Here is a 115,343-nt window from a genome sequence, read left to right as displayed (position 1 = left end):
CGCCATCGAGGCCGCGCGCGTCGCGCAGGTCGAATGGCGCCGCCGAACCGCGCGCGAGCGCAGCCAGGTCCTGCGCAAGTGGCATGAGCTGATGCTGGCAAACGCGGACGACCTCGCGCTGCTGATGACGACCGAGCAGGGCAAGCCGCTGGCCGAGGCGAAGGGCGAGGTGGTCTACGCCGCCTCGTTCCTCGAATGGTTCGCCGAGGAAGGCAAGCGCGTCTGCGGCGATGTGCTGGCGTCCCCGACGGCGGACCGCCGCCTGGTGGTGGTCAAGGAACCGGTCGGCGTCTGCGCGGCCATCACGCCGTGGAATTTCCCGCTGGCGATGATCACGCGCAAGGTCGGTCCTGCGCTCGCGGCCGGCTGCACGATGGTGCTCAAGCCCGCCGAGGACACGCCGCTGTCGGCGCTGGCCCTCGCCGTGCTCGCCGAGCGCGCCGGCGTGCCGGCCGGCGTGTTCAGCGTGGTGACCGGCGACGCGGTGGCGATCGGCGGCGAGCTGACCGCCAATCCGGTGGTGCGCAAGCTGACGTTCACCGGTTCGACCGAGGTCGGACGCATCCTGATGCGCCAGTCCGCGGACACGATCAAGAAGCTGTCGCTGGAGCTGGGCGGCAACGCGCCGTTCATCGTGTTCGACGATGCCGACCTCGACGCGGCGGTGGAGGGCGCCATCGCGTCGAAGTATCGCAACGCCGGCCAGACCTGTGTCTGCGCGAACCGGCTCTACGTTCACGACAAGGTCTACGACGCCTTCGCCAGCAAGCTGGTCGCCGCGGTGGCGAAGCTGAAGGTCGGCCATGGCGTCGAGCCGGGCGTGCTGCAGGGTCCGCTGATCAACGAGGACGCGGTCGCCAAGGTCGAGCTGCATATCGCCGACGCGCTGGACAAGGGCGCGCGCGTGCTGGCCGGCGGCAAGCGCCATCCGATGGGCGGCACCTTCTTCGAGCCGACCGTGCTGGCCGACGTCACACCGGCGATGCGCGTGGCGAAGGAAGAGACGTTCGGCCCGCTGGCGCCGCTGTTCCGCTTCCATACCGACGACGAGGTGGTCGGCATGGCCAACGACACCGAGTTCGGGCTGGCGTCGTACTTCTACAGCCGCGATATCGGCCGCATCTGGCGCGTGGCCGAGGCGCTGGAGTACGGCATGGTCGGCATCAATACCGGCTTGATCTCGAACGAGGTGGCGCCGTTTGGCGGGGTCAAGCAATCTGGCCTGGGCCGGGAAGGTTCGCGATACGGCATCGAGGACTATCTCGAGATCAAGTACCTGTGCATGGGCGGCATCGACCGCTGACCTTGCGATCGCCATTTCTTTGCCATCTGTTTGCCATGTCCGCCGCCCGGACGCCGTCCGCGGCGTGGCATCACCGACCCACCGGTCCTCACCGGACCCAATCCGAGCCCGAACAACATGAGCAGACCCCAGGCAGTGCCGACCGTGCAGGTCGACAACGAGCGTGTGATCGTCACCGAATGGCGCTTCGCGCCCGGCGCGGAGACCGGCTTTCATCGGCACGGCTACGACTACGTAGTGGTGCCGATGACGACCGGCCCGCTGCTGCTGCAGACCCCGCAGGGTGAAGTCACCAGCCAGCTGGTGGCGGGACGCGCGTACTCGCGGCCGGCCGGCGTCGAGCACAACGTGATCAACGCGCACGAAGGCGAATGCGTGTTCGTGGAGATCGAGATCAAGACGGCGGCGGGCACGGCATCGCCGTCGTGCGCGGCCGCGCACGGAGCCAATCGATGACAACAGCATCCAATCCCGACCGCGCCGCGCACCGCCAATCGCTGCGCGAGCGCAATGGCGGCCAGATCCTGGTCCAGCAACTGCGCATCCATGGCGTCAAGCGCGTGTTCCTGGTGCCCGGCGAAAGCTATCTGCCGTGCATCGACGCGCTCTACGACCATCAGGACGCGATCCAGCCGGTGGTCTGCCGCCAGGAGAGCGGCGCCGGCTATATGGCCGAGGCCTACGGCAAGCTGACGGGCGAGCCCGGCATCTGCTTCGTGACGCGCGGCCCTGGCGCGACCAATGCCAGCATCGCGGTGCACACGGCCTATCAGGACTCGACGCCGATGATCCTGTTCGTCGGCCAGGTCGGCAACGATTTCATCGAGCGCGAGGCGTTCCAGGAGATCGACTATCGCCGCATGTTCGGCGAGATGGCGAAGTGGGTCGCGCAGATCGACCGCACCGATCGCATTCCCGAGTTCGTCGCGCGCGCCTTCGCGGTGGCGACCAGCGGCCGGCCCGGGCCGGTGGTGCTGGCGCTGCCGGAGGACACGCTGTGGGGCAAGGCCACGGTGCCCGATCTGCCGCGCTACCAGCGTGCGCATGCGGCGCCGACCCCGGCGGCAATGGCATCGCTGGAAACGCTGCTGGCGCAGGCGCAGCGGCCCTTCCTGCTGGTCGGCGGCTCCGGCTGGACGCCGCAGTCGATGCGCCAGATCGAGGGCTTCGCCGAGCGCTTCGCGCTGCCGGTGGGCGCTGCCTGGCGCCGGCTGGAATGCTTCGACAACCATCATCCGAATTTCGCCGGCCATGTCGGCTGGGGCATGGGCGACGCGCTGCGCGCGCGCATCCGCGATGCCGACCTGCTGATCGCGGTCGGCACGCGCATGGGCGAGGCGACCACCGAGGGCTACACGCTGGTGGAAAGCCCGCTGCCGCGCCAGCGGCTGGTGCACGTCTATCCGGATGCCAACGAGCTGGGCCGCGTGTTCCAGTCCACGCTGCCGATCGCCGCCGACGTGGTCTCGTTCGCGCAGGCCGTCGACACGCTGCGGCCCGCGGCCGAACCGGCGTGGGCGGGCCAGACCCGTGCGGCGCGAGGCGACTACCTGGCGCAGCAGGAGCCGGCACCCGCGCCGGGCCCGCTGAATGTGAATGCCGTGGCCTGCCATGTGCGCGACCACGTGCCCCCTGACGCCTGCATCACCGTGGGCGCCGGTAACTACGCGCTGTTTGCGCACGCCTACCACCGCTTCCAGGGCGTCGGCACCAGCCTGACGCCGACCGTGGGCTCGATGGGGTATGGGCTGCCGGCGGCGATCTCGGCCAAGCTGGAATACCCCGATCGCACCGTGGTCTGCTATGCCGGCGACGGCTGCTTCCAGATGAACCTGCAGGAGCTGGGCGTGGCGATGCAATACCGGCTCGGCATCGTCGTGCTGGTCTTCAACAACGGCATGTGGGGCACCATCCGCGCCCACCAGGAGCGCGAGTTTCCCGGCCGCACCATCGCGTTGACCTTCGACAACCCGGACTTCAGCGAACTGGTGCGCGCCTATCGCGGCCACGGCGAAGTGGTGGGCAGCGACGCGGAATTCGGCCCCGCGTTTGCGCGCGCGCTGGAATTCGCCAACACGCAGCGGCTGCCCGCGCTGCTCGAGCTGCGCTACGACCCGGACGGCGTGGGGCCCGGCATCACGCTGTCGCGGATTCGCGCGGCGGCGCTGGCGCGCCAGGCGCAGGCCGCCTCCTGAACGCGTCGCGCCGGCTGGCGCTACGCACGACAGCCGCCCCAAAACCTACACCTGACAATATGCGTGCCTTCTTCTCGGATGACCAGTTGCTCCATCAGCCGCGCCAGTTCATGCGCGCGGGCCGGCTGTGCGAGCCGACCGACGTGCCCGCACGCGCCGCCGCGCTGCAGGCCACGCTCGCCACGCGCGGCATCGATCTGGCCGTCGCGCCGGACTACGGCCGTGCGCCGCTGGAAACGGTACACAGCGCGGCCTATCTCGATTTCCTGTGCGAGGCCTACGAACGCTGGCAGGCGCTGGCGCGCCCCGGTTTCGAACCGGGCGTCGAGGTGCTGCCCAATCTGTCGCCGTACCACAACGGCAAGCTCGACCAGAACCGCCGGCCCGATTGCCCGACCGACTCGGTGATCGCGCAGGCCGGCTATTACCTCGGCGACCTGAGCTGCCCGCTCGGCCCGCACAGCTGGCGCTCGATCCTGCGCTCGGCCCACAGCGCGGTGGCCGCGGCGGACTACGTCTGCGAGCAGGGGGACGGCGGCATGGCCTACGCGCTGTGCCGGCCCTCCGGTCATCACGCGCACAGCGACCGCGCCGGCGGCTTCTGCTACGTCAACAACGCCGCGATCGCCGCGCAGGGTCTGCTCAAGCGCTTCGGCAAGGTGGCGGTGCTCGACGTCGACGCGCACCACGGCGACGGCACGCAGCAGATCTTCTACCAGCGCTCGGACGTGATGACGATCTCGCTGCATGCCGATCCCGCGGGCTACTACCCCTTCTATACCGGCTATGCCAACGAACGCGGCTACGGCGCGGGCTACGGCTACAACCTGAACTTCCCGCTGCCGCACGGCACGGGCGACGCCGGCTTCCTGGCGGCGCTCGACAGCGCGCTCGACGCGCTGCGCGACTATCGGCCGCAGGCGCTGGTGCTGTCGCTGGGCTTCGATACCTATGTGGACGACCCCATCAGCGTGCTGGCCGTCGGCATGGACGGCTACCGCGGCATCGGCGAGCGCATCCACGCGCTGGGCGTGCCGACGGTCGTGGTGCAGGAGGGCGGCTACGAGGTCGACGCCATCGGCCACGCGCTGGACGCCTTCCTGTCGGGCTTCGCCCCCGCGATGGCCTGAGCCCCGCTTCCCAAGGAGATCACGATGACGACACTGAAGATCGACGGCCAGCGGCTGTGGGATTCGCTGATGGCGCTGGCGCGCATCGGCGCGACGCCCAAGGGCGGCAACGCGCGGCTGGCGCTGACCGCACTGGACGGCCAGGGGCGCGACCTGGTGAGCGGCTGGATGCGCGAGGCCGGCCTGACGGTGACCGTGGACAAGGTCGGCAATATCTTCGGCCGGCGCGCCGGCCGCAACGACGCGCTGCCGCCGGTGATGACCGGCAGCCATATCGACACGCAGCCGACCGGCGGCAAGTTCGACGGCTGCTTCGGCGTGCTGGCCGGGCTGGAGGTGGTGCGTACGCTGAACGATCGCGGCATCCAGACCGAGGCGCCGCTCGAGGTCGCGATCTGGACCAACGAGGAAGGCACGCGCTTCGTGCCGGTGATGATGGGCTCGGGCGTGTTCGCCGGCATCTTCCCGTTGAAGACCGCGCTGGACGCGACCGATCGCGACGGCAAGCGCGTCGAGGACGAACTGCGGGCGATCGGCTATGCCGGCACCGCGGAGGTCGGCGGGCGCCAGGTCGGGGCCTATTTCGAGGCCCATATCGAACAGGGCCCAATCCTCGAAGCCGCCGACAACGTGATCGGCGTGGTGACCGGCTCGCTGGGCCTGCGCTGGTACGACGTGACCGTGACCGGCATGGAGGCCCATGCGGGCCCGACGCCGATGCCGCTGCGGCGCGACGCGCTGTATGGCGCCACCTTCCTGATGCAGGAGGTGGTGCGCATCGCCAACGATTTCGCGCCGCATGGACGCGGCACCGTCGGCGTGGTCAATGCCCATCCGGCCTCGCGCAATGTGATTCCCGGCGCCGTGACCTTCACCGTGGACCTGCGCCACGAGGACGCGGCGCGCCTCGCCGAGATGGACGCGCGCTTTCGCGCGGCCTGCGCGGCGCTGGCCGCCGGTACCACCACCGGCACGCCGCTGGAGGTCGATGTGCGCGACGTGCAGTATTTCCCGCCGACGCCGTTTGCCCCGGAGCTGATCGCCCACGTGCGCAACGAAGCGCAGGCGCGCGGCTACCGGCATCAGGACATCGTCACCGGCGCCGGCCACGACGCGGTCTACATGGCCGGCGTCGCGCCCACCGCGATGATCTTCGTGCCCTGCAAGGACGGCATCAGCCATAACGAGATCGAGGACGCCAGGCCCGAGCATCTGGAAGCGGGCGCCAACGTGCTGCTCGGCGCGATGGTGGCGCGGGCGGGCACGTGAACGCCGCGCTGGGCCGCGACGGCGGCTGGTGGCGCGGGGGCCTGCTGTTCCTGTGCGTGGTGATGTTGTTCGCCACGGTCGATGCGACCGCCAAGCATCTGGTGGGGCGCTATCCGGCGCCCTTCCTGAACGCGGTGCGTTATGCGGCCACCTGCACCGTGGCCGTCGCGATGCTGGCGAACGCGGGCCGCCTGCGCTTCTGGCGCACGCCCCATCGCGGCCTGCTGGTGTTGCGCGGGCTGATGCTGGCAGTCATGGGCACCTGCTTCATGACCGCGCTGTTGTGGATGCCGCTGGCCGAGGCCACCGCGATCTATTTCATGGCGCCGCTGGTCGTGGTGGCGTTGTCGCCGTGGCTGCTGGCCGAGCGCGTCGGCGCGCGCCAGTGGCTGGCGGTGGCAACGGGATTCGCCGGCATGCTGTTGATCGTGCGTCCTGGCGGCCAGTTGTCGTGGATCGGCACGGCGCTGATGGTGGCGGCCATGCTCGGCTACGCGCTGCTGCAGCTGCTGACCCGGCGTATGGCCGGCAAGGTCGATGCCACGGTGCAGTACGGCTTCGCGGCGGTCATCTGCATGATCGCCACCGGCTTGCCGGCGCCGTTTTTCCTGCCGCCGGTGTGGCCGGATCTGATCGACTGGCTGACGATCCTTGCAATGGGCTTCATGAGCGCGCTGGCGCAGGTGCTGCTGATCCTGGCGCTGCAGCGGGCACCGGCCTCCACGCTGGCGCCGCTGAACTACTGCCATCTGCTGCTGGCGCTGGTCTACAGCGCATGGTGGTTCGGCCGCTGGCCGGATGCGCTGGCGATGGGCGGCATCGCGCTGATCGTCGGCGCGGGGCTGTCGCTGACGCTGCCCGGACGCGCGGCATCAGCGGTTTCTTCTTCTACCCTGGATTCGAGGCAACCCTCATGAGCGAGCTTCACGACCTGGCCTATTGGCGCCAACGCGCGCAGTCGATCGTCCCGAGCCTGCGCGGACAGGCCTATATCGACGGCAGATGGACCGACGCGGCCGACGGCGCCACCTTCGACAGCATCGATCCGGCCACCGGTACCGTGCTGGCGAAGGTGGCCGCCTGCGGCGAGGCCGACGTGGATCGCGCCGTCGCCGCCGCGCGCAGGGCATTCGAGCAGGGCGTGTGGGCGGCCATGCCGCGCCGCGAGCGCAAGGCCAAGCTGCTGCGGCTCGCCGCGCTGATCGAAGCGCATCGCGAGGAACTGGCGCTGCTGGAAACGCTGGACATGGGCAAGCCGATCGCCGACACGCTGCTGTACGACATCCCCGAGTCGGCGCGCACCTACGCGTGGTACGCCGAGGCGATCGACAAGATCTACGACGAGATCGCGCCGACCGATGCCAACGTGCTGGCGACCATCACGCGCGAACCGCTGGGCGTGGTGGCGGCCGTGGTGCCGTGGAACTATCCGCTTTTGATGGCGAGCTGGAAGGTCGCCCCCGCGCTGGCGGCCGGCAACAGCGTGGTGCTCAAGCCGGCCGAGCAGTCGCCCTTGAGCGCGCTGAGACTGGCCGCGCTCGCCGAAGAGGCCGGCATTCCGGCCGGCGTGTTCAACGTGGTGCCGGGGCTCGGCGCGCAGGCGGGGCAGGCGCTGGGCCGGCATTCCGACGTGGACTGCATCGCCTTCACCGGCTCGACCGCGACCGGCAAACGCTTTCTGGAATATGCGGGACAGTCGAACCTGAAGCGGGTCTGGCTCGAATGCGGCGGCAAGTCACCGCATATCGTGTTCGACGATTGCCCGGACCTGGACCGCGCGGCGCAGGCCGCGGCGATCGGCATCTTCAACAACCAGGGCGAGATCTGCATCGCGGGCTCGCGGCTGTACGTGCAGCGCGGCATCTACGACGCCTTCATGGCGAAGCTCGAGGCCTGCGCCGCCAACATGCAGCCCGGCGATCCGCTCGATCCGGCCTCCGCGATGGGCGCGATCGTCGACGCGCGCCAGCTCGACCGCGTGATGTCCTATGTGGCAGCCGGCCAGCGCGAAGGCGCCCGGCTGCGGCTGGGTGGCCAGCGTGTCCGGGCCGACAGCGGCGGCTACTTCCTGCAGCCCACCATCTTCGAATGTCCCGCGCAATCGCTGTCGATCGTGCGCGAGGAAATCTTCGGGCCGGTGCTGGCCGTGACCGTGTTCGATACCGAGGAGGAGGCGCTGCGGATGGCCAACGACTCGCCCTATGGTCTCGGCTCGGGCCTGTGGACCGCGAACCTGGCGCGCGCCCATCGCGTGTCCCGGCAGCTGCGGGCCGGGCTGGTATGGGTCAACTGCTATATGGACGGCGACATCACGGTGCCGTTCGGCGGCGTCAAGCAGTCCGGCTCGGGCCGCGACAAGTCGCTGCATGCGCTGGACAAGTACACGGACCTGAAGACGACCTGGATCAGCCTGGCGTAGTCCGCCTCAGGGCCGCCGCGCGGTCCACGCGGCCTGGGGCACAGGGCACAGGGCACAGGGCACAGGGCACAGGGCACAGGGCACAGGGCGGCGGACCCGGGCGCGGTTCCTGTCCCGAAACCGGTTCCAGCTCCGGTTCCGGTTCCGCTTCCGCGCCGCCGTTCGTCAATGTCAGAGGAACAATGTCCCCCCTCTGACCCATGCGCTCCCTTCTTGTCCGGCTGCACCGCTGGTTCGGCCTTGCCGCCGCCATCTTCCTGTTCATCTCCGGCGTGACCGGCGCCATCATCTCGTGGGATCACGAACTCGATGAATGGCTCAATCCCGAGCTGTTCCACGCGCGCACCGCCGGCACGCCGATGCCGGCGCTGGAGTTGGCACGCCATATCGAGCAGGCCGATCCGCGGCTGCGGATCAGCTATACGCCGCTGGAGCTGGAGCCCGGCCATGCGCTGACGATGTTCGTCGAAGGGCGGATCGATCCGGCCACCGGCAAGCCTTTCGACCTGGGCTTCAACCAGATCGCGGTCGACCCGGTCACCGGCGAGATCCAGGCGCGCCGGATGTGGGGCGCGGTCTCGCTGTCGCGCGAGAACCTGCTGCCCTTCCTCTACAAGCTGCACTACACGATGCATATCCCCGACGGCTGGGGCATCGAGCTGGGCAAATGGTTCATGGGGCTGATCGCGATGGCGTGGGCGCTGGACTGCCTGATCGCGCTGTGGCTGTCGTTCCCGAGCCGTGCCGCATGGCGCAAGTCCTTCGCCTTCCGCTGGCGCAAGGGCGGCTATGCGCTGAACTTCGACCTGCATCGCTCGGGCGCGGTCTGGCTGTGGGGCCTGTTGTTGCTGCTGGCCGTGACGTCGATCTCGATGAATCTGGAGACGCAGGTGATGCGGCCGCTGGTGGCCAAGCTGTCGCCGTTGAGCCCCAACGAATTCGACAAGCGCACGCCGCGCCCGCTGGACCGGCCGCACGAACCGGCGGTCACGCGCGAGCAGGTCTTGGCTGCGGCACGTGCGGAAGGGGCGCGCCGCGGCTGGACCGAGCCGGCCGGCGGCATCTTCTACTCGTCGCCGTACGGCCTCTATGGCGTGGGCTTCTTCGAGGCCGGCAACGACCACGGCGACGGGGGCCTGGGCAACAACTGGCTGTACTTCGATGGCAAGACGCTTGCGCCCGCAGGCGGGAGCCTTCCGGGCACCGGCAGCGCCGGCGATCTGTTCCTGCAGGCGCAATTCCCGCTGCATTCCGGCCGCATTCTCGGCCTGCCAGGGCGGGTACTGATCTCGCTGATGGGACTGGTGGTGGCCACGCTGTGTGTGACGGGCGTGGTGATCTGGGCCCGCAAGCGGGCGGGCCGGCGCGCGGCGGCCGGTATGCGGCAAGTGCATTCGATTCCTGCCGCGGGGCAGGGAGCGTAAGTCGGCGGGGATGCGGCAAGTGCGATCGATTCCCCCGGCGGAGCAAGGGGCGTAAGCGGGGGACGCGGCAACGCGATCGATTGCCGCCGTGCAGTAGGGTGCGTAATCCGGGAGGGGCGGCCTCAGCGCGGCGCCGCGGCGGCACGCCGCCGGGCGCGCGCCGCCAGTCCGCCGCCGAGCGACCAGCGCAGCGTCGGCGCCAGCACGCGCATGCCGGCCAGCGACAGCGGGCGCCGCAGCGCGCTGACGCTCGCCCCGGCCAGCCCCAGTTCGCGTCGCACCCACTCCGGCAGCAACGCAATGCCGGCATCGGCCATGATCCGTACCGCCGGCACCAGCAGCGGGTTGGCGACCGGCATCTGCATCACCAGCCGCACCACTTCATGAGTGCGCTCGGTGACCAGCAGTTGCGGGCGCATCCTGTCCAGATATGCCGCGATCTGGTCGCGCGAGCGCGGCACCTCGGTCGCCCCGAGCAGCTCGGCCACCAGGGCCACCTCGTCGTAATAGCGATCCTGTTCGGCGTGGGACAGCGGGCCGACATAGCGCAGGTAGGCGGCGAGAAAGCTCGAGACCTCGGCGACATGGACCCAGGTCAGCAGCGCGGGGTCGCTTGCCGCATAAGCACGGCCGTCGGGCGCGGTGCCGGTGACCCCAGCGTGGATGCGGCGCACCCGTTCGATCAGCCGCATCGCGTCGGCGCGGCTGCCATAGGTGGTGCCGGCGATGAACTGCGCGGTGCGGCCCAGGCGTCCCTGCATGTCGGTACGGAAGCTGGAGTGGTCCCACACGCCGGCGAGCGCGAGCGGGTGCATGGTCTGCATCAGCAGCGCGCTGACGCCGCCGGCCAGCATCGCGGGAAAGTCGCCATGCACGCGCCAGCAGACCGCGTCCGGCCCGAACAGGCCCGGATCGCCCGGGGGATTGTCGTAGTCCAGCGTCAGGCCGGAGTTGCTGCGGGTCAGCGCGCGCACATGCGCGCCGGCCTGTTCCCGCACGCGCCGGACCACGCTGCCCGGACGCGTCGCCGCGGCATTCAGCCCCTGTCTGCTTCCTTCGCTGCCCTTCATGCCTGCCCGATCTCGTGCCGTCTTCAGTGGATCGGCGCTCCGGGGAGCGCCGCTCTGGCGCCCCTGCTGCGCCGTTCCAGCGCCGTTTCAATGCCGCTTCAATGCCGCTTCAATGCCGCTTCAATGCTGTTCCGGCGCTGGTTAGACAGCCTAATAGTAACGAAGGTCGGTGGCCTTGCCCCAGAACACGCCGTAGGCGTAGATCGTGTAGCCGAGGATGGTCGGCAGCACGATCACCGCGCCGATCAGGATCACGGCCAGCGACTCCGGGGCGCTGGCGGCTTGCCAGATGTCGAGCTGGTCGACCACCAGGTAGGGGAACAGGCTGTAGGCCAGGCCGTTGAAGGCCATCAGGAAGATCACCGCGGTGCCGACGAAGGGCACCCACGCCCAGCGGTCGTTGCCCGCCTTCTGCAACGGTCCCATCCGCCGCAGCAGCCGGTCGATGATCACGAACAGTGCCACCGTGATCAGCGGAATCGGCGCCAGCAGGATGATGTTCGGCAGCGAGAACCACTTGTCGAAGATCCGCTCGCTGACCAGCGGCGTCACCACCGAGATGGCGGCCACGCCGACGCCGGTCAGCCACAGGCTGCGCCGGGCCCAGTAGATCGCCCGCGCCTGCAGGCTGCCGGTGGTCTTCATGATCAGCCAGCTGGCGCCGAGCAGGCAGTAGCCGGCCACCAGGCACAGCCCCACCACCACCGCGAACAGCAGGTCGAGCCAGCCGTATTCGAAGCCGGTGATATAGAGGCCCAGCATCAGGCCCTGCGAGAACGAGGCCAGCAGCGAGCCGCCATAGAAGGCCCAGTTCCACCACGGCTTGTGGTGGGCGCGGGCCTTGACGCGGAAGTCGAAGGCGACGCCGCGCAGGATCAGCCCGGCCAGCATCAGCGCGACCGGCAGGTACAGATTGGTCAGGATCACGCCGTGCGCCATCGGGAAGGCCGTCAGCAGCAGGCCGACGCCGAGCACCAGCCAGGTCTCGTTGGCATCCCAGAAGGGGCCGATCGACGCGATCATCGTGTCCTTGTCGGCGTCGTCGGCGCGCCGCAGCAGCACGCCGACGCCCAGGTCGTAGCCGTCCAGGATCACGTAGATCAGCATCGACAGCCCCATCAGGGCCAGGAAGACCAGCGGCATCCAGCCGGCGGGTTGGGACAGGTCGGTCATTGCGCGCTCCGTGGCTTGCCGCCGATGACGGGTTGAGGGGTCTCGATTTCCGGTTCGTCGATGGCCGGATCGGTGCCGGCGCGGCGGGCCAGATAGAACACCACCGAGATATAGGCGGCAATCAGCAGCACATACAGCGACAGGTACATCAGCAGGGTCGAGGCGACCATCGTCGCCGGCACCTTCGAGGCCGCCTCGGCGGTGGTCAGCACGCCATAGACCAGGTAGGGCTGGCGGCCGATCTCGGTGACATACCAGCCGGCCACCAGCGCGATCCAGCCGGAGAAGGTCATCGCCAGCAGCATGCGGGCCACGCCGCGGGACGGCTCGCCGCGCCGCTTGAATTGCCAGGCCGCCAGCCAGGAGACCAGCAGCATCAGCATGCCGATGCCCACCATGATGCGGAAGGCGAAGAACACCGGCGCCACGGGCGGATGCTTGCCGGGAAAAGCGTCGATGCCCTTGACCTCGCCGTCGAAGGTGTGGGTCAGATAGAACGACGCGAGCTTCGGAATCGAGATCTCCCAGTCGGTGCTCTGCGTCACCGCGTTGGGCCAGCCGAACAGCACCGCCGGGACGCTGGTGCCCGTGGTCCAGATGCCCTCCATCGCCGCGATCTTGGCCGGCTGGTGTTCCAGCGTATTGAGGCCGTGCAGGTCGCCGACGATGATCTGCAGCGGGATCAGCACCGCCGCCACCATCACGCCGGTGCGCATCGTCGAGCGGACCTCCGGCGAGCGGTCGTTGCGCAGCCAGCGATAGGCGGAGATGCCGGCCAGCAGGAAGGACACCGTCAGCCCCGAGGCGATCAGCATATGGGTCAGGCGGAACGGGAACGACGGGTTGAAGATCACCTGCAGCCAGCTGACCACATGGGCCTTGCCGTCGATCATCTCGAAGCCGGCCGGCGTCTGCATCCACGAGTTCAGCGCCAGGATCCAGAACGCCGACAGCGTGGTGCCGCCGGCCACCAGCAGCGTGGCGATCGTATGGGTGCGGTTGCTGACCCGGCGCATGCCGAACAGCATGATGCCGAGGAAGGTCGCCTCCAGGAAGAACGCGGTCAGCACCTCGTAGGCCAGCAGCGGCCCGGCGATATTGCCGACGGTCTCCATATAGCCCGGCCAGTTGGTGCCGAACTGGAAGCTCATCGTGATGCCGCTGACCACGCCGAGCGCGAAGGTCAGCGCGAATACCTTGACCCAGAAGCGGTAGGCCGCCATCCAGCGCTCGTCGCCGGTCTTGCCGTAGCGCAGCTTGAAGAACAGCAGTACCCAGCCGAGCGCGATGCTGATGGTGGGGAACAGGATGTGGAAGGTGATATTGGCGGCGAACTGGATCCGCGCCAGCAGGATCGGGTCGAGCGACGACAACATGGGGCACTACTCCTTCTTGGTGCGAGCCGGCTTGCGCTTGCCTTCGGCGGGTTTGCCGCCAAGGGCCCCGGATAGCTTGTCCTTCACTTCCAGCAGCTTAGTCACGCGGGAACCGAGTCGCATCAATTTTTCCAACGTGGCGACATCCAGCTTCTGCATGTCGCTGAACCAGCCGGTCACCAGCAGGATCAGCTCGTACATCTCCTGCATGCGCCGCTGGGCGTGCTTGTCGTCGGGATCGGACGGCGTTTCGAGCTGAACTTCCCGCAACATCGACAAAGTGGGGTCGATCTCCCGGCGGCGGCGTTCCTCCGCCAGGGTCCGGAAAATGGCCCAGACATCGTCCGGCGCCGAGAAATACTCGCGCCGGTCGCCCGGCTGGTGCGAAAGCCGTACCAGGTTCCACGACTCCAGTTCCTTCAGCCCGATGCTGACGTTGGAGCGGGAGAAGCCCAGCGACTCGGCGATCTCGTCGGCATTGAGCGGGCGCGGCGCGGTGAACAGCAGCGCGTAGATCTGGCCGACGGTACGGTTGATGCCCCAGCGGCTTCCCATTTCGCCGAAATGGAGGACGAAGCGCTGGACCAGGGGCGAGAGATGCATTTGTCTGTTTTGAATTTTCAGGAATTTCTGAAAGTTTAGAACGAAATGGCAAGGCGGGGCAAGCGAGGTGGCCGGTGTGCGACCGCTTGTCGCACGGCGCTGGCACGTCGCTGGCACGTCGCTGGCACGGCGCTCGCACGGCGCTTAAGCGTCCCCGCCCGCAGCGCGACCCTGGGCATCGGCCTGGCGCTGAAGTGGCAGACCGCCAGTGGCAGACCGGGAGAGGCAGGGCCGAGCGGTGGCCCTCCTCACTGTAGAATGCGATAACGATTCTCGTTTATTGATAGCAGTGTGAGCAGAATGGACCCCCGTCCCAGCATCCTGATTGTCGACGACCACAAGGACATACGTGATCCCTTGTCGACATACATCAGGCGCTTCGATTTCGACGTAGAGGCCGTGGCCGACGGCAAGGCGATGCGCCAGCGGCTGGAAGAGCGCCGCTACAGCCTGATCATCCTGGACATCATGCTGCCCGGCGAAGACGGGCTGTCGCTGTGTCGCTACGTGTCCGAGCATGTGGGAACGCCGGTCATCCTGCTGACCGCGATGACCGAGCAGGCCGACCGGATTGCCGGGCTGGAGATCGGCGCGGCCGACTATGTGGTCAAGCCCTTCGATCCGCGGGAGCTGGTGGCCCGCATCCGCAGCGTGCTGCGCCGCAACCGCGTGCCCGAGGCGCGCGAGCCCGGCGAGGTGCCGGCGCCCCGGGAATACCGCTTCACCTTCTGCGGCTGGACCTTCGATACCAGGACGCGGGCGCTGCGCAATCCGCGCGACGAGGAGGTGCCGCTCAGCACCGCCGAGTTCCATCTGCTGCGGGCGCTGGTCGAGAACGCCAACCGCGTGCTGAGCCGCAGCCAGCTGCTCGACATGACGCAGCGCTCGGGAACGATGACGTTCGACCGCAGCATCGATAGCCAGGTCAGCCGCCTGCGCAAGAAGCTGGAACCCGATCCGCGGCATCCCGGCATGCTGAAGACCGTCCGCGGAGACGGTTATCTGCTCGCGACCAAGGTCTCGGTCCTGCCGTCATGAAATGGTTCCCGCGCAGCCTGTCGGGCCAGCTCGTGGCCCTGTGGCTGCTGGCGATGCTGGCCGCCCACGTCTTCGCCGTGGTCGCGCTGTCGTGGTGGCGCGCGGACAATGCCACGCTCCATCCGTTGTCGGTGCGGACCATCGAGACGCGCATCCTGTCCGCCTACCGGCTGGCCGGCCGATCCGCCGATGCCGATGCCTTGCTCGAAGACATCAGCCTGCCGGACTCGACGTTCCGGCTCGCCACGCACGCGTTGCCGGACCCGTACGGCATGGGCGAGCAGGAGCGCGCGCTGGCGCAGCGGCTGCGCGGCCTGCTCGATGTGGCGGACCAGGTGCCGATCCACGTCCGCCTGCAGCAGGCCGAACCCGAGCGCAGCAGCCAGCGCGGCGGCAACTGGCTGGAGCGGGCGTTCAGCCGGACGCATGCGCTGGCGCTGGACGTCGAGGTCCGGTTGCCCAACGGACGTTGGCTGCACAGCCGGCACTGGCCGACGATGGTCCCCGCGCACTGGTCCCGTGTCCTGACGTTCTCGCTGCTGGTCGGCATGCTGCCGACGGCGATCATCGCGCTGCTGTTCGGACGGCGCATCATGCGGCCGCTGCGGCTGCTGACCGAGGCGTCGAAGCGCGTCAGCCGCGGCGAGCGCGTCATTCTTCCCGCGCCCGACGGGCTCAGCGGCGTGCGGGAGATCACCCAGGCCTTCAACGACATGCAGGAAAGCCTGACCCGCTTCGTCAACGGGCGGACGCAGATGTTTGCCGCCATCGGGCATGACCTGCGCACGCCGCTGACCTCGTTGCGCATCCGCGCCGAGCTGATCGACGACGCCGAGCTGCGCGAGGCGATGGTCAAGACGCTGGACGACATGAGCGTGATGGTCGAAGGGGCGCTGCAGTTCGCGCGCGACGATGCGCTGCAGGAGCCGACCCAGGACGTCAGGCTGGACGAGCTGATCCGGGAGATCGTCGACCAGCAGACCGTCCAGGGGCGCGCGGTGCGCTGCGACACGCGGCCCGACCCGGCGCTGTTCTATCGCTGCCGCCCCGTTCACCTGAAGCGGGGGCTGAGCAACATCATCGACAACGCCGCGCGCTACGGGCAGGTCGGCATCCGTGTCGTGGCCGACAAGGTCCGGCATACGCTGCGCATCGAAGTCGACGACGAGGGTCCGGGGATCGATGCCGAGCATCTGGAGCGGGTATTCGAGCCGTTCACCCGGCTCGACTCCGCGCGCAGCGCCGACACCGGCGGGCTCGGCCTGGGCCTGGCCATCGCCCGTTCCTGCATCCGCGCCCACGGCGGCGACGTCACGCTGCACAACCGGGCGGAGGGCGGCCTGCGGGCCGTCATCGAGCTGCCGAACTAGGCGGCGGGGCAGCCATCGGCGGTGGCGGGACCGAAGGCCGGAAGGAAGGCCGGAACGAAGACCGGAACGAAGACCGGAAGGAAGGCCGGAACGAAGACCGGAAGGAAGGCCGGATCGCAGCGCCGGCCGGCTCGGCCTCGATTGTGGCGAATTGTGTCAACGACCCCGCGCTGCAATAGTCCGCCACAAATCAACAAACGCCGGCAACATCAAATAGTAATCATTCGCATTTTGACGGTTGCTGAATGCCTGCCGTTGCGGCAGCGCCGAAATGCGGTGTTCACCTCTTTGACGGGGAGGGGGCTAATGGTTTCCAGCGGAGGCTCGGCAACGTCATGTCCGTTGTCCTTCTCTGGAGTCCTCCGTGCAGCAAAGAAAAATAGCGAACGCCATCCGCCTGCTGGTCTCAGGCGCTTCCGCGGGTCTGGTGATTTCGGTGTCGACGATTCCCCTCGCGGCCCATGCCCAGGTGGCGGCGGACGCGGGCACCGGGGATGGACGCGCGAAGACCGGCGGCAACGTGCTGCCTCAGGTCACGGTCTCCGGCGACGCCATCCAGAACACCAATGACGCGCCGCTCGGCATCTCGCGGCTGCCGGACACGGTCCGCGAAACGCCGAAGACGATCAACGTCGTGCCGCAGGAGGTCATCGAGCAGCAGCACGCCACCTCGCTCGAGCAGATCCTGAAGAACGTGCCGGGCATCACGATCTCGACCGGCGAGGGCAACGGCGGCCAGAACGGCGACCAGTTCCGCATCCGCGGCCTGTCCGCCAAGGGCGACATCTATGTCGACGGCCTGCGGGATTTCGGCGCCTACAAGCGCGATGCGTTCAATACGGAAAGCGTCGAGGTGATCAAGGGACCGTCGGGCGAGAGCTTCGGCGTGGGCAATGTCGGCGGCCTGATCAACCAGACCACCAAGAAGGCGAACCTGCATACCAGCACCAGCATCGATCAGGGCTTCGCCACCGAAGACACCTATCGCACCACGGTCGACAGCAACTTCCGCCTGAACGACACCTCGGCGCTGCGCATCAACGGCATGTTCCAGAACGGCCGGGTGGCCGACCGCAACCACATCGGCGATGATCGCCGCGGCCTCGCCATCGATTTCGGCACGGGCCTGGGCACGCGCACCGAGTGGCACCTGAACTATTCCTACCTGCGCCGCACCGGCGCGCCGGACTTCGGCGTGCCCGTCGCGCAGGGCTCCGACGGCATCTACCGTCCGCTGACCGAGTACGGCGTGCCGGGCATTTCCTCGTCGACCTCGTACGTGCGCAACACCGACCGCGACAGGACCGATGCGCACGTGGTCTCGTCGAACTTCAAGACGAAGCTCGACAACGGCATCACCATCAGCAATGACACGCGCTTCAGCTACTACGAGCGCGACTTCTCGGCGACCAATCCGGCCGGCATCAATGCCGCCAACCTGCAGCGGCTGCTGGCCGGGGAAAACGTCGCCTTGTCGTACGGCGCCGGCGGCGGCATGACCTATCTGCAGCGCGGCTGGGGCGTCCAGAACGTGCTGAGCGCCAGGGGCGAGTTCATGACCGGCAGCCTGCGCCACAAGGCGATGGTGGGCCTGGACACGATCTACCAGCGCGACCATCGCAGCCTGGGCACCTGGACCGGCCGCAACAACAACCAGACCGTCGTCAATCCGGTCTTCGACAACAGCCCGAACGCGACGGTCGTGTACGGCAACACGCGCGACGCCAATGCGACCAATGTCGGCGTGTTCGTCAACGACCGCGTCTGGCTGAACGACAAGTTCTCGCTGCTGGGCAGCCTGCGCTGGGACTACTTCCAGAGCGAATTCTCGACCAGCGCCTCGACGCTGGGCGGCAAGGCCGACTCGAAGAAGCTGAGCCCGTCGATCAGCGCGATCTGGGAGCCGACCAAGGACGCGATGTTCTACACCTCGTTCTCGCGCACCTACCGGCCGGTGGGCACCGATATCGCGGTGGCGGTCGGCGGCGTCGCGTCGGAAGTGCCGCAGAACGGCGTCGGCAACGAGCCCGAGCGTTCGGACACCATCGAGGTGGGCGCCAAGGTCGACTTCCTCGACAAGCGCCTCGGCCTGACCGGCGCGATCTTCCAGACCAGGAAGGCCAACGCCTACACGGTCGATCCGGTGACCGGCGATATCACCAACGGCTTCTCCGACTCGGGCGAAGGCCGCAAGATCCGCGGCGTGGAAGTGGGCCTGAGCGGCCGCATCGTCGGCGGCTGGACCGCCAATGTCGCCTATGCCTACCTGAGCGGCGAGGTGACGTCGGCCACCAATGGCGCGATCGTCGGCAATGCGGCGCCGGGCGTGTCGCGTCACAACGTCACGCTGTGGACCGCCTATGACATCCCGCATACGCTGCTGCCGGTGCCGGGCAAGCTGACCATCGGCGGGGGCCTGCAGTACGCCACCGGTTACTGGGCCGATTCGGCGAACACCGCGAAGATGCCGGACAACTTCTCGCTGGACGCGATGATCGCGTACAAGGTCGGCAAGTACCGGATCTCGCTGAACGGCTACAACCTGACCGACCATCTGAACTATCAGTCCTCGTTCGGCGCCGTGCGCGCGGTGCCGACTTCGCGCAGGACGTTCCTGCTGAACGTCGGCATGACGTTCTAAGCGGAAACGAAGGGGCCGGCAGTGTGCGGTCCCTTCGTTTTTGGGGAGGGGCCCCTGTGTGCGAGCCCTCTTCTGGCGGGAACGTTATTCGCGAGCCCTATTCGGGAAGCGCTATTCGGGAAGCCCGTTTGAGAGGCCCATTCGGAAGCCGCTAGAATCGGGCTTTCCGCCGCCCGCCGCCTGTTTCCTTCCGCCCACGTTGCCATGCTGGTCCAGATCCCCGATGTGCTGACCCCCGAAGAAGTCCGGTATTGCCGGGAACGCCTCGCGCGCTCGCAATGGGTCGACGGGCGCGTGACCGCCGGCGATCTGGCGGCGAAGTCCAAGCAAAACCTGCAGATTCCGGTCGACAGCGTCGAGGCGCGCGAGCTCGGCGAGCTGGTGCTGACCGCGCTGGGTCGCAACCCGACCTACCACTCGGCCGCGCTGCCGCTGCGCGTCCTGCCGCCGATGTTCAATCGCTACGAGAGCGCGATGACCTTCGGCACCCATGTCGACAATGCGATCCGCACGGTGCCGGGAACGGGCGGCATGCGCATTCGCGCCGATGTCTCCAGCACGCTGTTCCTGTCCGACCCCGATGAGTACGAAGGCGGCGAGCTGGTGATCCAGGACCTCTACGGCTCGCATACCGTCAAGCTGCCGGCCGGGCATCTGGTGGTCTATCCCGCCTCGTCGTTGCACACGGTGACGCCGGTCACCAGGGGCACGCGCTGGGCATCGTTCTTCTGGGCGCAGTCGATGGTCAAGGACGACGGCCAGCGGCGCATGCTGTACGAACTCGATCTCGCCATCATCGAGATCCGCAAGCAGTTGGGCGATGACAAGGACGCCGTGCTGGCCCTGGTCAATCACTATCACAACCTGCTGCGGCGCTGGGCCGAGCTGTGACGCGCTGGCAGATTCCCCCGGATACCGTCTCGCTGCGCGACTACGAGCGGCGCTTTCACGAACGGGTGGAACCGGGCGTGCGCGCCTATATCGCGGGCGCCGCGGCGGATGGCATCACGCAGCACGAGAACGCTGCCGCCTTCGAGCGGCTGCGGCTGATGCCGAGGGCGCTGGTCGACATGTCGCAGGCGTCGGCACGCCGCACGCTGTTCGGCGAAATTCTGGAATATCCGATTCTGCTCGCGCCGACGGCCTTCCATCGGCTGGTGCATCCGGACGGCGAACTGGCGACGGTGCAGGCGGCCTCGCTGACGCGCACCTGGATGACGGTCGCCACGCAGGCCAGCGTGACGCTCGAGGAGATTGCGAAGGCGTCGGCGGTGCCGCTGTGGTTCCAGCTGTATTTCCAGCCGAGGCCGCAGGATACGGCCGACCTGGTGCGCCGCGCCGAGCAGGCCGGATACAAGGCGATCGTCGTGACGATCGACGCCGCGGTCAGCGGTGTCCGCAATATCGAGCAGCGCGCGGGCTTCCGCCTGCCGAACGATGTTGGGGCCGTCAATCTCGCGGCGTATCCGCCGGTTGCGCCGGTCAGCACCAGCAACGGCAGCCCGGTGTTCCGAGGCATGCTGAAGCATGCGCCGACATGGCGCGATATCGAGGCGCTGTGTCGGAAGACCTCGCTGCCGGTGCTGGTCAAGGGGCTGCTGAACCCGCAGGACGTCGAGCCGGCCCTGAGCGCCGGGGTCGCCGGCATCGTCGTATCGAACCATGGCGGGCGCACGCTCGACACCGTACCGGCCACGATCGACTGCCTGCCGGCCATCGCGGCGCAAGTTGGCGGCAGGGTGCCGATCCTGCTGGATGGCGGCATCCGGCGCGGAACCGATATCGTCAAGGCGATCGCGCTGGGCGCGACCGCGGTGCTGCTCGGGCAGCCGGTGCTCCATGCCCTGGCGGTCGGCGGCATGCCGGGCGTCGCGCATATGCTGACGCTGCTGCAGGCCGAGCTGGAGGTCGCGATGGCGCTGACGGGCAAGCCCACGCTGGACGCGATCGATGCGTCCGTGCTGGCGCCCGCGCGATAGCGGCGTGGAGCGGCGGCGCGGCGACCTGGTGGCCTAGTGGCTTAGTGGTCCGGCGACCTGGTGGCCTGGCGGCCTTGGCCAGTGGACCGCATGGGGCCTCTACTGATAATAAGTTATCATTAATCGATCGACGCGCGCCGCCAATGGCGTGCGCGCTCTTATCCCGCTCCGCGCACGGACGGGTGTTGCAGAAGGACGATCGACACGTGTATTCGCTACTCTCGCGCCCGCTGCCGGCTCTCGCGCTCGTCGCGACAGCCATCACCACCATGGCCATGACCGCCATCGCCGCGCCCGCCCACGCCGCGGAGCCGCATGTCCATGGCCAGGCCACGCTCGACGTCGCGGTGGAAGGGCCGGTGCTGTCCATTGCGCTGGCCTCGCCGCTGGACAACGTGTTCGGCTTCGAGCGCCTGCCGCGCACCGACGCCGAGCGGGCGAAGGTCCGTCAGGCGATCGCGCGCCTGCGCGACGGCGCGGCGTTGTTCCTGCCGTCGCCCGAGGCGGATTGCCGTCTCGAGGCCGCGCAGGTTCATTTCGGCGCGCTGCATCACGGCCTGACCGGCGAGGGCGAAGCGCCGCGCGGGGAGCCGCAGGGCGAGCACCAGCATGCGGACCTCGATGCGGACTACCGCTTCCGCTGCGCGCGGCCCGAGGCATTGCGCTCGCTCGAGGTGCGCGTGTTCGGCCTGTTCCCCGGCGTCAGCCGGATTGCCGCGCAGCTCGCCACCGACAAGCGCCAGTCGGGCGCGACGCTGACGCCGGCGCAGGCGCGCCTGCGCTGGTGAGGGCGATGGCGGACGCGATGCCACGGGCGCAGCGCGGCGAGCCGCTCGTCGCCGCCAGGAATCTCGCCTTTCGCTGGCCCGGGCGCGATGGCGGCGCGTTGGCGCTGCATTCGTTCGAACTGGCTCGCGGCGAGCATCTGTTCGTGTCCGGCCCGAGCGGCAGCGGCAAGACCACGCTGTTGTCGCTGCTGGCCGGCGTGGTGGCGCCGCGCCAGGGCACCATCCGCATCGCCGGCACCGATCTGACCGCGCTGCCTGCCGCCCGGCGCGACCGCTTTCGCGCCGACCATATCGGCATCATCTTCCAGCAGCTGAACCTGCTGCCCTATCTGTCCGTGCTGGACAACGTGCTGCTGCCGTGCCGCTTCTCGGCAAGCCGCAAGGCCCGCGCCTGCGAGCAGGCCGGTGGCGAGACCGAGGCGGCCGGCATGCTGCTTGAACGGCTCGATATGCCTTCAAGTTTGTGGCGGCGCCCCGCGGCGCAGCTGTCGGTGGGGCAGCAGCAGCGCGTGGCCGCGGCGCGCGCGCTGCTGGGGCGGCCCGAGCTGATCCTGGCCGACGAGCCAACGTCGTCTCTCGATGCCGCCCGGCAGGCCGCGTTCATGGCGCTGCTGCAGCGAGAGTGCCGCGCATCCGGCGCCGGACTGGTGATGGTCAGCCACGATGACCGGTTGGCGGCCGGCTTCGATCGGCGCTTCACGATGCCGGCCGCCGAGGAAGGCGAATCGGCATCGGAGGAAGGCATGAGGGGATGGGCATGAGGGGATGGGCATGAGCGGCGCGCATGGCGATGGACGTGACCGATGGGCATGACCGGCGGGCATGAAGGGACAGGCATGAGGAGACAGGCATGACGGCGCTGATGTCGATTGCCGCGCGCAGCGCCTGGAACCGCCGCGCCAACCTGGTCTGGATGGTGCTGGCGATTGCGCTGTCGACGGCGCTGCTGCTGGGCATCGAGCGGGTCCGCCATCAGGTACGCGCCAGCTTCGCGCAGTCGGTGTCGGGCACGGACCTGATCGTCGGCGCCCGCACCAGCCCGATCCAGCTGGTGCTGTATGCCGTCTTCCGGCTCGGCGGCGCCACCAACAACATCGGTTGGGACAGCGTGCAACGCCTTGCCAGCCATCCGCAGGTCGCATGGACGATCCCGTTGTCGCTGGGCGATTCGCATCGCGGCTTTCCGGTGCTGGCAACCACGGCCGCCTATTTCGAGCATTTTCGCCATGGCGACGGCCGCGCGCTGCGGCTCGCGCAGGGCCGGCCCTTCGGCGAGAAGATTGACGGCGGGGCTGATGGGACGAGTGGCGCCAGCGTTGACGGCAGCGTTGAGGGCAAGATTGACGGCATGTTCGACGCGGTGCTCGGTGCCGAGGTCGCCCGGCGCCTGGGCTATCGCATCGGACAACAGATCGTGCTGACCCATGGCGATGTGGCGGCCCCGGGCGCGCTGCGCCTGGAGCACGGCGACAAGCCCTTTACCGTGGTCGGCATCCTGGCGCCGACCGGCACGCCGGTCGATCGCACGATCCATATCGGCCTGCAGGCGATGCAGGCGATCCATCTCGATTTCCAGGGCGGCACGCGTGTGCCCGGCGCGGCGATCGCGCCCGAGCATCTGCGCCGGTTCGACTTGACGCCCGACAGCGTCACCGCGGTGCTGGTCGGGCTCAAACTCCGTTCGCGCGTCTTCGCGCTGCAGCGGGAGATCGCGCAGGACACGCGTGAGCCGCTGATGGCGGTGCTGCCCGGCGTGGCGCTCGATGCGCTGTGGGACCTCGTCGATATCGCCGAAAACGCGCTGCGTGCCGTGTCGGCGATGGTCGCGGTGATCGGGCTGGCGGGCCTCGCCTCGTCGATCCTGGCCGCACTCGGCGAGCGACGCCGGGAACTGGCGATTCTTCGCGCGGCGGGGGCCCGGCCGCGCGATATCCTGGCCTTGCTCGCCATCGAAGGCATGATGCTGATGCTGACCGGCGTCGCCGCGGGCGTGGCGCTGCTGTCGCTGACGAGCGCGCTGCTGGCAGGCTGGCTCGAGGCGCGTCTTCGCGTGGCGCTGCCGGTTTCCTGGCCCAGCGCGGCGGAGCTGCCGATCCTGGCGGCGCTGGTGCTGGCCGGGTTTGCAGCGAGCCTGCTGCCGGCATGGCGCGCCTACCGCCTGAGCCTGGCGGACGGGCTCAATCCAAGGACATAAGGCATGACAAGGCAAACGCGAACCGAAACGCCAACCCCGGCGCAAGCCAACCCGCGGCGCCGCAAGTGGCTGCGCACGGCAGGCGCCGTGGCGGCCGTGGCGAGCGTGAGCGCCGCGGGGCTCTGGTGGATCCGCCGCGGCGGCGATTCGGCCGAGGCGGCCGGGTCGTCATCGGCGGCGCGGCCCAAATACGCGATCGGCGAAACGCTGGAACGCCAGGCGCCTGCTGCCGCTCCGGCGCCCACCAGCTTCCGCGAGATCGAATGGGACGCCTTGCTGCCGAAGGGATGGGATCCGCTGGCGCCGCTGAAGGGCCTCGATCTGGCGCAGATGGAGGACGGCGATCCGCGCGCGCAGGCCGCACTGGAGCAGGCAAAGCGCTATTGGCAGGAGGCGCCGGTCGAACCGTCGCTCGACGGCTCGCCGGTGCGATTGCCGGGCTTCGTGGTGTCGCTGGGCGGGGAAGGCGAGGCGATCCGCGAATTCCTGCTGGTGCCGTATTTCGGTGCCTGCATTCACGTGCCGCCGCCTCCCGCGAACCAGGTCGTCCACGTCAAGACGAAGGCGCCGCTGCAGGGGATCCGCACGATGGACACCGTGTGGATCGAGGGCGTGCTGCGGGTCGAGCGCGCCGAAACGGCGATGGGCGACAGCGGCTACGCGATGCGGGAGGCGCGGATCGAGCCGTATCTGGAGCCGAGGGCCGAGCGGCGCTGATCGGTCCCTCTTGGCCCCTCTTGGCCCCTCTTGGCCCTTATCGGCCCTCTCGACTCCTCCCTTTCTCGCTCTCTCTCGCTCTGCCGTTATCCGCCAAGATAGGCCCTTCATCCGCTGGCCGCTTTGAAGACGCCGCCTCGCGCGCGCGGCGGCTCGGCTCCGCGGGCTAGTGCGCGCCGGCCGGCAGTCCCACCGCATCGACCAGCACCTGCTCCAGCCATGCCGGCCCATTGGTCGACAGGCGGGCGAGCAGCCCGGTATCGGCTCCCGTGGCGATCGCCAGCACGCCGCCCAGCACGGCCACGCCCAACGCGCGGCGCAGCCATTCGCTCGCGCCCATCGAGCGCTTCATCGCGGCCAGCACGCGGCCACCGATGCCCAGTGCCGCCCCCAGCGAGGTCGCGGCCCCGGCGGCGTAGGCCAGCAGCGCCAGCGACGTCGACACGCTGGCGCCGTTCAGCGCCGCACCGGTCAGCACCAGCCCGAGAATCGGACCGGCGCACGGGGCCCACAGCATGCCGGTGGCCGCGCCCAGGCCGAGTGAGCCCCACACGGTGCTGTTGCCGTTGCCGCGCCCGTCGGCGAGGCGGTTGCCCAGCGCCACCAGCGGATGGGCCAGCGCATCGGCAAGCCGGGGCAGCAGCAGCGATAGTCCGAACACCGCCAGCAGCGCCAGCGCGGCCAGGCGCCCGTATTCGTTGGCCCGGACCACCCAGGCGCCGCCGACCGAGGCCAGCGTCACGACAGCGGCAAAGGTCAGCGCCATGCCGGCCAGCATCGGCAGCGTGCCGCGCAGGAAGGGCTGTCCGGTACGGCTCAGCACGAAGGGGAGCACCGGCAGGATGCAGGGGCTCAGGATGGTCAGGGCGCCGCCGAGGTAGGCGAGAATCAGCAAGGTCATGATCGTGTCTCCAGGCAAGGGGTTGGCTTGCCCTCGATCAGACCCGGCCGGCGTCGCTGCGATGTGTCGCGAAGGGGCGAGTTTGTACCGCAATGTGGGGCCTTCCCGGCCGGATACATTGCGATACACGCGAATTTGCCGTCCCCATACAATGCCGGGGCGGTGGGCATATCGCTCTGCGCTCGCTCTCCTCTCACTCTCCTTCAACTGCCGGTGACAACCATGGACGCCCACGTCGACCATATCCTCATCGTCGATGACGACCGGGAAATCCGGGAACTGGTCTCGACCTATCTGACCAAGAACGGTCTGCGCGTGACGGTGGCGCCCGATGGCCGCCACATGCGCACGTTTCTGGAAGCCAATACCGTCGACCTGATCGTGCTCGACGTGATGCTGCCCGGCGACGACGGCCTGGTGCTGTGCCGCGAGCTGCGCGCCGGCAAGCACAGGGCCACGCCGGTGCTGATGCTGACCGCCCGCGACGACGAGACCGACCGCATCATCGGCCTCGAAATGGGCGCCGACGACTATCTGGCCAAGCCCTTCGCCGCGCGCGAACTGCTGGCCCGCATCAAGGCCGTGCTGCGCCGTACCCGCATGCTGCCGCCGAACCTGCAGATCACCGAGGCCGGACAGATCCTGGCCTTCGGCAACTGGCAGCTCGATACGACCGCACGCCACCTGATCGATGCCGAGGGCACCATCGTCGCGCTGAGCGGCGCGGAATACCGGTTGCTGCGCGTGTTCGTCGACCATCCGCAGCGCGTGCTCAATCGCGACCAGCTGCTCAATCTGACGCAGGGCCGGGAGGCCGAGATGTTCGAGCGCTCGATCGACCTGCTGGTCAGCCGCCTGCGCCAGCGCCTGAACGACGATGCGCGCGAGCCCAGCTATATCAAGACCGTGCGCAGCGAGGGCTATGTATTCGCCTCGCCGGTGGAGATCCGCGAGGCCCGGCAGTGAAGGCCCCCGGCTGGGCCTGGCCCCGCACGCTGCGCTCGCGCCTGTTCCTGATCCTGTTGACGGGCCTCGTCGTCGCGCATGGGCTGTCGTTCGCGGTGCTGTTTTCCGAGCGCTATATGTCCGCGCGGCAGGTGATGCTGGGCACGCTGGAAACCGATGTCGCCACGTCGATCGCCATTCTCGACCGGCTGCCGGCGGCGGAGCGGCCGCAGTGGCTGCCGCGCGTCAATCGCGGCAATTACCAGTACATCCTTGGCACCGGCCTGCCCGGCGTGCCGGAGATGACCGCGCGGGGCAGGGATATCGCCGAACGGATTACCGAAGCGAGCGGCGGGCGTTTTCCGGTGCGGGTGGAGTCGATCCCCGGCGACGGCAAGCGCGTGCAGGCGCATCTGACGCTGAGCGATGGCAGTCCCCTGACCATCGACGTGCATCCGCGCATGACGCCGATCGCGCAGTGGCTGCCGTATGTATTGATCCTGCAGCTGCTGTTGCTGATCCTGTGCTGCTGGTTTGCGGTGCGGCTGGCGATCCGGCCGCTGGTCGCGCTCGGCGATGCCGCCGATGCGCTCGATCCCAACACCCAGTCCGCGCCGCTCGACGAGTCCGGTCCGACCGAGCTGGCCCGTGCCGCGCGGGCGTTCAATGCGATGCGCGGACGCATTGCGCGTTTCGTCGAGGAACGCGTGCAGATCCTCGCCGCGATCTCGCATGACCTGCAGACGCCGATCACGCGGATGAAGCTGCGGGCCGAAATGGCCGACGATTCGGACGAGAAGCGCAAGATGCTGAACGACCTGTCGGAGATCCAGACGCTGGTCCAGGAGGGCCTGGCGTACGCCCGCAGCGCGCATGGCGATGGAGAAAAGGCGTCGCGGGTCGACCTGGGCTCCTTTGTCGAGAGCCTGGCCTACGACTACCAGGACACCGGCAAGGACGTCACGGTACTGCAGAACGCCGGCGGGGCCATCGTCACGCGGCCGCACGCGTTGCGGCGCGTGCTGACCAATCTGATCGACAACGCGATCAAGTTCGGCGGATCGGCCGAACTGCGCGTGCGCCGCGACCGCGACGTGGTGGCGATCGAAGTGCTCGATCGCGGTAGCGGCATCCCGGACGATCAGCTGGAGGCCGTCCTCAAGCCCTTCGTGCGCCTGGAGCAGTCGCGCAGCCGGGAAACCGGCGGCACCGGCCTGGGCCTGGCAATCGCGCACGAGCTGACGGCCGCCATCGGCGGCACGCTGACGCTGCGCAATCGGGAGGGCGGCGGACTGGCGGCGGAGGTCCGGCTGGGCTGACTGCGCGCCTTCCAGCGCCCCCTTCCCGCGCCCTTCCCGCGCCCCTTCTGCTTATGACATCGGCCCCCCGGGGCCGATTTTTTTTGCCCGCTTTGTATGCCTTTGTATCCGGCGTCCGCCGCGATACGCACCCAGACAAAAACGCCCCACATCCGCTACGGGCGCGATACGTCGGTCTCCTTAAATGGCATCCGTGGCCCGGCGCTGAACACCAACGAAGCGATCCGGACCGCGCAATACCCCACTACCCAAAACCCGGCAACACCAACTCTCTTTAAAGGAAACCGATCATGACCGCCCAATTCGCCAAGCGCTTCGTCCTTGCCCTCTCGCTCGCCGCCGCTGCCGCTACGACTGCCGCAGGCGCGCACGCCGCCGGCTTCGGCCAGCCCGGCGCACGCGACCCGTACACCGAGGGCGCCCGCTCGGTGGCCGACGCACGCGACCCGTACAGCAGCGGCGCCCGCTCGGCCCAGGAGCCGCGCAGCGTCTACAGCGACGGCGCGCGCCAGACCGACCCGTTCAACGACGGTGCGCGCCAGTTCGACCCGTACAGCGACGGTGCCCGCACGCTGGCCGGCCAGGACCGTACCGGCGTCTCGGCCGAGCCCGCGCGCAGCGTCGATCCCTATCTCGACGGCGCCTACGCCTGACGCTCCGGCCAGCGAAACCACCATCATCGAACGCATCCCATTCAACGAATCAGCGAGGAAATCCAGATGACCCAGATCGACAAGGTGCTGTACACGGGCAAGGTCCGCACCACCGGCGGACGTGACGGCGAGGCGCGCAGCGACGACGGCCGGTTGAGCCTGAAGCTGTCGCCGCCGGGAAGCAAGGGCGCCGGCACCAATCCGGAGCAGCTGTTTGCCGCGGGCTGGTCAGCCTGCTACATCGGCGCGCTGGGCAGGGCCGCCAGCAAGCTGAACGTGGCGCTGCCGTCCGCCCCGTCGGTCGATGCCGAGGTCGATCTGGCCATGGCCGGCGATGCCTTCCTGCTGCGGGCCCGGCTGCGTGTCCATATTCCGGGCGTGGACGGCGAGGTGGCGCGCGCACTGGTCGAGGCGGCGCACGGCATCTGCCCGTACTCGAAGGCAACGCGCGGCAACCTCCACGTGGAGACCGTGCTGGTCTGACCGTGTGGCGGCCCTGCGCCGGTCGAGCGACCGGCAAGGGCCGGCTTCCGCGGTCCGCGGCCCCGGATCCCCGCATCACCGCATCCCCGCATCCCATCATTCCAATCGACCTGTCCGACATCATGCGCACCCTTCTCGCCACCACATTGGCCGCCGCGGGCATCGCCGCGGTCTGCTTCATCGGCAATGGCGCCAACGCCGTTGGTTCCGCCGTGGGTTCCACCGCTGGTTCCGCTGCTGGTTCCGCTGCTGGTTCCGCTGTTGGTTCCGCTGTTGGTTCCACTATCTCCAATCAAACCAGGGCCCCCGAATTCGCCGGCATCGAGCGCTGGCTGAATTCGCAGCCGCTTTCGATGGAGAGCTTGCGCGGCAAGGTCGTGCTGGTCGATTTCTGGACCTATTCCTGCATCAATTGCATCAACACGCTGCCCTACATCAAGCAGTGGCACGACAAATACAAGGACCAGGGACTGGTGGTGGTCGGCGTGCATACGCCCGAATTCCCGTTCGAAAAGTCGACTGCCAACGTGCAGGCCGCGATCAAGCGCTTCGATATCCGCTATCCGGTCGCGCAGGACAATCGCTATGCGACATGGTCCGCCTACCACAACCGATACTGGCCCGCGCTCTATCTGGTCGATGCGGAAGGCAGGATCGTCTACCAGCATTTCGGGGAAGGGCAGTACGCGGAAACGGAGGCGGCGATCCGCAACGCGCTGGCGCAGCGCAAGTAATGCAGGGCCTGTCTGCGGCCGGGGCGTAGCGCGGCGCCCCGGTGCATGCGGGGAATGGGGTTCAGCGGACCCGGGGAGTCGCCCGGATGGCGCGCGGTGCCAGGATGTGGCCCAATGCAGGCGAACCCGCCGGTCCCAGGCAGAGGCCTGGCCCGGGTTCCGATAATCACATCCCAGGAGACTTCGAATGAAGCCAACCCGCGCCCTGCTCAGCATGCTGTTGTTCGCGTCCGCCACCGCCTCCGCCCCCGCTTTTGCGCAAGGCAAGCCCGTGGTGCAGTTCATCGCCACGGGCGGCACCATCGCGATGAAGATCGATCCCGTCAAGAATGCGCCGGTGCCGGCGATATCGGGCGACGACCTGCTTGCCACGGTGCCCGATATCGGCAAGTACGCGACCATCCAGGTCAACAACCTGTCCAACGTGCCGTCGGACTACATGGACCCGCCGCGCTGGATCGCGCTAACCCGGGCCGTGCAGGCATCGCTCGATCGGCCCGACGTGGCCGGCGTGATCGTGTCGCACGGCACCGATACGCTGGAGGAAACCGCGTACTGGCTCGATCTGACGGTGCGCTCGGACAAGCCCGTCGTGCTGATCGGCGCGCAACGCAACGCATCGTCGCCTGACTTCGACGGCCCGCGCAATCTGCTGAACGCCGCGCGCATCGCCGTCGACGAGCAATCGAAGGGCAAGGGCGTGATGCTGGCGATGAACAACCAGATCAATGCCGCCCGCTACGTCACCAAGACCCACACCGCGAATGTCGAGACGTTCAACTCGGGCGACTTCGGCTTTATCGGCGAGGTATATCCGGACCGGGTCATCTACAGCAGCACCCCATCGCGCCGCCAGCACATTCCGATCCAGACCGACAAGATGCCGGAGGTGGAGATCGTGGCGATGTACGGCGGGGCGGATGGCGCCGCGCTGCGCAATGCCGTCGATCGTGGCGTCAAGGGCATCGTGGTGCAGGCGCTCGGCATGGGCAACATGAACCAGCCGATGTTCGAGGCCGTCAAATACGCGCTGTCGAAGAAGGTGCCGGTCGTGATCTCGACCCGCGTGCACAACGGGCGCGTGCTGCCGAACTACGGCTTCGTCGGCGGCGGCAAGACCAGCTTCGACGCGGGCGCCGTGATGGCGGACGATCTGAAGCCCGCCAAGGCGCGCATCCTGCTGATGCTGCTGTTGCAGCGGGGCGTGACCAGCCAGGCCGACCTGCAGGCCGCGTTCAGCCGCTAGCGCGGGCAGGGCAGGACCGCGGCAACGCTATGCGGCCGGTGGCCAGATCCAGCCCGGCCACCGCCGCTTCAGCCGGTCGGCGACGATGCCGACCTCCGCCATGGCCTGCGCCGCGATTTCCGAGGGCGGCGATGTCTTACGGCTGACCAGGCCGACGGACCGCACCGGTCCGTCCACGATCTCGGCCACGCGCATGCCCTTGAGCGACAGCAGCGGCATGATGCCGAGATAGGGCAGGACCGCAATGCCCAGCCCTTCCTTGACGAAGCCGGCGATGGTGCCGATCTGGTCCAGCTGCAGCTTCGGCCGGAACTGCACGCCACGCTGCAGGAACGCGGCGCTCATGTACTTCATCGCGGTGCTGCGGTCGGTCATGCTGATCAGGGGCAGGCCGGCCAGTTCGTCCATGTGCATCCGCTTGCGCAAGGGCTTGCGCCACTGCGCCGGGGCCAGCAGCACAAAGCGATCGCGCAGGATCTCCTGGAACAGCAGCTCGGGGTTCGACGGCGAGGCGGAGGCCAGCGCGAAGTCGACCTGGTAGTCGATCACGCGCTGGACAGCGGCCTGGTCCGCGCAGTCGTGCACGGCGATCTGCGCATGCGGGTAGCGCTTCTCCAGCGCCGCGCAGACGCCGGGCAACAACACATTGGCCAGCGACGGCAGCGCGGCGATTGACAGCCGCTGCGCCTCCTGTTCCGCGCGGCTCTGCAGATGCCGCAGGCCGGAATCGAACTCGCCGACGATGCGGCGGGCCATCGGCACCAGCTGCTCGCCCGCCGGCGTCAGGCGCACGCTGCGCGTCGACCGTTCGAACAGCGCGATGCCCAGCTCCTCCTCCATCTCCTTGACGGCCTTGCTCAACGACGGTTGCGTGACGAAGAACTGCTCGGCGGTGCGGCTGAAGTTCAGCGATTGCGCCAGCGCGAGAAAGATCCGGAGTTGCCGGGGCGTGATATTCATTCTTCGGGACTATCAATCTATAGACAAAGGGAATTTCCGCAATAAATGTAGTCTCCCTAGAATGGGCCGCGCAAGCTTTTGCGGGACTTCTTTGCAGACCTGGACAACGGAGACGAGATGCTGGATCTGAACGGCAAGGTGGCGCTGATCATGGGATGCGGCGCCGTCGCCGAAGGGTGGGGAAACGGGCGCGCTACCGCCATGCTGATGGCGCGGCAGGGGGCGCGAGTCTTCGGCACGGACCTGCATCTGGCGCACGCGATGCGCACGCGCGAACTGATCGCCGCGGAAGGCTTCGACGCCGATGTGCTCGCGTGCGACAGCACCAGCGCCGAGCAGGTCGAGCGCGCGGTGCAGGCCTGCCTGTCGCGCCATGGCCGGATCGATATCCTGGTCAATAACGTCGGCCTGTCGCAGCCGGGCGGTCCCATCGAGATGGACGAAGCCGTCTGGGACGCGCAGATGCAGGTGAACCTGAAGGGCGCGTTCCTGGCCTGCAAGCACGTGCTGCCGATCATGAAGAGGCAGGGCGGCGGTGCCATCGTCAATATCGCCTCGGTGGCCGGGCTGCGTTATGTGGGCAAGCCGCAGGTCGCCTATGCCGCGGCCAAGGCAGGCCTGATGCATTTCACGCGGACCACCGCGGTGATTCACGCGCCGGACAACATCCGCCTGAACTGCGTGGTGCCCGGCCTGATGCATACCCCGCTGATCGAAGGGCTCGCGGCCAAGTATGCGGGCGGCGATACCGAGGCCTTCATCGCCCATCGGCATGGCCAGGTGCCGATGCAGCGCATGGGCGATGGCTGGGACACCGCGCACGCGGTGCTGTTCCTGGCGGCCGACGAGAGCCGCTATATCACCGGCACCGAGATCGTGGTCGACGGCGGGCTGGTTGCCGCGACGCGATAGATAAATGGGGTCAGCGGCGGCATTGCCGCATGGCATGGGCAAGGCTCTCCCCGGCCTTGCCATCGATAACGACAACGACAGCGACAACGACAACGACAGCGACAACGACAACGACAACGACAAGGAGACACCGATGACGAACCGATCCCGGCGCCTGCTCGGCGCCGCGGCGCTGGCCGCCGCTGCCCTTTTTCACGCCGCGCCCGCCTGGAGCCAGGCGTATCCGAGCCAGCCGATCCGCCTGATCGTGCCGTTCGCGCCCGGCGGCGCGGTCGACCAGACCGCGCGCACGATTTCGGGCGCGCTCGGCCGGGAGCTGGGCCAGCCGATCGTCATCGAGAACAAGCCCGGCGCCAGCGGCTCGCTCGGCGCCGCCGACCTGGCGCGGGCGAAGCCCGATGGCTATACGCTGATGCTGGCGCTCGATTCGCATGCGGTGAACCACTACACGGTCAAGAACCTGCGCTTCGATACCTTCAAGTCGTTCGACTACCTGAGCCTGCTGGTCACCACGCCGCAGGTGCTCGTGGTCAACAACGCGCTGCCGGCCAACAATCTCGATCAGCTGGTGACGTATCTGAAGGCGAATCCGAACACGTCGTATGGCTCGGCCGGGACGGCGTCGGCAGGGCACGTCAACAGCGCGCAGCTGTCGCTCGCCAGGCAGCTGGCGACCACCCATATCCCGTACAAGGGCGCGGCGCCGTTGCTGACCGATCTGCTCGGCGGCCATGTCCAGTATGCGTTTGCCGGCCTGTCGGTGATGCTGCCGCATATCAAGGCCGGCAAGGTCCGCGCGCTGGCCGTCAGCTCGCCAAAGCGCTCGGCGATGCTGCCCGACGTGCCGACGATGAGCGAAGCGATTCCGGGCTTCGAATATCCGACCTGGATTGGCCTGGTCGCGCCGCATGGCCTGCCGCCGGAGGTCCGCGGCAAGCTGCTGGCGGCAACCCACAAGGTCATGCACGATCCGGAGGTCTCGAAGCGATTCGCGGAGAATGCCTTCGATATCGTCAACAGCAGTCCCGAGGCGTTCGCCGCGCGGGTCAACAAGGACGCGGCGGCCATGGGCGACCTCGTGCGCCGCAAGGTGATCGTCGCCGAGTGATTGCCGGCGGACGATCCTTGCCGAACAATCTTCTCCGAGCCGTCCTCGGCGAACGAACTTTGCCGAACGATCTTCGGCAAGCGATCCTCGCTGACTGAAACGCCGAACCATCCATCCCACTACGGACATCGACATGGCCGCCATTCCCTACGCCGATCTTTCGGCGCCGGACATTCAGCCGCTGGCCGAGCGGATCGCCGCCGAGCGCGGCAGCGTGCTGCACCTCTATCAGATGCTGCTGCACGCGCCGCCCGTCGCCGAGGGCTGGCTGACCTATCTGACCGCCATCCGCCAGAAGTCCACCTTGCCGGGCGCGCTGCGCGAGATGGTGATCATGCGCGTGGCGATCCTGAACGGGGCTTCCTACGAAGCCGACCAGCACGCCCCGATCGCGCTGAAGGAGGGCATGACGCAGGCCCAGCTCGATGCGTTGCCCGCCTGGCGCGACAGCACGCTGTTCGTCGAAGTCGAGCGTGCAGTCCTCGCCTACACCGACGCGATGACGCGCGACATTCGCGTCGAGCCGGCGGTGTTCGCCGAGATCGCGCGGCACTTCTCGCACCGGCATGTGGTCGAGCTGACGGCGACGATCGCGGCGTACAACATGGTATCGCGCTTTCTCGAGGCCCTGCAGGTGCATTCGCACGACGAGAGATAGCGCGATCAGCGCACCGCGGTGCCACCCGCGGGCGGTGCCTGGTCCGACTCGAAGTCCATCGTGTCCATATCGACATCGGACGCCACCGGCTTGCCGAAGAGCTTCAGCCAGACGAAACCCAGCACACCCGCGCTCAGCGACGCCAGCAGGATCGCCATCTTTGAGGCATTGATCACGCCGGGCTCGCCGGTGAAGGCCAGGTTGGTGATGAAGATCGACATCGTGAAGCCGATGCCGCCCAGCAGGCCCGCGCCGAACACATGGCGCCAGCGCAGGTCCAGCGGCAGCTTGCAGATGCCGATGGCGACCGCCAGGAAGCTCACGATCGTGATGCCCAGCGGTTTGCCGACCACCAGCCCGGCCAGGATGCCCAGGCTGTTCGACGAGGCCAGCTCTTGCGCCCAGTCGCTGCCGATTACGATGCCGGTGTTCGCCAGCGCGAAGATCGGCAGGATCACGAAGGCCACCGGCCGGTGCAGCACATGCTCGAGCCGATGCGACGGCGATGCCGCGTCGTCCTGTCGGGCGGAGAACGGAATCGCGAAGGCCAGCAGCACGCCGGCGATCGTCGCGTGCACGCCGGACTTCAGCATCAGGAACCACATCAGCGCGCCGCCCAGCAGATAGGGAATCAGCGACATCACGCGCAGCACGCGGTTCATGAACAGCAGCACGCCGAATACCGCCAGGGCGCCGACCAGGTAGACGAACGCGAGCTCGGCCGTATAGAACAGCGCGATCACGATGATGGCGCCGAGGTCATCCATCACGGCAAGCGCGGTCAGGAATACCTTCAGCGAGGCGGGTACGCGGCTGCCCAGCAGCGCCAGCACGCCGAGCGCGAAGGCGATGTCCGTGGCCATCGGAATGCCGATGCCAGCCTGCGTCGGGGTGCCGCCGTTGAATCCGAAGTGGATCAGTGCGGGAACGGCAATGCCGCCGGCCGCCGCGACGATGGGCAGCAGCGCATTGCGCAGGCTGGACAGCTCGCCGTTGTACAGCTCGCGTTCGAGTTCGAGGCCGATCAACAGGAAGAAGATCGCCATCAGCGCGTCATTGATCCAGTGCTCGACGCTAAGGCTGGCGACCTTCACATGCCACAGATGGAGGTACTGGTCGCCGATCGGCGAATTGGCCAATATCAGCGAAATGACGGTGCAGACGATCAGCAGGATGCCACCCGCCTTCTCGGACTCGAAAAAGCGCTGGAAGGTATTGGAGAGTCTTCTTTGTACGATTGCCATGGGGCCTCTCTTGGGAGCTATACCGGGAGACATACCGGAAGACATACCGGCAGATATGCCGGGATGGAAGCGAAGGGAATGGCGCGCGCGCAGGCGCCGCGGCTCCCGCGGCCGGGAGGCGCGGAGGGCGGCGTTGCGTGACAGCGCGTGGAAGCGGAGAGTCGACCAGTGAAATGGTCTGGATGAGGGTGGTGCATGCATCGGTCGCGGAAAAGCCGCGTGGCGGCCCGACCGACGCTGATCCTGCCACCCCGTGGGGTGAGCACCCGCGCGGAAGTATACCGGAACCCGATTGCCGGAACCGAATGGCCGGAACCGAATGGGCGGAACCGAATGGGCGGAACCGAATGGGCGGAACCGAATGGGCGGAACCGAATGGGCGGAACCGGATTTCCGGAACCGGATTTCCGGAAGCGGATTGCCGGAAGCGGATTGCCGGAAAGGGGCGGCAGGAAGGCTGGAGCGTTGCCGAGGTGGTCAGCTCCGCGTCGCAGCGGCGCCGGACCGGCGCGCGAACGGCAGCCGCCATCCGAGCGTCATGCCGGCTGCCGCGATCAGGATCGCCGCGGCGCCCGCCCATTGCGCCCAGTCCAGGCGCAGCCCGAAGGCCACCATGTCGACGACGATCGCCACTACCGGATAGATGAAGGACAGCGCCGCCGTCATCGCCGTCGACAGCTTCTGGATCGCGCCGTACAGCAGGATATAGACCAGCCCGGTATGAACGACGCCGATCGTCACCAGCATCGGCCACGAACCGTCATAAGCGGCGAGGTCCGACAGATTCGCGAACGGCGCCAGCATCGCCGTGCCGACGCAGGCCTGGATCAGTGCGATCAGATGCGGCGGCACGCCCGACAGCCGCTTGGTGATGATGGCCGCCACCGCATAGAAGAACGCCGCGCCAAGCGCCAGCGCGATGCCCCCGAGATAGTCGGTCGCGCCATGCCCGTGATCCGGCTTGGCCTGCACGATCATCAGCACCCCCGCGAACGCGATCAGCAGCCAGGCCAGCTTGGTCAGCGTGATGCGCTCGGAAAACAGCAGCGCGCCCAGTGCCACCAGCATGAACGGTTGCGTGTTGTAGACCGCCGTCGCGATCGAAATGGACGCGCGCGGATAGGCCGCGAACAGCAGCAGCCAGTTCATCACGATGGCGACGCCACCCAGCGCCGCGAGCCCGAGCGTGCGCCAGGTCAGCTGCCGCAGCATGCCCAGCGCGCCGCAGACCGCGAGCAAGGTCAGTGCGCCGAACAGGCAGCGCCAGAACACCACGTCGCGGATCGGCTGTCCGGACTCGACCACGAACCAGCCGATGGTGCCGGACAACACCATCGACGCCGTCATTTCGGCAGTGCCGCGTAGGGAATTCACCATCTTTCTCCTGAAGGCTCAATGGTGTTTAGAATCGCATGACAAGGGCGCGGATTCTATATGCTTTATTAGGTTGGATCGCCTCCTTTCCTGTATTTGGAAGGCATAACCCTTTCTTCCCTAAGGAATCAAAAAATGCTCGACGATGTCGATCGGCGCATTCTTGCCGTGCTGGCCGAGGACGCCCGGATTTCACTGAAGGAGCTCGCCGCTCGTGTCGGCCTGTCTTCGCCGAGTACTTCCGAACGGCTGAAACGCCTGGAAGAACGGAAGGTGATCCGCGCCTTCACTATCGATATCGATCCGGCGGCGCTCGGCTATCCGCTGCAGGCGATCGTTCGCATCCGCCCGTTGCCCGGCAAGCTCCATATCGTGCAGAAGCTGATTGCCGAAATTCCCGAGATCGGCGAATGCGACAAGGTGACCGGCGAGGATTGCTTTGTTGCCCGCCTGTATGTGCGATCGATCGAGGAACTCGATGGTCTGCTCGATCGCGTCGCGCAGATGGCGGAAACCAATACCTCGGTGGTCAAGGCGAAGGTGGTGCACAAGCGCGGCGCGCCGATCGGAGAGGGCGGCGACTGACGCCTCGTTGCGTGCCGGCCTGGACTGCATCGTGGAACGCGCGCGGAAAGGCTTGCCAAAAATCCGATCGACGGTACATTGTTGCGGAGAACCAGCCGGGCCAGCTCGTCCGGCAACAATCACCATCCGAGGTGGAGACAAGCGATGCGTAATGTCAACGCGCAGTTCCTGTTCGATTTCGGCAGTCCCAACGCCTATCTCGCGTACAAGGTCATTCCCGGCATCGAAGCGCGCACCGGCGTGACATTCGAATATGTTCCGATTCTGCTCGGCGGCCTGTTCCGGCTGACCGGCAATCGCTCGCCGGTGGAGGCGTTTGCCGGCATCAAGAACAAGCCCGAATACGGCCGGCTGGAAATGGAGCGCTTTATCCGACGGCATGGCCTGACCGCGTTCCGGATGAATCCCCACTTTCCGGTCAACACCCTGCAGATCATGCGAGGCGCGATTGCAGCGAGTCAGGATGGCAGCTTCGCGCGCTATGTCGATGCGGTCTTCGGCGCGATGTGGGAGCGCGGATTGAAGATGGACGATCCGGCCGTGATCGAGGCCGCGCTGAACGAGGCCGGACTCGATGGCGCCCGCCTGCTCGAGGCGATCAATCAGCCGGCCGTCAAGGAAACGCTGCTGGCCAATACGCAGCGCGCGTTCGAGCGCGGGGCGTTCGGCGCGCCTACCTTCTTCGTCGACGACGAGATCTTCTTCGGCAAGGACAGCCTGCGCGACGTCGAAGAGGAAATCGTGCGGGCGCGCGCCGCCTGAGTCCACTTCGGCCTTTTCACCCGTTCGGAGCCTTCCTGCCCATGAAAACACGCATCACTGAACTGTTCGCGATCCGCTATCCGATCATCCAGGGCGGCATGCATTTCGTCGGCCTGGCCGATCTGGCGGCGGCCGTCTCCAATGCCGGCGGCCTGGGCATCATCACCGCGCTGACGCAGCGCACGCCCGAGCTGCTCGCCAAGGAAATCGCGCGTTGCCGCGAGATGACGGACCAGCCGTTCGGCGTCAATCTGACCTTTCTGCCGACGTTCTCGGAGCCGCCCTATGCGGAGTACATCGCCGCGATCGCCGAGGGCGGCGTGCGCATCGTCGAGACCGCGGGCCGCAGTCCCGAGCAGTACATGCCGGCCCTGAAGGCGGCCGGCATCAAGGTGATCCACAAATGCACGTCGGTGCGCCACGCGCTGAAGGCCGAGAGGATCGGCTGCGATGCGGCCAGCGTGGACGGCTTCGAATGCGGCGGCCATCCGGGCGAGGACGACGTGCCCAACATGATCCTGCTGCCGCGGGCTGCCGAAACACTGAAGATTCCGTTCGTCGCCTCCGGCGGCATGGCGGACGGCCGCAGCCTGGTGGCCGCGCTGGCGCTGGGTGCCGACGGCATCAACATGGGCACGCGCTTCCTGGCCACCGAGGAAGCGCCGGTGCATGTCAACGTCAAGCGGGCTATCGTCGACGCGAGCGAACTCGATACGCGGCTGATCATGCGGGCGCTGCGCAATACCGAACGCGTGCTGAACAACGGCGGCGTCGAGCGGCTGCTGGAAATCGAACGCGAGAAGGGCGCCGATCTGAAGATCGCCGACATCTACGACCAGGTTGCGGGCATCTATCCGAAGGTGATGGTGGAGGGTGATGTCGAGGCCGGTGCATGGAGCTGCGGCATGGTTGCCGGCCTGATCCACGATATCCCGAGCGTCAAGACCCTGATCGACCGGATCGTCAGGGAAGCCGAGCAGCTGACGTTCGAGCGGCTGGCGGGGATGTTCGACGCGCGGCGTTGAGCGGTAAAACATGGGCGAGGCACGGTGCCTCGGTGCCATGCGGGGAAGCCGGGTGCCGGAAACGCGGAAAGCCGGAGCCCCGAGCCCCGAGTCCGGCGCCCGCAGCCTGGAGCCTGGAGCCTGGAGCCTGGAGCCGGATCCCGAGACCGGTGCCGGGTCCGGGTCCGGGTCCGGGTCTGCCTGGAGTCAGATCACCACGCCTCGATCCAGGGCCGCAGATCGAGCTCGTGCGTCCACGCGTCCCGCGGCTGCTGGTGCAGCATCCAGTAGGCGTCGGCGATATGCTCGGGATTCAGGATGCCGTCGCGATCCTTCAGCGCGTAGCGCTCGGGAAAGTTCTCGCGGATAAAGGCGGTGTCGATGGCGCCGTCGATGATCGGGTGCGCAACGTGAATGCCCTGCGGCCCCAGCTCCTTCGCCATCGATTGCGCCAGCGCGCGCAGGCCGTGCTTGGCGCCGGCAAACGCCGAGAATCCGGCGCGGCCGCGCAGGCTGGCCGTGGCTCCCGTGAAGAAAATCGAGCCGCGTCTGCGCGGCACCATCACGCGCGCCGTCTCGCGACCCATCAGGAAGCCCGCGAAGCAGGCCATCTCCCAGACCTTGAAGTAGACCCGGGCCGTCGTGTCGAGAACGTCGAAGCGGACGTTCGCGCCGATGTTGAACACCGCCACCTCGATCGGCGCGATGTCGGCCTCGATCCGCTGCACCAGGCTGGTCATTTCCTCTTCCTTGCGCGCGTCCGAGCCAAAGGCATGGGCAATGCCGCCTTCGGCTTCGATCTGCTGGACCAGCGGTGCCAGCTTGTCGGCGTTGCGCCGGGTCACGCAGGCGATATAGCCCTCGCGCGCAAAGCGCCGCGCGATCGCTCCGCCGGTCGCGTCGCCGGCACCGATGACGAGGATGGCCTTCCTTTGGCTCATGGTGTCTCCTTCGAATGGGGCGCTGCTTCGCCGGTCATCCGGCGGCAAGCCGATTGAGAATCTTCGCAACGCCAGACAGTGTCCGCGATTTCGCCGAATGCTGCCGAGCGAGCCATCGATGTGCCGCGCGATCGGGCGTTGATCGATGCCGGTCCGCCGGGCGGCATGAAACGCAAAATGCGTGTCCTTCTGTGAAGCATCGAGAGCTCATGCGGAGGATGCTGTCGGCCTCGACACTCCTCAGTTATCGGCTCCAACCATGGTTCAGCTCGAAGACGCCAGCTACAAGCAGTTGTTTTCCTCTCCATCGATGGTTCGCAACCTGGTCTCGGGATTCGTCGCCGACCCGTGGCTGGGCAGGCTGGATTTCGGCTCGCTGGAAAGCATTGCCTGCCACTACGTCGCGGACGATCTGCAGCAGCGTGCCAATGACATCGTGTGGCGGGTCCGCGCCGACGACGAATGGCTCTACCTCTATCTGATGATGGAGTTCCAGAGCACGGTCGATTACGGCATGCCGGTGCGGATCATGTCCTATCTTGGGCTGCTCTATCAAAGCCTGATCCGCAAGGAATACGTCAAGCCTCGGCGCGGCATTCCGCCGGTGCTGCCCATCGTGCTGTACAACGGCGAAACGCCATGGAACGCGCCGACCGATATCGCCGCGATGCTGCCCGACGTGCCCGGCCTTGTCGGGGAGCACTTGCCCAAGCTTAAATACCTGTTGCTGGATAGCGGACGCATCAGCAAGGATCAGCTTCGCGCGATGCGCAACCCGGTTGCCGTGCTGATGCAGTTGGAAGAGGCGGAAACCCAGCAGGAGGTCGGCGAGTTGATCGACAAACTCGCCGACATCGTGAAAGGCGACGAGGAGCTGCAGCGAATCTTCCTCAACGTGTTGCCGGGGCTCATTGGCCGGCGTAGTGGCAACACGCTGGACGTACCGGTGGTCAATGATCTTGTGGAGATGAAGATGAAACTAAGTCAGAGCTTCAAGGTGTGGGCGCATGAGTATAAGGCGGCCGGACGGCTGGAGGGCGAGGCCCGGATACTGCAGCGGCAACTTGCCACTCGCTTCGGAACGTTGCCAGAATATGCGGTAGCCAGGATTCAGGCCGCAACGGAGGAGCAGCTCGATAACTGGTCAACGCGATTGCTTCGCGCCGAAACGCTGGACGACGTATTCAAAGACGATCCAGCGTGACACCGCACGGCTTTTCACACAGGCCAACATCCAAAGTCGCGCCGCCCTCTGCTCCGCCGCACGGCGGCTCCGGCTCTTCAATCAATCCGCTGGAATCCCGAACTCCTTGACGATCCGGCGGCTCAGCATCCTAGGCTTCTTCCGCGCCATTCGGGTCCACTCCGGGCCCCATTACGCATTGGGCGTGCAGTTTGCGCAGCGCGCGATACAGCGCCTCGCGCTCCCGGGTGTCCAGCAGCCGCAATACCGCCGCCTGATGGCGCCGCGCCAGCGGGATCACTTGATCGTGCAGAGCCATGCCCGCTCTCGTGATGCTGCAGAACAGCTTCTTGCGAGGCGTATTGCCCGCAGTGGACAGTTTCACTAGCCCGCGCTGCTCCAGCAACCGGAGCGTGCGGCTGACCAGGGCCTTGTCCGAGGTCGATTGAACCACCAGTTCGGCGAATGGCAGTTCTCCCGCATGCGCCAGCAGCGCCAGCAATCGCCATTCCGGTACCGTCAATTCGAACTGCTCGGCGTAGGGCTGGGTCACGGTCCGCCGCAGCGCGTTGACGAGCTGACTCAGCATCGTGGTCAGGAAATCGTCGACCGTCAGGCCTGTTCCCTGGTCATCGAGCCCCGTCCAGGGCGTGTCCGCCTCGCGCGTTGCGGCGGCATCCTGGCGGCTGACCTCTGCGGATGTCTTCATCGGATCGGCGTGGATGGAAGGGGAGATGGGCGGCGATTGTCGCACAGGGATCGGCAGCGGCAGATTGGAAGCCGCGCCACGAACGCAGCGATTCTGAAGTCGCGCGCCATTCCATAAAGGAGAGGCGGAGTCAATCGGCGCTTTCCGTCTCCGGCACGGCCGTGTCATGAGTGTCATTCATCCGGACCGAATGCCGGTTCCGAGAATTAGGGCCCCGCGAATTGAGTGCCCCTTGGGAGGGAAAAAGCGCCTGCCTGGCGCGGCGTCGCGGCGCCTCAGCTCGTCTGCTCGGGCTCCCGGTCGCGCGGGCGTACCACCAGCGAACGGCGCGGCAATTCCGAATCGAGCACCAGGCGCCCGTGCACGCGCCCGTTCATCCGCGTGATGTGGCGCGTGCAGTCCTGCATATGCGCGGCCATCAGCTTGCGCACCTGCTCGGCATCGCGCGCGCGGGCCGCGGCGACGATCTTCTTGTGGAAGCGGACATTGGACGCGCCGAACTTCTCGTGCTCGCAGGCCGGCGTGTCGTTGCCGAACACCACCAGCTGCCGCAGCATCTCGTTGATCAGCTCGCAGCAGAACCGCAGCATCGGATTCGGATTGGCCGCGGCCAGGATGTCGTGGAAGCTCAGGTCCTCCTGGCGCTGGTCCAGCGGCGCCGCCGCCGAGGCCGAGGTGGGGTCGCACAGGTCGATCGTATGTTCGAGCGCGCGGAAGTCGTCCTCGGTCAGATGCGGCACCGCGCCGGCGGCCAGCTCCGGCTCCAGCAGCCGGCGCACCGTATAGACGTCGGCAATGCCGACGTCCTTGAAGAACAGGTAGTTCTGCATCAGCTGGAAGGTGCGGTCCAGCGGCACCTCGACGATGGTGCCGCCGCCGGCCGGGCCGGTGCTGACGCTGATCAGCCCCTGCACCTCGAGCGACTTCAGCGCTTCGCGGATCGTGCTCTTGCTGACGCCGAAGGTCTGCTGCAGCTTGATTTCCTGCGGCAGCTTGTCGCCGGGCTTCAGATCGCGCTCGGTGATCAGGCGCTTCAGTTCCTCCGCCACCAGGTCGGCGCGCTTCTGCTTGCGGATCGCCAGAGCCGGCGCCTTCGCGCCGCGGAACGTCACCATGGATTGTCCTTCCTTTCGTTTGATCGCCATGCCGGTGCGGCATGCGCCTTGCCGGCCCACGGCGCCCTGCAACGGTCCTGCCGCGGTCCATCGCGGTGCGCGCGGCACCGCCATCGCGCATCGGGATCGCGTCCCTGGGCGCAGGTAAACCCTGACCGGCGCTTCATTGACAGTCCCGCAAACCGGCTCCTATGATGCCTTCAACCAGTTTATACGTATAAATAGAATAAACGGGTTCGATTCTTGCTGTAGCGCTGTTGCGATCCTGTCGCGTGCCGGACCTTCCCTTTCGATGGACCCCACAGATCCAAGGAGTGAGCTTTGAATCGTCGTGACGTGCTCAAACTCGGCGCGCTGGCCGCCGTCCCCGCCTCCCTGCTGCGCGCCGGTGCCGTGCTGGCCGCCGACGATGCGATCGAACTCGGTTGCCCGATGCCGATGTCCGGCCCGTTCGCCGCCAACGGCAAGTTCGCCGACCTCGGCATGAAGCTGATCGTCGAGCAGTACGGCAAGGTGCTTGGCAAGCCGTTGCGCTACAGCGTGCTCGATACCGAAGGCAAGCCCGCCACCGCGGTGCGCAAGGTGCAGGAACTGGCGCAGCAGAAGAACGCGCGCTACTTCGCCGGCGGCATCCTGTCGTCGGAATCGCTGGCGATGGGCAAGGAGGCCGAGAAATTCGGCGGGGTGTTCGTCACCACCGCCGGCGCGGACGAGATCACCGGCAAGGACTGCAACCGCGCGACCTTCCGCTGGTCGGTGCCGACCTACGGCGCGATCGAGCGCACCGTGCGCCCGCTGATCGAGTCGATGCCCAAGGCCAAGCGCTGGTACACCATCACGCCGCAATACGTGTTCGGCGAGGGCCTGCTGTCCGCCGCGAAGAACATCTTCAAGGAAAAGGGCATCGAGCACGTGGGCAACAGCTACCACGCGCTCAACGAGAAGGAATTCAGCGGCTATCTGACCAACGCGATCGCGGCCAAGCCCGACGTGCTGCTGATCCTGAACTTCGGCTCGCAATCGGCCGACACGCTGCGCCAGGCGGTCAGCTTCGGCATGAAGAAGAACACGACGATCCTGCTGGCCTGGGCCTCGGGGCTCGAGCAGTTCGAATCGCTGGGCGCGGACCTGTGCGATGGCGTCTATTTCGGCGCGCAGTACTGGCACGGCGTCGATACGCCGCTGAACCGCGATCTGGTGCAGCGCTGCAAGGCCACGTTCAAGTCCAATCCGAACTACAGCCTGGCCGGCTCCTATATCTGTACCAAGCTGATGCTGGACGCGATGGTCAAGGCGGGCAGCGCAGATCCGAAGGCCGTGATCGCGGCGATGGAAGGGCTCAAGTACGAGGGGCTGACCGGCCCCGAGGAAATCCGCGCGGCCGACCACCAGGTGCTGAAGAACTACTACCTGCTCAAGGGCAAGGCCAAGGCCAGGATGAAGGACAAGGACGACTATGCCGACGTGATCAGCGTCGGCAAGGCCTTCCTGCCGCCCGAGCAGACCCAGTGCAAGATGGCGTAAGCCTCTGCCACCGGGTTGTCTCCTCTCGACGACCGCTCCCCAACCCTCTCCCCTTGATCGGGAGAGGGCGCCCGCCAACGCGATAGCCAAAGCGAAAAGCGCTTCATGAACGTCTACCTGTTGCAGGTCATCAACGGCATCGGCATCGGCATGCTGTATTTCCTGCTGGCCGTCGGACTGTCGATCGTCTTCGGCCTGCTGCGTTTCGTCAATTTCGCGCACGGCGCCTTCTATGCGCTCGGCGCCTATCTGTGCTTCCAGGCGCTGCAGCTGGGCATGAACTTCTGGGCCGCGCTGGTGGTGGCGCCGCTGGTGATCGGCGCGCTTGCCTGGCTGGTCGAGCGCGTGATGCTGCGCCACGTCTACGCCCAGCCCCATGAGTTCCATATCCTGGTGACGGTCGGCCTCGCGCTCGCGGTGCAGGAGCTGATCATCGTCGGCTGGGGCCCGCTCGGTGTCGACGTGCCGCCGCCCGACGCGCTGCAGGGCGTGGTGATGTGGGGCGACTTCATCTATCCGAAGTACCGGCTGTTCGTGATCGCCTTCACCGCGCTGCTGGCGGTGGCGCTGTGGTGGCTGCTGGAGGGCACGCGGCTGGGCAGCGCGGTGCGCGCCGGCAGCGAATCGACCGAGATGGTGTCGCTGCTCGGCATCAACGTGTTCCGGCTGTTCAGCCTGATGTTCGCGCTGGGCGCGGCGACGGCGGCGATCGCGGGCGTGCTGGCCGCGCCGATCCGCGGCGCCGAACCGTTCATGGGCGTCGAGGCGCTGGGCGTGGCCTTCATCGTGGTGGTGGTCGGCGGCATGGGCAGTTTCACCGGCGCGCTGATCGGCGGCCTGCTGGTCGGCGTGGTGCAAAGCCTGATGAGCACGCTGTGGCCCGAGGGCGCGCGGCTGATGATCTATGTCGCGATGGCCGCGGTGCTGCTGCTGCGTCCGCACGGCCTGCTGGGGAGGGGATGATGGCGTATCGATTCTGGTGGCTCGCGCTGGCCGTCACGCTGCTGCTGCCGCTGACGCTGCGCTCCGGCACGCTGGCGACCGAGGTGCTGATCTACGCGATGGCGGTGATGGCGTGCAATCTGCTGCTCGGCTACACCGGCCTGCTGTCGTTCGGCCAGGGCATCTTCTTCGGCCTGGGCAGCTATTCGCTCGGGCTGGCGCTGACCCGCATCGCGCTGCCGGTGCCGCTGTCGCTCGCGTTGGCGATTGCCATCGGTGCGGCCGCGGCGGCGCTGGTCGGCTGGTTCTCGATCCGGCAGCGCGGTACCTACTTCGTGATGCTGACGCTGGCGTTCTCGCAGATGTTCTACTTCCTGGCCTATTCGGTGCCGTCGCTGACCGGCGGCGACAACGGCCTGCTGGACATCCCGCGGCCCGCGCTGTCGATCGCCGGCCGCGAGCTGGTCTCGCTGGCCTCGCCGTGGCAGTTCTACGGCTTCGTCGCGGTGCTGTTCCTGCTGGTGTTCTTTCTGGTGCTGCGCGTTACCGATTCGGTGTTCGGCCGCACGCTGCTGGCGATCCGCGACAACGAGGAGCGCGCGCTGGCGGTCGGCTACAACATCAAGGCATTCAAGCTGCTGGCCTTCGTGATCTCGGGCGCTGTAACGGGGCTTGCCGGCGGCCTGCACGCGATGCTGACCGGCATCGCGCCGCTGGCCAATATCGACTACCACGTCAGCGAGATGATCCTGATCATGACGGTGATCGGCGGCACCGCCAACGTGTTCGCCTCGGTGCTGGGCGCGGCGTTCTACGTGCTGCTGGCCGACTGGCTGTCGACGCTGTGGCCGCGCTGGCTGATGCTGCTGGGCTTCCTGCTGATCGCGGTGAGCCTCTTCATGCAGCGCGGCCTGTGGGGCCTGGGCACGACGATATGGCTGCGGCTGCGCGGCATCCGCCGCGAGCCGGCCGCGATCGGCCCCGACACGGAAGCCGCCACGAAAATCGTCACCACGGGAGAGGAACGCGCATGACAGTCCCGATCCTCGAAGCCACCGGCGTGGTCAAGCAATACGGCAAGTTCATGGCGCTCGGCGGCGTGGACCTGCGCGTGATGCCGGGCACCGTGCATTCGGTGATCGGGCCGAACGGCGCCGGCAAGACCACGCTGTTCCATATGCTGACCGGCACGCGCAGCGTCACCAGCGGGCGCATCGTCTTTGACGGACACGACGTCACCGGCGAGACCGACTACCAGCGCGTGCAGCGCGGCATCGCACGCTCGTTCCAGGTCACCAGCCTGTTCCCCAGCCTGCCGGTGCGCGAGAACCTGCGGCTCGCCGCGCTCGGCACGCAGCCGCGGCGCGCGATGAACTGCTGGCGGCGGCCGGTCGGCGAGCTGGCATGTACGGACACCGTGGAACGCGTGCTGGAGCGGCTGGAGCTGACCCGCGTCGCCGATGCCGTGGCCGGTGCGCTGTCGCACGGCCAGCAGCGGCGGCTCGAGGTCGGCATGGCGCTGGCCGCGCGGCCGCGCGCGATCTTCCTGGACGAGCCGACCTCGGGCATGGGCGTCGACGATCTCGGCGCGATGAAGCGGCTGATCCGCGGACTGGCCGAGGACCATACCGTCGTGCTGATCGAGCACAACATGGACATCGTGATGGACATCTCCGACACCATCACCGTGATGCAGCAGGGCAAGGTGCTGATGGAAGGCCCGCCCGACAGCGTGCGCGGCGATCCGCGCGTACGCGCGGCCTATCTCGGCAACATGATCACCGGAGGCCAGCGATGACGATGCTCGATGTGCAAGCCATCCATGCCTACTACGGCAAGAGCCACGTGCTGCAGGGCGTGTCGCTCGCGGTGGGCGAGGGCGAACTGGTCACGCTGCTGGGCCGCAACGGCGCCGGCAAGTCGACCACGCTGAAGGCGATCGCCGGCGTGGTGCAGCCGCGCGGCGGCCGTGTGCTGTTTCGCGGCAACGAGATCGGCGGAATGCCGCCGCATCGCATCGCCGCGCAGGGGCTGTGCTTCGTGCCGGAGCATCGCGGCGTCTTCAAGCTGCTGACCGTCGAGGAGAACCTGAAGCTGGGCGCCCGGCGCGATTCCCCGTGGCAGCTCGACGACGTCTACAAGATCTTCCCGCGGCTGCGCGAGCGGCGCCGCAATGGCGGCGCGCAGCTGTCCGGCGGCGAGCAGCAGATGCTGGCGATCGCGCGGGCGCTGATGAACCATCCCCGCCTGCTGATGCTCGACGAGCCGGTGGAAGGGCTGGCGCCGGTGATCGTCGAGGAGATCGTCGCGCAGCTGAAGATGATCAAGGCGGCCGGCGTGCCGATCCTGCTGGTCGAGCAGAACCTGGAGGTCTGCACGCAGCTGGCCGACCGGCACGTGATCATCGAGCAGGGCGCCGTGGTCTATACCGGCACCAATGCGCAATTCATCGCCGACGAGGCGGTCAAGGACCGCTATCTCGGCGTCGGCCTGGCGGCTTGAATCGAACGATGTAGCGGACGCGAATTGACGGACATGGCAGAAGACACCACCACCAACACAAAGGCCGGCAACCGGCAGGCCAGCAGCACGCAGATTGGCAACCCGCAGATCGGCACCCCCCAGGCAGGCACCGCCCCCGCCGGCAACGTGCGACGAGGCGCCGCGCACGCCGGCACCGCGTCGCTGCGCGTCGACGGCGCCCGGCTGTGGGACGCGCTGATGCGGCTGGCGCGGATCGGCGCGACGCCCAGGGGCGGAGTCTGCCGCCTTGCACTGACCGATCTCGACCGGCAGGGCCGCGACTTCTTCGTCGCCGAGGCCGAGGCGATCGGCTGCACGGTCCGCGTCGATGCGATCGGCAACATCTTTGCACGCCGGCCGGGCCGCGACGACTCGCTGCCGCCGGTGATGACCGGCAGCCATATCGATACGCAGCCGACCGGCGGCAAGTTCGACGGCAACTATGGCGTGCTGGCCGGCCTCGAAGTGTTGCGTACGCTGGCCGACGCCGGCATCGTCACCGATGCGCCGCTCGAGGTCGCGGTGTGGACCAACGAGGAAGGCTCGCGATTCGTGCCGGTGATGATGGGCTCCGGCGCCTTCATCGGCGAATTCGCGCTGGACCATGTGCTGGCGCAGACGGACCGCGATGGCGTCCGCGTCGGCGACGCGCTGAAGGAAATCGGCTATGCAGGCGCCGAGCCCGTGGGTGGCCGCGCCGTCGGGGCCTATTTCGAGGCCCATATCGAGCAGGGGCCGGTGCTGGAGGCGAACGACACCGTGATCGGCGTGGTCACCGGCGCGCTGGGCCAACGCTGGTACGACGTGGTGTTGACCGGCATGGAGGCGCACGCCGGACCGACGCCGATGGCGCTGCGACGCGACGCGCTGCTGGCCGCGTCCGAACTGGTCGGCATCGTCAATCGCATCGCGCTGGATCACCCGCCGCACGGGCGCGGCACGGTCGGCTGCCTGTCGGTCCATCCGGACTCGCGCAACGTGATTCCCGGCCGCGTGACGATGACGGTGGACCTGCGCGCGGCGGACGACACCGTGCTGTCCGCGATGGACGCGGCCCTGCATCGGGCCTGCACCGCGCTGTCCGAACGCTCGGGCATCGATATCGACGTCAGGCAGGTGGTCTACTTCCCGCCGCAGCCGTTCGAGCCAAGGCTGGTGCAGGCCGTGCGCGACGGCGCCGCGCAGCAGGGACTGTCGGCGATGGACGTGGTCAGCGGCGCCGGCCACGATGCCGTCTATCTGGCCCGCGTCGCGCCGACCGCGATGATCTTCGTGCCCTGCAAGGACGGCATCAGCCATAACGAGATCGAGGACGCGCGCCCCGAGCATCTCGAGGCGGGCGCCAACGTGCTGCTGCACGCGATGCTCGACGCCGCGCGCCGGCGCTGATGCCGCCGACCTCGCCGCCGACGCTGAAACGCTGACGGCGCTGACCGCGTCGCCTGACACGGCCTCCGACCCACACCGCACCGACCGGATCCACGCGATGAAAATCCTGATCGCCCGCCTCAATCACGAGACCAATACCTTCTCGCCAGTGCCCACGCCGCTGGGGTCGTTCGATCCGCGCTATGGCGAGGACGGCTACCGCGCCGCGCGCGGCACGCGCACCGCGGCCGGCGCCTTCATCGACCTGGCCGAATCGGCCGGCGCCGAGATCGTGGTGCCGGTGATCGCCGGCGCCAATCCCAGCGGGCGCGTCGCGGCGCAGGCCTATACCGCGCTGTGCGACGCGATCGTCGCGGCCGCGCCGGGCTGCGATGCGGTGATGCTGGACCTGCACGGCGCGATGGTGGCCGAGAACAGCGACGACGGCGAGGGCGACCTGCTCGAACGCCTGCGCGCGGTGCTGCCCGACGCGCCGATCGCGGTCGCGCTGGACCTGCACGGCAACATCACGCAGAAGCTGATCGACCATGTCGACGTGGCGGTCAGCTTCAAGACCTATCCGCACGTCGACATGTACGAGACCGGCGATCACGCGGGCCGGTTGCTGCTGGACCATATCGCGGGCCGCACGAAGCCGGTGGTGGCCTGGCGCCGCCTGCCGCTGCTGACGCATACGCTGTGCAGCCGTACCGATCAGGGTGCGATGCAGCGCGCGGTGGCGGCCGCCAGGGAAGCGGAAGCGCAAGGCATGTTGGGAGTCTCCGTGCTGGCCGGCTTTGGCCTCGCCGATATCGCGGCCCCTTGCCTCAGCGTGATCGTGGTCGGTGACGGCGATGCGGCCGCCGCCGATGCGGTGGCGCAGCGCATTGCCCAGCAGATCTGGGACGACCGCGCCGGCTTCGTCTATCGCAGCGAGCCGCTGGCGCAGTCGATCGCGCACGCAGCCAAACTTGCCGACGCGCCGGGGGAAGGCCCGGTGCTGTTGCTCGACCACGGCGACAACTGCATGTCAGGCGGCACCTGCGACAACATGGCCGTGCTGCACGAAGCGCTGGCGCAGGGCTTGAGCGGCATCGCGGTCGGGCCGGTGTGCGACCCGGAGGCGGTGGCGGCGCTGGTCGCGGCCGGGGTCGGCGCCACGGTGACCCTGCCGGTCGGCGACAAGGTGGCCCTGACCCAGCTGGGCGTCTATCCGCAATCGAAGCCGCTGACCGGCAAGGTCGCCGCACTCGGCGATGGCGAATACGTGATCAGCGGACCCACCTATACCGGCCAGCGCATCCGCATGGGGCGCAGCGCGCTGCTCGATATCGGCGCGGCGCGGATCGTGATCGTCGAGACGCCGCAGGAGCATTGGGACCTGGGCATCTTCACGCATATCGGCGTGGACCCGCATCGCGCGCGTTTCCTGCTGCTGAAGTCGCGGATGTACTGCCGGCCGGTGTTCGTGCCGATCGCGCGCGCCGTGGTCGAGTGCGACGGCGAGGGCGTGACCAGCTCGCGCTACGAGCGCTTCCCGTTCCAGCGCGTGGCGCGGCCGGTCTATCCGCTCGACCCGGACACGCGCTGGTCGTAAATCGCTCGCGGTAAAGGAGAACGGGCCGATCCATCGGCCCGCATGTCGCTCAATCTGCCGCGGCAGGCTTCAATCGCGCAATTCCGGCGGCAGCTTGCCGCCGTTGGCCGCGAGCTCCTTCATCACGCGCTTGTGCAGCCATACGTTCATGGCGGCCGAGTCGTTCATGTCGCCGCTGTATTGCAGTTCGCGCGCCAGCTCCTTGCGGTGCTCCAGGCTGCTGTCGATGCCCAGCGCTTTCATGGTGTCGACGATGGACGTGCGCCAGTTCAGTTTCTGGCCGCTCTGCTGCGCCAGGTCGTCGAGGATCTTCTCGACATCGACCTCCGACAGCGGCGCGCTGGCGGCGCCGGTCGCCGTTCCGGCCGCAGTGCTACCCGCCGCAGCGCCGCCCGCCGTGGTGTTGCCGCCGCCGGTGCCCGCCGTCACCGGTGCCGTGGCCGGCGGCGCGGCGCCCTGCGTCTGACCGGCAGCGCCGGTCTGCGGCTGGCCCGCGGTGCCGGTCTGCGGCTGCTGGGCCTGTGTGGATGCCTGCGGGGACGCCTGCGTGGAAGGCTCCGGCCGCGCCTTGCCGCGCAGCCTGTTCAGGATTTCGCCAAAGATGCTCATTGCAGATCCTCCGGTTGCGATGTGCTGCCAAGTACTGGGATGTGCTGGGCTGTGCAGGGGGGCAGCCCGGACGCCGGGCTGCGCCACGCCACCACGCAGGATCCGCGCCACGGCGCGGCGGCCGGTGCTGCCGTGAGGCGGTCTCGGCAAGGCGGGTACTTTTGACAAGGATTGCCGCTTTTTGGGGGCAAAGCCGCGCGCCAAAGCAAAACGGGCCGCATCGCGGCCCGTTCCGTGTTTGTCACTGCACCGATCAGGCCAGTGTCATCTGCGCCGTACCGAGTCGGAACGTCGACACGGCCTGCTTCAGGCGTTGCGCCTGCTCTTCCAGAGAGCCGGCCGCGGCGGCGGCCTGTTCGACCAGCGCGGCGTTCTGCTGCGTCACGGTGTCCATCTGCGTGACGGCCTGGTTCACCTGCTCGATGCCGGCGCTCTGCTCGGCGGATGCGGCGCTGATCTCGCCCATGATGTCGGTCACGCGCTTGACCGCGCCGACGATCTCTTCCATGGTCTGACCGGCTTCCGACACCAGCTGCGAGCCCTTCTCGACGCGCTCGGCCGAATCGTCGATCAGCGACTTGATCTCCTTGGCGGCGGTGGCGCTGCGCTGCGCGAGGCTGCGCACCTCGCCGGCGACCACCGCGAAGCCGCGGCCCTGTTCGCCGGCGCGCGCGGCTTCCACCGCGGCGTTCAGCGCCAGGATATTGGTCTGGAAGGCGATGCTCTCGATCACCGCGATGATGTCGGTGACCTTCTTCGACGCACCGTGGATCTCGTCCATGGTGTCGACCACCTGGCCGACCACGGTGCCGCCCTTGACGGCGATGTCGGAGGCATCGACCGCAAGGCGGCTGGCCTGCTTGGCGTTGTCCGCGTTCTGGCGCACGATGCTGGTCAGCTCTTCCATGCTCGAGGCGGTCTGCTGCAGCGACGCGGCCTGTTCCTCGGTGCGCTGCGACAGGTCGGTATTGCCCGCGGCGATCTGGCCGGTGCCGGTGGCGATGGCCTCGGTGCCCAGGCGCACCTCGTTGACGATGCGCAGCAGGTTGCCGTTCATCTCGGCGAGCGCCTGCAGCAGCTGGCCGGTCTCGTCCTTGCTGTCGACGTCGATGCGCGCGCTGAGGTCGCCGGCGGCGACCGTGCGCGCGATATGGACCGCGCGATGCAGCGGACGCGTGATGCCGCGCGTCAGCCAGACCGCGAAGGCGATGCCGATGGCGAGCACCAGCACGCCCAGGCCGATCAGGCGGTTGCGCGCGGTCTGGTAGACGGCGTTGATATCGCGCGCGGTGGCGTCGATGCTGGCGCGCTGAATGTCGAGCAGCTTCTGGATCTCGGCAAGATAGGCGTCGCCGGCCGGCACGAATTCCTTCTCCAGCACGGTGTTCGCTTCGTCGGTCAGCCCTTCCTGCTTGAGCTTGGTGATCTTGTCGCGCGAGGCGTTGTAGGGCTCGCGCACGCGCAGGATGGTCTGGAACGCCTGCTTCTCGGCGTCGGTGCTCAGCAGCGGCTCGATCTTGTCGCGCAGATCGGCGATCGCCTTGACCGAGCCCTTGGTCTCGTTCGCGAAGAACGCGCCGAGCGTCGGGTCGGAGCTCTTGGCCACCGCGGTGGTGCGGCGCACGCTGGTATGCATGTAGCGGTACCAGTCGCTGACCAGCCGTTCCTTGGCCAGCGGCTGCTGCATCATGTCATGCGTGCGCTCCGCGACCTGCTGCAACCGAAGGATGCCAAGTCCGGTCATCAGCGTGGACAGCAGCAATACCACGCCAAAGCCGATGCCAAGGCGCGCACCTATTCCCAAGTTTTTCATTTCTTCTACCTGATGGACATTGAATCGCGGCGAACAACGCCACGCCCGCGGAAGTCCCGCGTGCGTGGTGCGCATTCGCTCTTCGCTCTTGTGTTGCCGCCCGTTCGCTGACGATTGCTTCGGGGGTCGATGTCAAACAACGGCAGTTGGTAGAAAAACTTGAGGAGAGGGCGTCTCGGCAACGGAGAAACCGGGCAGGGCGGTCAGTCCGCGCGGATGCCCCGCGCGCGGATCAGCTTGCCCCATTTTTCGGTTTCCTTCGCCAGATGCTGCTTCAGCTCGGCGGGCGTGCTGCCGATCGGCTCGGCGCCGATCGCGGCCAGGCGCTTCTGCACCGCGGGCTTGCGCAGCGCGTCGACCATCGCGCGGTTCAGCGTCTCCACCACGGCTGGGGGCGTGCCGGCCGGCACGAACGCGGCGAACCACGGCGACAGCTCGTAGCCCGGCAGGCCGGCCTCTGCCACCGTCGGCACGTTGGGCAGCGTGGCCGAGCGCTTGCTGGTGGTCACCGCGATGGCGGTCAGCTTGCCGGCATCGATATGCGGCTTGGCGGACGTGATGCTGTCGAACATGTAGTCGACCTGGCCGCCGAGCAGGTCGGTGACCGCCGGACCGCTGCCCTTGTAGGGCACGTGCAGCAGCTCGACGCCGGCCATCGACGTGAACAGCTCGCCGGCCAGGTGGATCGAGGTGCCGTTGCCCGCGGACGCATAGGTGTACTTGCCCGGCTGGCTCTTCGCGCTGGCGATCACCTCCGGCACGGTCTTCGCGCTGGTCTTCGCCTTGTTGGCGACCAGGACGTTGGGCACCACGGCCAGCAGCGATACCGGCGCGAAATCCTTGATCGGGTCGTAGCTCAGCTTGCGGTACAGCGCCGGATTGACCGCCATGCCGTTGGCGACGATCAGCATCGTGTAGCCGTCGGCGGGCGAGCGCGAGACCAGTTCGGCGCCGATATTGCCGCCGGCCCCCGGGCGGTTCTCCACGACGATCGATTGGCCCAGCGTTTGCGACATCTCCTCGCCCAGCGTGCGGGCGATATTGTCCATCGCGCCGGCGGCGGGGAAGGGGACGATCCAGCGGATCGGACGTTCGGGGTAGGCGGCCTGCGCGGCCGGCGTGGTGAGGGCCGCGGCGAGGCCGAGGACCACGGTGGCGAGAGTGAGCGACTTCATTGTCTCCGTTCCTTCGTGAAGTTCGAAATTGGCGTGCCTGGCGCGCGTTGGGCGCGCTCGATCGCGTTATCCAGCCGTGATGCGGCGGCGATGCGGCGGCGATGCGGCGCTTGCACGGGCGTGATGCGGCCGCTATGTGGCCGTCATGTGGTTGTTATGGGCGTGTCATGCGCGATCGCGCCGGTAATGCGCGAGCTTGTCCTCGTCCAGTGCCAGACCGAGCCCGGGACCGTCCGGCAGGCGCAGCGCGAAGTCCCGATATGCGGGACGTTCGAGCACCACGTCGTCCTTGAGCAGCAGCGGCCCGAACAGCTCGGTGCCCCAGGCCAGTTGCGGCAGCGTGCAGAAGCCGTGCGCCGCGGCGATGGTGCCGACGCTGCCTTCGAGCATGGTGCCGCCATAGAGCGCGATGCCGGCTGCATCGCCGACCGCGGCGGTGCGCAGCATGCCGAAGATGCCGCCGGACTTGGCGATCTTCAGCGCGAATACATCCGCGGCGCCCAGGCGCGCCAGTTCCATCGCGTCCTCCGGCCCGGTCACCGCTTCGTCGGCCATGATCGGCACCACGAAGCGCGCCGCCAGCCGCGCCAGCCCGACACGATTCTCTCGGGCGATCGGCTGCTCGATCAGGTCGATGCCGGCGGCCTCCAGCATCGCGATGCCGTTGGCCGCGTCCGCCTCGTTCCAGGCCTGATTGACGTCGACCGTCACGCGGGCGCGGTCGCCCAGCGCGCGCTTGATCGCGGCGACATGGGCGACGTCGTCGCGCACGGCACGGCGGCCGATCTTGAGCTTGAAGGTGTCGTGGCGGCGTTCGGCCAGCAGGCGCTCGGCCTCCTCGATATCGCGCGCGGTATCGCCGCTGGCCAGCGTCCACAGCACCGGCAGCGCGTCGCGCACCGCGCCGCCGAGCAGCGTGGCGAGCGGCACGCCGAGCCGCTTGCCCTGTGCGTCGAGCAGCGCGGTTTCCAGCGCCGACTTGGCGAAGCGGTTGCCGCGCGCGACCTTGTTCAGCCGGGCCATCGCGCCATGGACATTGGTGGCGTCCTGGCCGATCAAGGCCGGGGCCAGATAGGTATCGATGGCCAGCTTGATGCCTTCCGGGCTTTCCTCGCCGTAGGACAGGCCGCCGATCGTGGTGGCCTCGCCGATGCCTTCGATGCCGTCGCTCGCGCGCAGCCGCACGATGACCAGCGTCTGCTGCTGCATGGTCGCCATGGCCAGCTGATGCGCGCGGATGGTGGGCAGGTCGACCAGGATCGCGTCGACGGATGTGATGGTGGTTGCCATACCTGGAGGATTGGATTGAGGGTTTGCGGTCGAGTATGCGGCTTGACCGGAGGCCTGTCCAAGACCGAAGATGTCTGATTCCATACCTGTTAGGTATGGATTGAAGTCCAAGGAGGCCACCATGGAACTGCGCCATCTGCGCTATTTCCAGACCGTCGCGCGCGAGCTGAACGTGACCCGCGCCGCCGCGCTGCTGCATATCGCCCAGCCGCCGCTGTCGCGCCAGATCCGCCAGTTCGAGGACGAACTGGGCGTGCCGCTGTTCGAGCGCGTCGGGCGCGGGTTGCGGCTGACCGAGGCGGGGCGCTTTTTGCTCGAACAATCGCTGCAGTTGACGCAGCGGCTCGACGAGATGATCGAAGGCACCCGGCGCATCGGCCGCAACGAGAAGCGCTGGTTCGGCATCGGCTTCGTGCCGTCGGTGCTCTATGGCGTGCTGCCGGACCTGATCCGCGAGTTGCGCGCCGACCAGAGCGAGGTCGAGGTCGGCCTGACGGAAATGATCTCGGTTCAGCAGCTCGAGGCGCTCAAGTCCGGCCGCATCGATCTGGGCTTTGGCCGGCTGGCGCTGAGCGATCCTGCCATCGTGCAGCAGGTCGTGATGGCAGAGCCGCTGGTCGCGGCGCTGCCGGCGCGGGCCGCCCCGCGTGAAGGTGAAGGCGGCGATGGCGGTGGCCGTGGCCGCGTCGGTGGCGATGGCCGTGGGGGTGGCGATGGCGATGGCCCGATGGCGCCGGCCGAACTGGCGCGGCGCGGGCTGATTCTCTATCCCGCGCGTCCGCGGCCCAGCTATGCGGACCACGTGCTGTCGCTGTTCCGCGCCCAGGGGCTGCAGCCGCGCGTGGTGCAGGAGGCGAACGAGCTGCAGACCGCGCTGGGCCTGGTCGCCGCGGGGCTCGGCATCACGCTGGTGCCGGCCTCGGTGCAGCGGTTGCATCGGGACGATGTCCGCTATTGCCCGATCGACGCGCCGGGCTTCGTGTCGCCGGTGATCATGAGCTATCGGGCGGGCGATGCGTCGCCGTTCCTGGCGAGGGCGGTGGCGTGGGTGCGGAGGCAGGCGGAAGCCTCGGGTTGAAACCTCGGGTTGAAACCTCGGGCTGAAACGGGGCCGTCGCCGATCGTTCATTCTTCGGCAAAACACCGCGCCAGAAATTCCACCACCGCCCGTACCGCCGGAAGCTGCCCGCGCCGATGCGGCATCACGACCGACGTCATCACGTGGCCGGCGGTCCAGTCCGGCAGCACGCGCACGATGTCGCCGCGCTGCAGGGCCGCGCGGCAGACCGACAAGGGCAGGCAGGCAATGCCGAGGCCGGCCGCAGCCGCGCTGAGCAGCGCGGTCGATTCGTTGGCGGTCATTCGTGGACGCGGGGTAGCGATGACCGTCTCGCCGTCACGGCTCAGTCGCCAGCTCGTCGCCAGCGGGCGGGTCAGCAGCCCGTCATGGCCGGCCAGCGCCGCGGGCGTCTGCAGCGGGTCGGCGGCGGCGAGATAGCGCGGCGAGGCGACCAGGATGATCGGCTCGGTCGACAGCAGCCGCTGCACCAGTTCGGAATCGGGCAGCGGCGCGAAGTGGCTGCGGATCGCGAGGTCGTAGCCCTCCTGGGCGACATCGACGAAGCGGTCCGACACGTCCAGCTGGAGATGCAGCTTCGGGTAGGCGAGGGCCAGTTCCGGCAGGCGCGGCGCCAAGGTTTGCTGCGCGACCGGTACCGAGGTCGTCAGCCGCACCGTGCCGCTCGGCTCGGCGGCGCGCTGGCGCACCACGTCGTGCGCGGCCTGGGCCTCGATCAGCGCGGCGCGGGCGTGCTCGTGGAAGGCTCGGCCGACGTCCGTCAGCGCGAAGCTGCGCGAGCTGCGGTGGATCAGCCGCGCCCCCAGCCGCTGTTCGAGTTCGGCGACGCGCTTGCTCAGCGTCGACTTCGGGATGCCGAGCTGGCGGGAGGCCGCGGCAAAGCCGCCGTGCTCGACGGCGGCGACGAACAGCGAGAGGTCATTCAGGTTGAGCATGGGTGTCCGCAGCAACGCATCAAAGTCCATATATATGGACGTTGCGTTGAATTTTTGCCGACTACCGCTTCAATGTCCACAAATCTATAGTCTCTCCATCGACCCGATGCCCGGGTCCTTCACTCGGAGAAACAACTTGACCCCCATCCTCTTCTATGGCGTTCCGTCGGGATGCTCGTTCGGTTCGATCGTCGCGCTCGAATGGCTGGGCCAGCCGTATCGGCTGTCCCGCATCGAGATGCCGGAGGTGGTGACCAGCGAGGCCTTCCGCCGCATCAACCCGGTGGGCGAGACGCCGGCGTTGGCCACCGATGCCGGCGCAATCGTGACAGAAAGCATGGCGATCATGAACTGGATCGGCGCGCGCGGCATCGACAGCGCGCTCGGCTTTGCCCAGGGCACACCGGAATTCGACCGGCTCAACCAGATGCTGGCCTACCTGAACACGACCTTCTTCAACGCCTTCGTGCCGCTGTGGCATCTATACGAGCACGCCAGCGACGACACCACCAAGGCGGTGCTGCGCGAGTTCGGGCGGGTGAAGGTGGAGAAGGCGCATGCGCAGCTGAACGCGATGCTGGGCGATCGCCGCTGGCTGCTGGGCGACCGGCGCACGGTGGCCGACGCGTACTTCGCCGGGATTGCGCGCTGGACCGACTACCACGGCGTCGTAAACCGCGCGGACTACCCGAACCTGGATCGGCTCTATCGGCAGCTGCAGGAGGATCCGGCGGTGCGCTTCGCGCATGGGATCGAGGCGCAGGCCGAGGTGAAGTCGGCCGGCGGCTTCGCCGGCCATGTGGAACTGGAGCAGGCTTGGGCAGGGACCCTGGCCGCGCGCCAGCAGCGGCTGGCGGCTTGAAGCTTGAGGCTGAGGCTTGAGGCTGAGAACTGAGACTGAGACTGAGACTGAGGCTTGAGGCTTGAGGCTTGAGGCTTGAGGCTTGAGGCTTGAGGCTGAGAACTGAGGCTGAGGCTGAGGCTTGAGGCTGAGAACTGAGGCTGAGGCTGAGGCTGAGGCTCGAGGCTTGAGGCTCGAGGCTCAGCCTCGCTGAGCCGAGGCTTGTGGCGCGGCCGGCGGGGATGTCGCCGGCCATCCCCGCAGTACCTTGGTGTTCGCTTACTCGTCGTCGCTGTACAGCACGCGGCCGACCACGCCGGCGGCGATTGCACCGACGATCGGCGCCACCCAGAACAGCCACAGCTGATGCAGCGCCATGCCGCCCACCATCAGCGCCGGGCCGGTCGAGCGGGCCGGGTTGACCGAGGTGTTCGACACCGGGATCGTGACCAGGTGGATCAGCGTCAGGCACAGGCCGATCGCAAGCGGCGCCAGCGCGCCGTGCGCGCGTTGCGCGGTCGCGCCCAGGATGATCAGCACGAAGAAGAAGGTGGCCAGCACCTCGGTGGCGAACACCGGCATCATGCCGAAGCCGGAGGGCGAGCCGGCGTCGAAGCCGTTGGCGGCCAGGCCGCTTACGGTCACGTCGAAGCCGGGCTTGGCGTCCATCAGCTGCAGCAGCGCCAGCGCGGCGAGCGCGCCGCCGATCACCTGCGCCACGATATAGACCGGCGCTTCCTTCCACGGGAAGCGCCCCGCGGTGGCCAGGCCAACCGTCACGGCCGGGTTCAGATGGCATCCTGACACCGGACCCACCGCATAGGCCATGGTCAGCACGGTCAGGCCGAAGGCCAGCGAGACACCGGCAAAGCCGATGCCCAGGTGCGGAAATGCGGCCGCGAGCACGGCCGAGCCGCAGCCGCCGAAGACGAGCCAGAACGTGCCGAAGGCTTCGGCAAGGGGGCGCTTGAAGTGCATGGATCCTTCTCCCGATTGTTTTGAGGCGCGCCGCACGGACACGCGAGGGCGACGTCCGAAAGGTCGCAGCGTGCGGGAGGATTCTAGGTGCCGGTTACGGCGATGTCATGACTCAGGGCGCACTCTTTGCAGTCGTTCACAATTGGCCGGATGAGTGAGACAGGCTTGAACCCAACGTGAATGCTCTCGTGCCAGCCGATGTCTCGAATGCGGGCTGTCAGCAACGGCGCTGGTGGGAGGCGGCTTTCGAGTGGAATGCGTCATGCTTCCTCAGGCTCGAAGCAGGGCTGCACCTTCGTCCGGCATGCCGCGAATGCGGCCGCCGACAGCGCCCCGTCGAAAGGGTCGCAATGCGTCAGCAAGCAGGCTGTGGCCGGACAAAGCGAGCGGACAACGCGGTCGATATCCTGCTTGCGTTGTGCCAAGTCGGGGAGGTGGGCCACGCGTTCCCAATGGGACACCCGATTGCGCAGTGTTCGTAGCGGTTGCAAGAGAGCACTGATTGCGTTGCGTTGTCGCAGGTGCCGCGGCGCATGCGGGAAGATGGCTCTCAGCAGATCTGGTTGGGCGCGCCAGTAGGCCTCGTAGTACCCCGCAAACAAGCCCGCCCAGAACCCCATTGTCAGTTCGGCAACTAATCGATCTGGTGTTTCGGTCTTTTGTGCCTTGTGAAGGGTTGTGCGCGCGACCGCAATCTGGCCGATCTGCTTGTACCCGAGCCACTCCGCCGTGTCGTACCACGTCGCGGTGCCGTATTTCGCCGAAAAGGCGCTGTGGATATTGTTGCGAAGCGCCACCTCCAGCACGTGCAAAGCCGGAGACAAGCGCATCGCGACATCCATGTTGTGTGCATAGCGCGTGGCGATGTCGAGTTTCGAAGGGGCCGGTTCGCCATCGTGGTAGGCGTGCAATCGAGCCACCGAGAAGGTGCGCTGAAGCGCCGGGTAGAAGCCTTGCATGGGGATTCCGTCCTGCTATACTCGCCGAGTAATCCCCGGCAAGGTCTTCTCCTGGCCACGACCCGCGCAAGCGGGGTGCCAAACAGTCAGTGCTCAGACTCCGGGGCTGGGATTGGAAAAGGGCGCCTAATAAGCGCCCTTTTCGCATTTGTGCGTGCCGTTAGGCACAAAGACTGATCTTAGCTTCGGGACGCCGACGTTACATCCGCTTCTTGCTTGCAAAGCAGTGGGGCTTGTTGCATTCCAATAGTGTGGCGACGAAATCGAACGCGGTTTGTGGGCCGGCTCGATTGGGTTCTCGCTGTTGCCGGCCCGCCCCGCATCGCAGCATGACAACGCATCGACCGACGCCGAGGATTTCGGTCGGGGTTGTCCGCTTGCGAGCGATTCGGACGTCGCGAAGTTTCCGCTGCGAGAACCGCATGTACAAAGTCTATTGGACCACCTACGACGCCGACGGCGTGCCTGCCGCGCATGCCGAGGACTACGGCCCGGATCAGCTTGCCGCCGTGCTGGCGCGTTGCGAGGCGCTGCGGGCGCGGCAGCGCGCCGGTGAGCCGGTCGGCTTTGTGACGATGGTGTCGGAGAATCCGTATAGCGTCGGGCATCCAGGGGCGGCCGATGTCGAGCCCGGCTATGCCTGGTACAAGCGGCGGCCGCCGCCGCGCTAGGGGCAGCGGGAGGACGCCGACGCTTGCGCCCGACTATTGCATCGCCTCGATGTCCCCCATCCACGGGCCGAGCTCGCGCCGCAAGGTCGACAGGTCGATCGGCTTGCCCAACACGCGCGCACCGGCGATCGGCTCCTGCAGGTCCGCGCCGGCGCCATAGCCGGTCATCAGCACCACATCGATATGCGGCTGCTGCGCGCGCAGCGCTACGGCCAGCGCGTCGCCGGCCATGCCCGGCAGCGTGATATCGGTCAGCAGCACGTCGAAGCGCCGGGCGTCGGCCAGTTGCAGCGCTTCCTCCGCCGAAGCTGCCGCGGCGCAGTCCAGGCCGAAGCCGAGCAGTACTTCCTGCAGTGCCTCGCGCGACGGGACGTCGTCCTCCACCAGCAATACGGTGGCGGCCACGCCATCGCGCCGGGGCTGCGGCAACTGCACAGGCGCCGGCTCGCTCTTGCGCCGATGGGCGTCCAGCACGGCCCGGACCGCGCGGGCCAGATCGTCGCGCCGATAGGGTTTGTTCAGCAGCGTCACCCCGTGGTCGAGCCTGCCCAGGTGAAAGATCTCGTCGCGGGTATAGCCGGAGGCGAACAGCACCGGAATCGGCGGCCGGCGCTGCGCCGCCCGGCGCGCCAGTTCGCCGCCCTTGATGGTGCCGGGCATGATCACGTCGGTGAACAGCAGGTCGATGCCGATGCCGCTGTCGATCAGCGACCAGGCGGCGTCGCCGTTCGGCGCGATGCGCACGCGATAGCCCAGCTGGGCCAGCATCTCGACCGCGGTGATGCGCACGTCGGGATCGTCCTCGACCACCAGGATGGTCTCGCCGCCGCCGACCGGCGCCGGCTCCTGCTCCGCGGTCTCGGGCGTTTCTGCCTCGACGCAGCGGGGGAAGAACATCTGCACCGTGGTGCCGCGGCCGACGGTGCTCTGGATCGCGATATGGCCGCCGCTCTGCTTGACGAAGCCGAACACCATGCTCAGGCCCAGGCCGGTGCCGTGGCCGTCGGCCTTGGTGGTGAAGAAGGGCTCGAAGGCGTGCTCCAGCACGTCGGCGGTCATGCCGGTACCGGTGTCGGCCACGCGAAAGACCACGTAGTCGCCGTCCGGCCGTTCGGGCGCGTTGGTGGTCCAGGTGTCGGCGTCGGAGGATGGCATGCCGTCGAGCACGATATTGGCGGCCGAGATGGTCAGCGTGCCGCCGCCGCGCATCGCGTCGCGGCCGTTGATGGCCAGGTTCAGCAGCGCGTTCTCGAGCTGGTTGCGGTCCGCCTTGATGTTCCACAGGTCGTCGGGCGTCTGCGTCTCGACCTTGATCGCCTCGCCCAGCGCCCGATGCAGGATCTCGGCCATGCCGCCGATCAGCCGGCCGGGATTGACCACCGCCGGCGACAGCGGCTGGCGGCGCGCGAAGGCCAGCAGGTGCGAGGCCAGCTTGGCGCCGCGGCGCACCGCGTTGGCGGCCGTCGCGATGCGGCCCTGCGCGATCGGGTTGTCGCCGGCTTCGGTGGCGAGCATCTGCAGGTTGCCGCTGATGACCTGCAGCACGTTGTTGAAGTCATGCGCGATGCCGCCGGTCAGGTTGCCGATCGCCTCCATCTTCTGCGCCTGCCGCAGCTGGCCCTCGGCCAGCGCGCGCGCCGCGATCGCGTCGGCGACGCGCTTTTCCAGCGTCTCGGTCAGCTGCCGCAGCGCCTGCTCGGCGAGCTTTCGCTCGTCGATGTCGATCAGCACGCCGGGAAAGCGGTAGGGCTCGCCATGCGAGTCGAACTCGCACTGGCCGTTGGCCTGGACCCACAGATAGCTGTCGTGGGCGCGCCGGATCCGGTATTCGGCGCGGAACGGCGCGCCGGTGCGGATGGCCTCGTCGGTCAGGCGGGCCAGTTCCTCGATGTCGTCCGGGTGGATCACCGCGTTGATGATCGTGCGCGGCACGCCTTGCACAGCCTGGGCCAGTCCGACCGAGAAGGTGCGGGCGAAGCGTTCGTCCCCGGTCAGGGTATCGGAGGCGATGTCCCAGACCCAGGTGCCCAGCACCGCGCCGGTATTGAGCGCCAGCTGCAGCCGTTCGTTGGCCTGCTGCAGCGCCGTCTCGGCTTCCTGCCGCCAGCGCTCGGTCAGCACGCGCTCGGTGGTCTCGACCACCACCGCCAGCACGCCGGAGGGGGCGCCGTCGTCGTTGGCCACCGGGCTGTAGTAGAGGTCCATCCAGACCTCTTCGGGACGTCCGTTGCGCAGCAGCACCAGTTCCTTGTCGCGGAAGGACAGCGTGCCGCCGGCCAGGCAGGTCTGCATCACGTGGCGGTTGAAGTCGGCCACCTCGGGCCACCCCAGTTCGACCGGGCAGCCCAGCAGATACGGATGCCGGCCGCCCGCGAAGACGGCGTAGGCATCGTTGTAGATCATGTAGCCCGGCCGGCCCCACAACATCACCATCGGCACCGGCGAGGCCAGCAGCAGCCGGACCGCGGCGGCCAGGCTGGGCGGCCAGCGGTCGATCGGGCCCAGCTCGGTGGTGGACCAGTCGAACGCGCGGATGCGTTCGGCCATTTCGCCGTGCCAGCCGGAACAGTCGTGATGTTCTGCCAGGAATGGCATGGTGTGAAGCGAGAGTGGCGACAGGGAGATTGTGCTGGCGCAGAAGGCGTTTGCCAATGCCGGCGCCCCGGGGAGGGCGGCTCCGCGGACCCACCCCTATATATAGAGAGGCCAGAGCCGCGGAGGCGCATCGTCGCGAGCGCGTTGTCTAGTGGCGGTCGAGCGCGCAGTCGAGCGGAGGGTGGAGCGGACGGTCGCGCAGGCAATCAAGCCGACCGCGCCGCCCCGTCACTGCGCTCCGGCCACGACCGGCTGAGAAGGATGGGCGCGGCGGCCGGAGCCGCCGCGCCGGTCTCGGTGGCCGAGGCTCAGTCGCGCGTTTCGAGCGCGCGGTTGATGCGCAGCGCCAGCATCGTGCACGCGACGCCGGACAGCAGGTAGATGCTGACCGCGACCAGGCCGAACTTGACCGACAGGCCGAGCGCGACCAGCGGAGCAAACGCGGCGCCGAACAGCCAGGCGAAGTCCGAGGTCAGCGCCGCGCCGGTATAGCGGAAGCGCCGTTCGAAGTTCGAGGTCACGGTGCCGGACGCCTGGCCATACGACAGGCCGAGCAGCAGGAAGCCGATCAGGATGAACAGGTCCTGCGCCGCCTCGCCGCCGCCGAGCAGCATCGGCGTGAACAGGCTGAACACGCCGATCAGCGTCGCCAGCAGGCCCAGCGTGGTGCGCCGGCCGATGCGGTCGGCGATCCAGCCCGACAGGATGGTGCCGACGATGCCGACCAGCGCGCCGGCGATCTGCACCTTCAGCACGCTGTTGACGCTTTGCGTCGCCTGCAGCGCCAGCCAGGACAGCGGGAACACCGTCACCAGGTGGAACAGCGCGTAGCTGGCCAGCGCGGCGAAGGCGCCGATGAAGATGTTGTAGCCCTGGCCGCGCACCATCTCACGGGTGCTGATCGGCTCGAGCTCGCCTTCCTCCAGCAGCCGGGTGTATTCCTCGGTCACTACCAGGCGCAGCCGGGCGAACAGCGCGACCACGTTGATGGCGAAGGCCACGTAGAACGGATAGCGCCAGCCCCACTCGAGGAAGTCGTCCGCCGCCAGGTTGGCGTGCAGGTACAGGAACAGCCCGCTGGCGACCAGGAAGCCGATCGGCGCGCCCAGCTGGCCCAGCATCGCGTACCAGCCGCGCCGGTCGGGCGGCGCGTTCAGCGCCAGCAGCGACGGCAGGCCGTCCCACGAGCCGCCGAAGGCCACGCCCTGCAGGAAGCGGAACACCGCCAGCATCACGATCGCGTTCTCGCCCAGCGAGGCATAGCCGGGCAGGAAGGCGATGCCGACGGTCGAACAGCCCAGCAGGAACAGCGCGGCGGTCAGCTTGACGCCGCGGCCCCAGCGCCGCTGGATCGCCATGAACAGCGCGGTGCCCAGCGGGCGCCCGAAAAAGGCGATCGCAAAGATGGTGAAGGCGTAGAGCGTCCCTTCCAGCCGCCCGACGAACGGGAAGAACACCGACGGGAAGACCAGCACCGAGGCGATGCCGTAGACGAAGAAGTCGAAGTACTCGGAGGCCCGGCCAATGACGACGCCGGTGGCGATCTCGCCCGGCGCGACCGGCGAATGCGATCGGTCGTCGCTGGCGGGAAGTGAAGGGAAAGGCGCTTGCGAATCGTGCGTGATACTCGACATGCTTCCTCGCTAAATCAGATAGCGCTACGCCGGACGGACGCGCCCGCCAGGCGCCGCGACCATTGGGACAAAATGTCCAATTCTCCGCGCTTGCCGAATAGAGTACATTTCGCTCCGGTTGTAACAGCTGCGTCCGTCGCACCCGAAGCATTCGTAGTACCAGTCTCCCCCAAGACGGCTACGCTATTTCCTCTGCCGGCAATGCCCCTCATTAATACCATTCGCGGGTTGATTTTGCTGCCCGCCATTACCCTATTGACAGGTTGTAATGCTGTGTTGTTGTCTCCTTCGGGTGACATTGCGGTACAGCAACGTAACCTAATATACATCTCCACGGCGCTGATGCTGCTGATCATCGTCCCGGTGATCGCGCTGACGCTGTTCTTCGCCTGGCGGTATCGGGCGTCGAACAAGGACGCCCCCTACTCGCCCGACTGGGACCATTCCACGGTGCTGGAACTGGTGATCTGGTCGGCGCCGCTGCTGATCATCATCGCGCTGGGCGCGATCACCTGGGTCAGCACCCATGCGCTGGACCCGTACCGGCCGCTGGAGCGGATCGACGCCAAGCGTTCGCTGCCGACCAACGTCAAGCCATTGACGGTGGAAGTCGTGGCGCTGGACTGGAAGTGGCTGTTCTTCTATCCGGAGCACGGCATCGCCACCGTCAATGAAATGGCGGCGCCGGTCGACCGTCCGATCCAGTTCAAGATCACCGCCTCGACCGTCATGAACTCGTTCTTCGTGCCGGCGCTGGCAGGGCAGATCTACGCGATGCCGGGCATGGAGACCAAGCTGCATGCGGTCATCAACAAGCCTGGCGAATACGAGGGCCTGTCGGCCAACTACAGCGGCGCGGGCTTCTCCGGCATGCGCTTCAAGTTCCACGGCCTGGACGAGCAGGGCTTCGAGCAGTGGATCGCCAAGGCCAAGGCCAGCGGCCAGACCCTGACCCGGGAGGACTACCTGAAGCTGGAGCAGCCGAGCGAACGCGAGCCGGTGCGCTACTACGCCAGCGTCGACAAGGGCCTGTACGACAAGATCCTGAACCGCTGCGTCGAAGCGAACCGGATGTGCATGAACGAAATGATGGCGATCGACGAGCAGGGCGGCCAGGGCAAGCCCGGCGCCTTCAACGTCGCCACGCTCGACCCCGCCACGCGCGCGCGCCTTGGCCTGCAGGATGCGCCGGTGCGCAGCTATGTCGGCGGCATGTGCACGGTCGCCGATCCGGACGGCTCCGGTGCCTTCGGCCCGGCGGCGTCCACCTTTGCGCCGGCCGGCGAATCCGCCGCCGTGACGCTTCCCCAGCTACCCCTCACACAACGCGCTGTAGCCGGCGTTGACCAGCATGCTTGACAGTTTCGACCTCACCAAGCTCATTTTCGGCCGTCTCTCCTGGGAGGCGATTCCGCTGCACGAGCCCATCCTGATCGCCACCTTCGCGGCGGTCGTGCTCGGCGGGCTGACGCTCGTCGGCGCGCTGACCTATTTCCGCGCCTGGGGCTACCTGTGGCACGAGTGGTTCACCAGCATCGATCACAAGAAGATCGGCATCATGTACATGGTGCTCGGCCTGGTGATGCTGCTGCGCGGCTTTGCCGACGCGATCATGATGCGTCTGCAGCAGGCGATCGCCTTCGGCGACAACATGGGCTACCTGCCACCGCATCACTACGACCAGATCTTCACCGCCCACGGCGTGATCATGATCTTCTTCGTCGCGATGCCGCTGGTCACGGGCCTGATGAACTACGTGGTGCCGCTGCAGATCGGCGCGCGCGACGTGGCCTTCCCGTTCCTGAACAACTTCAGCTTCTGGATGACCACCGCCGGCGCCGTGCTGGTGATGGTGTCGCTGTTCGTCGGCGAATTCGCCAAGACGGGCTGGCTGGCCTATCCGCCGCTGTCGGGCATCCTGCAGAGTCCGGACGTGGGGGTGGATTACTACATCTGGGCCTTGCAGATAGCGGGCATCGGTACCTTGCTGTCAGGCGTCAACCTGCTGGTGACCATCGTCAAGATGCGCGCCCCGGGCATGAGCATGATGAAGATGCCGGTCTTCACCTGGACCTCGCTGTGCACCAACGTGCTGATCGTCGCCGCCTTCCCGGTGCTGACGGCCGTGCTCGCGCTGCTGTCGCTGGACCGCTACGTCGGCACCAACTTCTTCACGAACGACTTCGGCGGCAACCCGATGATGTACGTGAACCTGATCTGGATCTGGGGCCACCCCGAGGTGTACATCCTGATCCTGCCGGCGTTCGGCATCTTCTCGGAAGTGGTGTCGACCTTCTGCCGCAAGCGCCTGTTCGGCTATGCGTCGATGGTCTACGCGACGGTCGTGATCACGGTGCTGTCGTACCTGGTCTGGCTGCACCACTTCTTCACGATGGGTTCGGGTGCCAGCGTCAACTCGTTCTTCGGCATCACGACGATGATCATCTCGATCCCGACCGGGGCGAAGATCTTCAACTGGCTGTTCACGATGTACCGCGGCCGCATCCGCTTCGAAGTGCCGATGCTGTGGACCGTGGGCTTCATGGTCACCTTCGTGATCGGTGGCATGACCGGCGTGCTGCTCGCCGTGCCGCCCGCCGACTTCGTGCTGCATAACAGCCTGTTCCTGATCGCCCACTTCCACAACGTGATCATCGGTGGCGTGCTGTTCGGCCTGTTCGCCGGCATCAACTACTGGTTCCCGAAGGCGTTCGGCTTCAAGCTCGACGATTTCTGGGGCAAGGTCTCGTTCTGGTTCTGGCTGGTCGGCTTCTATGCCGCGTTCATGCCGCTGTACGTGCTGGGCCTGATGGGCGTGACCCGCCGCGTCAGCCACTTCACCGATCCGTCGCTGCAGATCTGGTTCCAGGTCGCCGCCGTCGGTGCGTTCCTGATCGCGATCGGCATCGCCGCCTTCGTGATCCAGCTGGTGGTCAGCTTCAAGCGCCGTGCCCAGCTGCGCGACGTGACCGGCGATCCGTGGGATGGCCGCACGCTGGAATGGTCGACCTCGTCGCCGCCGCCCGCGTACAACTTCGCGTTCACGCCCGTGGTGCACGACAACGACGCCTGGTGGCAGATGAAGGACCGCGGCTACGAGCGTCCGCAGAAGGGCTTCCTGCCGATCCACATGCCGAAGAACACCGGTGCGGGCATCATCCTCGCCGGCCTGTCGACGGTGCTGGGCTTTGCGCTGATCTGGCATATGTGGCTGCCGGCCGCCGTCGCGTTCGTCGCCCTGCTGGCGGTCGCGATCGGCCACACCTTCAACTACCAGCGTGACTACTACATCCCGGCGGAGCACGTCGTCCGCACCGAGGAAGAACGCACCCGCCTGCTTGCACAACATGCTTGACACCATCGCAACCCAACCGGCCGGCGCCAGCGGCGCGCCGGTCCGCGGCGGCTCCAACGAGCTGCGCTTCTACCTGCCGACCGAGCATCACCCGCAGAACGGGACGATGCTGGGCTTCTGGCTGTACCTGATGAGCGACTGCCTCATCTTCGCCTGCCTGTTCGCCGTGCACGGCGTGCTGGGCCGCAGCTATGCGGCCGGCCCGTCGGGCGCCGACCTGTTCGACCTGCCGCTGGTGGCGCTGAACACGTCGATGCTGCTGCTGTCGTCGATCACCTACGGCTTCGCGATGCTGGAGATGCAGCGCAACAAGCTCAAGGGCACGATGGTGTGGCTGGCCATCACCGGCCTGCTGGGCGCGGCCTTCGTCGGCCTGGAACTGTACGAGTTCTCGCACCTGATCCACGAAGGCGCGGTGCCGCAGCGCAGCGCGTTCCTGTCCTCGTTCTTCACGCTGGTCGGCACCCACGGCCTGCACGTGACCTTCGGCATCATCTGGCTGATCACGCTGATGTTCCAGCTGAACAAGCACGGCTTGATCGCGGCCAACAAGCGCCGCCTGATGTGCCTGTCGCTGTTCTGGCACTTTCTGGATGTGGTCTGGATCGGCGTGTTTACCTTCGTCTATCTGATGGGAGTGATGGTATGAGCGCCCACGACTATTCGTTCTCGAACCTGGCCGACCAGGGCGGCCACGGCCATCACGGCGATCACGGCCATGGCCACGACGATCACCACGATCACGACGACGGCGCCGCGCATGGCACCCTGAAGAGCTATGTGATCGGCTTCGTGCTGTCGGTGATCCTGACGGCGATCCCGTTCTGGCTGGTGATGGGCAAGGTCATCGACAACCAGAACACCACCGCGCTGGTGATTCTCGGCTTCGCCGCCGTGCAGATCGTGGTCCACATGATCTACTTCCTGCACATGAACACCAAGTCGGAAGGTGGCTGGAACATGCTGGCGCTGATCTTCACGATCGTGCTGGTCGTCATCACGCTTGCCGGCTCGCTTTGGGTCATGTATCACATGAACACGAATATGATGCCGGTGATGACGCACGACATGAAGTCGATGCCTTGACCACGCCTCGTCCCGCAAACCACAGCCCGGATCGCAAGCCCGTTCCCCGCAGCCCGGCCGCCCTCGCGGTGCTGGCGCTGCTGGCGGTACTGGCTTTCGCCGGGCTGTTTGCATTGGGCACCTGGCAGGTCGAGCGCCGCGCCTGGAAGCTCGACCTGATCGAACGCGTCGAGTCGCGCGTGCATGCGCCGCCGGTGGACGCGCCGGCGCCCGAGCGCTGGCCGCTGGTCAGCGCCGCGGCCGACGAATACCGGCATGTGCGCGTGACGGGCACCTTCCTGCACGATCGCGAGACGCTGGTGCAGGCCACCACCGCGTTCGGCGGCGGCTTCTGGGTGATGACGCCGATGCGCATGCGCGACGGCACCGTCGTGCTGATCAACCGCGGCTTCGTGCCGCCCGAATTCCGCTCGCGCGAGAGCCGCGCCAAGGACGAGCCGTCCGGCGAGACCACGGTCACCGGCCTGCTGCGCATCAGCCAGACCGGCGGCGGCTTCCTGCGCCGCAACGATCCGGCCGCCGATCGGTGGTATTCCCGCGATGTGCAGGCGATCGCCGCCGCGCGCGGGCTCGAACGGGTCGCGCCTTACTTCATCGATGCCGACGCCGGCCCGCAGGAGGCGTTCGGCGCGTCGGGCGCGCCGCGCCGCTGGCCGGTCGGCGGGCTGACCGTGGTGACTTTTCACAACAGCCATCTGGTCTACGCGCTGACCTGGTACGGGCTGGCGCTGATGGTGCTGGGCGCCGCCTGGTACGTCGGCCGCGAGGAACTTCGGCTGCGCCGCGGCCGATGAGGGACAATGCGGGGCATGCCGGTCCGCCGGGCTTGCCCCGCACGTCCGGCATGTCTGACATGTCTGGCATGTACGGCGTGCCACGGCCCGCGCCGCGGCGGCTCGCTTCGAGCCCCGGCGCCATCCTGCTTCGACCCTGATTGATGCCTCTTTCCACCGATTCCCCTCCGAAGCCCGCGAGCGCCGCGCTGTCCGCCGCCAAGGGCGCCCCGGCCCCCGAGCGGCGGGGCGAGCGCGCGCTCGACGCGACCGCCCGCAAGAACATGGAGCAGCTGATCGAGCTGCGCTGGATCGCGGTGCTCGGCCAGGTCGCCACCATCAGCGTGGTGCATTTCGGCCTCGACGTGCCGCTGCCGGTCAACCAGATGCTGGCGGTGCTGCTCGGCCTGATCGCCTTCAACGCGCTGAGCCTGCTGCGGCTGCGTTTCGTCGCCGAGGTCTCGCAGACGCAGCTGTTCGTCTCGCTGCTGGTCGATATCGGCATGCTGACCGCGCTGCTGTACCTGAGCGGCGGCGCCTCCAATCCCTTTGTCTTCCTCTACCTGCTGCAGGTGATCCTCGGCGCGGTGCTGCTGCAGGCGTGGTCGATCTGGGTGATCGTGGTGGTCACCGCCTCGTGCTTCGCGGGCCTGGCGCTGGTCGGCAAGCCGCTGGCGCTGCCGCCGGATCACGAGCAGGGGCTCGCCAGCCTCTATATCCAGGGCATGCTGATCTGCTTCGTGCTGAACGCGGCCCTGCTGGTGGTCTTCATCACGCGGATCATGCGCAATCTGCGCGCCCGCGACGAGCATCTGGCCGACCTGCGCCAGCGCGCCGCCGAGGAAGAACATATCGTCCGCATGGGCCTGCTGGCCTCCGGCGCCGCGCATGAACTGGGCACGCCGCTGGCCACGCTGGCGGTGATCCTGTCCGACTGGCGCCGCATGGAACCGTTCTCGAAGGACCCGGAACTGCTGCAGGAACTCGGCGAGATGCAGACCCAGGTGCAGCGCTGCAAGTCCATCGTCAGCGGCATCCTGTTGTCGGCGGGCGAGGCGCGCGGCGAGGCACTGACCGAAACCACGGTGCGCCGCTTCGTCGACGATCTGGTCGCCGAATGGCGCGCGACGCGGCCGGTCGGCGAGTTCTCCTACGAATACCGCTTTGGCCAGGACCTGCCGATCCTGTCGGACTCGGCCATCAAGCAGATGGTCTGCAACGTGCTCGACAACGCGCTGGAGGCCTCGCCGCGCTGGGTCGGCCTCGACGTGCGGCGCGAGGATGATACGCTGGTGCTGTCGGTGCTCGACGAAGGCCCCGGTTTCGCGCCGCAGATGCTCGAGCGGCTGGGCAAGCCCTATCAGTCGAGCAAGGGCCGGCCGGGCGGCGGACTGGGGCTGTTCCTGGTCGTCAATGTCGCCCGCACGCTCGGCGGCAGCGTGGCCGCGCACAACCGTCCGCAAGGCGGCGCGATGGTGACGATGAAGCTGCCGCTGGCGGCAATCACGCTGGAAGAGGAGGCCGAAGATGCAGCCCAATGATCCCGAGCGCGGCACTGCTGCGGCCGATCAATCGACCCAGACCACCCAGCCGCAGGCCGAGGCCGGTCGCGTGCTGATGATCGTCGAGGACGATGCGGCCTTCGCCCGCACGTTGCGCCGCTCGTTCGAGCGGCGCGGCTATCAGGTCCTGCATGCGACCAGCCTCGAAGGGATGAACGAACTGCTGAAGGAGCATTCGCCGGGCTATGCGGTGGTGGACCTGAAGCTCAAGGGCGAGGCCTCGGGCCTGGCCTGCGTGCAGGCGCTGCATGCGCACGATGCGGACATGCTGATCGTGGTGCTGACCGGCTACGCCAGCATTGCCACCGCGGTCGAGGCGGTCAAGCTCGGCGCCTGCCACTATCTGGCCAAGCCGTCGACCACCGACGACATCGAGGCCGCCTTCGAGCGCGCCACCGGCGATGTGGACGTCGAGGTCACCGGCCGTCCCACCTCGATCAAGACGCTCGAGTGGGAGCACATCCACGAGACGCTGGCCGCCACCGGCTTCAATATCTCCGAGGCGGCGCGCCGGCTCGGCATGCACCGCCGCACGCTGGCGCGCAAGCTGGAGAAGCAGCGGATCAAGTAGCGCCGGGCGGCGGGCATCCCCCGCCGTACGTCTGCCGCCGTACGCCTCCCGGCGGACGTCTCCCGGCGGACGTCTCCCGGCGGACATCTCCGGGCGAACATCTCCGGGTGGATACCTCCGGGCGGACACCTCCGGGCGGACACCTCCGCGCGGACATCTTCCGTCCGGCGTCTCCGATCGGCGGAAATGGGTATAGGCTAATTCGTGCCGATGTCGGGCCCGATGCCGGCGCCCATTTCTCCAGGAGACGCGAAATGACCAGCAAGAACACCATCTGTCTGTGGTACGACGGCGACGCGCTCGACGCCGCCAACTTCTATGCCCAGACCTTTCCCGACAGCGCTGTCGGCGCCGTCCACCGTGCGCCGGGCGACTATCCCGACGGCAAGGAGGGCAATGTCCTGATGGTCGAGTTCACCGTGATCGGCATCCCTTGCGTAGGGCTGAATGGTGGCCCGCATTTCAAGCACAACGAATCCTTCTCCTTCCTGGTCAGGACCGAGGACCAGGCCGAGACCGACCGCCTGTGGAACGCGATCGTCTCGAATGGCGGCCAGGAAAGCGAATGCGGCTGGTGCAAGGACCGCTGGGGCCTGTCGTGGCAGATCACCCCGCGGGCGCTGCTCGATGCGGTGACGAGTTCCGATCGCGCGGCGGCCAAGCGCGCCTTCGACGCGATGATGACGATGAAGAAGATCGACATCGCCACGATCGAGGCGGCACGGCGGGGGCAGGCCGCGTCGTCGAGTTGAGCAAGCCGATCGAGCGATCGAGCCAATCGAGCCGATCGAGGTGGTCCATACCCCGATTCGTTGTTACGGTATGGGGCCGTATACTCGTGGAACCGATAACTGCACGGGATAGATGTAGCGCTTACAATGAGCGCTGACCGAATTAGAAAAAGAGGTCGGCCAGATTCGCGTGCCTTGCGTGGTTGCGCCTCGCCATGGCGCATGCATCGGGCCGGCCCCATCACGGAGACTTCCCGCCATGCAGATCGCGTCCCTGCTGGACCAGCCGCTCGGCAATCTCGCCGACTGCGTCCGTGCCCACGCCAACGCCCGTCCCGCGCATCCCGCCGTCATCGACGATCGCGCCAGCCTGTCGTATCGCGAGTTCGACGAACTGGTCGACCGCGTCGCGGCGGCCCTGCAGCGCGATGGCCTGCAGCCGGGCGATGCGCTGGCGATCTGCGCCGCCGCGTCGATCGAGTACGCGGCGGTGTTCCTGGGCGGGCTGCGCGCCGGCGTCGCGATCGCACCGCTGGCACCGTCGTCGACCCCGCAGGCACTGGCCGGCATGATCGCCGATTCGGATGCGAGGCTGCTGTTCGTCGACGCGCCGGTGCTCGACGCCCTGCAGGGCGCCGGCATCGAAGCCACGGTGCCGCGCATCGGACTGGGCGGCGCGCAGACCGGCAAGGCCTTCGCCGACTGGCTGGCGCCGGCCGGCAGCCGGCCGCGCGAGACGCCGCTGCGCGAGGGGCAGGTCTTCAACATCATCTATTCGTCCGGCACCACGGGCGCGCCCAAGGGCATCGTGCACGACCACGCGCTGCGCTGGAACCAGATCCGCCGCACGCACGAGAGCGGCGGCTACGGGCCCGACGCGGTGACGCTGATCGCCACGCCGCTGTATTCGAACACCACGCTGGTCAGCTTCATTCCGACGCTGGCGCTCGGCGGCACCGTGGTGCTGATGCCGAAGTTCGATGCGCAACGCTATCTCGAACTGGCCGAGCGGCACCGCGTCACGCACGCGATGCTGGTCCCGGTGCAATACCAGCGGCTGCTGGCCAGGGAGGATTTCGATCGCTACGACCTGTCGTCGTTCCGGATGAAGTTCTCGACCAGCGCCCCGCTCGGCGCGGCGCTGAAGGCCGACATTCTGCGCCGCTGGCCGGGTGGACTGGTCGAGTACTACGGCATGACCGAAGGCGGCGGCAGTTGCGTGCTGGCCGCCCACGAGTTTCCGGACAAGCTCCATACCGTCGGCAAGCCGATGGAAGGGCACGACATCCGGCTGATCGACGACGACGGCAACGAGGTGCCGGTCGGCCAGATCGGCGAGGTGGTGGGGCATTCGAACACCATCATGGCGGGCTATCACAAGCAGCCCGACAAGACCGCCGCCGCGGAGTGGTATGACGCCACCGGCAAGCGCTTTATCCGCACGGGCGACGTCGGCCGCTTCGACGAGGACGGCTTCCTGACGCTGATGGACCGCAAGAAGGACATGATCATCAGCGGCGGCTTCAACATCTATCCGAGCGACCTCGAAGCGGTGCTGCAGCAGCATGCGGACGTGGTCGAATGCGCGGTCGTCGGCGTGCCGTCGCAGAGCTGGGGCGAGACGCCGGTGGCCTTCGTGGTGTTGCGCCAGGGCGCGGACGTCGATGCCGAGGCGCTGCGCGAATGGGTCAATGCGCAGGTCGGCAAGACCCAGCGGCTTGCCGCGCTGGAGCTGTGCGCGCAGCTGCCGCGCAGCGCGATCGGCAAGGTGCTCAAGCGCGAACTGCGGGATGGGTTTCGTGGGGGCAAGGCGATGGCATGAGGCGTCAGGGTGGCCGCCACCCGCCCGCTATAATCCGCCGACCGATCGACTGCCCAACGCTCCCCTCCATGCTCAAGGACCCTGTCGAAGCCCGCCCGACGCGCCGCTATGTCGAGAAGCGCGAGACCATTCTCGATGCGGCCGCGATGCGCTTCAATCGCAAGGGCGTGCGCGGCACCACGCTGTCGGATGTCGCGCAGGACGTGGGCCTGAGCACCAACAGCATCACCTACTACTACCGCAAGAAGGAAGACCTGGTGGTCGCCTGCCTGTTGCGGACCATCGACGAGATGGTCGGCATCGCGGCGCAGGCGAGCGAGCTGCCCACGCCGGGCGAGCGGGTGGCGGGCTTCATCCGCTTGTTCTTCGCGCGGCTCGCGCTGACGGCCACCGGAGAACGTCCGGAGCTGATGAGCTTCCGCGAGATCCGCACGCTGCCGGACAGCCATGCCGAGGTCGCGTTCAGCGCGTACAACGACATGTTCCGCCGCATCCGCCAACTGCTGCGCGAGCGCACGCCGGTGGACGCGGCCGAGCGCAGCGTGCTCAGCGCGCGCGCCCACCTGCTGCTGTCGCTGGCGACGGGCGCGATGGTCTGGATCGAGCGCTACGAGCCCGAGGACTATCCGAAGGTCGCCGAGTCGGTGATCGATCTGCTGCTGCACGGCATCGGCTCGCGTGCGGCGCGCTGGCAGCCGACGCTCGATACCGCCGCGCTGCTGCCTTGCCTGGACCAGCCGGAAACCACGCAGCAGGCCTTCCTGCGCGCCGCCACCGAACTGCTGAACGAGCAGGGCTATCGGGGCGCGTCGGCTGACCGCATTTCGGCGCGGCTCAATCTGACCAAGGGGTCGTTCTACCACCACAACGAGAACAAGGACGACCTGATCGGCGCCTGCTTCGATCGGATGTTCGATGTGATACGCAGCACGCAGACGCTGGTCGAGAACGGGGCGGGCACCGGCTGGGACAAGCTGTGCGCGGCCACGCGCGCGCTGGTCCACTACCAGTTCTCCAGCCAGGGGCCGCTGCTGCGGCTGACGATCTATGGCGCCTTGCCCGAGGAAATGCGCAAGGAGAAGATGCTGACGATGAACCGGCTGTCGGCGCGCTTCGTACGATTCCTGGTGCAGGGCATGCAGGATGGATCGATCCGGCCGCTGGACCAGTCGATCGCCGCCCTGCAGATCAACGGCATGATCAACGCCGCGGTCGAGCTGCGCCGCTGGGTACGCGATGCGTCGGCCGACAACGCGGCCGACCTGTTCGTGCGGCCGCTGCTGATGGGGATCCTGTCGCCGGCGTAGCGGCATAGCGGTGCTGCGGCGATCGGCGCCGCCGGCTCGGTCAACCGGGCAGACCAGCCGTCAAGACGAGCCGTAAAGGCCGGCCTTCAAGATCAGCCGTCAAGATCAGTCATACAGGTGGCAGGCCACCATCTGCCCGTCGCCGCTGTCGCGCAGCGCCGGCTCCTGCGACTTGCAGCGCTCCATCGCCACCGGGCAACGCGTATGAAAGCGGCAGCCCGACGGCGGGTGCATCGGGCTGGGGACCTCGCCACGCAGCACGATGCGCTTGCGCTGCCGTTCCGCCTGGACATTGGCCACCGGCACCGCGGACAGCAGCGCCTGCGTATAGGGGTGGCGCGGCTGCGCATAGAGCGCGTCCCGATCGGCGATCTCGACGATGCGGCCCAGGTACATCACCGCGATGCGGTCGCTGATATGGCGCACCACCGCCAGGTCGTGCGCGATGAACAGATACGACAGCCCGAGCCGCCGCTGCAGGTCCATGAAGACGTTGACCACCTGCGCCTGGATCGAGACGTCCAGCGCCGACACCGGCTCGTCGCAGACGATCACGCCGGGCTTGAGCGCCAGCGCGCGGGCGATGCCGATGCGCTGGCGTTGCCCGCCGGAGAACTCGTGCGGATAGCGGTCGGCCATATACGGCAGCAGCCCGACCATCTCCAGCAGCTCGCCCACGCGCACCCGCACGGCCGCGCGATCGCCGGCCATGCCATGGATCTCCAGCGGCTCGGCCACGATATCGCGCACCTTCATGCGCGGGTTCAGCGAGCCGAACGGGTCCTGGTAGACCATCTGCACGCTGCGGCGGAAATGCTTCTCCTGCGCGCGCGTCATCCGGGCCAGGTCGGTGCCGTCGTAGTCGATGCGCCCGCCGCTGGCGGCCAGCATCTTCAGGATCGCCAGGCCGGTGGTCGACTTGCCGCAGCCGCTCTCGCCGACCAGCCCCAGCGTTTCGCCCTGCCGCAGCGTGAACGAGACGCCGTCGACGGCCTTGACCGAGCCGACCTGGCGCTTGAACACCACGCCGCGCGTGACGGGGAAATGCACCTTCAGGTCCTGCACGCGCAGGATCTCGCGGCCGATGGTGCGCGGGCTGGGCGCCGGAGCCGGGGCGGCGAGCGGCATGCCGCCGGCGTTCAAGGCGGCGTCCTTCATGGCGGGCGTGTCGAGCGCGGCGGTGGCGGTCATGGCGTCTCCTGCAGGTGGCACGCATTCAGGTGAACGGACAGGCCGCGGCCGCCGGTGGTCCGCAGCATAGGGCGCGTGACGCGGCATTGCGCCTGGGCCAGCGCGCAGCGCGGCTGGAACGCGCAGCCGGGACCGAGCGCGGTCAGGTCGGGCGGCTGGCCCTCGATCGGCACCAGCGCCTGGCTGGTATCGCCATCGAGCCGCGGCACGCAGGCCATCAGCCCGCGCGTGTACGGATGGCGCGGCTCGCGGTACAGGTCGTCGGCCGAAGCCATCTCGACCAGGCGACCGCCGTACATCACCGCGACGCGATCGGCGTAGCGCGCCACCACGCCGAGATCGTGCGTGATCAGGATCAGCGCGGTGCCGAGCCGCTGCGCCAGGTCCTTCAGCAGATCGAGGATCTGCGCCTGCACCGTGACGTCGAGCGCGGTGGTCGGCTCGTCGGCGATGATCAGTTGCGGCTTGCAGGCGAGCGCCATGGCGATCATCGCGCGCTGCCGCATGCCGCCGGAGAACTGGTGCGGATAGGCATTGAGGCGGCTGGCCGGCTCGGGGATCTGCACCTGGCCGAGCAGCTCGGCGGCCATGCCGAGCGCGGTCTTCCACGGCAGCTTCTGATGCAGCTGGATCGGCTCGGCGATCTGCTTGCCGATCGTCAGCGCCGGATTCATCGACGACATCGGCTCCTGGAAGATCATCGCGATGCGATTGCCGCGGATCGCGCGCATCGCGTCGGCGTCGAGCTTGAGCAGGTCCTGCCCGTCGAACAGGATCTCGCCGGCGTCGATCGAGCCGGCCGGACGCGGGATCAGCCCCAGGATCGACAGCGCCGTCACGCTCTTGCCGGAGCCCGATTCGCCGACGATGGCGAGCGTCTCTCCGGGCGCCACGTCGAAGGAGACCTGATCGACCGCGGTGACCACGCCGCGATCGGTGCGAAAGCGCGTGGTCAGGTCGCGGACCTGCAGGATCGGCTGCGTCATCGCTTGCTCCTGGTGGTGCGAGGTTGGCGCCGGCATCGGGCAAAGCTGCCGGCGGCGTGTGCGGGCTTGGGCGGGTTTGGGCTCAGAAGCCCATCTTCTTCTTCATCTCCTGATCGATCCACAGCCGCGCGTAGATCGGTCCGGGCCGCACCGCGCCGGCACGCAGTTCGCCGCCGTAGTTCTTGACCCACGGCCACCAGGCCGTATAGACGTACTGCGTCGGCAGCCAGATATACGGCGCCTGCGCGACGATCTCGCGCGTCAGCGCGCGCACCGCCTCCTGCCGCTTGCCGACGTCGCGCAGCTCGAAGGCTTCCTCGACGCGCTTGTCGAACTTCGGATCGTTCCACTGCGAGGCGTTCCACACCTGGCCGCTGACGAAGCTCTTGCGGATCGTCGTGGTCGGATTGGTGTGGCCGTTGTTCATCATGTAGCCGGGCGCGTTGGTCTTGGTCGTCATCGCCGACAGGAAGGCGCCGTACTCCATCGGCTGGATCTGGATGCGCACGCCCACCTGTTCGAGGTAGGCGGCGATCAGCGGCAGCAGCTCCATATGGTCCGGGCTGCAGGCGCACACCTGCACCTTGAAGGTGAAGCCCTTCGGATAGCCGGCCTCGGCCAGCAGCTTGCGTGCCTTGTCCGGGTTGTAGGTGAACAGCTCCTTGACGTTGTCCGGCATCGCGCTGAGCGGCTCGTAGTAACCGACATAGTCCGGATGCTGGGGATAGGCGAACAGCTCGGCGTTGCCGCCGTAGTACTGCTTGACGATCTCCTGCTTGTTGATCGCCATGTTCAGCGCCCGCCGGACGCGGATATCGTTGAACGGCTTGGTGTCGACCCGCAGCGCCAGATACTGGCCCGTGTACGACAGCCAGCGCGACCACTGCAGCTGTGGCGCGCTGCGCTTGAGTTCGTCCACCGCGGTCCAGCGCAGGCCCTCCATGATGTCGAGCTTGCCGGTGCGCAGCATGGTGTTGCGCGTGGCCTCGTCCTTGATCGTGCGCAGCACCACCTTGTCGACGAAGGGCAGCTTGTAGTCCTTGTTGCCGATGCGCTCGCTGTCCCAGTACTGCGGATTCTTCGTGTAGGTGCTGGCGTTGCCCTGCACGAACTGCGTCAGCGTGAACGGGCCCGTGCCGTTGACGTTCTTCCAGTTGGCGGCGCCGGCCGTGGCCACCTCCTTGGGCATGATCCCGGAGTAGTAGCCCCAGCCGAAGCGGTAGTCCCATTCGGCGTTGAATTCCTTGAAGCGGAACACCACCGTGTGCTTGTCGCGCGCCTCGACCTTGCTCAGGTGATCGAAGTACGTCGGGATCTTCTTTGCGCTGGCCTCCTGCCGGCTGTAGCTGAACACCACATCCTCGGCGACCAGTTCGCGCTCTTCCATCACGCCGGGCTTGGCGGGGAACTTGACGCCCTTGCGCAGCTTGACCTCGAGCGTCAGCGGATCGGTCCATTTCCACGATTCGGCCAGCTCGCCGCGGATCGCGTCCTCCGGCAGCCAGGCATCGGCCTGGAAGGCGTACTTGCCGCCGTTGCGCTTGGCCTTGCTCAGGTCGGCGGCGAACAGATGCTCGTAGATCTGGCCGGTGTCGTAGTTCTGCTTCCAGTTCCAGTCGGCGAGATCCCACGACAGGGCGGAGATGGTCGGGTAGACAGAGCCGATCTCCACGGTGCCGCCGTATTTCGGCGCCTCGGCCTGCGCGATGGCGCTGCCCGCGGTCACTGCCATCCCGGCCAACGCGACAGCCGCGGCGATGGCCGCTGCCCGTTTCGCCGTGCGGTGGACCGCCTTGTCGTTGTCGATCATCGCTGTCTCCTGTCTCTGTTCTTGTAGGGGGTGAGTCCGTGCCGTGCTGCCGGGCGCCGTGTTCACGGCTGCCGTGGCACCGGGTGCTGCAGTACCGGTTGCCGCGTTGCCGGGCACCGTCGCTACCGCGTGCCCCGCATGCGCGGATCGAGCAGGTCGCGCAGCGCGTCGCCGTAGACGTTGATCGCGTAGACGACCACGGTCAGGCAGGCGCCGGGCGCCAGCGCCAGCCACGGGCCCTGGAACATGAAGGTGCGGCCGTCGCCCGACAGCATGCCGCCCCAGGTCGGCGCCGGCGGCGGCACGCCCAGGCCGAGGAAGGACAGTCCCGACTCGGCGAGGATCGCGGTACCGACGCGGGTGGTGAACAGCACGATCACCGGCGGCAGCACGTTGGGGAGGATGTGGCGCCACAGGATGCGCGGCGTCGACGCGCCCATCGACTGCGCGGCGTGCACATACATGTTCTCGCGCACCGAGACGACCGCGCTGCGCACGATGCGCGAGCCGCCGATGCCGAGCAGCAGGCCCAGCGTCACCACGATCTGCCAGCTGCCCGGGCCGAGCACCGACACCACCACGATCAGGATCACCAGGTCGGGGAAGCTCATCCACGCATCGACGAAGCGCTGCGCCACCAGGTCGAACTTGCCGCCGAGATAGCCGGTCAGGATGCCGAGCAGCACCGACACCGCGGTGGCCAGCGTCGCGGCCGACAGGCCGATCACCACCGACAGCTGCGCGCCGTACAGGCAGCGCGACAGCATGTCGCGGCCGAGGTTGTCGGTGCCGAAGGGATGGGCCCACGACGGCGCCTGCAGGCGATGCAGCATGTTGATCTCGTTGACGCCGTAGGGCGCCAGCGCATCGGCGAAGACACCGCAGAACAGGAAGATCGCGCAGATCACCGCGCCTGCCGCGCCGAGCGGCTTGTCGCGGAACAGGCGGCGCAACAGGCCGAAGCCGGGCCAGTGGCGGGCCGTGGCGGACGCCGATGTTGCCGTTGCTGCGGTTGCTGCCGCCGTTGCTCCGGAAGCCGCCGCGGTCGCCGCGGCGGCGTCGGCCGCCGTCGGCGCGACAGGAGTCAGGGGGGGCGCGGAACGTGCCATCAGCGATGCCTCACTTTCGGATCGAACAAGCCGTAGCTGAGGTCGACCAGCAGATTGATCAGCATCACCGCCACGCCGACCACCAGGAAAACGCCGGTGATCACCGGATAGTCGCGTTGATGCACCGCGTCGAGCAGCAGCAGGCCCATGCCGGGCAGCGCGAAGATCTGCTCGATGATGACGGCGCCGCCGATCAGCAGCGGCGCCTGCAGGCCTACCAGCGTCACCACGGGAATCAGCGCGTTGCGCAGCGCATGCCGCAGGATCACCATCCGTTCGTTCAGCCCCTTTGCCCAGGCGGTGCGGATATAGTCCTGGCGCAGCACCTCCAGCATCATCGTGCGCGTCATCCGCATCGTGATCGCCGACAGCGCCATGCCCAGCACGATCGCCGGCACCAGCATCTGCTCGATGTGCTGCAGCGGGTTTTCGCGGAACGGCACGTAGCGAACCTCGGGCGACCAGCCCCACCAGACCGACGGAAACACCATCACCATCGTGCCCAGCCAGAAGCTCGGCACCGCCAGCATCAGGATCGAGAACGAGCGCGCCACGTAGTCGGCCGCGCTGTCCTGCCGGATCGCCGACAGCACGCCGATCGGCAGCGCCACCGACAACGCGACCACCAGCGCGATGGCGCCAAGCGACAGCGTCACCGGAATGCGCGCCATCACCATCTTCAGCACCGGCTCGCCCTGCCACAGCGACACGCCGAGATCGCCGTGCAGCACGATATTGCCGATCCAGTGCAGGTATTGCTCCCACATCGGCCGGTCGAGGCCGAGCAGCTGCATCAGTTCCTCGCGGCTGCGCACGTCGGCGCTAATGTCGTTCTGGCTCAGCATCAGGTCGACCACGTCGCCCGGCACCAGCCGCACGATCGAGAACACGATGATGCTGGCGAACAGCAGCGTCGGCAGCAGCGCCAGCAGCCGGCGCATCAGGTAGGCGCTCATGGTCGCCTCGCGTGACAGGTGGCGCGGCGGGCCGCGCGCGCCGATGCCGGCGGGGATACCGGTAACACGATTTCTGCTGATGCTCCGGCCATGCTGTCTCCTGTTTCCGTCCACAGGTCATTGCCTGTGGCGGTATTTCGGCACGCGGAATGCAGTTTTTGTGCGGGGCAATGCAGCGACCGGCTTTGCGCCGATCGCGATCCCAGCATACTCATCGTTCGAAGCGATGACAACCCGGAAGCGCCCCGGGCGCTCTAGTGAATTTCCCGGGGGCGGGCCGCGGCGCAGCCCCGTGCTGTCTCGCCGCGGCGGCTAGTAGCCGCGCAGCCGGGCCCAGCGATCGGCGTGGAAGTTCGCGTCGCCCAGCCACTCCTGCGCGGTGCGTGCGCGCTTCATGAAGAAGCCGATCTCGAACTCGTCGGTCATGCCGATGCCGCCGTGCATCTGCACGCCTTCCTGCACCGCGAGCGTCGCGGTCTCGCCGGCGCGGGCCTTGGCGGCCGACACCAGTGGCTCGGGGCCGTCCGGCGCCGATTCGTCGAGCCGTTGCTGGCAGCGCAGCACGATCGCGCGAGTGAGTTCCAGTTCGGTGAACAGATGCGCGGCGCGGTGCTGCAGCGCCTGGAATTCGCCGATGATCTTGCCGAACTGGCGGCGCTCCTTCAGATACGCCAGCGTGCGGGCGAAGGCCTCGTCCGCGATGCCGAGCAGCTCGGAGGACAGCACCGCGCGGCCGATGTCGAGCGCGCGCTCGAGCAGGGCGCCGCCGCCGTCGACTGCGCCGAGTACGGCGTCCGCGGGCACCTGCACGCCTTCGAAGACGATGCGCGCGGCCTGCGTGGCGTCGGCCAATACCACGCGTTCGATCCGCACGCCCGGGGTGGCGCGGGGCACCAGCAGCAGCGTGATGCCTTGCGTGTCGTCGGCTCCGGCGGCATTGACGGCGTTGGCGGCATTGGTGGCTTGTCCCGCCCGGGCATCGCCGGTGCGCGCCGCGACGATCAGCGTATCCGCGACGTGGCCGTCGACGACCAGCTGCTTGGTGCCGTCGATGCGATAGCCGCCGGCATGCGGCGTCGCGCGCGTGGCCAGGCGGAACGGGCGATGCTTGCCGGCCTCGTCGAGCGCCAGCGCGGTCAGGTGCCGGCCGGATGCGATGGCGGGCAGCAGCGCGTCGCGTTGTGCATCGCTGCCGTAGTGCGTCAGCAGGGAGGCGCCGATTACCGCGGTGGAGAGGAAGGGCGAGGGCGCCAGCGTGCGGCCGATCGCCTCCATGATGACGCCGGCTTCCACCACGCCGAGCCCGCTGCCGCCGTAGGCCTCGGGCACCAGCACGCCGGCCAGGCCGAGGTCGGCAAAGCGTTGCCACAGCTCGCGCGAGAAGCCGGTCGGATCGCCGCTGTCGCGCATCGCGCGCAGCGCGGAGATCGGTGCGTTCTCGCGCAGGAAGGTCAGCGCGCTGTCGCGCAGCATGTCCTGGGTGTCGTTCAGTACGATGGCCATGTCGATGTCCGCGAAGGGTGCCGGGGCGCCGTGCGATCGCGCGGCCCCGGCCCGGTGAAGGGAAGGAGGGGGCAGTGGCGTCAGGCGCCGGGCAGGCCCAGGATGCGCTTGGCGACGATGTTCAGCTGGCCCTCGCTGGTGCCGCCCTCGATCGAATTGGCCTTGGTGCGCAGCCAGGCGCGCGCGGTAGCGCCCTGATGGCTGCGCTCGCTTTCCCATTCGAGCGCATCGCTGCCGCCGATCGACATCAAGAGCTCGTAGCGGCGCTTGTTCAACTCGGCGCCGTAGTACTTGAGCACCGACGAGAAGGCCGCGATGCCTTCACCTTGCTTCGCCAGGTCGCGCACCCGTTCGCCGGCGAAACCGAACGCGGCCTCGTCGATCTCGAAGCGGGCCAGTTGCGCGCGCAGCATCGGCTCGTCGAGCCGGCCGGCCGCATCGGTGCCGATCGCGTTGGCGGCGTGCCGCCCCAGCGGCTGCCGGAAGCCCCGGCTGCCGATCGCGCTGATCATGTCGCGCTCATGGGTCAGCAGATACTTGGCGATCTCCCAGCCACCGTTGAGTTCGCCGACCAGCTGGTCGCGCGGCACCACGACGTCGTCGAAGAAGGTCTCGCAGAACGGCGACTTGCCGGAGATCAGCTCGATCGGGCGGGTCGTCACGCCCGGCGTCTCCATGTCGAACAGCAGGAAGCTGATGCCGGTGTGCTTCTGCGCGGAGAAATCGGTGCGCACCAGGCAGAAGATCCAGTCGGCCTTGTCGGCATACGAGGTCCAGATCTTCTGGCCGTTGACGACGAAGTGGTCGCCACGGTCCTCGGCGCGGGTCTGCAGCGCCGCCAGGTCGGAGCCGGCGTTCGGCTCGGAATAGCCCTGGCACCAGCGGATCTCGCCGCGCGCGATCTTCGGCAGGTGCTCGCGCTTCTGCGCCTCGCTGCCGTACTTGAGCAGCGCCGGCCCGAGCATCGAGATGCCGAAGCTCTGCAGCGGCACCCGGCAGCCGAGCCGCTGCATTTCCTCGCGCAGGATCTTGGCCTGTTCGCGGCTCAGGCCGCCGCCACCGTATTCGCGCGGCCATTCGGGCACGGTCCAGCCGCGCTCGGCCATCCGTTCGAGCCATTGGCGCTGGGCCTCGGAGCGGAAGCGGAACTTGCGTCCGCCCCAGCAGATGTCCTCGTCGTCCTGCACCGGCTGCCGCATCTCGGGCGGGCAATTGTCCTGCAGCCAGGCGTGTGTCTGCTGCCGGAACGTCTCCAGGTCTTCCACGGTGGTCTCCTGTCGCGGTGGCCGGCCTCTGCGGGCCGTGGTCGTTGCTTGAACCCCTTGCTCGAACCGTGCGCCGCCGAATACGGACTGCGCCGATCCGGGGCCGCAGGGCCGTTATACAAGCGGGCGCTCGCCACCGTCAATACGCTATTTACGAAAACGGTATCGGCCATGCAGAGCGCGCATATCGAATATGCCCCATGCGGTGCAGTTTGAAAGGCAATATGGCGGAGCGAGAGCGCTGTGTTAGCATCGCCGGAAACATACCAGAGTTACGAAACAGGTCGACGGCGCGATGCGCCGGAGCGGCCGAGGTGGAGACATGGAGACCAGCGAGGCTTCGATCGACGAAGCGGTGTGGACCTTCCCCGGCGCGCGCGCGCCCAACCGCCGCCGCTGGGTCGACGCCAGCGGCCTGCGGCTGGCCGTCTACGAATGGGGCGAGCCGGATGCCACGCCGCTGCTGCTCGTCCATGGCGCGCTCGATTTCGCCCGCACCTTCGATGGCTTCGCGCCGCTGCTGGCCGATGCGGGCTACCGCGTGGTCTCGTACGACCATCGCGGCCACGGCGATTCCGATCACGCCGATCTCTACAACTGGGTCGCCGATGTGCGCGACATGCTGGCGGTGGCGGATTCGATCACGCGTGAGCCCTGCCTGGCGGTCGGCCACAGCAAGGGCGGCTCGCTGCTGGTGCAGGCGATCCAGGCGCTGCCGCACCGGTTCATCCGTTTTGCTTCGATCGACGGCCTGCCGTTCCGCAGCCCGCATGCCGACAGCGCCGTACGCGAACGCAAGTCCTCGCTGACCGGGCCCGTCATCGCCCGCTGGCTCGATGCGCGCCGCCGCAGCGGCGAGCTCGAGCGCCGGCCCGGCACGCTCGAGGAACTGGCACAGCGCCGCGCCCGGATGAACCCGCGCCTGAGCCATGAATGGCTGTGCTACATCGCCTCGCACGGCGCGCGCCGCGACGAGCACGGCTGGCGCTGGAAGCTGGACCCCGCGATCGGCGTGGGCGGCTTCGGACCGATGCGGGTGCGCTGGATGACCGACAGGCTGCCGGGTTTTCCGATCCCGATGCTGGCGATCTTCGGCTCCGAGAAGGAACCGATGGGCTGGGACGCGACCGCGGACGACCTGATGCCGTTCTTCCCGGCCACCACCGAGGTCCATCGCATGCAGGACGTCGGCCATTTCATCCATATCGAACGGCCGCAGGAGACGGCGCGCCGCATCCTTCAGTTCTTCGGCGCATGACCATGTCCTCGATTCCGTCCCCGCGCCAGTCCCTGCGCCAGTCCCCGCCCCACTACCTGCGCCACCATCGTCTGCGGCTCGCGCTGCATCGGCTCAAGGATGGCGGCGGTCATCCGCTGCTGTTGCTGCATGGGCTGGGCGAACGTTCGCCGACTACCCTGCCGGCCGAATACGCGAGCTGGCCCGGTCCGATCCATGCGCTCGACTTCACCGGCCATGGTGAATCGGACCTGCCGCGCGGCGGCGGCTACAGCTGTGAATTCCTGATGGCCGATGCCGACATCGCGCTGGCGCATCTGGGCCCCTGCACGGTCGCCGGACGCGGCATCGGCGGCTATGTCGCGCTGCTGCTGGCCGGGGCGCGTCCGGGCGAGGTGCGCGGCGCCATCGTGCGCGACGGACCCGGGCTGTCCGGCGGCGGCGGCGCGGCGCGCAGCCCCTATATTCCGGTGCCGGATCTGAACCAGTTGGCGCCGCCCGATCCGTTTGCGATTGCGGAGCTGGCCAATGACGTCCGCCCGCCCAGCTATGCGTCGAGCTTCGCGATGCTGGCGTCGCAGCATTCCGACCTCGATACGCCCATCTCCGTCTGCTGCTGCGAGCGCCCGCCGTGGCTCGCCGCGGTGATGGAGCTGCTGTCGCTGGAGCCGGTCGCGCTGGACCAGGCGTTGCAGCAATACGCGGCGGCTGCGGGCGCCGGCATCCGCCCGGAGCGGGAGTCGGCATGAGCCCGGCCCTGTCGTCCGCGCGCGAGTCCGCCGACGCGGACGACGATGCCGAGCGCGGCTATCTGGACCATGTGTCGCGGCATTTCCGCCGCAATGCGCTGGCCTTCCTGGCGCACGGCATGCTGGGCATGACCGGCTTCCGGCTGGTCACCGCGCCGACCTTCGTGCCGGCCTATCTCTACCTGCTGTCCGGCTCGAAGCTGACCGTCGGCCTGGTGCTGTCGGCGCAGTACGCCGGCATGGCCGCGTCGTCGCTGTGGGGCGCGACGCTGATCGAGCATCGGCAACAGGTGATGCCGATGCTGTACCGCGTCGGCTGGCTGGTACGGCTGCAGGTGCTGGGGCTGGCGCTGTCGGCGCTGTGGCTGTCTGGTGCGGCGGCGCTGACGGCGGCGGCCGTCTTCCTGCTGCTGTTCGGCCTGCTGAACGGCGTGCAGAACGTCGCCTTCCAATACCTGACCTCGAAGATCATTCCGCTGCATCGCCGTGGCGGACTCAGCGCGCTGCGCAACTTCTTCGGCGGCCTGACCGCGGCGGCGGTGGCCTGGCTCGGCGGGCGCTATCTGGTCGGCAACGACGTGCTCGGCAACGGCTATGCGGCGACCTTCCTGGCCGCCTTCGTGCTGACCAGCCTCGGCATCTCCGCCCTGGCCGGCATGCGCGAGCCCGCCTTGCAGGACGTGCGCCTGCCGGTCGGCTTTCGGCGCCGCATCCGCGAGGTGCCGGCCTTGCTGCGGGCGCAGCCCGACTTCGTGCGCTTCTTCATCGCCCGCGCGCTGGTGGCGCTGGGCATGATGGCGATGCCGTTCTATGCGATCTACGCCGGCCAGCATATCGACCTGTCCGGCGCGACGCTGGGCTATCTGAGCCTGGCCTATCTGCTCGCGCAGACCGCCAGCAACCTGCTGTGGGGCCGGCTGGCCGACCGCTATGGCTATCGGCTCGTGTTCCTCGCCAGCATCGCGCTATGGATCGCCGCCACCGCGCTGCTGCTGTGCTGCGGCTCGCTGGGCTGGTTCGTGCTCGCCTTCTGTGGGCTGGGCGCGGGCTTCGGCGGGTTCTTCATCTCGGCCGACAACCTGGTGATGGAATTCGGCGCACGCAAGGACCGGCCGATGCTGCTGGCCGTCGCGGGCACCGGCACCTACGCGATGATGGCGATCGGCCCGGTGCTGGGCGGCATGCTGGCGCAGGGCGTGCGCTTCTGGCTGGTGTTCGCGCTGGCCATCGCGGTCAAGTGCCTGGCGTTCGCGATGGCGCTGGCGATGAAGGACCCCCGACGACGGCCCGGCCCGTTGCCGCCGAATCAGGGCGATCCCATGACGTCGTGACGTGCTGACGCTCTGACGCTTGGGTACGCCGATGCCCGGACGACGACGCTTTGCCCACGGTCTGCTTGCTTCTCCCGCCTGCGGGAAAGGGCTGGGGCAGAGGGCAAAAGACAAACACCAGGAGACGAGATGGAAGCCAGAACCTATCCCGAGTTCAGCACCCACTATCCGCTGCTGCTGACCACCATCATGCGGCGGCCGGTGCGGATGTATCCCGATCAGATCGGCGTCGTCTACCGCAATCACCTCAGCGGCGAGTACTTCCGCTTTACCTGGGACCAGTGGTATCGGCGCGTCTGCCAGCTGGCCAACGCGCTGTCGTCCGAACTCGACGTCGTGGCGGGTACTCCGCGCGAACCGGGCGACCGCATAGCCACCATGGCGCTGAACACGCACCGCCACCTGGAGCTGTACTTCGGCGTGCCCGGCGTCGGCGCGACGCTGCATCCGGTCAACGTCCGGCTGTCCCCCGAGCACATCGTCTACACCATCCGCCATGCGCAGGACCGCGTGCTGTTCTTCGACGACGCGCTGCTGCCGCTGGTCGAGGGCATCTACGACCATATCAAGGATGTGGTGCAGCGCTTCGTCTATCTGTCGGACAAGCCCGGGCTGCCGGAGACGCGCATCGCCAACCTGATCCACTACGAGGATCTGCTGGCGCGGCAGCCAGAGCAGTTCGACTGGCCGGCCCTGCACGAGGACGTCAACGCGACGCTGTGCTACACCACCGGCACCACCGGACAGCCCAAGGGCGCGACCTTCACGCATCGCCAGCTGTATCTGATGACGGTGCACGTGATGGCGCAGATGGCGATCGCCAACACGCCGTCGATCGACATCGAGGACGGCCTTGGCGTGCGGCTCGGCGAATCGGCGGTGCCGCTGCTGAACACGCCGATGTTCCATATCCACGCCTGGGGCGCGCCCTTCATCGCGGTCTACAGCGCGCAGAAGATCGTGCTGCACGGCACCTTCACCGTGCAGGGGTTCTGCGAGCTGGTCGAGCGCGAGAAGGTGACCTCGGTCGGCATCGTCGCCACCATCGCGGCGATGCTGCTCGAATACCCGGATCTGCACAAATACGACCTGAGCAGCCTGGTGCGCGTCAACGTCGGCGGCGGTGCGCTGCCGCTGGGCCTGAAGAAGAAGCTCGAAGCGCTGATCCCGTCGTTCCGGATGAGCTCCGGGTACGGCATGACGGAAACCGCCCCGACCATCGTCACTTCCTTCATCAAGAAGGACCTGGTCGACCTGGACCGCGAGCAGACCGATGCGCTGCTGGTCAAGGCGGGCCTGCCGATCCTCGGCGTCGACGTCGAGGTGGTGGACGATGACGGCAAGCCGGTGCCGAAGGACGACCAGACCGTCGGCGAGATCGTCGTGCGCGCGCCGTGGACCACCGAACGCTATTTCCGCGATCCCGAGAAGAGCGCCGAGCTGTGGCGCGGCGGCTGGCTGCATACCGGCGACCTGGCCAAGGTCGATGCGCACGGCTACATCACGATCGCGGACCGCATCAAGGACGTGATCCGCAGCGGCGCCGAGATGGTGCCGACCGTGCTGCTGGAAAACCTGATCGCGATGGCCGACTTCGTGCAGGAGGCGACCGTGGTGGGCGTGCCCGATCCGGTCTGGGGCGAACGGCCGATGGCGCTGGTCAGCGTGCGCACCGGCTTCGAGGCGGATGAATACGCGGTCATCGATTTCCTGAAGACCCATGGCGTCGACACCGGCCGCATCACCAAATGGATGCTGCCCAAGCTGGTGGCGATCACGCGCGACATCCCGAAGACCAGCGTCGGCAAGTACAACAAGAAGCGCATCCGCGACGAGCTGGATCGCTTTCTGGCGATCGCGCGGGATGTCAGCGATCGTGCGGGCTGAGGTGGGGGCGGGCTGCGTGGTGTTGATCCTTGCCCGATCCCGATCCCGATTCGGACCCCGAGCCCGATCCTGAGTGCGGATCCAGTTCTGATTTCAATTCCCAATTCCAATGGAGACATCTCGATGACGACCATCAACCCGGTCACCGACCTCACCGTGGACGCCGGCGTCGCCGTGCTGACGATCGACTCGCCGCCGGTCAACGCGCTGTCGGCCAATGTTCGCGCGGGCATCCTGGCGGGCGTCCGGCAAGCCGTCGCCGACGACGCGGTCAAGGCCATCGTGCTGATCTGCGCCGGCAAGACCTTTATCGCGGGCGCCGATATCACCGAGTTCGGCAAGCCCCCGACCGGCCCGTCGTTGCCCGAGGTGCAGGCCGCCATCGAGGACGCGCCCAAGCCGGTAATTGCCGCCATCCACGGCACCGCACTCGGCGGCGGACTCGAAGTCGCGCTGGTCTGCCACTATCGCGTGGCGGCGCGTTCCGCCAAATGCGGCCTGCCCGAGGTCACTCTGGGCCTGCTGCCCGGCGCAGGCGGCACCCAGCGGCTGCCGCGCATCGTCGGCGTCGAGAAGGCGCTGGAAATGGTCACCTCGGGCACCCACGTGCCGGCGCCGGCCGCGGCCGAGATGGGTCTGGTCGATCTGCTGACCGACGACGCCAGCCTGCGCGCCGATGCCATCGCCTTCGCCCGCCGGGTCGTGGCCGAGGCGCGGCCGCTGCGCAAGGTCCGCGATCTCGACGACAAGATCGCCGCCGCGCGCGGGAAGCCGGAGATCTTCGCCGAGTTCCGCCGGGCCAACGCCCGGCGCTTTCGCGGCTTCGATGCGCCGGAATACAACATCCGCTGCATCGAGGCGGCGGTCGAACTGCCGTTCGACGAAGGGCTCAAGCGCGAGCGCGCGATGTTCGTCGAGCTGCTGAACGGCACGCAGTCGGCGGCGCAGCGCTACTACTTCTTCGCCTCGCGCCAGGTCTGGCAGTTGCCCGATATCGGCGCCGATACGCCGCTGCTGCCGGTCAAGCAGGTGGGCATCATCGGGGCCGGCACCATGGGCGGCGGCATTGCGATGAACTTTCTCAATGCCGGCTATCCGGTCACCATCGTCGAGACCTCGCAGCAGGCGCTGGACCGTGGGGTGCGGACCATCCGCGCCAACTACGAGAACACGGCGAAGAAGGGCCGCATCACGGCCGCCGACATCGAGCGCCGCATGGCGCTGCTGACGCCGACGCTGCAGATGGAGTGGCTGGCCGACGCCGATCTGGTGATCGAGGCCGTGTTCGAGAACATGGACGTCAAGAAGGACGTGTTCGGCCGGCTCGACCGCATCGCCAAGCCGGGCGCGATCCTGGCGACCAATACCTCGGCGCTGGACGTCGACGAGATCGCCGCCGCCACGTCGCGGCCTGAGGCGGTGATCGGCCTGCATTTCTTCTCGCCGGCCAATGTGATGAAGCTGCTGGAGGTCGTGCGCGGCGCGAAGACCGCCAAGCCGGTGATCCGCACGTCCATGGAACTGGCCCGCAAGATCGGCAAGATCGCCGCGCTGGTGGGCGTCTGCCCGGGCTTCGTCGGCAACCGGATGCTGGCGCAGCGCCAGCGCGAGGCACAGAAGCTGGTGCTGGAAGGCGCGCTGCCATGGGATGTCGACCGCGTGCTGTACGACTTCGGCTTCCCGATGGGACCGTTCGCGATGAGCGACCTCGCCGGCCTCGACCTTGGCTGGGTCCGGGAGAAGTCGAGCAGCTCGACGCTGCGCGAAATCCTCTGCGAAATGGATCGGCGCGGGCAGAAGACCGGGGCGGGGTACTACGACTACGACGAGAAGCGCAACGCCAGGCCGTCGCCGGTGGTCGAGCAGGTGATCCGCGATTTCGCGGCGAAGCAGGGCCGCACCAGCCGCGTCGTCTCCGAGCAGGAGATCCTGGAGCGCTGCATCTATCCGATGATCAACGAGGGCGCCAAGATCCTGGAGGAAGGCAAGGCGATCCGAGCGTCGGATATCGATGTGATCTGGGTCAACGGCTATGGCTGGCCGGTCTACCGCGGCGGCCCGATGTTCTATGCGGACACGATCGGCCTCGACAAGGTGTTGGAGACGCTGCGGCGCTACGAGGAAAGCTTCGGTGCCGACTTCAAGCCGGCCAGGCTGCTCGAAGACCTGGTGGCGCAGGGTCGCAAGTTTGGCGACCTGAAGTAGGCCCACCAGTTGGGCATTGTGGCCACCATACGGGGCCGCCATACGGGGCCGCCATACGGGGCCGCAATGCCGTCGTCCCCGCGAAACGGGGAAGCGGCGGCCCGTATGACCCTGCATTCCGCATCGGCGGAAGGACCAAATCCGCCGTGCGATCTCGGTCGGCCTAGGCCGGCGCGCCGTGCGGCTCGGCCATCGCCACCACGACCTTGCGCGGTCCGCTGAACGGCTCGCGCGCATGCGCGGTCAGCATATTGTCCAGCATCAGCACATCGCCCTGACGCCACGGGAACACGATCTTGTGCGCGTCGAGCACCGCGCGGACGGCGTCCATTTCGGCGTCCGGAATCGGCGCGCCGTCGCCGTAATAGACATTGCGCGGCAGGTCCTCTTCGCCGACCGTATCGAGCAGCACCTCGCGCATCTCGGGCGCCAGCGCCGACAGATGGAACAGGTGCGCCTGGTTGAACCACACCGGATCGCCGGTATGCGGATGATGGGCGATGCCCTGCACCCGCTGGCGCGTGCGCAGTTCGCCGTCGTCCTTCCATTCGCAGACGATGCCATGCCGCGCGCAGTAGGCCTCGACCTGGGCGCGGTCCTCGGTGTTGAACACCTGCTGCCACGGCACATCCATGCCGTTGCCGAAGTTGCGCACATAGCAAAGCCCGCGCGTGGCAAAGCGCTCCCGTGTGCCGGCATCGACCGCACGGTAGATCGCGCGGCTGTCGGCGATCGGCGTTTCGCCGCCCTGTGGCGCCGCGCGCTCGCAATAGAACCAGATCTTCATCGGCCATTCGCGCGTATAGGCCTGCTCGTTGTGCAGCGGGATCGACTGGTGCGCGGGGTATTCGGTCGAGGTATAGACGCCGCCGGTCACCTTGCTGCGCGGCGTGGAGCCGAACTCATAGCTGAGCAGCGGATGGCCGAAGGCGGCGGCGAAGGCGCGAAAGCCCTCGGCGCCGTCGACGGCGAACGAGCGGAACAGCACGCCGCCGGTGGTGCGCAGGTGTTCCTCGATCTGGGCGCGCAGCCGTGGCAGCGCTTCGATCAGCGGCTCGCCCGCGCTGGCGGCCTCGAAGGTGAAGGGCAGCTCCGCCGCGCGCGGCAACGACGCGGCGGTCAGCGACTCGACGGTAGGCGTGGACAGATCGGTCATGCGGTCCTCATCGGGAGAGCTTGGGCGGGAATGCCTTTGGCGGGAAGGGCTTCGGCGCGAGGGGCTTCGGCGCGAGGGGCGGAAACGGTGTTTCTGCCCTCTCCCGCTTGCGGGAGGGAGTCGGGGCAGAGGGAAGTATCAGCAGCCCCGGTGAGCAGCGCCAAGGCGGCGCGATATGGCGCATCGCCGGCGTTCGCTTGGCACGGCAGCGAAGCAACCTCGCAGGCCTGCGCCGGATGCCACGCCCCCGCGGCGGTCGGTAGCGCCGCCCCCGGACCGTGCGGCCGCCAGCGGCCGTCGCCCGACCCCTGCAGCGCGACCTGCTGCCAACGGGGATCGGCGATGCCGGTGCCGGCCGCCTTGGTCAGGGCTTCGCGCGCGGTCCACAGCGCATAGAAGCGATCCAGCCGCAAGGCGGGATGGCAGCCGCACAGCATGGCCTGCTCGTCCGCCGAGAACGCCGATGCGGCCAACGTCAGCGGCTCCACCGGGCGGCATTGCTCGATGTCGACGCCGACCGCCGCGATCGCGGGATCCGTCGCGATGGCGATCAAGCCGATGCCGCCGCTGTGCGAGACATTGAAGCGCGGCGCGCTGTCGATCCCCGGCGGCAAGATCGGTTTGCCCAGCGGATCTGCCTCCAGCGGGACCGCCTGCGGCGCAAGTTCGACAATCGCGCCAAGCAAACAGCGCAACGCGGCGCGTACCGCGGCAAAGCGGGCCCGATCGGCACCGCGACGATAGCCGCGCAGCCGCGCCGCTTCCTGTGGCGACAGGACTGCCAGGTCACCGGGTGCGGGCTCGGCCTTGACGTCGATATCGATCCGCCAGACGCGCACGTCGTAGGACTCGAGCGGCGCGGGCAGCGGCACGGGCGTCGGCTCCATCGATCGCAGCGGCGCTAGCATGCGCTGACCTCCACGGCTGCGCTCCCCGCCGCGGCCGCCGCCGAAACGCCAAGCTGCGTGCCGATCCGCGCAAGCATCGATGCGGCGTGGTCGCGCAGGAAGAAGTGCCCGCCGTCGTACCAGTCCAGCGTGAAGGCGCCCTCCGTTTCGTGGCCCCAGCCGGCGATCGTACCGCCGACGGTGCGGTCGCTGCGCCCGCCGAAGGCATGCAGCGGACAGCGCAGCAACGTCCGCTCGCGATGCCGATAACTCGCGCAGACACGGAAGTCGGCACGCAGCACCGGCAACGTCAACGCCATCATTTCCTCGTGTTCCAGCAATTCCGGCGGCGTGCCGTCGAGCGCGCGCAGATGGTCCATCAGCGCGGCATCGTCCAGCGGTCCGGCGAAGCGGTCGGGGTCGCGCAGACGCGGGGCCGGGCAACCGGAGACCACCAATGCGCAAGCGGGCTCGCCCTCGCCCTGCCAGCGGTGCGCCAGCTCGTAGGCGATCAGCGCCCCCATGCTGTGGCCGAACAGCGCATGGCGGCTGCGCGGCGATTCGGCCAGCAGCCGCTGCTGGCGCAACTCGAGCGCCAGCTGGTCGCACAGCGTATCGAACGATTCGCACAGCGGCTGCCCAATCCGGGTGCCGCGGCCGGGCAGTTCGACCGGCCGGATCGTCAGCCCGGCCGGCGCCGCGCGGCGCCATCCGGCATAGGCCGCGGCGCCCGCGCCCGCATTGGGCAGGCACCACAGCGTGACCGGGCCGGTGGCGGTCATCGCGCCGCGGGCTCGCCCTGCGCTTGCATCGCGGCACGCAGGCTCGCGGGCCGCATATCGGTCCAGTGTGTCTCGATGTACTCCAGGCATTGCTGCCGCTGGCCGCTGAAGCCGACGGCGCGCCAGCCCGCCGGGATCGGACGGTAATCGGGCCAGATCGAATACTGCTCTTCCGGATTGATGACGACCTGGAAGAGCAGGGTGTCGCTGTCGAAGCTCATGGTGTGTCCCTCGTCTGACTGGATGCGTGGCAGTGGCGGCGCCCAAGCGAACGCCCGTGACAACTAGACGGACCGGGACGGCGCGAATTTAGTCGAGAGGGACCCGGCGGGCTCGCGTCGGCGATCGCCGGATTGAATCCAAAATCTAAATATCGCCCGCCCCGGATCGTCACATCGGATATCCCCGCACGAGACGCGGGGTCGGCCGCTGCGTCGGTCGCCGAACTCCCACCGCAAGGGGCATCAGATGACAAGCAGTGCTTTGGAATACGACCTACTCGGCATCGGCTTCGGGCCATCGAATCTGGCGCTGGCCATTGCGATGGAAGAGCGCGCCGGTGCCGCGGCGGCGGCCCGCACCGCGCGGCCGCCGCGCTATGCCTTCATCGAGCGCAAGCCCGATTTCGTCTGGCATGGCGGCATGCTGCTGGACGACACCGACATGCAGATTTCCTTCCTGAAGGATCTGGCGACGCTGCGCAATCCGCGCAGCCCTTATACCTTCATCAACTATCTGCACAGCCGCGGTCGGCTCGAAGCGTTCATCAACCTGAAGACGTTCTTCCCGAGCCGGATCGAGTTCAACGACTATCTGGCGTGGGTCGCGTCGCACTTCGGCGAGCGCTGCCACTATGGGGAGGAGGTGATCGACGTGCTGCCCGAGCCGGCGGACGGCGTGGTGCAGCGCCTGCGCGTCCGCTCGAGGGATGCGGACGGGCGCATCCATGAGCGCCTGACGCGCAATCTGGTGCTGGGCGTCGGCGGCGAGCCGCAGGTGCCCGCGGCCTTCCGTGGCTGGCGCGATGCGCGCGTGGTGCATTCCTCCGGCTATCTGGACCGGATCGCCCAGTATCGCGACGACAATGCGCCGCGGCGGATCGCGGTGGTCGGTGGCGGCCAGAGCGCGGCCGAGGTCTTCATGGACCTGGTCAAGCGCTTCCCGGCCTCGGAGGTCGCGATGGTGTTGCGCGGCGGCGCGCTCAAGCCGTCGGACGACAGCCCGTTCGTCAACGAGATCTTCAGCCCCGGCTTCACCGACTTCATCTATCGGCAACCCGGCGAGCGCCGGCAGCAGATGCTGCAGGAATATCGCAATACCAACTACTCGGTGGTCGACCTCGACCTGATCGAGCGCATCTATCAGATGCTCTATCAGCAGAAGGTGGTCGGCAATCCGCAGCACCAGCTGCTGCCGGGCAAGGACATCGAGGCGGCCGCGCCGCAGCCGGACGGCATTGCCTGCGTGCTGCGCGACCGTGCCAATGGCGCCGTGCAGCGCCAGCAGTTCGATCTGGTGGTGCTGGCCACCGGCTATCGGCGCCAGGCTCACCAGCGCATGCTTGCGCCGCTGGCCTCGCTGATCGGCGAGGGCTTCCGCGTCGACCGCCACTATCGGCTGCAAACGTCGACGCGTTGCCTGCCGCAGATTTTTCTGCAGGGTTGCTGCGAGGACAGCCACGGCCTCAGCGATACCTTGCTGTCGGTGCTGGCCGTGCGCTCGCACGAAATCGCCGAGGCGGTGCTGGAGAACGAGATGCAGGCGGATCGTGATGCCGTGCGCGTCGCGCGGGACGCCGCCGACGTGCGGCCGCTGGTTGGCACGGCATAGCCGGCCGTGTGGTGTCTGCCGGTTTGCGCCGGCCCTTTCCTGCCGATCTCGGCAAGGCGGCCGGCGCGTTCCGGCCGTCAGCCGTTCAGGACGCTGAGTACGCTGCGGGCGCCGTTTCCAGTCCGTCCCGGTCCGCGGGCAGGTACAGATGCTCGCCAAAGAAGCGTTCGCGCAGCAGCATCACCAGCATGGCCTGCTTGTGCGGGAAATCGAACAGCTTGATCTTCGAGAAGCCGGCCCGATCCAGGTTGGCGATCTGGCGATGGTGGTCCGAGCGCGGCTCGCCGACGATGCGCTGCGTGCGCGGATCGTCCAGGAACTGGAAATGCTGGATGGCGGGGAACCAGGCGGTCAGGAAGGCCTTGCCCCGGAATGCCGGCTCGCCGATCAGCACATGCCAGCCGCGATCGAAGTCGTTGGCGTCATAGAACGGCGCGATGCGGTTTTCCTTGGCCCAATAGACCTCGAAGTAGCCGAACGGCGTGCCATCGATCGACGCGATCAGCGGCAGCATGTGCGGATCGTCGATCAGCCCTTGCAGATAGCACCGATGCTTTTCCTCGTCGCCTTCCTCGTGCCAGAAGTGCGCGACATCCGGATCGTTCATCCAGCGATGCAGGCTGGCAAGGTCGTGCTCGACCGTGGCGGCGTGCAGCGTAAAGGTCCGGCGCAGCCAGGGGATATAGCGGGCGTAGACCGTGCCCGCGGGCTTCGGCGGCCGCACCGGATGGCGCTTCTCACCGGTCATCGCATAGCGCAGCGGATAGGGCGCCTCGGCGCGGCTGCCCAGCCATAGCGGCGCGTATTGCCACAGCATCGCGGCCTCGCAGCGGTCGCCGTCGGCGTGCGGACGCACGACACCGCGCCGATGCAGCAACGCCCGCGTCGGCTGGTGTTCGATGTCGACATCCATTTCGGTGACCGCCCACTGCGTCGTGATCGCCTCGAGCGCCGCGATCGCGGCATCGGCGGACGCGTCGGTATCGGCAAAGGACTCCGCGAGGCGCAGTACCGGGCGCGGTCCCGGGGCAACGGCGAAGCTCGCGAGCGGTTCGTTGCGGCGGGCGTCACGTACCTCGAGCCGCCCGGCTTCCCACGACGATTCCAGGGCGTCGCCGCGCGCCTCGAAGGAGCGAAACCCCTGGAAGGCGGCGGCCGCGCTGCCCGACTGTTCGATCGGCATGATGTTCTCCATGGTGATGGCCGGCAAAGGCGTTCGACCGGTGCTGGAGAGACGGTGGGCGAGGCGGGAAATTTAGCGCGTGGGGCACGCTGTGCCGGCGCCTGCGCCCGTAGGCTATCCGGGGGCCGCCAGACCCATATAGAATGCGAATCATTCGCAAATAGGGATCGACCGCCGCCGGGCGCCAGCCACCATGCATATCCGAACGTTCCGCATCTGGTACCTGATCCACAAATGGACCAGCCTGATCTGCACCGTCTTCCTGCTGTTGCTGTGCCTGACTGGCCTGCCACTGATCTTCGGGCATGAGATCGACCACTGGCTCGGCAATGGCGTCGAGGCGCCGGAGCTGCCGGCCGACGCGGGCCGGGTGCCGGTCGATCGCATCGTCGCCGACGCGCTGGAGCGGCGCCCGGGCACGGCGGTCCGTTTCGTCACCGCCGACGACGAGGAGCCGGTGTGGTTCGTCTCGCTGTCCTCGCGGGAAGCGCCTCGCCAGGGCGGGGCGCTGCTGACCTACGACGCCCGGACCGGCGACCTGCTACGCGATACGCCGCTGCGGTCCGGCTTCATGCTGATCATGGTGAAGCTGCATACGGACCTGTTCGCCGGGCTGGCAGGCACGCTGTTCCTGGGCTTCATGGGCCTGTTGTTCGTGATCTCGATCGTCTCGGGCATCGTCGTCTATGGCCCGTTGATGAAGAAGCTGCCCTTCGGCACGGTGCGCCGCGAACGGTCGACCCGGCTCAAATGGCTGGACCTGCATAACGTGCTGGGCATGGCCACGCTGTCGTGGGCCTTCGTGGTTGGGCTGACCGGCGTGCTGCTCACGCTGGCCAAGCCGACGTACAGCTTCTGGCAGGCCACCGAGCTGAAGGCGATGGTCGCGCCGTTCGCGGCCAGGGACGGCGCGTCGCCCGCCGCGGCCGCGCCGCCGGAAAAGCTGGCCTCGCTCGACGCCGCGATCGCGCTGGCCAAGGCCGAGGAGCCGGACATGACCACCGCCTTCGTCGCCTTCCCCGGCACGCCGCTGGCCGGCAACCACCACTACGCCGTCTTCATGCGCGGCGACGCGCATATCACCTCGCGGCTGATCAAGCCGGTGCTGATCGACGCGCAGACCGGCGCCTTCGCGGCCAAGCGCGAGATGCCCTGGTACGTCGCCGCGCTGCGGATCTCCGGGCCGCTGCATTTCGGCGACTACGGCGCGATGCCGCTGAAGATCCTGTGGGCCATCCTCGATGTCATCACGATCGTGCTGCTCGGCAGCGGCATCTATCTGTGGGTTGGCCGCACGCGTACCACCAATGCGCGGCTGCGCAAGATGGAAGACGAACAGCGCACGGCCGAGCGCGCCGCTCCCGCGGTCGCCGCGGTGAGCCAAACCGGAGCGAGCCGATGAAAACGCCCGGGACGTTTCTGTGGATCTATGGCATGCCGATCGTCCTGGCCATCGCCGGCTGCGTCGGCCTGGCGGCCGCGCTGTTCGCGGACGGGGTATGGGATTGGGTCTCGTGGCTGGCCCTGGGCGCGATGACAGCGGCAGGGCTCTGGTATGCGCTGATCCCGGCCGCCTCGTCCACCGAGCGTGGCGTCAACCGTTCGCCGGCACGGCCTCCAGCCGATCGCGCAGCCCCTCGATAAAGGCCGGCGCCCGCACGATCCCCAGATGGGTCGCCGCGACGCGCTGCGAATAGGCCGGCTGCCGTTCCAGCAAGGCAACCAGCCGTTCCATATCGTCCTCGGCGCGGTCGGCTGCCCACCAGCAGGTCGGCGCCACCTGCAGCGCCTGCAGCGACATGTCGTGACTGAGCTCGCGCAGCCGTTCGGCCGTGGCGAACATCCGTGACAGTTCGTCCGGGCCCGCTTGCTCCGCGCCGCCGGCCAGCGCGAAGGCGCGCCGGATCAGATGCTCGACGAGCTCGGGACCTTGCATCTCCGCCTGTGCCCTCGTCAGCTCGTCCGCAAAGCCGCTGTTTGCCAATTGCGGGAACAGCTGCAACAGATACGCGTGGAGTTCGTCGATCGAGCCACGCTGCCTGACCGGCGCCGTTCCCTGGCGCGGCACCAGGCTGTCCACCAGGCCGAGGAAGGCCACGGTCTCGCCGGCGTCCTCCAGGATCGCAGCCATCCGCGCCGCCAGTGCGCCACCGAGCGACCATCCCAGCAGCCGATAGGGACCCGTGGGCTGCACGGCCCGGATCGCCTTCACATGCAGATGGGCGAGATGTTCGAGCGAGTCGAACGTGTCCACCGGCGGGCACGCAAGCCCATGGACCTTGCAGGCCCCCTCAAGTGCTCGCGCAAGCGGCGTGTAGTCGAACACATTGCCGAAGGATGCGTGCACGCAGAACAGCGACGGCGTCTCGGCGGCGGACCGATTCAGGGGTACAGGCCGATGCTGCGCCGAGCCCGCGCCGCCGAGCACCTGGCAGAGCGAGGCGATGGTCTGATGTTCCATCAGATGGCGCAGCTCGATGGCCAGACCGGCGCCGGTCGTGGCACGCAGGCGCGTCAGCACCTGCAGGCACAGCAGCGAATGTCCGCCGAGTTCGAAGAAGTTGTCGTGGATGCCGACCTGGTCGACGCCGAGAACGTCTTGCCAGACCTGCGCCAGCAGGGTTTCGATCTCGTTGCGCGGGGCGACGTAGCCCTGGGTTTCCCAGACCGGGGCGGGCAGGGCGCGACGATCGAGCTTGCCGTTTGGCGTGACCGGCAGGCGGTCCAGCGCGATGATTTGCGCCGGGACCATGTGGTCGGGCAGCTGCGCCTTCAGTCCGGTCTTTAGCGTGGCGGTATCCGTGCCGTCCAGCACGCAGTAGGCGACCAGCCGGTCCTCATGGACGATCACGGCGGCGTCCTTGACGCCAGCTTGCGATCGCAGCAGATGCGCAACCTCTCCGAGTTCGACCCGGTAGCCGCGGATCTTGACCTGTTCGTCCTGGCGGCCGAGGTATTCGATCCGGCCGTCGGCGTCCTGCCTGACGCAGTCGCCGGTGCGGTACATCCTTGCCCCGGCGGTGAAGGGATCGGGGACGAAGCGCTCGGCGGTCAGCCCTGGGCGACCGAGGTAGCCGCGCGCCAGCTGCGGTCCGGCGATATAGAGTTCGCCGACGATGCCGGCCGGCACCGGGTTCAGGTCGGGGTCCAGTACATAGACGCGGGAGCCAGGCAACGGCGTGCCGGTCGGCAACTGCCGTTCGGGCAGGGTCACCGCTTCATGCGTCAGAACGCCGACCGTGGTTTCGGTCGGGCCGTAATGGTTGAACAGCCGGCATTGCGGCTTCAGGGCGCGGATCGTCCGAGCCAGTTCGGCCGAGGTCGCTTCGCCGCCAAGAATCAGCGCCTCTTCGGGCAGCACGTCAGCGGGTTGGCAGGCCTGCAGCAATCCGCGCAGATGGCTGGGTACGATCTTGAGCACACCGACGCGGTGCCGGGCCATGTAGTCGGCAAAGCGATCCGGATCGAAGCCCCGCTCGCGAGAGATCAGATGCAAGGTGCGGCCGCTGCAGAGGGCGCCGAACAGCACGGTATGGCCGAGATCGGCCGCGGTGGTGGATACCATCGCCATCGAGGCATCGGCAGGCAGTTGCAGCCGGTGCAGCACGCCGGAGACGTAATGCGCGAGCGCGTCGTGGCTGACCACCACGCCCTTGGGGGTGCCGGTGGAGCCGGAGGTATAGATCAGGTAAGCGGCTTGCCCCGGAAGCAACGAGACGGAAGGCGCATCGTCGACCGGCGTCACGGACGTCGGATCGATGCAATCGAAGCCCGGCCCGAACCCCGGTCCGAACTCCGGCACGGAGCCGGGCACCGAGCCGACGACAACACCGGCGCCGGCGTCGTCCAATAGCTGGCGCAAGCGCTCGACCGGCTGCGCCGGGTCGAGCGGCACGCAAACCGCGCCGGCCTTGAGGATGCCAAGCAGTCCGGTGATAAACGCCGGAGAGCGCTCGACACAAAGCCCGACCCGCGTCTCGCGGCCAATGCCGCGCTCGGCCAGCGCCACCGCGATGCCATTGGCGATCCGATCGGTCTCGCCCCGAGTCAGCGTCTGCTCCTCATATCGCAACGCCAGCGCGGATGGATCGACCTCGACGCTGCGCCGCCATGCCGCCAGCACATCGCCTGGCCTGGCAGCCACCGCCTCACCGATCAGCCGTCCTTCGTCCCCGCCATTCAACACGAACTCGCCAACACGAAGCCCCGACCCCGCCGCCATCTGCTCGAGGACGCCAAGGTAGTGCGCCAGCATCCGTTCAACCGTACGATGGTCGAAAAGATCGCACGCATATCCCATGGCCCCGAACACCGCGCCGGTCTGGTCCTCCTGCGTATCGAGGGACAGGTCCACCTTGGTCGAGCGGACCGATCGCTCCACCGGTTCCAGCTGCAATCCCGGAAGCCGTTGCGCGATGCTGCGGTCGCGCCGTTGGTGGTTCAGCATCACCTGGAACAGCGGGTTGTGCGACGGGTCGCGTTCGGGCTGCAATGCCTCGACCAACTGCTCGAAGGGCAATTCCTGATGTGCCTGCGCTTGCAGCACGGACTCGCGAGCGCGGGCGAGCACAGCGTCAAACGCCATGCTGCCGTCGATCTCGGTCCGCAACACCTGCGTGTTGACGAAGAAGCCGACCACACCCTCGGTTTCCACCCGATTGCGGTTGGCCACCGGCACGCCGATGCGCAGATCTCGCTGACCGGTGTAGCGGTAGAGCAGGACCTGGAAGGCGGCCAGCAGCACGGTAAACAGCGTGGTGTCGGCACGACGCGCCAACGTCCTGAGCTTGGCCGAGAGGTCCGCGTCGAGCGAGAACGAAACCGCGCCACCGCGATGGCTTGGCACCGCAGGACGCGGCCGGTCGGTCGGCAGTTCCAGCACCACGGTGCCATCGTTGGCCAGATGCGACTTCCAGTAGCCCAGTTGCCGCTCGAGTTCGCCGGCCTCGAGCCATTGCTTCTGCCACGCCGCGTAGTCGGCGTACTGGATTGGCAGCGGGGCCAACTGCGCCGGCTGGCCGCTGACGAAGCCCGCATAGAGCCGCGCGAACTCGTCGATGATGACGTTCATCGACCAGCCGTCGGAGACGATATGGTGCATGGTGACCAACAGGATGTGGTCGTCGTCGGCCAATCGCAGCAGGCGCACGCGCAGCAGCGGTCCTTGTTCGAGGTCGAACGGGGCCCGGGCCTCGGCGTCGACCAGCGACTGGACCGTGGCGTCGCGCTGCGCCGGATCGGTGTCGCGCAGATCGCTGATGGCGACGGGAAGGGGAGCAGGCGCGTGAATGCGCTGCACCGCCTGCTCGCCCTCCTGATGGAAGGTGGTGCGCAGGCTTTCGTGCCGCTCCACCAGCGCATCGAAGGTTCGCTGCAGCGCCGATCGATCGAGGTTGCCGCGCAGGCGTACCGCTCTTGGGATGTTGTACGCGGCGCTATTGCGGTTCCATTGCCACAGGAACCATAGCCGTTGCTGGGACCAGGACAACGGGATCGCGGCGCTGCGATCGGCCCGGGCCGGAGTGCGATCCGCCGTCGCTGACGAAGACGAAGACGAGGCGCCGTTCTGATTCGTCGCGATCGCCCGCGCAAGGTCGCCCAATACCGGGTTGGCAAACACCTGCTTGGGCAACAGCTTGTGACCGGCCTTCTTCAGGCGGGCGATCAGCTTCAGCGACAGGATTGAATCGCCACCAAGCTCGAAGAAATTGTCGGTGGCGCCGACGCGCTCGACGCCAAGGACTTCTTGCCAGACCTGCGCGAGCAGGGTTTCGATCTCGTTGCGCGGGGCGACGTAGCCTTGCGTCTCCCATACTGGCGCGGGCAGGGCGCGACGATCGAGCTTGCCGTTTGGCGTGACCGGCAGACGGTCCAGCGCGATCAGTTGCGCCGGGACCATGTGGTCGGGAAGTTGGGCCTTGAGCTGGGCTTTCAGTGTGACGGTATCCGTGCCGTTCAGCACGCAGTAGGCGACCAGCCGGTCCTCGTGGACGATCACGGCCGCGTCCTTGACACCGGCTTGCGATCGCAGCAGATGCGCGATCTCACCGAGTTCGATCCGGTAGCCGCGGATCTTGACCTGTTCGTCCTGGCGGCCGAGGTATTCGATCCGGCCGTCGGCGTCCTGCCTGACGCGGTCGCCGGTGCGGTACATCCTTGCCCCGTCGTTGAAGGGATCGGGGACGAAGCGCTCGGCGGTCAGTCCCGGGCGACCGAGGTAGCCCCGGGCCAGCTGCGGTCCGGCGATATAGAGTTCGCCGACGATGCCGGCCGGCACCGGGTTCAAGTCGGGGTCCAGTACATAGACGCGGGAGCCAGGCAACGGCGTGCCGGTCGGCAACTGCCGTTCGGGCAGGGTCACCGCTTCGTGCGTCAGCACGCCGACCGTGGATTCGGTCGGGCCGTAGTGATTGAACAGCCGACAGTGCGGCTTCAGGCCGCGGATCGTCCGAGCCAGTTCGGCCGAGGTCGCTTCGCCGCCAAGAATCAGCGCCTGCTCGGGCAGGACGTCAGCGGGTTGGCGGGCCTGCAGCAATCCGCGCAGATGGCTGGGGACGATCTTGAGCACGCCGACGCGGTGCCGGGCCATGTACTCGGCGAAACGATCGGGATCGAAGCCCCGCTCGCGCGAAATCAGATGCAAGGTGCGGCCGCTGCAGAGGGCGCCGAACAGCACCGTATGGCCGAGGTCGGCGGCGGTGGTGGAGACCATCGCCATCGAGGCATCGGCCGGCAGTTGCAGGCGGTGCAGCACGCCGGAGACGTAATGCGCGAGCGCATCGTGGCTGACCACCACGCCCTTGGGGGTGCCGGTGGAGCCGGAGGTATAGATCAGGTACGCGGCCTGGTCAGGAAGCAGCGAGACGGAAGGCGCATCGGCGACCGGCGTCACGGACGTCGGATCGATGCAATCGAAGCCCGGCCCGAACCCCGGCCCGAACTCCGGCACGGAGCCCGGCACGGAGCCCGGCCCCGAGCCTACGACAACACCGGCCCCGGCATCGTCCAATAGCTGGCGCAAGCGCTCAACGGGCTGTGCCGGATCGAGCGGCACGCAAACCGCGCCGGCCTTCAGAATCCCAAGCAGCCCGGTGACGAACCCCGGCGAGCGCTCGACACAAAGCCCGACCCGCGTCTCGCGCCCAATGCCGCGCTCGGCCAGCGCGGCCGCGATCCCATTGGCGATCCGATCGGTCTCCTCGCGCGTCAGCGTCTGATCCTCATATCGCAACGCCGTCGCGGAAGGATCGGCCTCGACGCCGCGCCGCCAGGCAGCCAGGACATCCGGCAGCGCTCCGTCGACGGTTTCGGCAACCAGCACGCCCCCGTCCCCGGCGATGCCGATCTGCCCGAGCCGTTGGTCGGGGTCGGCCAGCATACGTGCCAGCGCCTGTTCCATCCGGCCCAGCAACGCCGTGACGTCCCGGTCGGCGAAGCGGTCGCGCTGGTACGCGAGCGTCAGATGCAGGCGCTCGTCCATCGCCGCGATCACGCTCAGCGGATAGTTATTGCGGCCGCTGATGACAAATTCAGCGCCTGCCTCCTTGGCGGCGGCGCCCAGCAGGCGGATGTCGATCTCGCCCTGCCGCTGTTTCAGCGCGGCGTCGACCGGATAGTTCTCGAACACCACGATGCTGTCGAACAACGCGCCGCCTTCGCCCGGGCGTGCCAGCCGCTGGATGTCCGGCAGCGGCATATGTTCGTGCTGCTGGTTCTCCACGGCCTGTTGCTGGATGGCGCGCCACCATTGCCGGACCGGCAGGTCGCTCGGCAGTCGCACACGCAGCGGAACCGTGTTGATGAACAGGCCGACCATCGATTCGATGCCGGGGAAATCGCCGGAGCGGCCCGACACCGTGGTGCCGAACACCACGTCGTCGCCGCCGCCATGCCGTGCCAGTGTCCAGGCCCACAGCCCTTGCACCAGCGTATTGACGGTGACGCCTGCCTGCCGCGCCAGCGTGCGCGCGGTTTCGCTGAGGGTGGGCGACAGCGACAGCTTCTGCTCCGCATAGCCGGATCGCCCGACCTCCGGCGCACTGGCCGGCAGGGGCGTCGGCACTTCCACGTCCGCCAGCGCCTGCTGCCAGTAGCTGGTAGACGCCGCCTTGTCGCGCTGGCCGAGCCATTGCAGGTAGGCGCTGAAGGGACGCGGCGCCGTGGCGGGCAGCGGCTGGCCGCGGCGCAGCGCCAGATACGACTGCAGGACGTCGCTCAGCACCATGCCCACGCTCCAGCCGTCCATCGCGACATGATGGAAGGACCAGGCCAGCCACCAGCGCCGCGCCTCCACCTGGACCAGGCAGAGCCGAAGATCGGCGGCGCGGCGGAAGGGGAATCCGTCCTGCCGCTGCGCTCTGAGCCTGGCTTCGAGTTGCCGGCGCTGTTCGTCCGGCGGCATGCCGCGCCAATCGATCTGTTCCAGTTGAACGGGCCGCCGCTTGTACGCGATCTGCAGCGGCACGTCGCTCTCGCCCCAGATAAAGTCGCTGCGCAGGGCCTGATGCCGGTCGGCGGTCCATTGCCAGGCGCGGACGAAGTCGTCGATCGCCAGCTCGCCGCGAATGTCGAAGACGCGCTGATAGTGATAGGGGTCGCCGTCGCCGCGTTCCAGTGCGTGGAACAGGACGCCCTGCTGCAAGGCGGTCAGTGCCGCAATGCTCTCGATGTCCTGTTTGCGTCGTTCGGTGGCAGTCGTCATGGTGATCGGATTCAAAGGCAGCAAGCGGTATGGAGCTCGTTTCAGAGCTCGCATTTGGGAGCACGGTTTAGAGCACGTTATCGAGCAGCGCGTCGAGCGCGTCCTGGCCGATCTGGACATTGACCAGGTCGGATGGCGTCATGCCGTGGTTGTCGTGACAGAGGCAGTGCTCGATGACGGCTTCCAGTTCGCGATGGAGCGCATCGCCCAGGCGCTCGATGGTGGCGGGCTCGAACTGTTTGCAGCTATAGCCGAGTTTCAGCACCAGCTCGGCGCCGAATACCTGGCCATTGATAGTCAGCGCGTTGCCGAGCGGGGCCTGGGCATCGCGGCTGGCCCCGCTCGGTTCGTCGGCCATGGCGAAGTCGGCGTCCTCGCCCGCGGTCTGGTCGAATTGCCCCAGATAGTTGAACGTGATGCGCGGCTCGGCGCGGCGGGCCATCTCCGACCGGATCTCGGCGGGGCCCAGATGACGCAGCAGGCCATAGCCGATGCCGTTGTCGGGGATCGCGCGCAAGGTCTCCTTGACCTGCTTGATGGTGTCGCCGATATCCGGCGCGACGGGCAGCACCACGGGGAACACCGTGGTGAACCAGCCCACCGTGCGGCTGATGTCGACCGAATCGGAAAGCGCTTCCCGTCCATGCCCTTCCAGCTGGATCGCGACACGCGGCCGTTGCGTCCATGTGCCAACGGCACGGGCGACGGCGGTCAGCAGCAGGTCGTTGATGCGGGTGCGATAGGCGCCGTGCGCTTGTTGCAACAGTTGCGTGGTTCGCGCCGCGTCCAGGCGGATCGTGTGCTGGCGCCCGTCGATGGCAAGCGCCGGTTCGTCGTGATCGGGTTCCAGCGCCGGCACGTCGGGCTGCGATAGCCAGTAGTCCGCCTGCTGCCGCAGGGCGTCCCCATTGGCGTGCGCCGCCAAGGTCTGCCCCCACGTCTTGTACGACGCGGTCTTGGGCGCAAGGACGATGGCTTCACCTTGCCGTGCGAGGCGATACGCCTGCTGCAGGTCTTCCATCAGGATCCGCCATGACACCCCATCGACCACGAGATGGTGCACGGCGAGCAGCAGCCGCTCGGTGCCGTCGGCCAGTCGCAGGTGCAGCGCGCGCAGCAACGGGCCCCGTTCGAGGTCCAGGCTTCGTTGCGCATCGCTGCAACGGTCCGTGATGGTGGCGATGTCGGCCACCTGCTCGTGCCACAGCAGGTCATGAGCGTCGTGCTCGGCGTAATGCTGTTGCCATTGGCCGTCGCACTGTCGATAGCGCAGGCGCAAGGCATCGTGATGGGCGACGAGGGCCTGAAGCGCCTGGCGTAGCGCAGCCTGGTCGATCGGTGCAAGAGGCTTCAGCAGTACCGACTGGTTCCAATGATGGCGATTCGGCATCGGCGTCTCGAAGAACCATCGTTGAATCGGCAGCAGCGGCACTTCGCCCGTGGGTTTGTCTTCGACGGGCCGTTCCGTGTCCTCGCGCGTCGCCGCCCGGGCCAGCGCCTGCACGGTCTGATGCAGGAACAGGTCCTTGGGCGTGAAGCGCAGGCCAAGGCGTCGCGCCTTGCTGACGGCCTGGATCGACAGGATCGAGTCGCCGCCGAGCTCGAAGAAGTTGTCGGTGATGCCGACTCGTTCTACGCCAAGGACCTCCTGCCAGACCTGAGTCAGCTTGGCCTCGACCTCGTTGCTCGCGGCGACGTAGCTCTGGACTTCCCACACCGGCTCCGGAAGCGCCCGGCGATCCAGCTTGCCGTTCGGGGTGACCGGCAGCTGGGTCAGCGGCATGATCTGCGCCGGCACCATGTAGGGCGGCAGGACGTTCTCGAGATATGCCCGGAGCCGCGCCGGGACCTCCACCTCACTGTGGACTGGCACAACGTAAGCGACCAGCTGTTTGCCACTTGGACCATCGTGGGCGACGACCACCGCTTCGCGCACGGTTTCGTGTGCGCGCAGGCGCGCCTCGATCTCGCCCAGTTCGATGCGATAGCCGCGGATCTTGACCTGATGGTCGAGCCGGCCGACGTATTCGATGCTGCCGTCGCGGCAGCGCCGCACCAGATCGCCGGTGCGGTACATGCGGGCGCCGGCGGTGAAGGGGTCCGGGACAAAGCGCTCCGCGGTCAGTCCCGGTTTGCCGACGTAGCCGCGCGCGAGACCCAGGCCACCGATATACAGCTCGCCTGCTACGCCTACCGGCACCGGGTTCAGGTCGGCGTCGAGCACGTAGGCGGTGCGGTCGCCCACCGGTGTGCCGATCGGCACGTATGCGCTCGCGCAATCGGTGTCGTGCTGCCCGACCCAGGCCAGCGGCGTGACCACGGCCTCGGTCGGGCCATAGCCGTTGATCAGCGTGCGGGCCTGGAACTTCTGCTTGATGCGCGCGAAGGCCTCGCGCGACATCGCTTCGCCGCCGAAGGACAGCAGGCGCAGCGGCACCGGTTCGGTGGCCGCCTCGGCCAGTCGCAGCAGGTACGCGGGCGGGAAGCCGGCATTGGTGACGCCTTCGCGCGCGATCACTTCGAGGGTCTGCTCGGCGCTCCACAGGGCGTCGTCGCGCAGCACCAACTGGGCGCCGGCGATCAGCGGTACCAGCCAGCGTTCGTGGGCCCCGTCGAAGTTGAAGGACAGGAAGTGCAGCTCCCGGTCATCCGGTCCCATGCCGTATTGCACGACGGTGGCGTGGCAGTGCATCGCCAGCGGTCCGTGCTCGACGGCGACGCCCTTGGGCGTGCCGGTGGAGCCTGACGTGTAGATCAGATAGGCCAGTTGGCGGGGGGCGACGGTCGGCAGTTGCACCGGCGCCGGCACGCCAATGTCCTCCATGACGAGGAGCGGCAGGGTGGTATCGATGCGACCAGTCAGCGCTTGCGAGGTCAGAACGAGCTTGACGCCGGCGTCCTGCAGCAATTGCTCGATACGCGCAGCCGGCAGTTCGGGGTCCAACGGCAGGTAGGCGGCGCCGGCCTTCAGCGTGGCCAGCAGCCGTACGATCAGGTCAGGGCTGCGGTCGAGCACGACGCCGACGACGGTTTCCGGGCCGACACCGGCCGCGTGCAGGGCGTAGGCAAGACGCGTGGCGGCGGCATCGAGTTCGCCGTAGCTGACGGCGCGCTGCCCGCAACGCAGCGCAATGGCATCAGGGCGCTGTGCCGCCTGACGCGCGATGGCGACGTGGACGGGATCCGCAGCCGAGTAGCGGCGATCGGTGACATTCCAGTCGGTCAACTGCTGTCGCTCGTCCGCAAGCAGCAGCGGGATCGCGGCGATGGCGATCGCCGGTTCCTCCGCCACGGCGCGTAACACGCCGACATAGTGCCGCTGCAAACGCTCGACCGTATCGTGATCGAACAGATCGGCGGCATAGCCGAACACGCCGTTGAGGGCGCCATGCTCGTCCTCCTGCGTATCGAGCGCCAGATCGACCTTGGCGGCGCTGCCCGTACGCTCGACTTTCTCCAGCATCAGACGGGGCAGCCGATCCAGCGCGCGCAGGTCGCGCCGCTGATGGTTCAGCATCACCTGGAACAGCGGGTTGTGCGACAGATTGCGCTCGGGCTGCAGCGCCTCGACCAGTTGCTCGAACGGCAGTTCCTGATGCGCCTGCGCTTGCAGCACCGATTCCCGAGCGAGGGCGAGTACCGCGTCAAACGCCATGCTGCCGTCGATCTCGGTACGCAGGACCTGCGTGTTGACGAAGAAGCCGACCACGCCCTCGGTCTCGACGCGATTGCGATTGGCCACGGGGACGCCGACGCGCAGGTCGCGCTGGCCGGTGTAGCGGTAGAGCAGGACCTGGAAGGCGGCCAGCAGCACGGTAAAGAGCGTGGTGTCGGCACGGCGCGCCAATGCCCTGAGCTGGGCTGACAGGCCAGTGTCGAGCGAGAACGAAACCGCGCCGCCGCGGTGACTCGGGACAGCCGGGCGCGGCCGGTCGGTCGGCAGTTCCAGCACGACAGTGCCATCGTCTGCCAGATGCGACTTCCAATAGCGCAGTTGCCGCTCGAGCTCACCGGCCTCCAGCCACTGCTTCTGCCACGCCGCATAGTCGGCGTACTGGATCGGCAGCGGCGCCAATTGAGCCGGCTGGCCGCTGACGAAGCCCGCATAGAGCCTAGCGAACTCGTCGATGATGACGTTCATGGACCAGCCGTCGGAGACGATATGGTGCATGGTGACCAGCAGGATATGGTCGTCGTCGGCCAAGCGCAGCAGGCGCACGCGCAGCAGCGGTCCTTGCTCCAGGTCGAACGGCGCCTGGGCCTCGGCGTCGACCAGCGACTGGACCGTGGCGTCGCGCTGCGTCGGATCGGTGTCGCGCAGATCGCTGATGGCGACGGGAAGGGGAGCAGGCGCGTGAATGCGCTGCACCGCCTGCTCGCCCTCCTGATGGAAGGTGGTGCGCAGGCTTTCGTGCCGCTCCACCAGCGCATCGAAGGTCCGCTGCAAGGCGCCATCGTCCACCGAGCCGCGCAGACGCAGCATGCCGGCGAGGTGATAGGCGCTGCCGGCAGGCTCCAGCTTCCACAGGAACCACATTCGTTGTTGTGCGGCGGACAGCGGCAGATCGCCGGAGGGCGGGCGCCAGTCTGGCGTAATCGGAAGCACCGACAGCGAAATGCCCTGCTGGCCCAGCCGCTCCCGCAGGATCTTCCGCTTCTCCGGCGGAAGGCCGACAAAACGCCGGATCAGTTCCCGGCTTGTTTGCTGTTCGTTCATTGGATCAGGAAGTCTCGAGATCGGCCATCAAGTCGTCGATGGTCTGCAATTGGCTGGCGACGTTGACCGTGGCGCCGGTCGCCTGTTGCTGGGCGATGTATTCGGCAAGCTCGGCCACGGTGGGCAGCGACATCGCTTGACGCAGCGTCAGCGGGTTGCCGAACTCGCGGTGCAGCCGGGAAACGAGTTGCGTCAGCAGCAGGGAATGGCCGCCAAGCTCGAAGAAGTCGTCGTGAATGCCGACCCGTTCGACGCCCAGCACTTCCTGCCAGATCGCCGCCAGCAATGCCTCGATGTCGTTGCGCGGTGCCACGTAGGAATGGGTTTCCCAAACCGGCTCGGGCAGGGCGCGGCGATCGAGCTTGCCGTTGGAGGTAACCGGCAACTGGTTCAGCGGCACGATCTGCGCCGGCACCATGTAGGGCGGGAGGCAGCCTTCGAGATAGGTTTTCAGCTTCGCGCCGACGCCGGGCTGGTCTTCGGCGGGAACGGCATAGGCGACCAACTGCTTTCCGCCCGGACCGTCGTGGGCGACGACCACCGCTTCCCGCACGGTTTCGTGTGCGCGCAGCCGCGCCTCGATCTCGCCCAGTTCGATGCGATAGCCGCGGATCTTGACCTGATGGTCGAGCCGGCCGACGTATTCGATGCTGCCGTCGCGGCAGCGCCGGACCAGATCGCCGGTGCGGTACATGCGGGCGCCGGCGGTGAACGGGTCCGGGATGAAGCGTTCGGCTGTCAGTCCCGGTTTGCCGACATAGCCGCGCGCCAGGCCCAGGCCGCCGATATACAACTCGCCGGCCACGCCTACCGGCACTGGATTCAGGTCCGCGTCGAGCACGTAGGCGGTGCGGTCGCCCACCGGTGTGCCGATCGGCACGTATGCGCTCGGGCAATCGGTGTCGTGCTGTCCGACCCAGGCCAGCGGCGTGACCACGGCTTCGGTCGGTCCGTAGCCGTTGATCAGCGTGCCGGCCTGGAACTTCTGCTTGATGCGGGCCAAGGCTTCGCGCGACATCGCTTCGCCGCCGAAGGACAGCAGGCGCAGGGGCACCGGCTCGGTGGCCGCCTCGGCCAGACGCAGCAGGTACGCGGGCGGGAAGCCGGCATTGGTGACGCCTTCGCGCGCGATCACTTCGAGAGTCTGCTCGGCGCTCCACAGGGCGTCGTCGCGCAGCACCAGCTGGGCGCCGGCGATCAGCGGTACCAGCCAGCGTTCGTGCGCGCCGTCGAAGTTGAACGACAGGAAGTGCAACTCCCGGTCGTCCGGTCCCATGCCGTATTGCTCGACGGTGGCGTGGCAGTGCATCGCCAGCGGTCCGTGCTCGACGCCGACGCCCTTGGGCGTGCCGGTGGAGCCGGAGGTGTAGATCAGGTAGGCGAGCTGCCGGGGATCGACGGCGGACAGTTGCACCGCTTCCGGCTCGCCAATGTCCTCGATGACGATGACCGGCAGGGTAGTAACGATGCGGCCGGCCAGCGCCTGGGACGTCAGAACGAGCTTGACCCCGGCGTCCCGCAGCAATTGCTCGATACGCGCAGCCGGCAGTTCGGGGTCCAACGGCAGGTAGGCGGCGCCGGCCTTCAGCGTGGCCAGCAGCCGTACGATCAGGTCGGGGCTGCGGTCGAGCACGACGCCGACGACGGTTTCCGGGCCGACACCGGCCGCGTGCAGGGCGTAGGCAAGACGCGTGGCGGCGGCATCGAGTTCGCCGTAGCTGACGGCGCGCTGCCCGCAACGCACCGCAATGGCATCGGGGCGCTGTGCCGCCTGGCGCGCGATGGCGACGTGGACAGCCTCGGTCGCCGAGAAGCGGCGGTCCGGCGTATCCGGGTCGCGCGAAGGCTCCTCATGGTCCGTATCGAGCAACTTCAAGTCGGCGATACGTGTCGTCGGGGCAGCGGCAAGTTGGTCCAGTACGCCAATGTATTGCCGCTGCAATTGCTCGACGGCAGCGTGCGAGAACGCTTCGCACTGATAGCTGCAGACGATATCGAGCGTGGCACCGGCCGAGACCACCAGCGTCAGCGGATAGTTGGTAGTCGCCGCATGGCTGACCTCGCCGAGCTTCAGGCCGTTCTGCTCGCGCTGGCGCAGTGCCGCATCGACCGGGTAGTTCTCGAACACCAGGATCGAGTCGAACAGCGCCTGTCCGCCTTGACCGGCCCAGCGCTGGATCTCGTACAGCGGCACGTGTTCGTGCTCGCGCAGCGCCAGGTTCTCCGCTTGCAGCGCCTGCAGCCAGTCGGCGACGGCCTGGTCCGGCGACGGGGCCTGGATCACCGGCAAGGTATTGATGAACAGGCCGAGCATCGCCTCGGCGCCCGGCAAGGCCGCCGGCCGACCGGCGACCGTGGCGCCGAAGGCAACGGCACGCCGACCGGTATAGCGCTGCAGCACGATGACCCAGGCCGCCTGCAACAGCGTGTTCAGCGTCAGATGCTGGCTGGCGGCGCTGCGTTGAAGGCGCGCGAGGGCGTCGGCATCGAGGCTGGTGTGGCAGGTCGCGTGACCGGTGCCGGCATCCGGTGCGGGAAGTGCCGAGGCCAGCCGGGTAGGCTCGTCGAGCGCTTGCAGCCGCTCGCGCCAGAAC

Annotated in this window: 92 protein-coding genes and 1 pseudogene (1 of these 93 running past the window's edge); 58 read left to right on the top strand and 35 right to left on the bottom strand. The window is 67.7% G+C overall.

All coding sequences use genetic code 11. The features are described 5' to 3' along the window. From gabD to K7G19_RS22805, 8 genes are all read left to right on the top strand, one after another. A protein-coding gene (gene gabD, locus K7G19_RS22840; protein WP_226109412.1) for an NADP-dependent succinate-semialdehyde dehydrogenase crosses the window boundary here: on the top strand, nt 1-1,303 show its 3' portion. It extends 155 nt beyond the left edge of the window; only the last 1,303 of its 1,458 coding nucleotides appear in the window; its start codon lies beyond the left edge, outside the window; its stop codon occupies nt 1,301-1,303. A 117-nt stretch (nt 1,304-1,420) separates the two neighbouring features. Further along, nucleotides 1,421-1,759: a cupin domain-containing protein gene (locus tag K7G19_RS22835; RefSeq protein WP_149319521.1), complete on the top strand. Its 339-nt coding sequence runs from the start codon at nt 1,421-1,423 to the stop codon at nt 1,757-1,759. After that, nucleotides 1,756-3,498, top strand: coding sequence for a thiamine pyrophosphate-binding protein (locus K7G19_RS22830; protein ID WP_226109316.1), 1,743 nt, complete (start codon nt 1,756-1,758; stop codon nt 3,496-3,498). The genes K7G19_RS22835 and K7G19_RS22830 overlap by 4 nt, the downstream gene beginning before the upstream one ends. 59 nt (nt 3,499-3,557) lie before the next feature. Then, the gene (locus tag K7G19_RS22825) at nt 3,558-4,628 is read left to right on the top strand and encodes a histone deacetylase family protein (RefSeq protein ID WP_149319523.1); all 1,071 of its coding nucleotides are present in this window, start codon (nt 3,558-3,560) and stop codon (nt 4,626-4,628) included. A gap of 24 nt (nt 4,629-4,652) precedes the next feature. Beyond that, a complete protein-coding gene (locus tag K7G19_RS22820; RefSeq protein WP_226109314.1) occupies nt 4,653-5,897 on the top strand; it encodes a Zn-dependent hydrolase in 1,245 nt (414 codons plus the stop codon). Then, a complete protein-coding gene (locus tag K7G19_RS22815; protein ID WP_150082202.1) occupies nt 5,894-6,814 on the top strand; it encodes a DMT family transporter in 921 nt (306 codons plus the stop codon). The genes K7G19_RS22820 and K7G19_RS22815 overlap by 4 nt, the downstream gene beginning before the upstream one ends. Further along, a complete protein-coding gene (locus K7G19_RS22810; protein ID WP_226109312.1) occupies nt 6,811-8,316 on the top strand; it encodes an aldehyde dehydrogenase in 1,506 nt (501 codons plus the stop codon). Before K7G19_RS22815 ends, K7G19_RS22810 begins: the two co-directional genes overlap by 4 nt. A 200-nt stretch (nt 8,317-8,516) precedes the next feature. Beyond that, on the top strand, nt 8,517-9,740 hold the full coding sequence (locus K7G19_RS22805) for a PepSY domain-containing protein (protein ID WP_226109310.1): 1,224 nt from the start codon (nt 8,517-8,519) through the stop codon (nt 9,738-9,740). A gap of 122 nt (nt 9,741-9,862) precedes the next feature. Here the strand turns inward: K7G19_RS22805 and K7G19_RS22800 are convergent, their stop codons facing one another. The 4 genes from K7G19_RS22800 to K7G19_RS22785 form a co-directional block, all read right to left on the bottom strand. Next, a complete protein-coding gene (locus K7G19_RS22800; protein ID WP_226109308.1) occupies nt 9,863-10,810 on the bottom strand; it encodes an oxygenase MpaB family protein in 948 nt (315 codons plus the stop codon). Nucleotides 10,811-10,960: 150 nt separating this feature from the next. Beyond that, entirely contained in the window at nt 10,961-11,983 is a 1,023-nt protein-coding gene (locus K7G19_RS22795) for a cytochrome d ubiquinol oxidase subunit II (RefSeq protein ID WP_226109305.1), read from the bottom strand. Continuing rightward, the gene (locus tag K7G19_RS22790) at nt 11,980-13,359 is read right to left on the bottom strand and encodes a cytochrome ubiquinol oxidase subunit I (protein ID WP_226109303.1); all 1,380 of its coding nucleotides are present in this window, start codon (nt 13,357-13,359) and stop codon (nt 11,980-11,982) included. The genes K7G19_RS22795 and K7G19_RS22790 overlap by 4 nt, the downstream gene beginning before the upstream one ends. Nucleotides 13,360-13,365: 6 nt before the next feature. Next, the gene (locus tag K7G19_RS22785) at nt 13,366-13,962 is read right to left on the bottom strand and encodes a GbsR/MarR family transcriptional regulator (RefSeq protein WP_226109410.1); all 597 of its coding nucleotides are present in this window, start codon (nt 13,960-13,962) and stop codon (nt 13,366-13,368) included. Between the two features lie 300 nt (nt 13,963-14,262). On the opposite strand from K7G19_RS22785, the gene K7G19_RS22780 reads away from it, so the two are divergent. From K7G19_RS22780 to K7G19_RS22740, 9 genes are all read left to right on the top strand, one after another. After that, a complete protein-coding gene (locus tag K7G19_RS22780; protein ID WP_226109301.1) occupies nt 14,263-15,000 on the top strand; it encodes a response regulator in 738 nt (245 codons plus the stop codon). Next, nucleotides 14,997-16,370, top strand: a complete 1,374-nt coding sequence (locus tag K7G19_RS22775) for an ATP-binding protein (RefSeq protein WP_226109299.1) — start codon at nt 14,997-14,999, stop codon at nt 16,368-16,370. The genes K7G19_RS22780 and K7G19_RS22775 overlap by 4 nt, the downstream gene beginning before the upstream one ends. A 436-nt stretch (nt 16,371-16,806) precedes the next feature. Further along, nucleotides 16,807-19,011, top strand: coding sequence for a TonB-dependent siderophore receptor (locus K7G19_RS22770; protein ID WP_226109297.1), 2,205 nt, complete (start codon nt 16,807-16,809; stop codon nt 19,009-19,011). Between the two features lie 204 nt (nt 19,012-19,215). Beyond that, on the top strand, nt 19,216-19,902 hold the full coding sequence (locus K7G19_RS22765) for a Fe2+-dependent dioxygenase (protein WP_226109295.1): 687 nt from the start codon (nt 19,216-19,218) through the stop codon (nt 19,900-19,902). Continuing rightward, complete coding sequence (locus tag K7G19_RS22760; protein ID WP_226109293.1) at nt 19,899-20,990, top strand: alpha-hydroxy acid oxidase; 1,092 nt, start codon at nt 19,899-19,901, stop codon at nt 20,988-20,990. Before K7G19_RS22765 ends, K7G19_RS22760 begins: the two co-directional genes overlap by 4 nt. A 275-nt stretch (nt 20,991-21,265) precedes the next feature. Then, nucleotides 21,266-21,778 carry a DUF2796 domain-containing protein gene (locus K7G19_RS22755; protein ID WP_226109292.1) on the top strand — a complete coding sequence of 171 codons (513 nt, stop codon included), beginning with the start codon at nt 21,266-21,268 and terminating at the stop codon, nt 21,776-21,778. A gap of 5 nt (nt 21,779-21,783) precedes the next feature. After that, a complete protein-coding gene (locus K7G19_RS22750; RefSeq protein WP_226109291.1) occupies nt 21,784-22,539 on the top strand; it encodes an ABC transporter ATP-binding protein in 756 nt (251 codons plus the stop codon). Between the two features lie 89 nt (nt 22,540-22,628). Next, entirely contained in the window at nt 22,629-23,972 is a 1,344-nt protein-coding gene (locus K7G19_RS22745; RefSeq protein ID WP_226109290.1) for an FtsX-like permease family protein, read from the top strand. Nucleotides 23,973-23,975: 3 nt separating this feature from the next. Continuing rightward, entirely contained in the window at nt 23,976-24,689 is a 714-nt protein-coding gene (locus K7G19_RS22740) for a DUF3299 domain-containing protein (RefSeq protein ID WP_226109289.1), read from the top strand. A gap of 190 nt (nt 24,690-24,879) precedes the next feature. Here the strand turns inward: K7G19_RS22740 and K7G19_RS22735 are convergent. Continuing rightward, a pseudogene (locus K7G19_RS22735) lies at nt 24,880-25,590 on the bottom strand (cytochrome c biogenesis CcdA family protein); the annotation flags it as partial. Between the two features lie 222 nt (nt 25,591-25,812). Here K7G19_RS22735 and K7G19_RS22730 point away from each other — a divergent pair. From K7G19_RS22730 to K7G19_RS22705, 6 genes are all read left to right on the top strand, one after another. Continuing rightward, complete coding sequence (locus K7G19_RS22730; RefSeq protein WP_149319538.1) at nt 25,813-26,556, top strand: response regulator; 744 nt, start codon at nt 25,813-25,815, stop codon at nt 26,554-26,556. Next, nucleotides 26,553-27,854: an ATP-binding protein gene (locus K7G19_RS22725; RefSeq protein WP_149319539.1), complete on the top strand. Its 1,302-nt coding sequence runs from the start codon at nt 26,553-26,555 to the stop codon at nt 27,852-27,854. Before K7G19_RS22730 ends, K7G19_RS22725 begins: the two co-directional genes overlap by 4 nt. A gap of 290 nt (nt 27,855-28,144) precedes the next feature. Further along, a complete protein-coding gene (locus tag K7G19_RS22720) occupies nt 28,145-28,507 on the top strand; it encodes a hydroxyquinol 1,2-dioxygenase (RefSeq protein ID WP_149319540.1) in 363 nt (120 codons plus the stop codon). A 66-nt stretch (nt 28,508-28,573) separates the two neighbouring features. Next, nucleotides 28,574-28,990, top strand: a complete 417-nt coding sequence (locus K7G19_RS22715; RefSeq protein WP_226109288.1) for an organic hydroperoxide resistance protein — start codon at nt 28,574-28,576, stop codon at nt 28,988-28,990. A gap of 122 nt (nt 28,991-29,112) precedes the next feature. After that, nucleotides 29,113-29,724 (top strand): thioredoxin family protein, encoded by a 612-nt coding sequence (locus tag K7G19_RS22710; protein ID WP_226109409.1) that lies wholly within the window; start codon nt 29,113-29,115, stop codon nt 29,722-29,724. A 214-nt stretch (nt 29,725-29,938) separates the two neighbouring features. Next, a complete protein-coding gene (locus K7G19_RS22705) occupies nt 29,939-30,970 on the top strand; it encodes an asparaginase (RefSeq protein ID WP_226109408.1) in 1,032 nt (343 codons plus the stop codon). 27 nt (nt 30,971-30,997) lie between these two features. Here K7G19_RS22705 and K7G19_RS22700 read toward each other — a convergent pair whose 3' ends face one another. Next, complete coding sequence (locus K7G19_RS22700; protein WP_226109287.1) at nt 30,998-31,930, bottom strand: LysR family transcriptional regulator; 933 nt, start codon at nt 31,928-31,930, stop codon at nt 30,998-31,000. Nucleotides 31,931-32,047: 117 nt separating this feature from the next. Between K7G19_RS22700 and K7G19_RS22695 the strand changes: the two genes are divergently transcribed. The 3 genes from K7G19_RS22695 (at nt 32,048) to K7G19_RS22685 (ending at nt 34,608) form a co-directional block, all read left to right on the top strand. Beyond that, the gene (locus tag K7G19_RS22695; protein WP_226109285.1) at nt 32,048-32,842 is read left to right on the top strand and encodes an SDR family NAD(P)-dependent oxidoreductase; all 795 of its coding nucleotides are present in this window, start codon (nt 32,048-32,050) and stop codon (nt 32,840-32,842) included. Between the two features lie 34 nt (nt 32,843-32,876). Continuing rightward, nucleotides 32,877-33,950, top strand: a complete 1,074-nt coding sequence (locus K7G19_RS22690) for a tripartite tricarboxylate transporter substrate binding protein (protein WP_226109284.1) — start codon at nt 32,877-32,879, stop codon at nt 33,948-33,950. Nucleotides 33,951-34,083: 133 nt separating this feature from the next. Continuing rightward, nucleotides 34,084-34,608, top strand: a complete 525-nt coding sequence (locus K7G19_RS22685; RefSeq protein WP_226109283.1) for a carboxymuconolactone decarboxylase family protein — start codon at nt 34,084-34,086, stop codon at nt 34,606-34,608. Between the two features lie 5 nt (nt 34,609-34,613). On the opposite strand, the gene nhaA is transcribed toward K7G19_RS22685, so the two are convergent. Beyond that, entirely contained in the window at nt 34,614-35,852 is a 1,239-nt protein-coding gene (nhaA, locus tag K7G19_RS22680) for a Na+/H+ antiporter NhaA (protein ID WP_226109282.1), read from the bottom strand. Between the two features lie 477 nt (nt 35,853-36,329). Beyond that, nucleotides 36,330-37,229, bottom strand: a complete 900-nt coding sequence (locus tag K7G19_RS22675; protein ID WP_226109281.1) for a DMT family transporter — start codon at nt 37,227-37,229, stop codon at nt 36,330-36,332. A gap of 132 nt (nt 37,230-37,361) precedes the next feature. Here K7G19_RS22675 and K7G19_RS22670 point away from each other — a divergent pair, with 132 nt between their 5' ends. From K7G19_RS22670 to K7G19_RS22660, 3 genes are all read left to right on the top strand, one after another. After that, nucleotides 37,362-37,811 (top strand): Lrp/AsnC family transcriptional regulator, encoded by a 450-nt coding sequence (locus tag K7G19_RS22670; RefSeq protein WP_226109280.1) that lies wholly within the window; start codon nt 37,362-37,364, stop codon nt 37,809-37,811. A gap of 144 nt (nt 37,812-37,955) precedes the next feature. Then, nucleotides 37,956-38,573, top strand: coding sequence for a 2-hydroxychromene-2-carboxylate isomerase (locus K7G19_RS22665; RefSeq protein ID WP_226109279.1), 618 nt, complete (start codon nt 37,956-37,958; stop codon nt 38,571-38,573). Between the two features lie 41 nt (nt 38,574-38,614). Next, the gene (locus tag K7G19_RS22660) at nt 38,615-39,598 is read left to right on the top strand and encodes a nitronate monooxygenase family protein (protein WP_149319551.1); all 984 of its coding nucleotides are present in this window, start codon (nt 38,615-38,617) and stop codon (nt 39,596-39,598) included. A gap of 191 nt (nt 39,599-39,789) precedes the next feature. Here the strand turns inward: K7G19_RS22660 and K7G19_RS22655 are convergent, their stop codons facing one another. Beyond that, nucleotides 39,790-40,518, bottom strand: a complete 729-nt coding sequence (locus K7G19_RS22655; RefSeq protein ID WP_226109277.1) for an SDR family oxidoreductase — start codon at nt 40,516-40,518, stop codon at nt 39,790-39,792. A 259-nt stretch (nt 40,519-40,777) separates the two neighbouring features. On the opposite strand from K7G19_RS22655, the gene K7G19_RS22650 reads away from it, so the two are divergent. Then, nucleotides 40,778-41,722: an Rpn family recombination-promoting nuclease/putative transposase gene (locus K7G19_RS22650; RefSeq protein ID WP_226109275.1), complete on the top strand. Its 945-nt coding sequence runs from the start codon at nt 40,778-40,780 to the stop codon at nt 41,720-41,722. A gap of 130 nt (nt 41,723-41,852) precedes the next feature. Here the strand turns inward: K7G19_RS22650 and K7G19_RS22645 are convergent, their stop codons facing one another. Continuing rightward, complete coding sequence (locus tag K7G19_RS22645) at nt 41,853-42,410, bottom strand: MarR family winged helix-turn-helix transcriptional regulator (RefSeq protein WP_149319555.1); 558 nt, start codon at nt 42,408-42,410, stop codon at nt 41,853-41,855. A gap of 275 nt (nt 42,411-42,685) precedes the next feature. Next, nucleotides 42,686-43,525, bottom strand: a complete 840-nt coding sequence (locus tag K7G19_RS22640) for a FadR/GntR family transcriptional regulator (protein WP_149319556.1) — start codon at nt 43,523-43,525, stop codon at nt 42,686-42,688. Nucleotides 43,526-43,846: 321 nt separating this feature from the next. Between K7G19_RS22640 and K7G19_RS22635 the strand changes: the two genes are divergently transcribed. From K7G19_RS22635 to K7G19_RS22605, 7 genes are all read left to right on the top strand, one after another. After that, complete coding sequence (locus K7G19_RS22635; RefSeq protein ID WP_226109274.1) at nt 43,847-45,049, top strand: ABC transporter substrate-binding protein; 1,203 nt, start codon at nt 43,847-43,849, stop codon at nt 45,047-45,049. Nucleotides 45,050-45,154: 105 nt separating this feature from the next. Further along, nucleotides 45,155-46,012, top strand: coding sequence for a branched-chain amino acid ABC transporter permease (locus K7G19_RS22630; protein WP_226109273.1), 858 nt, complete (start codon nt 45,155-45,157; stop codon nt 46,010-46,012). Beyond that, on the top strand, nt 46,012-47,025 hold the full coding sequence (locus tag K7G19_RS22625) for a branched-chain amino acid ABC transporter permease (protein WP_226109407.1): 1,014 nt from the start codon (nt 46,012-46,014) through the stop codon (nt 47,023-47,025). The genes K7G19_RS22630 and K7G19_RS22625 overlap by 1 nt, the downstream gene beginning before the upstream one ends. After that, nucleotides 47,022-47,789 (top strand): ABC transporter ATP-binding protein, encoded by a 768-nt coding sequence (locus K7G19_RS22620; protein WP_149319559.1) that lies wholly within the window; start codon nt 47,022-47,024, stop codon nt 47,787-47,789. The genes K7G19_RS22625 and K7G19_RS22620 overlap by 4 nt, the downstream gene beginning before the upstream one ends. 2 nt (nt 47,790-47,791) lie before the next feature. Next, nucleotides 47,792-48,493 carry an ABC transporter ATP-binding protein gene (locus tag K7G19_RS22615; protein WP_226109406.1) on the top strand — a complete coding sequence of 234 codons (702 nt, stop codon included), beginning with the start codon at nt 47,792-47,794 and terminating at the stop codon, nt 48,491-48,493. Nucleotides 48,494-48,526: 33 nt separating this feature from the next. Then, nucleotides 48,527-49,903, top strand: a complete 1,377-nt coding sequence (locus K7G19_RS22610; RefSeq protein WP_226109272.1) for a Zn-dependent hydrolase — start codon at nt 48,527-48,529, stop codon at nt 49,901-49,903. Between the two features lie 97 nt (nt 49,904-50,000). After that, nucleotides 50,001-51,479, top strand: coding sequence for a M81 family metallopeptidase (locus K7G19_RS22605; protein WP_226109271.1), 1,479 nt, complete (start codon nt 50,001-50,003; stop codon nt 51,477-51,479). A 69-nt stretch (nt 51,480-51,548) separates the two neighbouring features. Here K7G19_RS22605 and K7G19_RS22600 read toward each other — a convergent pair whose 3' ends face one another. From K7G19_RS22600 to K7G19_RS22585, 4 genes are all read right to left on the bottom strand, one after another. Continuing rightward, nucleotides 51,549-52,088, bottom strand: a complete 540-nt coding sequence (locus K7G19_RS22600; RefSeq protein WP_226109270.1) for a DUF3597 domain-containing protein — start codon at nt 52,086-52,088, stop codon at nt 51,549-51,551. Nucleotides 52,089-52,341: 253 nt separating this feature from the next. After that, the gene (locus K7G19_RS22595) at nt 52,342-53,901 is read right to left on the bottom strand and encodes a methyl-accepting chemotaxis protein (protein WP_149319562.1); all 1,560 of its coding nucleotides are present in this window, start codon (nt 53,899-53,901) and stop codon (nt 52,342-52,344) included. Between the two features lie 203 nt (nt 53,902-54,104). After that, nucleotides 54,105-55,076 (bottom strand): tripartite tricarboxylate transporter substrate binding protein, encoded by a 972-nt coding sequence (locus K7G19_RS22590; protein WP_226109269.1) that lies wholly within the window; start codon nt 55,074-55,076, stop codon nt 54,105-54,107. 165 nt (nt 55,077-55,241) lie between these two features. Further along, nucleotides 55,242-56,366: a muconate/chloromuconate family cycloisomerase gene (locus K7G19_RS22585; RefSeq protein WP_226109268.1), complete on the bottom strand. Its 1,125-nt coding sequence runs from the start codon at nt 56,364-56,366 to the stop codon at nt 55,242-55,244. A gap of 121 nt (nt 56,367-56,487) precedes the next feature. Between K7G19_RS22585 and K7G19_RS22580 the strand changes: the two genes are divergently transcribed. Continuing rightward, nucleotides 56,488-57,444: a LysR family transcriptional regulator gene (locus K7G19_RS22580; protein ID WP_226109266.1), complete on the top strand. Its 957-nt coding sequence runs from the start codon at nt 56,488-56,490 to the stop codon at nt 57,442-57,444. Nucleotides 57,445-57,491: 47 nt separating this feature from the next. Here the strand turns inward: K7G19_RS22580 and K7G19_RS22575 are convergent, their stop codons facing one another. Further along, entirely contained in the window at nt 57,492-58,379 is an 888-nt protein-coding gene (locus tag K7G19_RS22575) for a LysR substrate-binding domain-containing protein (RefSeq protein ID WP_226109264.1), read from the bottom strand. A gap of 136 nt (nt 58,380-58,515) precedes the next feature. Between K7G19_RS22575 and K7G19_RS22570 the strand changes: the two genes are divergently transcribed. Then, complete coding sequence (locus K7G19_RS22570) at nt 58,516-59,241, top strand: glutathione S-transferase family protein (RefSeq protein WP_226109262.1); 726 nt, start codon at nt 58,516-58,518, stop codon at nt 59,239-59,241. Nucleotides 59,242-59,499: 258 nt separating this feature from the next. On the opposite strand, the gene aqpZ is transcribed toward K7G19_RS22570, so the two are convergent. Both aqpZ and K7G19_RS22560 read right to left on the bottom strand, forming a co-directional pair. After that, nucleotides 59,500-60,198, bottom strand: a complete 699-nt coding sequence (gene aqpZ, locus K7G19_RS22565) for an aquaporin Z (protein ID WP_053823523.1) — start codon at nt 60,196-60,198, stop codon at nt 59,500-59,502. Between the two features lie 260 nt (nt 60,199-60,458). Beyond that, nucleotides 60,459-61,157: a hypothetical protein gene (locus K7G19_RS22560; RefSeq protein WP_226109260.1), complete on the bottom strand. Its 699-nt coding sequence runs from the start codon at nt 61,155-61,157 to the stop codon at nt 60,459-60,461. Nucleotides 61,158-61,579: 422 nt separating this feature from the next. Between K7G19_RS22560 and K7G19_RS22555 the strand changes: the two genes are divergently transcribed. Next, nucleotides 61,580-61,828, top strand: a complete 249-nt coding sequence (locus K7G19_RS22555) for a hypothetical protein (RefSeq protein ID WP_149319576.1) — start codon at nt 61,580-61,582, stop codon at nt 61,826-61,828. 33 nt (nt 61,829-61,861) lie between these two features. Here the strand turns inward: K7G19_RS22555 and K7G19_RS22550 are convergent, their stop codons facing one another. Further along, entirely contained in the window at nt 61,862-64,423 is a 2,562-nt protein-coding gene (locus K7G19_RS22550; protein ID WP_226109258.1) for a response regulator, read from the bottom strand. 308 nt (nt 64,424-64,731) lie between these two features. After that, nucleotides 64,732-66,057, bottom strand: coding sequence for an MFS transporter (locus tag K7G19_RS22545; protein ID WP_149319578.1), 1,326 nt, complete (start codon nt 66,055-66,057; stop codon nt 64,732-64,734). Between the two features lie 201 nt (nt 66,058-66,258). Between K7G19_RS22545 and cyoA the strand changes: the two genes are divergently transcribed. The 10 genes from cyoA (at nt 66,259) to K7G19_RS22495 (ending at nt 77,264) form a co-directional block, all read left to right on the top strand. Next, on the top strand, nt 66,259-67,416 hold the full coding sequence (gene cyoA, locus K7G19_RS22540; RefSeq protein WP_226109256.1) for a ubiquinol oxidase subunit II: 1,158 nt from the start codon (nt 66,259-66,261) through the stop codon (nt 67,414-67,416). After that, nucleotides 67,409-69,412 carry a cytochrome o ubiquinol oxidase subunit I gene (gene cyoB / locus K7G19_RS22535; RefSeq protein ID WP_150082253.1) on the top strand — a complete coding sequence of 668 codons (2,004 nt, stop codon included), beginning with the start codon at nt 67,409-67,411 and terminating at the stop codon, nt 69,410-69,412. Before cyoA ends, cyoB begins: the two co-directional genes overlap by 8 nt. Beyond that, a complete protein-coding gene (gene cyoC, locus K7G19_RS22530; RefSeq protein ID WP_006577860.1) occupies nt 69,405-70,061 on the top strand; it encodes a cytochrome o ubiquinol oxidase subunit III in 657 nt (218 codons plus the stop codon). The genes cyoB and cyoC overlap by 8 nt, the downstream gene beginning before the upstream one ends. After that, nucleotides 70,058-70,498: a cytochrome o ubiquinol oxidase subunit IV gene (gene cyoD, locus K7G19_RS22525; RefSeq protein ID WP_149319580.1), complete on the top strand. Its 441-nt coding sequence runs from the start codon at nt 70,058-70,060 to the stop codon at nt 70,496-70,498. The genes cyoC and cyoD overlap by 4 nt, the downstream gene beginning before the upstream one ends. Continuing rightward, nucleotides 70,495-71,292 (top strand): SURF1 family protein, encoded by a 798-nt coding sequence (locus K7G19_RS22520; RefSeq protein WP_304524175.1) that lies wholly within the window; start codon nt 70,495-70,497, stop codon nt 71,290-71,292. The genes cyoD and K7G19_RS22520 overlap by 4 nt, the downstream gene beginning before the upstream one ends. A 143-nt stretch (nt 71,293-71,435) precedes the next feature. Then, nucleotides 71,436-72,812 carry an ATP-binding protein gene (locus K7G19_RS22515; RefSeq protein ID WP_226109254.1) on the top strand — a complete coding sequence of 459 codons (1,377 nt, stop codon included), beginning with the start codon at nt 71,436-71,438 and terminating at the stop codon, nt 72,810-72,812. A gap of 76 nt (nt 72,813-72,888) precedes the next feature. Beyond that, nucleotides 72,889-73,404: a response regulator transcription factor gene (locus K7G19_RS22510; RefSeq protein WP_043440636.1), complete on the top strand. Its 516-nt coding sequence runs from the start codon at nt 72,889-72,891 to the stop codon at nt 73,402-73,404. A 254-nt stretch (nt 73,405-73,658) separates the two neighbouring features. Further along, complete coding sequence (locus K7G19_RS22505; RefSeq protein ID WP_226109252.1) at nt 73,659-74,156, top strand: VOC family protein; 498 nt, start codon at nt 73,659-73,661, stop codon at nt 74,154-74,156. A 238-nt stretch (nt 74,157-74,394) separates the two neighbouring features. Beyond that, entirely contained in the window at nt 74,395-75,957 is a 1,563-nt protein-coding gene (locus tag K7G19_RS22500; RefSeq protein ID WP_226109250.1) for a class I adenylate-forming enzyme family protein, read from the top strand. 68 nt (nt 75,958-76,025) lie between these two features. Continuing rightward, nucleotides 76,026-77,264 carry a TetR/AcrR family transcriptional regulator gene (locus K7G19_RS22495; protein WP_226109248.1) on the top strand — a complete coding sequence of 413 codons (1,239 nt, stop codon included), beginning with the start codon at nt 76,026-76,028 and terminating at the stop codon, nt 77,262-77,264. Nucleotides 77,265-77,369: 105 nt separating this feature from the next. Here K7G19_RS22495 and K7G19_RS22490 read toward each other — a convergent pair whose 3' ends face one another. The 7 genes from K7G19_RS22490 to K7G19_RS22460 form a co-directional block, all read right to left on the bottom strand. Continuing rightward, nucleotides 77,370-78,392 carry a dipeptide ABC transporter ATP-binding protein gene (locus K7G19_RS22490; RefSeq protein ID WP_226109404.1) on the bottom strand — a complete coding sequence of 341 codons (1,023 nt, stop codon included), beginning with the start codon at nt 78,390-78,392 and terminating at the stop codon, nt 77,370-77,372. Between the two features lie 59 nt (nt 78,393-78,451). Further along, nucleotides 78,452-79,441, bottom strand: a complete 990-nt coding sequence (locus tag K7G19_RS22485; protein WP_226109245.1) for an ABC transporter ATP-binding protein — start codon at nt 79,439-79,441, stop codon at nt 78,452-78,454. A gap of 82 nt (nt 79,442-79,523) precedes the next feature. Next, nucleotides 79,524-81,251: an ABC transporter substrate-binding protein gene (locus K7G19_RS22480; protein WP_226109243.1), complete on the bottom strand. Its 1,728-nt coding sequence runs from the start codon at nt 81,249-81,251 to the stop codon at nt 79,524-79,526. A gap of 122 nt (nt 81,252-81,373) precedes the next feature. Further along, a complete protein-coding gene (locus K7G19_RS22475) occupies nt 81,374-82,207 on the bottom strand; it encodes an ABC transporter permease (protein ID WP_370639591.1) in 834 nt (277 codons plus the stop codon). A gap of 152 nt (nt 82,208-82,359) precedes the next feature. Further along, a complete protein-coding gene (locus K7G19_RS22470; protein ID WP_149319586.1) occupies nt 82,360-83,316 on the bottom strand; it encodes an ABC transporter permease in 957 nt (318 codons plus the stop codon). A 312-nt stretch (nt 83,317-83,628) separates the two neighbouring features. Beyond that, the gene (locus K7G19_RS22465) at nt 83,629-84,819 is read right to left on the bottom strand and encodes an acyl-CoA dehydrogenase family protein (protein ID WP_226109239.1); all 1,191 of its coding nucleotides are present in this window, start codon (nt 84,817-84,819) and stop codon (nt 83,629-83,631) included. Between the two features lie 80 nt (nt 84,820-84,899). Beyond that, nucleotides 84,900-86,084, bottom strand: coding sequence for an acyl-CoA dehydrogenase family protein (locus tag K7G19_RS22460; protein WP_226109236.1), 1,185 nt, complete (start codon nt 86,082-86,084; stop codon nt 84,900-84,902). Between the two features lie 322 nt (nt 86,085-86,406). On the opposite strand from K7G19_RS22460, the gene K7G19_RS22455 reads away from it, so the two are divergent. From K7G19_RS22455 to K7G19_RS22435, 5 genes are all read left to right on the top strand, one after another. Then, nucleotides 86,407-87,342, top strand: coding sequence for an alpha/beta fold hydrolase (locus tag K7G19_RS22455; protein WP_226109234.1), 936 nt, complete (start codon nt 86,407-86,409; stop codon nt 87,340-87,342). A 2-nt stretch (nt 87,343-87,344) separates the two neighbouring features. Further along, the gene (locus K7G19_RS22450) at nt 87,345-88,070 is read left to right on the top strand and encodes an alpha/beta fold hydrolase (RefSeq protein WP_226109232.1); all 726 of its coding nucleotides are present in this window, start codon (nt 87,345-87,347) and stop codon (nt 88,068-88,070) included. Then, nucleotides 88,067-89,401, top strand: coding sequence for an MFS transporter (locus tag K7G19_RS22445; RefSeq protein ID WP_226109230.1), 1,335 nt, complete (start codon nt 88,067-88,069; stop codon nt 89,399-89,401). The genes K7G19_RS22450 and K7G19_RS22445 overlap by 4 nt, the downstream gene beginning before the upstream one ends. Nucleotides 89,402-89,530: 129 nt before the next feature. Next, on the top strand, nt 89,531-91,288 hold the full coding sequence (locus tag K7G19_RS22440) for a long-chain-fatty-acid--CoA ligase (protein WP_149319592.1): 1,758 nt from the start codon (nt 89,531-89,533) through the stop codon (nt 91,286-91,288). A gap of 123 nt (nt 91,289-91,411) precedes the next feature. Continuing rightward, the gene (locus tag K7G19_RS22435; protein WP_226109228.1) at nt 91,412-93,493 is read left to right on the top strand and encodes a 3-hydroxyacyl-CoA dehydrogenase NAD-binding domain-containing protein; all 2,082 of its coding nucleotides are present in this window, start codon (nt 91,412-91,414) and stop codon (nt 93,491-93,493) included. 163 nt (nt 93,494-93,656) lie between these two features. Here the strand turns inward: K7G19_RS22435 and K7G19_RS22430 are convergent, their stop codons facing one another. From K7G19_RS22430 to K7G19_RS22415, 4 genes are read right to left on the bottom strand one after another with little or no spacing between them, the layout of a single operon-like run. Further along, nucleotides 93,657-94,649 (bottom strand): TauD/TfdA family dioxygenase, encoded by a 993-nt coding sequence (locus K7G19_RS22430; protein ID WP_226109226.1) that lies wholly within the window; start codon nt 94,647-94,649, stop codon nt 93,657-93,659. Next, complete coding sequence (locus tag K7G19_RS22425) at nt 94,646-95,557, bottom strand: 4'-phosphopantetheinyl transferase superfamily protein (RefSeq protein ID WP_226109224.1); 912 nt, start codon at nt 95,555-95,557, stop codon at nt 94,646-94,648. The genes K7G19_RS22430 and K7G19_RS22425 overlap by 4 nt, the downstream gene beginning before the upstream one ends. After that, nucleotides 95,551-96,318 carry a thioesterase II family protein gene (locus tag K7G19_RS22420; protein WP_226109222.1) on the bottom strand — a complete coding sequence of 256 codons (768 nt, stop codon included), beginning with the start codon at nt 96,316-96,318 and terminating at the stop codon, nt 95,551-95,553. The genes K7G19_RS22425 and K7G19_RS22420 overlap by 7 nt, the downstream gene beginning before the upstream one ends. Then, on the bottom strand, nt 96,315-96,539 hold the full coding sequence (locus K7G19_RS22415) for an MbtH family NRPS accessory protein (protein ID WP_149319596.1): 225 nt from the start codon (nt 96,537-96,539) through the stop codon (nt 96,315-96,317). The genes K7G19_RS22420 and K7G19_RS22415 overlap by 4 nt, the downstream gene beginning before the upstream one ends. Before the next feature lie 247 nt (nt 96,540-96,786). Between K7G19_RS22415 and K7G19_RS22410 the strand changes: the two genes are divergently transcribed. Beyond that, nucleotides 96,787-98,148, top strand: coding sequence for a lysine N(6)-hydroxylase/L-ornithine N(5)-oxygenase family protein (locus K7G19_RS22410; protein ID WP_370639590.1), 1,362 nt, complete (start codon nt 96,787-96,789; stop codon nt 98,146-98,148). Between the two features lie 85 nt (nt 98,149-98,233). Here K7G19_RS22410 and K7G19_RS22405 read toward each other — a convergent pair whose 3' ends face one another. After that, nucleotides 98,234-99,331 (bottom strand): GNAT family N-acetyltransferase, encoded by a 1,098-nt coding sequence (locus tag K7G19_RS22405; protein ID WP_226109218.1) that lies wholly within the window; start codon nt 99,329-99,331, stop codon nt 98,234-98,236. Nucleotides 99,332-99,524: 193 nt separating this feature from the next. On the opposite strand from K7G19_RS22405, the gene K7G19_RS22400 reads away from it, so the two are divergent. Both K7G19_RS22400 and K7G19_RS22395 read left to right on the top strand, forming a co-directional pair. After that, on the top strand, nt 99,525-100,733 hold the full coding sequence (locus K7G19_RS22400) for a PepSY domain-containing protein (protein ID WP_150082265.1): 1,209 nt from the start codon (nt 99,525-99,527) through the stop codon (nt 100,731-100,733). Then, nucleotides 100,730-100,975: a hypothetical protein gene (locus K7G19_RS22395; protein WP_149319600.1), complete on the top strand. Its 246-nt coding sequence runs from the start codon at nt 100,730-100,732 to the stop codon at nt 100,973-100,975. The genes K7G19_RS22400 and K7G19_RS22395 overlap by 4 nt, the downstream gene beginning before the upstream one ends. On the opposite strand, the gene K7G19_RS22390 is transcribed toward K7G19_RS22395, so the two are convergent. The 3 genes from K7G19_RS22390 to K7G19_RS22380 form a co-directional block, all read right to left on the bottom strand. Further along, a complete protein-coding gene (locus tag K7G19_RS22390) occupies nt 100,926-108,032 on the bottom strand; it encodes a non-ribosomal peptide synthetase (protein ID WP_226109216.1) in 7,107 nt (2,368 codons plus the stop codon). The genes K7G19_RS22395 and K7G19_RS22390 overlap by 50 nt on opposite strands. A 67-nt stretch (nt 108,033-108,099) precedes the next feature. Next, entirely contained in the window at nt 108,100-112,749 is a 4,650-nt protein-coding gene (locus K7G19_RS22385; RefSeq protein ID WP_226109214.1) for a non-ribosomal peptide synthetase, read from the bottom strand. A gap of 4 nt (nt 112,750-112,753) precedes the next feature. Beyond that, nucleotides 112,754-115,343: non-ribosomal peptide synthetase (locus K7G19_RS22380; protein WP_226109212.1), on the bottom strand; the 2,590-nt coding region annotated here is incomplete at its 5' end.

This window comes from Cupriavidus sp. DB3 (genome assembly GCF_020418465.1).
In the GTDB taxonomy this organism is placed as follows: Bacteria; Pseudomonadota; Gammaproteobacteria; order Burkholderiales; family Burkholderiaceae; genus Cupriavidus; species Cupriavidus cauae.
Note: the sequence above shows the minus strand (reverse complement) of the source record. Positions and strands in the feature narration are given on the sequence as shown.

Excerpts from the sequence above, each read along its gene's own strand:
- K7G19_RS22785 (WP_226109410.1), bottom strand. The coding sequence starts at position 13,962 with ATGCATCTCTCGCCCCTGGTCCAGCGCTTCGTCCTCCATTTCGGCGAA.
- K7G19_RS22625 (WP_226109407.1), top strand. The coding sequence starts at position 46,012 with ATGGCGTATCGATTCTGGTGGCTCGCGCTGGCCGTCACGCTGCTGCTG.
- K7G19_RS22605 (WP_226109271.1), top strand. The coding sequence starts at position 50,001 with ATGAAAATCCTGATCGCCCGCCTCAATCACGAGACCAATACCTTCTCG.
- K7G19_RS22495 (WP_226109248.1), top strand. The coding sequence starts at position 76,026 with ATGCTCAAGGACCCTGTCGAAGCCCGCCCGACGCGCCGCTATGTCGAG.
- K7G19_RS22400 (WP_150082265.1), top strand. The coding sequence starts at position 99,525 with ATGCATATCCGAACGTTCCGCATCTGGTACCTGATCCACAAATGGACC.
- K7G19_RS22580 (WP_226109266.1), top strand. The coding sequence starts at position 56,488 with ATGGAACTGCGCCATCTGCGCTATTTCCAGACCGTCGCGCGCGAGCTG.
- K7G19_RS22640 (WP_149319556.1), bottom strand. The coding sequence starts at position 43,525 with ATGGTGACGTTCCGCGGCGCGAAGGCGCCGGCTCTGGCGATCCGCAAG.
- K7G19_RS22810 (WP_226109312.1), top strand. The coding sequence starts at position 6,811 with ATGAGCGAGCTTCACGACCTGGCCTATTGGCGCCAACGCGCGCAGTCG.
- K7G19_RS22455 (WP_226109234.1), top strand. The coding sequence starts at position 86,407 with ATGGAGACCAGCGAGGCTTCGATCGACGAAGCGGTGTGGACCTTCCCC.
- K7G19_RS22620 (WP_149319559.1), top strand. The coding sequence starts at position 47,022 with ATGACAGTCCCGATCCTCGAAGCCACCGGCGTGGTCAAGCAATACGGC.
- K7G19_RS22430 (WP_226109226.1), bottom strand. The coding sequence starts at position 94,649 with ATGACCGATCTGTCCACGCCTACCGTCGAGTCGCTGACCGCCGCGTCG.
- K7G19_RS22385 (WP_226109214.1), bottom strand. The coding sequence starts at position 112,749 with ATGAACGAACAGCAAACAAGCCGGGAACTGATCCGGCGTTTTGTCGGC.
- K7G19_RS22645 (WP_149319555.1), bottom strand. The coding sequence starts at position 42,410 with ATGAAGACATCCGCAGAGGTCAGCCGCCAGGATGCCGCCGCAACGCGC.
- K7G19_RS22550 (WP_226109258.1), bottom strand. The coding sequence starts at position 64,423 with ATGCCATTCCTGGCAGAACATCACGACTGTTCCGGCTGGCACGGCGAA.
- cyoC (WP_006577860.1), top strand. The coding sequence starts at position 69,405 with ATGCTTGACACCATCGCAACCCAACCGGCCGGCGCCAGCGGCGCGCCG.
- K7G19_RS22650 (WP_226109275.1), top strand. The coding sequence starts at position 40,778 with ATGGTTCAGCTCGAAGACGCCAGCTACAAGCAGTTGTTTTCCTCTCCA.
- K7G19_RS22835 (WP_149319521.1), top strand. The coding sequence starts at position 1,421 with ATGAGCAGACCCCAGGCAGTGCCGACCGTGCAGGTCGACAACGAGCGT.
- K7G19_RS22410 (WP_370639590.1), top strand. The coding sequence starts at position 96,787 with ATGACAAGCAGTGCTTTGGAATACGACCTACTCGGCATCGGCTTCGGG.
- K7G19_RS22780 (WP_226109301.1), top strand. The coding sequence starts at position 14,263 with ATGGACCCCCGTCCCAGCATCCTGATTGTCGACGACCACAAGGACATA.
- K7G19_RS22775 (WP_226109299.1), top strand. The coding sequence starts at position 14,997 with ATGAAATGGTTCCCGCGCAGCCTGTCGGGCCAGCTCGTGGCCCTGTGG.
- K7G19_RS22685 (WP_226109283.1), top strand. The coding sequence starts at position 34,084 with ATGGCCGCCATTCCCTACGCCGATCTTTCGGCGCCGGACATTCAGCCG.
- K7G19_RS22420 (WP_226109222.1), bottom strand. The coding sequence starts at position 96,318 with ATGACCGCCACCGGCCCGGTCACGCTGTGGTGCCTGCCCAATGCGGGC.
- K7G19_RS22805 (WP_226109310.1), top strand. The coding sequence starts at position 8,517 with ATGCGCTCCCTTCTTGTCCGGCTGCACCGCTGGTTCGGCCTTGCCGCC.
- K7G19_RS22720 (WP_149319540.1), top strand. The coding sequence starts at position 28,145 with ATGACCGCCCAATTCGCCAAGCGCTTCGTCCTTGCCCTCTCGCTCGCC.
- K7G19_RS22705 (WP_226109408.1), top strand. The coding sequence starts at position 29,939 with ATGCTGTTGTTCGCGTCCGCCACCGCCTCCGCCCCCGCTTTTGCGCAA.
- K7G19_RS22755 (WP_226109292.1), top strand. The coding sequence starts at position 21,266 with ATGACCGCCATCGCCGCGCCCGCCCACGCCGCGGAGCCGCATGTCCAT.
- K7G19_RS22595 (WP_149319562.1), bottom strand. The coding sequence starts at position 53,901 with ATGAAAAACTTGGGAATAGGTGCGCGCCTTGGCATCGGCTTTGGCGTG.
- K7G19_RS22585 (WP_226109268.1), bottom strand. The coding sequence starts at position 56,366 with ATGGCAACCACCATCACATCCGTCGACGCGATCCTGGTCGACCTGCCC.
- K7G19_RS22790 (WP_226109303.1), bottom strand. The coding sequence starts at position 13,359 with ATGTTGTCGTCGCTCGACCCGATCCTGCTGGCGCGGATCCAGTTCGCC.
- K7G19_RS22510 (WP_043440636.1), top strand. The coding sequence starts at position 72,889 with ATGATCGTCGAGGACGATGCGGCCTTCGCCCGCACGTTGCGCCGCTCG.
- K7G19_RS22485 (WP_226109245.1), bottom strand. The coding sequence starts at position 79,441 with ATGACGCAGCCGATCCTGCAGGTCCGCGACCTGACCACGCGCTTTCGC.
- K7G19_RS22575 (WP_226109264.1), bottom strand. The coding sequence starts at position 58,379 with ATGCTCAACCTGAATGACCTCTCGCTGTTCGTCGCCGCCGTCGAGCAC.
- K7G19_RS22425 (WP_226109224.1), bottom strand. The coding sequence starts at position 95,557 with ATGCTAGCGCCGCTGCGATCGATGGAGCCGACGCCCGTGCCGCTGCCC.
- K7G19_RS22395 (WP_149319600.1), top strand. The coding sequence starts at position 100,730 with ATGAAAACGCCCGGGACGTTTCTGTGGATCTATGGCATGCCGATCGTC.
- K7G19_RS22825 (WP_149319523.1), top strand. The coding sequence starts at position 3,558 with ATGCGTGCCTTCTTCTCGGATGACCAGTTGCTCCATCAGCCGCGCCAG.
- cyoA (WP_226109256.1), top strand. The coding sequence starts at position 66,259 with ATGCCCCTCATTAATACCATTCGCGGGTTGATTTTGCTGCCCGCCATT.
- K7G19_RS22655 (WP_226109277.1), bottom strand. The coding sequence starts at position 40,518 with ATGAGCCAAAGGAAGGCCATCCTCGTCATCGGTGCCGGCGACGCGACC.
- nhaA (WP_226109282.1), bottom strand. The coding sequence starts at position 35,852 with ATGGCAATCGTACAAAGAAGACTCTCCAATACCTTCCAGCGCTTTTTC.
- K7G19_RS22600 (WP_226109270.1), bottom strand. The coding sequence starts at position 52,088 with ATGAGCATCTTTGGCGAAATCCTGAACAGGCTGCGCGGCAAGGCGCGG.
- K7G19_RS22670 (WP_226109280.1), top strand. The coding sequence starts at position 37,362 with ATGCTCGACGATGTCGATCGGCGCATTCTTGCCGTGCTGGCCGAGGAC.
- K7G19_RS22470 (WP_149319586.1), bottom strand. The coding sequence starts at position 83,316 with ATGAGCGCCTACCTGATGCGCCGGCTGCTGGCGCTGCTGCCGACGCTG.
- K7G19_RS22390 (WP_226109216.1), bottom strand. The coding sequence starts at position 108,032 with ATGACGACTGCCACCGAACGACGCAAACAGGACATCGAGAGCATTGCG.
- K7G19_RS22695 (WP_226109285.1), top strand. The coding sequence starts at position 32,048 with ATGCTGGATCTGAACGGCAAGGTGGCGCTGATCATGGGATGCGGCGCC.
- K7G19_RS22715 (WP_226109288.1), top strand. The coding sequence starts at position 28,574 with ATGACCCAGATCGACAAGGTGCTGTACACGGGCAAGGTCCGCACCACC.
- K7G19_RS22490 (WP_226109404.1), bottom strand. The coding sequence starts at position 78,392 with ATGCCGCTCGCCGCCCCGGCTCCGGCGCCCAGCCCGCGCACCATCGGC.
- K7G19_RS22450 (WP_226109232.1), top strand. The coding sequence starts at position 87,345 with ATGTCCTCGATTCCGTCCCCGCGCCAGTCCCTGCGCCAGTCCCCGCCC.
- K7G19_RS22820 (WP_226109314.1), top strand. The coding sequence starts at position 4,653 with ATGACGACACTGAAGATCGACGGCCAGCGGCTGTGGGATTCGCTGATG.
- K7G19_RS22465 (WP_226109239.1), bottom strand. The coding sequence starts at position 84,819 with ATGGCCATCGTACTGAACGACACCCAGGACATGCTGCGCGACAGCGCG.
- K7G19_RS22500 (WP_226109250.1), top strand. The coding sequence starts at position 74,395 with ATGCAGATCGCGTCCCTGCTGGACCAGCCGCTCGGCAATCTCGCCGAC.
- K7G19_RS22610 (WP_226109272.1), top strand. The coding sequence starts at position 48,527 with ATGGCAGAAGACACCACCACCAACACAAAGGCCGGCAACCGGCAGGCC.
- K7G19_RS22415 (WP_149319596.1), bottom strand. The coding sequence starts at position 96,539 with ATGAGCTTCGACAGCGACACCCTGCTCTTCCAGGTCGTCATCAATCCG.
- cyoD (WP_149319580.1), top strand. The coding sequence starts at position 70,058 with ATGAGCGCCCACGACTATTCGTTCTCGAACCTGGCCGACCAGGGCGGC.
- K7G19_RS22440 (WP_149319592.1), top strand. The coding sequence starts at position 89,531 with ATGGAAGCCAGAACCTATCCCGAGTTCAGCACCCACTATCCGCTGCTG.
- K7G19_RS22665 (WP_226109279.1), top strand. The coding sequence starts at position 37,956 with ATGCGTAATGTCAACGCGCAGTTCCTGTTCGATTTCGGCAGTCCCAAC.
- K7G19_RS22515 (WP_226109254.1), top strand. The coding sequence starts at position 71,436 with ATGCCTCTTTCCACCGATTCCCCTCCGAAGCCCGCGAGCGCCGCGCTG.
- K7G19_RS22545 (WP_149319578.1), bottom strand. The coding sequence starts at position 66,057 with ATGTCGAGTATCACGCACGATTCGCAAGCGCCTTTCCCTTCACTTCCC.
- K7G19_RS22480 (WP_226109243.1), bottom strand. The coding sequence starts at position 81,251 with ATGATCGACAACGACAAGGCGGTCCACCGCACGGCGAAACGGGCAGCG.
- K7G19_RS22445 (WP_226109230.1), top strand. The coding sequence starts at position 88,067 with ATGAGCCCGGCCCTGTCGTCCGCGCGCGAGTCCGCCGACGCGGACGAC.
- K7G19_RS22615 (WP_226109406.1), top strand. The coding sequence starts at position 47,792 with ATGCTCGATGTGCAAGCCATCCATGCCTACTACGGCAAGAGCCACGTG.
- K7G19_RS22555 (WP_149319576.1), top strand. The coding sequence starts at position 61,580 with ATGTACAAAGTCTATTGGACCACCTACGACGCCGACGGCGTGCCTGCC.
- K7G19_RS22800 (WP_226109308.1), bottom strand. The coding sequence starts at position 10,810 with ATGAAGGGCAGCGAAGGAAGCAGACAGGGGCTGAATGCCGCGGCGACG.
- K7G19_RS22405 (WP_226109218.1), bottom strand. The coding sequence starts at position 99,331 with ATGCCGATCGAACAGTCGGGCAGCGCGGCCGCCGCCTTCCAGGGGTTT.
- K7G19_RS22745 (WP_226109290.1), top strand. The coding sequence starts at position 22,629 with ATGACGGCGCTGATGTCGATTGCCGCGCGCAGCGCCTGGAACCGCCGC.
- K7G19_RS22560 (WP_226109260.1), bottom strand. The coding sequence starts at position 61,157 with ATGCAAGGCTTCTACCCGGCGCTTCAGCGCACCTTCTCGGTGGCTCGA.
- cyoB (WP_150082253.1), top strand. The coding sequence starts at position 67,409 with ATGCTTGACAGTTTCGACCTCACCAAGCTCATTTTCGGCCGTCTCTCC.
- aqpZ (WP_053823523.1), bottom strand. The coding sequence starts at position 60,198 with ATGCACTTCAAGCGCCCCCTTGCCGAAGCCTTCGGCACGTTCTGGCTC.
- K7G19_RS22765 (WP_226109295.1), top strand. The coding sequence starts at position 19,216 with ATGCTGGTCCAGATCCCCGATGTGCTGACCCCCGAAGAAGTCCGGTAT.
- K7G19_RS22505 (WP_226109252.1), top strand. The coding sequence starts at position 73,659 with ATGACCAGCAAGAACACCATCTGTCTGTGGTACGACGGCGACGCGCTC.
- K7G19_RS22660 (WP_149319551.1), top strand. The coding sequence starts at position 38,615 with ATGAAAACACGCATCACTGAACTGTTCGCGATCCGCTATCCGATCATC.
- K7G19_RS22700 (WP_226109287.1), bottom strand. The coding sequence starts at position 31,930 with ATGAATATCACGCCCCGGCAACTCCGGATCTTTCTCGCGCTGGCGCAA.
- K7G19_RS22830 (WP_226109316.1), top strand. The coding sequence starts at position 1,756 with ATGACAACAGCATCCAATCCCGACCGCGCCGCGCACCGCCAATCGCTG.
- K7G19_RS22630 (WP_226109273.1), top strand. The coding sequence starts at position 45,155 with ATGAACGTCTACCTGTTGCAGGTCATCAACGGCATCGGCATCGGCATG.
- K7G19_RS22710 (WP_226109409.1), top strand. The coding sequence starts at position 29,113 with ATGCGCACCCTTCTCGCCACCACATTGGCCGCCGCGGGCATCGCCGCG.
- K7G19_RS22740 (WP_226109289.1), top strand. The coding sequence starts at position 23,976 with ATGACAAGGCAAACGCGAACCGAAACGCCAACCCCGGCGCAAGCCAAC.
- K7G19_RS22675 (WP_226109281.1), bottom strand. The coding sequence starts at position 37,229 with ATGGTGAATTCCCTACGCGGCACTGCCGAAATGACGGCGTCGATGGTG.
- K7G19_RS22750 (WP_226109291.1), top strand. The coding sequence starts at position 21,784 with ATGGCGGACGCGATGCCACGGGCGCAGCGCGGCGAGCCGCTCGTCGCC.
- K7G19_RS22730 (WP_149319538.1), top strand. The coding sequence starts at position 25,813 with ATGGACGCCCACGTCGACCATATCCTCATCGTCGATGACGACCGGGAA.
- K7G19_RS22795 (WP_226109305.1), bottom strand. The coding sequence starts at position 11,983 with ATGACCGACCTGTCCCAACCCGCCGGCTGGATGCCGCTGGTCTTCCTG.
- K7G19_RS22590 (WP_226109269.1), bottom strand. The coding sequence starts at position 55,076 with ATGAAGTCGCTCACTCTCGCCACCGTGGTCCTCGGCCTCGCCGCGGCC.
- K7G19_RS22435 (WP_226109228.1), top strand. The coding sequence starts at position 91,412 with ATGACGACCATCAACCCGGTCACCGACCTCACCGTGGACGCCGGCGTC.
- K7G19_RS22690 (WP_226109284.1), top strand. The coding sequence starts at position 32,877 with ATGGGCAAGGCTCTCCCCGGCCTTGCCATCGATAACGACAACGACAGC.